Here is a 112,486-nt window from a genome sequence, read left to right on the forward strand (position 1 = left end):
CTGACGGCCTGCGCGGCAGAAAAAGAGGCCCCCCCACCGCCACAGGTCGGCATGGCAAACCCTGCAGCAGAATACTGCCTGCAAAAAGGCGGAGAGCGGGTACCGGTACAAAGTCCACAGGGGGTGCGAACGGCGTGTAAATTATCCAACGGCACGGTTGTAGATGAATGGGAGCTGTGGCGACAGGATCATCCGCAATCCGGATCGTGACACCAGCATCAGCGTCAGGTTACACTAGCGATTAAGAATTATCCTGGTGTTCCTGTATTTTGCGCGAGATGACTATGTTTCAATTACGTCCGGGCGGCCTGGCAATGATAACAGGCGCTCAAACCCCCCTCGGAAGAGGCAATATCGGTAAGGCCGTCGAGCTTTTCGGCCTCTTCGAACCGGGTCAAACCTTCCTCAATCCAGTTAACGGGGTCATGACCCGTATGCCTTTGAACATGCCACAGGCGCTCTGGCTGGTAACCGGTGATGTCGTTGCCTTTGATGGTCAGCATGGCTTCGCCTTTGTTCGCGCCGGGCACTTAATGCCACTGCAACCGGACGCGCTGCCGCAAGAAGCTGTGACCCGCGAAATTATAAACGGTTAAGCCACTCAGCAAGAATAACGGCATGATTTTGCTGGCTGTCTTTCGCCGCATAGAGCAGCGTCAGCGGCTGTTTTTTTAACCGTGCCGTTAGTTTGCGCCCCTCCTCCTTGTGCGCGTCTAACTCCTGCAGATAGGCGTCACGAAAGGCGTTGAAATCAAGAATGTCAGCATGAAAGTCTTTGCGCAACGCCGTTGAAGGGGCGAGGTCTTTGCACCATTCATCCGGTTTAAGTTCGCTTTTTTTAATTCCTCGTGGCCACAGTCTGTCGACCAGAACCCGGTAGCCATCCCCGGCGGATGCCGCCTCGTAGACCCGTTTACAGTGAATTTTCATCATTATCTCTCGCGTTGACCCACTCGATGAGCTCTGCAATATCGTCATGTGAGAAAACCTTTATGCCGTGCGCCTCAAGTAGCGCGCTCGCCACCCCTTTGCCGCTGATTTGTGTACCGCTGAAGGTTCCATCGTAAATGTGCTGACTTCCACACGTCGGGCTGCCGTCGGTCAGTAACGCGGCACAACAGTTCTCCTTTTGTGCCGCTTCTAACGCCAGCCAGGCGGCCAGTTGATAATGCGCGGTCACATCCTGACCGGTGCGCTCCAGAATCCGCGCTTTACCCTGCATAACAGCGCTCCCGTCACCCGATATAATTTCCGCAGCTGGTCGTGGCGTGCGCAGACCTGCCGCCAGCTCCGGGCAATGCACAACCAGGCGTTTTTCCTTCTCCCAGCGTTCAAGGGTCTGTTGCAGCGCCGCTTTTGCGCTGGCGTTATAACGAACGTTAAAGCCCATCAGGCAGGCGCTTACCAGAATTTTGCTTTGCATAGGATTTCCAAAACGGTGGACGACCATTGTTATCCGAACGCGCCAGATGACGAACTACCAGCTTTAAGAGATTGTGATAAAGGCAAAAGTTCGTTAATGTGAGGTTCCTTATGTTGTCCGTTATCTGCCTGAACGTAAGGAACCCTTCATGACCCATATTCCCGTTAAAGATACGCTACGTATTGCCCTGGTCGGCGATTATAACCACGATGTTGTTGCCCATCAGGCTATCCCTCTGGCTATCGATGACGCAGCCGCTGTTCTCGACATCACCGCAGATTACGACTGGCTGGCGACCTCTGAGATTACCAGTAGCGACGATCTCGTCGGCTACGATGCAGTCTGGGTCGTACCGGCAAGCCCTTACAAAAACCCTGAGGGCGCTTTTATTGCTATTAAATATGCCCGCGAAAACGCCATTCCTTTCCTTGGCACCTGCGGTGGGTTCCAGCATGCCATTATTGAATACGCCCGCCACGTGCTGGGTTATGAAAATGCCGCGCATCAGGAGACGGACAGCGAAGGCAAAATGGTGATTGTACCGCTGGCCTGCTCGCTGGTGGATCAGCGCGCGGCTATCGAACTGCGCCCGAATACCCTGATTGCGAAAGCGTACGGTCAGGTTGAGATTGAAGAGGCATATCGTTGCAGCTACGGCATCGCGGATGATTTTGCCGCTGAGCTGGAAAAAGGCGATCTGCGGGTTACCGGCTGGGATGAAGAGGGCGAAATCCGCGCGGTTGAGCTGGTAAGCCATCCGTTCTTTGTGGCAACGCTTTTCCAGCATGAGCGCAATGCGCTGGCTGGGCATCCGGTTCCGCTGGTGCAGGCAATGCTGCGTGCAGCCTGCGATTAAAAACAGGCCCTGCGGGGCCTGCTTTTTTATCTGTTCTCGCTTTCTCTGTCCCGCCCGGCAAACGCGCCCGATACCGCCATCACCACTGACAGCGCCGCACAGGTCAGCAGCGGAATATGCCAGCTTCCGCTGACGTCATGAATTTTCCCCATCAGTGGCGGGCCGCAGGCCGCCAGCAGATATCCTACCGACTGTGCCATGCCCGATAACGCCGCGGCCTGATGTGCGCTAAGCGCGCGCAGGCCTATGAACGTCAGGCCAAGGATCATGGTGCCGCCAGAGCCAAAGCCGAATATCAGCGTCCAGGCTACTGCCTGTTCAGGCCAGATAACAAAACCGGCTGCACTGAGCGCACACAGCAGGGCGATGATGACCGCCACCCCACGATGATCGCGCAGGCGATGCAGTATCAGCGGCACGATAACCCCCGGCGAGGCCGTCGCCAGTTGCAACAGTCCGTGCAGTGAACCGGCACCCGCTTCGCTGTAGCCATAACTCAGCAGAATCGCAGGCAGCCAGCCAATGACCACGTAATAGATTAAAGAGTTGATACCAAGAAAGAGGGTCAGTTGCCAGGCGAGCGCCGAGCGCCAGATCCCCCGGTCCTGCGTGAGCGGCGCGGCAGACAGAGGTGTCGGTTGCTGTCGTTGAAGCTGGGGTAACCACAACAGCAGCGCCAGGAGCGGGAAAACCATCAGCGTCAGCAGCGCCCCACGCCATCCTGCCCCCATCATGGCGACAGGCACCACCACCGCAGAGCCCAGCGCTGCCGCGGCCCCCATTGTCAGAGAGTAGGCACCGGTCAGTTTAGCGACCTCACCGGGAAAATCGCGTCTGAGGATCCCCGGCAGCAGCACATTCCCTAATGCGATACCGCAGCCGACTATCGCCGTGCCAGTAAATAACAGGGCAGTCGAGGGCAGGGAGCGTACGGCAACGCCGGCGCAAATAAGGAGCATTGCAAGCAACAGGCTGCGTTCCATTCCCCTGCGCCGGGCGATACCCGCCGCCAGAGGCGAGACAAAAGCAAATGCCAGCAGAGGAAGGGTGGTCAGCATCCCGGCCACGGCAGTGGATAAACCATAATCGTCGCGAATGGTATCCAGCAGGGGAGCCGCACCGGTAAAGGTGACGCGCAGGGTGGTGGCGATCGTCAGAATGCCCGCAATCAGCAGCACACGTTGCCTGCCACAGGGATGGAGCGCTAGGGTCATTGTATTCTCAGGAAAAATATCAGACGCACACCTTACCTCGTTTTGTTGCTGTTTGAATCAAGCTAAAATGACACACTATCGCTAAAAACGGACATTCGTATGCAGCACGGTCTTGGACTTGAGGGGTTCAACCCTGACAGCCAGCAGGAAGCGGCGCTGGCTTTCGGTATTCAGGTTAACGCCGACGAACAGCAGATCCCGGAACACCGCCATCGCAAAGGGCAGTTGATTCTGGCGCTTACCGGTGCCATTACCAGCGAAGTGGAGCATGCACGCTGGATGGTGCCGCCTCATCATGCGGTCTGGCTTCCGGGCAGGGTTGCCCACAGCAATCGTGCGACGCCCGGGGCGCAGCTGTACTTTTTATTTATTGAACCAGGTCGGGTCACGATGCCGGACACCTGCTGCACGCTTAAAATCTCTACGCTGGTGCGTGAGCTGATTATGACGCTTGCCACCCGCAGTCACCTTGAGCGCCAGCAGCCCGCAACGCAGCGCCTGGTTCAGGTACTTTTCGATGAGCTTCCACGTCAACCACAGATGCAGTTTCAGTTGCCCGTCTCGCCGCACCCGAAAATTCGTCAGATGGTGGAGAGCATGGAAAGGGCGCCTGAGCAGCGGCAAACGCTCACCGAGTGGGCGCACATTTTTGCCATGAGCGAACGTAATCTCGCACGGCTGGTGGTGAGGGAGACGGGATTGAGCTTTCGCCGCTGGCGGCATCAGTTACAACTGATTCTGGCGGTAAGGTTACTGATTGGCGGAAATGGGGTGCAGCAGGTCGCGCAGGCGCTGGGCTATGACTCCACTACGGCCTTTATCACTATGTTTAAAAAAGGGCTGGGACAGACGCCGGGTCGCTACCTTGCTGCGTTAGGGGCAGGGTGATTATTTTATGCTGCAAAACCCTTTTTCTAATCATGGGCATAGCAACTTCTGGCTGCGTTTCACTTTCGAATAAGCGTTTCGTATGGTCGCCGGAGTTTCAATAACTTTTTTAGCTAATCTATGCACTTTTTGATATTTGTCTGATGTTAGCGGGTATGTGAATTTAGCCATGAATTCTGACTAAAAACAGGGCGTAAGAATTAGCATGGCAACCTCAGCACAATATAAAAAAATCGGTGCGCTGACCGCACTGGCACTTCTTTCTTTCTCTTTTGCCGCTCATGCGGACAAACTGGCGGATATCAAAGCCGCTGGCGTCGTAAAAGTCGCGACCTTTGATGCCAACCCGCCATTTGGTGCCATCGACCCACAAAGCCATGAAATTGTTGGCTATGATGTCGATTTTGCTAAAGCACTGGCCAAAAGCCTGGGCGTGAAGCTGGAGCTGGTGGCAACCAACCCGGCGAACCGTATTCCATTGCTGCAGTCGGGCAAAGTGGATCTGATTGTGGCAGACATCACTATTACCCCAGAGCGTGCGCAGGTCATTGATTTTTCAACACCCTATTTCGTGACCGGGCAGCAGTTCCTGGTATCGGCCACTGGTTCAGATAAGCTTGACAGCTACAGCAAAGCCCGCATCGGTGCAGTAAAAGGCACCACCGGCGAGCAGGCGCTGCACCAGCGTTTCCCGCAGGCCCGCGTGCTGGCGTATGACGACATCCCGCTGGCGCTGACGGCACTGCGTAACGGCAATGTGCAGGCAATCACCCAGGACAGCACTATCCTCGCAGGGCTGCTGGCGGAAGCGCCGGATAAGGCAAAATTCAAAATCCTGCCGGATCTGCTCTCAAAAGAGGAGATTGGGGTCGGGGTCACCAAAGGCGAAACGGCGCTGTTAAACGCGGTTAATGACGAACTCGTTAAGCTTGAGCAGAACGGCGAAGCCGCAAAAATCTACGACGCCTGGTTTGGACCGCAAACCAAAGCTCCGGCTCCGCGCAGCTTTAAAATAGAAGCGAAGTAATATGCTGGCAGGTCTCTTCTCCTCCTCCGTGGCCCAGGCCCCGGAGGTTTTTCCCGTGCAAAAAGGCACGGTGGAATTTCGTGGTGCCAGTAAAAGCTACGGCGACCATCGGGTGCTGAATAACATCAATTTACAGGTCGCGGCCGGCGAGGTGGTGGCAGTCTGTGGGCCGTCAGGTTCCGGTAAATCGACCCTGATTCGTCTGATTAACCAACTGGAAACGCTGACTGACGGCGAGATTCTGGTGGACGGAAAACCCACACGGCAGCTTAAAGGCCGGGAATTGCGCGCCCTGCGCCGCCACGTGGGGTTTGTCTTCCAGCAGTTTAACCTCTATGCGCATCTGACCGCGCTGGACAACATCACCCTGGCGCTAACCAAAATTCACGGTAAATCGGCGGCGCAGGCCAGAGCGATAGCGCTGGCGTTGCTTGAGCGCGTCGGGCTGAAAGAGAAAGCGGAGCACTATCCCTCACAACTGTCCGGTGGGCAGCAACAGCGCGTGGCGATTGCCCGCACGCTGGCAGCCGATCCGCATATCATTCTGTTTGATGAGCCTACTTCAGCGCTGGATCCTGAGATGATAGGCGAAGTACTGCAGGTGATGAAATCCCTTGCCCATAGTGGGATCACGCTGATTGTGGTGACCCATGAAATGCAGTTCGCCCGGGAGATTGCCGACCGCGTAGTGTTTATTGACGGTGGGGAGATCCTCGAAGAAGCGGCGCCTGACCTCTTTTTCACCGCACCCCGCCATCCACGGGCGCAACGCTTCCTGCAAAAAGTCCTTAACCCACTGCATGCCGACAGCAAGGAGTTGTAATGGGGATCCATCTCGACTGGGCAGGGGTCTTCACCGGCCAGCCAGCGCAATGGCTTATTTCCGGTTTTCTGACCACTGTCTGGGTCACGGTAGCGGGTGTGTTACTTGCCACGCTACTCACCGTACTTCTTCTCGCGCTCCGTCTGGCGGGGGGCAGACCCGGAAGGATTGTCGTTGCCTGCTGGGTCTCGCTGTTTCGTAACACCCCGTTGCTGGTGCAGATCCTCTTCTGGTACTTCGCCGCCTGGAATGTTCTGCCCGAAGGCTTTCGCCAGTATGTCAATGACGACCACGCCTTCAGCATTCTGCCGGGCGACGTCTGGTGGTTTACGCCGGAATTTCTTTCGTCCGCCTGGGCGCTGGGGCTGTTTACCGCAGCGTTCCTCGTAGAAGAGATTCAGGCAGGGCTAGGGGCCGTACCGGCCGGGCAAATTGAAGCCGCAAAAGCGCAAGGGTTCAGCGATCTGGCGCTGTTTCGTTGGATTTTGCTGCCGCAGGGGCTGGAAAATGCCTGGCAACCGGTGGTGGGGCAGTATCTCAATCTGATGAAACTTTCGTCGCTGGCGACCGGGATTGGGTTTGCAGAGCTGACCTACCAGACCCGGCAGATAGAGAGTTTCAATGCTCATGCGCTGGAAGCCTTCACCGTAGGGAGCGTGCTGTATCTGGCGCTGGGGTTGATGATGAGCCTGTTGTTCAATCTGCCGCGTGGCTGGCGCGGGTTAAGCCGCAAGGAGGCGTACCGTGATCGCTAATATCACTGTTATCACCGATAACCTCAGCTATCTGTTGTTGGGACGGGCGTTACAGGGCGAGCCGGGCGGAGTGCTGCTGTCGGTGCTGATGACGCTGGGGGCCGGAGTGCTGGCTTTTCCTGGCGGTATTCTGCTGGCCTGCCTGGCGTGGCGGTATCCTGGCTTGCCGCGAAAAGTGCTGTTTGCCTGGGCGGAGCTGATCCGCGGGATCCCGCTGATCTTTGTCATCTTCTGGATGTGGTTTTTGCTGCCCTGGATAACCGGTGCGGATCTGCCAGGGGCCGTTACGGTGACGCTGGCGCTGGCCTGGTTCACCTCGGCCTCGGTAATGTACTCCACGCTCGCCGCGCTGAATGCGTTACCCGCAGGGCAATATGAAGCGGCAGTAAGTAGCGGATTTGGTGCCTGGCACATTTTGCAACTGGTGCTGCTGCCTCAGGCGCTGCGCAATGCGATACCATCGTTTATTGGCCTGCTCATTGCTTTACTCAAAGACACGTCGCTGGCATTTATTGTCAACGTACCGGAGCTGACCACCGTAGCCGGGCAGGTTAATAACCGGGTACAGGTATATCCGGCCGCGTTGTTCATCTTTACCGGTCTGGTGTACTACCTGCTGTGCAGCCTGTTAGAACTGAGCGTGAAGCGCTGGCAGCGCCGGCATCTACTGCCGACCAATTAACAATGAGACCAGCCCTGCCGCAATCAGTGGCCCTACCGGTACGCCCCGGAACAGGGCCACACCCAGCACCGTACCCACCAGTAATCCTGCTACCAACGAAGGCTGTGAACTCATCAGCGTGACGCCGCGACCGCCCAGCCACGAGACGAACACGCCAACCGCAATTGCCACCAGCGACTTCCAGTTCAAAAAGGAACTCATCAGCGTGGAAGGTGGCAGGGTACCGCTGGCAATGGGCGCCATCACGCCAATGGTCAGGATGACAATCCCGATAGTCAGCCCCTGTTTTTCAATCCAGGGAAAATAGGCATTGAGTGGCGTAATCCGCACGATGATGAGGACCATGACGGCAACAGCAACGGTGGTGTTATGGCTGAAAAAGCTCAGCGCCACCAGTCCAAGAAGAATAAAGAGAGTGGTATCAAACATGGAGAGGGTTTCGTTCCTTGTCAGAATAAAAGAAGCCTGCTTACCGTACTTTACGCGTAAGCGCATTGATAAGCAGGCTTTTTATACCGAAAGGCGCATTTTCGGGCAATCGCATTAACCCGTGATTAACAAGGCTTCCAGCGGGCTACCCTCCCGGATAAACACGGGTATTGTCTCAAGCCCGGCGGCCACCTGAATGCGCTGCCGGCCCTGATAACGCTCGCCATTAAGCGCCACCCAGCCGTGGTCCCCCGGCAGCCAGACGTCACGTTCGCGTGCCCCCGCCTGTAACACCGGAGCCACCAGCAAATCATCACCAAACAGATACTGGTCTTCTACCTGCCAGCTCTCGGCGTCGTCGGGGTAGTGCCAGAACAGGGGACGCATCAGCGGATCACCGTGCTGGTGGGCCGTATCAAACAGCGCATCCACATAGGGACGTAGTTTCTCGCGCACCCCAAGCCAGTGTTGCATGATGGCGAAATTCTCCTCGCCATAGCTCCATAATTCATTAGGCGAACCGCTGTTACATTGCGGGATGCCGTTACGGTAACTTTCCGGTGGCTGGATCTGCGGTTCACGGTAGCCGTGCATGCGCAGCACCGGGCAGAAGACTGCCCACTGGAACCAGCGGATCAGCAGCTCGTGGAAGGCGGGATCGTTGACGTTGCCCCCCTGGAAACCGCCAATGTCGGTCGTCCACCAGGGTATACCTGCCATCCCCATGTTCAGCCCGGCAGCCAGTTGGTTTCTGAACGCATGAAAAGAGGAGTGCACATCGCCAGACCACGCCAGCACGCCAAAGCGCTGGCTGCCCGCCCAGGAGCAACGCACCAGATTAACAATCTCCTTCTCGCCACTCGCAACAAGCCCGTCATAAAAGCCCTGGGCAAAATCGCGCGGGTACTGGTTCCCTGTCTCCAGAACCGGCCCGGCGTGATAGCGGTAGTTATCGAAGTCATAGGCGCGATATTCCGGCTCGGCTTCGTCCAGCCAGAAAAGTTTGATACCGAGATCGTAGTAATTTTTCTTTACCGTCTCCCAGACAAATTCGCGCGCCTGCGGATGGGTGGCATCAAAAAAGGTGGTATTACCCATAAAGTCGAGATTGACCTGTACGCCCCGATCGCTGGTGACCAGGTAACCTTTGGCTTTCATCACCGGGAACAGAGGACTTCGGGCCTCTACCGTCGGCCAGACGGAGACCATCAGCTCGATGCCCAGCGCTTTCAGCTCATCCACCATCGCTTTGGGATCGGGCCAGTCCACTGGGTCAAAGCACCAGGTGCCCTGATTCGGCCAGTGGAAGAAGTCGATGACCATCACCGAAAGCGGCAAGTGACGACGGCGATACTCGCGTGCGACTTCCAGCACCTCCTGCTGGGTGCGGTAGCGTAGTTTGCACTGCCATAGTCCGCTGGTGAAGCCGGGAGCAGGGGGCGGCGTGCCGGTGGCTTTCGCGTATTGACGGGTAATGGTCTGAATGCTGTCGGCGGCGGTTATCCAGTAGTCCATCTCCTGGGTCACTTTTGCCTGCCACTGAGTCTGGTTTTTGGCAAAGCTGGCTTCGCCGATGGCCGGGTTGTTCCACAGCAGACCATAGCCAAGGCTGGACTGCATAAAAGGCACGCTGGCCTGGGAGTTACGCTGCGCCAGCTCCAGCACACAGCCTTTCAGATCCAGCCACGGCTGCTGGTACTGTCCCATACCGTAGATGCGCTCATCGGCACGGGATTCAAAACGCACGGTCAACTGGTACTTGCCGCCAGGCAGGGGTTTAAATTCGCGCCCGTCCAGTTTAAGGGCGCTGATGTATTTGTCCTGACTCTTTTCGCTGGCACCAATGCCGACGGTGGAGCGCTGTCGCCACATCTCTTCCAGCAGCAGTTCGCCGCGCTGGTTATAAAAGGCCAGTTGGCCTTTCAGGTTGAGGACGGCGGTAATGTTGCCGTTACGCAGGGTCAGTTGCTCTGGCTGGGCGCTGACCTTCGGCTGACTGGCCGCTGGCGCTAACAGCGCATGCAGGTTATCGCTGAATTGTGGGGCGCAGGTGGCCCGCACGCGCAGGCTGTTTACGCCCCAGGGCTCAATGCGCAGGATCTGACGCTCAAAACGCCATTCAATGCTGTCAGGGTGTTGGATCAGTTCGCTCATAATGAATACGTCCTTTTACGAAAGACTTTGACGGGCAAGGTTTATGGATTTCATGGTGCTGTCGTCGAGTTTGTACCAGCGCAGCGTGGCGAAGGCCGCCAGCGACAGCAGGCCGGGCACGACGGTAAACAGGGCAACGATGCAGTACATTGCCGTTGAAGTTTGTTCCGGCGCGTTAGCCACGTAACCACTCAGACTCAGCGTCCAGCCTACGATCGCACCGCTGATGGCCATACCCAGCTTCAGCACCGCAAGGAAAGTAGAGAAAATCACACCGTCCATGCGTTTCTTCTGCAACCATTCGCCGTAGTCTGCCACGTCCGCCATCATCACCCACATCAGGGTGGTGGTGGACTGATACAGCGTTGAAACGATAAACGTGAGAGGCACCAGCACAAAAATGGATTTCGGGGCAAAGAACAAGGCGATGCTGAGGACGCCAGCCAGTACCGAGCAGTAACCAAACATCTGGACTTTGCTGAAGTTACGGGTCAGGCGTTTTGCCAGTGCACTGCCTGCCGCTTTACCCAGAATATGCGCGCCGAGCATCCACATAAAATAGCTGGCACTGCCAAGATAATAGGTCACGAAATACATCATGGCACCGAGACGAATAACCCCAAAGCCAATATTGGTTATCACCAGCATGGCAACCACGCGCCATTGATCGTTACGTAACAAATCACGTAGTTCAGCAAGGTAATTATTATGTGTGGCCGGCGCTTTAATGCGTTCGCGAGTATTTGCAAAACAGATCCAGAACATAATCACCGCTGCGCTTGCCATTATGGCCATCGCCCAGCGGTAACCCAATAATTTGTCATCACCGCCAAGATATTGAGCCAGAGGCATCATAAAGAAGGTCGACATTGCGCCACCAAGGGTCGCTAAAAAGAAGCGATAGGATTGCAATGAAATACGATCCTCATTATTAGGCGTGATGACAGCACCCATTGAGCAGTAAGGAATATTAATCGCGGTATACATCAGCATCATCAGCGTATAACTGATGGTAGCGAAAATCATCTTACCGGAAAGGGTCAGCGATTCAGGCACGGCGTAGGTCAGCAGGCAGCTGGCCCCGAAGGGAAGTGCAAGCCAGAGCATCCAGGGACGGAATTTTCCCCAGCGGGTTTTGGTACGATCCGCAAGATAACCCATCGCCGGGTCGATAATAGCGTCAGCGGTACGCGCGAGTAAAAACATGGTGCCCACGAAGGCGGCGGGTAATCCTACAACGTCCGTATAATAAAAGGTCAGAAAGATAATGACGTTATCCAGCCCGACGTGGCTTGCCATGTCGCCCAGTCCATAACTGATTTTTTCTTTACGGGTGATCGTTAAATTCATTGTATTCACCAGACTCTGTAAGGTTATTTCAGGGGGGTACTGAATATATGGTGTGTCAATATTGGATGGTTAACAATTACGAGATCTGCCTTCGGAATTATGGAAACTGCTTTTCGTGATACCGGTAACAATTTATTTATGCATACTGCAAATAATAAATAACCCGCTTTTAAGGCGAAAAGAAAGAGATATTAGGGCAGGAATCGTTTCAGCCGCAATTGACATCAGGATAATCTGGTCCTGTCATTAAATCGTCACCTTAAGTGATTATTACTACCTTCATCTGGACAAAAAACAGGCATAAAAGATGAACGATCCGATGCAATATGAAGTGCTTCTCATCACGTTATCTTTTATTACCATGATGGTGGTGCTGGTTCTGGCGGTACTGATGCTGGAAAAAGCGGGCTGGCCATAACGCCACGCCCTGTTGCCTCACGGCAGGCGATGAAAACTGACCTGTTGCGGGCGCGCGATGCGCAGGTAATCCTCGGTGTTGAGAATAATAGACTTCTCCAGAAGTCCGGCGTTAAAAGCTATCTCCTCAACGCGTTCAAACAGGAGCGGGTCGGCGACCAGTTTCAGGTCCGGATGAAAACTAAAGGGAGGGATGGCACCAAATACACAGGCCGTTAAGCTTTCAACTTCCGCCGGGCTTGCCAGCGAGGCTTTAGTGCCGCCAAAAAAGGATGCCAGTTGCGATAAGTCTGCCTGCAGATCAGCGGCCAAAATCGCCAGGACATGTCGTTTTACCCCGTTGCCTTTAATTTTACAGACCAGCGCTTTGGCGCCCTGGGCCAGGGCCGTTTTACGTATTTCACTCACCGCTTCGCATTTACCAGAGGCTTCGTGTTCAACCACACGATAGCGTGCATGGTGCGCATCAAGGGTTTCTATAAGATGCTGATGGATATCAAGACTGGCAATGGTGGACATTATCGCTCCCGGATGAATAGCGTAAAACCCAAGAGTAATGCAGCGCGACGGGGATGAAAATAAAAAAGCCGCCTGAGAAGAAGGCGGCTTAAAAAGCACTCATTTCAACAACGCTGTTATGTGTACTATTTTCAAAGGCCAGACGCTAATGGCGCGAATGGAAAATCGAGTTTGTCCGGAAGTAATATGCCATATCGACGGCGGGGCAAGAGGGGAAATAGCTGCATTTTTGTACCGCAATTTGCCCCTTAGGGTATTGTGCGCGAAAAACAGCCAGCGGGGGATCGCTGGCTGCCGGTTCGATTAACTGCCGGAGGTGGCAGCCTGTTTATGAAAAAGCTCGCGGAACACAGGATAAATATCTTCCTGGTCGCGGATGTGCTGGATAGCGAAGTTGTCGAACATCGTTTGCAGATGCTCGTACTCCCGCCAGAGCGTCTGATGCGCACGACGGGTGATTTCAATGTAACTGTAGTAACGCACCACCGGGAGGATCTTTTTCGCCAGAATCTCGTGACACAACGGCGAGTCGTCTGCCCAGTTATCACCATCCGAGGCCTGCGCGGCGTAAATATTCCATTGGGTAGGATCGTAACGTGCCTTCACCACTTCATCCATTAGCTTCAGCGCACTCGACACGATGGTGCCGCCTGTCTCCTGCGAGTAAAAGAACTCATGCTCGTCCACCTCTTTTGCCTGGGTATGGTGGCGAATATAGACGACCTCGACGTTTTTATAGGTCCGACTCAGGAAGAGATAGAGCAGGATGTAAAAGCGCTTGGCCATATCCTTGGTGGCTTGATCCATTGAGCCTGATACGTCCATCAGGCAGAACATTACGGCCTGGCTCGATGGCTCCGGGCGCTTTTCATAATTTTTGTAGCGTAAATCAAAGGTGTCGATAAAAGGTACGCGTTCAATCTTCGCACGCAGCTCCGCAATCTCTTTACGCAGACGCTCCTCTTCCAGTAGCTGGGCAGGTTCACTTCTGGCTACGTTGTCCAGATCCTCTTCAAGTGCGCGTAGTTCGCGTCGCTTACCGGCAGTCATCGCCGTGCGTCGCGCCAGCGAGTTCTGCAGAGAGCGCACGACGCTGATGTTGGCAGGCACGCCGTTTGCCGTATATCCCGCCCGGTGGGTTTTATACTCATTGAGCTGTCGGTGCTGATTTTTCTTCAGATTAGGCAGCGCCAGATCTTCGAAAAGCAGGTCCAGATATTCGTCTTTCGAAATCTGGAAGACAAATTCATCCTGACCTTCGCCGTCGGCGCTGGCTTCTCCCTGACCACTCCCACCGCCGCCACCGCCACCCTGAGGGCGCTCGATACGGTCATTCTGTACAAAGTGATCGTTACCAGGGTGGACACGATGGCGTAAGCCGCCGCGTCCCTGATGGAACATCGGTTCGCTGATGTCATCAATGGGAATTGAGACGGACTCACCGGTCTCAACGTCGGTGACGGAGCGTTTGTTAATCGCTTCGGAAATCGACTGCTTTATTTGCGCTTTATAACGGCGTAAAAATCGCTGGCGGTTAACCGTGCTCTTATTTTTACCGTTAAGTCTTCGGTCAATGAACCAGGTCATAGGCCCTCCGGTACTGCATTTGCCAACTTCTTATGGCGTTGTAATGCCGGACGGCATACCGCCCGTCCGGCCTACAGTTCTCATTGTTCTGGCCCGATACCGCGTACCGGGCAGGCATGACGTTAAGACGATTTGCGCACGCGCAGATACCATTCGCAAAGCAGACGAACCTGTTTGCGGGTGTACCCTTTTTCCATCATGCGGTCGACAAAATCGTCGTGCTTTTTCTGCTCATCGGTAGAGGTTTTGGCGTTGAACGAGATAACCGGCAGTAGCTCCTCGGTATTGGAGAACATTTTCTTCTCAATAACCGTGCGCAGTTTTTCGTAACTGGTCCAGTTCGGGTTGCGGCCACTGTTATTTGCCCGGGCGCGCAGCACGAAATTTACTATCTCATTGCGGAAATCTTTCGGATTGCTGATCCCCGCCGGTTTTTCGATTTTTTCCAGTTCTGCATTCAACGACTCACGGTCAAACAGCTGGCCGGTATCCGGGTCGCGGTACTCCTGATCCTGGATCCAGAAATCGGCATAGGTGACATAGCGGTCAAAAATGTTTTGCCCGTACTCGGAATAGGATTCCAGATAGGCCGTCTGGATCTCTTTGCCAATAAACTCAGCGTATTTCGGGATCAGATAACCTTTGAGGAATTCAAGATAACGTTCGGCCTGTTCCTGCGGAAACTGCTCGCGTTCAATTTGCTGTTCGAGCACATAGAAAAGGTGCACCGGGTTTGCCGCCACTTCGACATGATCAAAGTTAAACACGCGGGAGAGGATTTTAAAGGCGAAACGGGTCGACAGGCCGTTCATCCCCTCATCCACACCGGCATAATCACGGTACTCCTGATAGGACTTGGCTTTCGGGTCGGTATCTTTCAGGCTTTCACCGTCATACACGCGCATTTTCGAGTACACGCTGGAGTTTTCTGGCTCTTTCAGGCGCGACAGAATAGAGAATCGCGCGAGGGTTTCCAGCGTACCGGGCGCGCAGGGCGCATGGGTCAACTCACTGTGGTTAAGCAGTTTTTCGTAAATCTTGATCTCTTCGGAGATACGCAGGCAATAAGGCACCTTGACGATATAAACGCGGTCAAGGAAGGCCTCATTGTTTTTATTGTTACGGAAACTCACCCATTCTGATTCGTTAGAGTGCGCAAGAATAATACCGTTAAAAGGCAGCGCGGAGATGCCTTCCGTACCGTTGTAGTTCCCCTCCTGCGTAGCGGTTAACAGAGGGTGCAGCACCTTAATGGGTGCCTTGAACATCTCCACGAACTCCATAATGCCCTGGTTGGCCCGGCACAGCGCGCCTGAGTAACCATAGGCATCCGGATCGTTTTGAGCATGGTTTTCCAGTTTACGGATATCAACTTTACCCACCAGCGCCGAGATGTCCTGGTTGTTCTCATCACCAGGCTCAGTTTTGGCAATCGCAATCTGCTCAAGGATGGAGGGCCAGACTTTGACGACGCGGAATTTAGAGATGTCGCCGCCAAAATCATGCAGACGTTTTGCCGCCCACGGAGACATGATAGTGCCAAGGTAACGACGGGGTACGCCGTACTCTTTTTCCAGAATCTGCGCATCTTCCTGCGGGTTAAACAGGCACAACGGGTGATCGTTGACCGGGCTGCGTTCGCCGTTGGCGCTCAGTACGTAAATAGGGACACGCTGCATTAAGGCTTTCAGCCGCTCTGCCAGCGAAGATTTACCGCCACCGACCGGGCCGAGCAGATACAGGATCTGTTTCTTCTCTTCCAGCCCCTGGGCGGCGTGTTTGAGATAGGAGACAATCTGCTCAATAGCCTCTTCCATACCATAAAACTCTTCGAACGCCGGGTAGCGTCCGATAACCCTATTCGAAAAGAGACGGGAAAGCCGTGGCTCTAGCGCAGTGTCCACCATTACTGGCTCCCCAATAGCCATCAATAGTCTTTCAGCTGCGTTAGCATAGGCACTGCGATCCTGCTTACAAATAGCAAGAAACTCCTGCAGTGTGAACTCTTCGTCCTTGGCAGCTTCATAGCGCTGGCGGTAGTGATCGAATATATTCATGGCATGCCGTCCTATTGTAATCGATGGGAACATTTTAAAAGTACGGGCAATTTTTACTTTTAGCGTCGTAAACCAACAGGATAAAAAATGACTTATCGTCCTATTTGTTATGAGCGTGTATCGAGTTTTGATCAAGTCGTAAGCGGAGCGGGTCTGGATGATCGGCGTTCAATTATTGAACAATCTTTAGATGATAATTCTGAAAAATTTAGTGATGATAGGATTTATATAATAGATGAGGGCGTTTCTGCGTTTAAAAATGCCAACATTTCACCCGGCTCGAATTTAGGTAAATTTTTACAGTATGTGCGTAATCGCAAGTCTGGGACTGCCGATGCATTAATAGTCACATCATAAGATCGCTTGAGTCGTCGTTCGTCGTAGGCGGAAAATACTATTCAATTCATCGTTGTTAGTGGCATTGTCGTACATCATATCAGTACGGGTTTAGTGTTAAAAAACGATGACAGTTTCTCAAAAATACTCATGGAAATTATCCTACAGTGTTCGCATAACGAATCGCTGATGAAGTCAGTACGTGCGAAGGTGGTATGGCAGAACAAGGTGCAAAGAGCGGCAGCTAATGGTGAGGTAGTATCCAACCGTATGCCATTCTGGTTAGAAAACATTGATAACAAGTACTCGATCATTCAGGAACAGGCTGTACTCATTGTGCAGTGTTTTGAATGGTACAGGCAGGGGTTTAGTACTGGTGAAATTGTTAAACGGCTTGATAATCCTAAGTGGCAGATGGTTAGGGTATCGAGGCTCATTCGTGACCGCAGATTGTTAGGGAACATAAGCGGCACAACGATGAGGTGATCTCGAATGTGTACCCAAAAATCATTGATGATGCACTATTCCTAACTGCTAACCGTATGATGGATACGGTTATGACTGATAAGAAAAAGCCTGCTGGGGATCTTCTTCTTGAGCCATCTGTAGTTAAACAAATATTCTCATTGTCAGAAAGTGGGCTTGGATCTGGAGCCATAGTAAAGCGATTACCAAAAGGCTGGAGTACGGTAAACGTATTAAGAGTACTTAGAGATAAAAAAGTTGTTGAAATGATAATTATCGACAACCTTACATTTGAACGAGTAAATACAAAACTCACTGCAAATGGTGTTGCAAACTGTATAAGAAAAGATGTAACCCTTGCACAAGATGATTACATTACAAACCTTTTCTCAAGAATTCTAAAGTGTGGTTGTTGTGGTGGCAATATTGCAATCCATTACAACCATGTAAGAACGAAGTATGTAATTTGTAGAACGAGGGAAGAGAAGAAAAGATGTGCTGCTAAATCTATTCAACTGTAATAGCAGGTTTATCACCCATCAGTCCTTTATATAATTGCTTAAGTCTGGTATGAACTTTAGTTTGTTTGCTATCGAGTTTTGCTAATTTATTAATGACATCATCGATGGTTTTCGATAATTTCCATTTTGGAATGGCATTGGTCTTTTTTACACGCTCCGAAAAATAACATGTAAAAATCTCACTTGCTATCTTGTATTTTTGAGATGATATGAAAAAGTACAGAGTGTGTAATTTAAATATTTCTTCTATTATGGTTTTTTTTGTTTTCTTTTAGAGAATAACCATACCACATTAGCTCTGATTTTTCTGAGTCAAACTTCAACTTATAGCCAGAGTTATACGGATCTTTTATGTCTTTGAGTTCAGAGAAGTGAGTTTTCAATTTATTATATCTAGGAAGTACTTCTTCTCGATGACTCTTAACAACGATTTCAAGAACCTTTACCAACTCAATGAAACTCCCATCAATTGAGTCACTCACAACTCAACTCAGCATTGTTTTTACATTGTTTTTAAGGAATTTAATTGCATCAGGTAAACCATTTTGATTTAGTTTTGGTTTAAGCCACTTCTTTGTTTGTAATACTGCGTAAACTGCAGCACTTGCAATAGCAATGATACATAAAGCACTTACCCAATCCGTTACAGAACCCCACTCGAAACCTTTCGAACCAGCGAAAAGTACTTTTATAAAAAACAGAATTTCTAAGGAAGCAATAATCCCTATCATAATAAAGAAAGGTGTAGAATATTTTTTAATGTCCATATCAAGCCTTAATCAAAATCAGTTGCAACACATCACCACCACTGAAACTTATATAAATATTTTTTAAGATAAATCCCAATATTATGTTACTACTTTAACGACAAAGACCGTCTTATTATTGCTGTCGTTCAGACAATGCCAGAGGCTGATGATGGATACAGTAGAGCAGTTGAACGGAACGTACTTCTATGCTGGTAAATCTAATTTAAGTGCTGCTGAATTGTTCTTCATGGTGTTTTGTGAGAAGACTGTAGAACAGTTTGGATGAGGTGTTGCCGATTTCGCGGCAGTTATTGCAATAGTTTCAGGCCGAAACGATCTACCTACTCGCACCAAACCTGGTGGGTCTATTACTGGTACGTCGTATGCGTCGAAAGCATCCCGAGCGGTATTTAAAAAGGCAAAGTTCCCATTCGGTTTGTCGCTTCCAACTTGGTTAGGTGGGTACACTCCCTGGACCGCAAGAAAACAAATGGTACGTAACATCGCTCCATTCGTTGGACGTACTATACCGCTAATCGGTGTATTGATACTTGCGAATGACGTATCTCAAATTGTCTATCGTACCATCAGCGAGTACAACGCTATTGCAAGGGGAAATGACAAGCTATGGTAGATAACATTGAGGAACGAGTTTATGAAATCGTTCGCCCATATGCAGGGACATATGTATTGTCTGATAAACCAGTTCTATTGACTCCAGTGACAGATCTCGATAGTGATCTGTCTATCGATGAACTGGAGGCTGAGGATCTGATGGAGCGGTACTTCAACGAACTACATGTAGACAGAGGGGATTTTAATATCAAAACATATTTTCCCGACACTCCGGTTTCATGGAATCCATTTAAAAAAACAGAGCCAGTACCAGTACCCGATTTTACTATAAGTATGTTAATCGAGTCAGCTAAAGCCGGACGATGGTTATATGACTAATTTATCTATAAAAATATTGATACGTCTGAAATTTTGAATCGCCACGGATAATCTAGACACTCCTGAGCCGTCGATAATATTGATTTTCATATTCCGTCGGCGGCATCTGATCACTCGAACCATGCCGACGCTTACTGTTATAAAGCATTTCGATGTAATCAAAAATATCGCTGCGGGCTTCTTCCCGCGTTCCATAGATCTTTTTCTTTATCCGTTTACGCTTCAGCAACTGGAAAAGCTTTCTGCAACCGCATTATCGTGGCAGTTACCGCGACGGCTCATGCTGCCTTCCAGACCGTGTGATTTCAGGAACGACTGCCACTCATGGCTTGCGTACTGACTGCCCTGATCAGAGTGAACCAGCACCTGTTTTTGGGGATTACGCCGCCATACAGCCATCAGCAGTGCGTTCAGGACATTGTCCTTTGTCATCCGGGATTGCATTGACCAGCCGATAATTTTGCGTGAGAACAGATCAACCACCACGGCAAGATACAGCCAGCCTTCGTGGGTCCTGATATAAGTGATGTCCGTTACTCAACGCTCATGCGGAGCATCCGGATTGACCTGTCGCTGGGGCCTGTTGGGTGTCACGATGCAGGCCTCGCCTTTACGTGCCCGCGGGCTCCGGTATCCGACCTGAGCTTTTATTCCGGCACGCTTCATCAGCCGCCAGACACGGTTCACTCCGCACTGCTGTCCGGTATCACGCAGATCGAGATGGATCTTGCGATAACCATAAACGCATCCCGACTCCAGCCAGAACTGTTTGATCTGTCCTGTCAGTCTCAGGACTGTCTGATGGCGTTGTGAATGCGGCTGCTGAAGCCAGGCGTAAAAGCCACTGGGATGAACATCCAGCACCCTGCAGAGCAGACGAACAGGCCAGCAACGGGAATTGTCACGAATAAAGGCGTACCTCAGTCGGACAGCTTTGCGAAGTACGCCGCGGCTTTTTTAATATGTCCCGTTCGTCGGTAACCCGCTTCAGCTCTTTCTGAAGACGGCGTATCCCGACCTGAGCATCTGCCTTTTCTTTATTAGTGTTAGGATACGGACCGTACTTCGTTATCCAGGCGTAAAGGCTGTGGGTGGTGATATCGAGACGTGTTGCAACACTGGAAACAGAATGACCATGATAAAAAACCTGTTTGACTGCTTCAATTTTAAACTCTTCGGGATAACGTTTACCGCTCATGGGCACCTCTCTTTAAGTCATCTTAAATGACTCCGAGGTGTCTGTTAAACCCGTGGCGATTCATATCAGTACGACATGCTACTGCGTTGCCTTTTGTAATGCATAAGTAAAATAATTTGGGATGAATGAGGAGGGCGGTTACACTTCTTACGCCGATTATTGACAACAGGAAAGAAAGGACTGTGACCAAATTCAAACTCCTGGCACTGGGTGTGCTAATCGCGACTTCAACCTTTGCTGCCAGTGCCGAAAACAACTTTTCGCTCGGTGCGGGCGTGGGCGTGGTGGAGTCTCCTTATAAACAGTACGACAACAAAGCCTATCCGGTGCCGGTTATCACCTACGAGAGCGATGACTTCTGGTTCCGTGGATTAGGTGGCGGGTACTACCTGTGGAACGATCAGGCAGACCAGCTCTCGGTCTTTGCAGCCTACTCCCCCTGGAGCTTCAAGCCTGGTGACAGCGACAATAATCAGTTGCGTCAGTTGAATAAGCGTAAATCAACCGCGGTGGCGGGCCTCTCTTACATTCATAATACCGAGTACGGTTTCCTGCGTACTGCGATTGCAGGGGATATACTGGATAACAGCAATGGTGTGACCTGGGACCTGGCGTGGCTTTATCGCTACACCAACGGTGGTCTGACCCTGACGCCAGGGATTGGGGTTGAGTGGAGCAGCGACAACCAGAATGAATACTACTACGGCGTGTCCCGTTCTGAATCCCGCCGTAGTGGCCTCGACAGCTACGATCCGGACAACGGCTGGAGCCCGTATCTCGAACTGACCGCCAGCTATCGTCTGACTGATAACTGGAGCGTTTACGGCACCGGTCGTTATACGCACTTGTCTGACGATATCAAAGACAGTCCGATGGTTGATAAATCCTGGGCCGGGCTGCTATCGGCAGGTGTGACCTATCGCTTCTGATTGTGCTTTTTGATAGTGCAATTTGTGCACGCAAACAGGGCCTTTGGCCCTGTTTTACTTTACGGTGGTGCATTATTAAAAGGAGGACGAAATGACAGAGAAACATGTTCTGTTTGCCGGCACCCATACGCTGCCTGCTATCGGCCAGGGGACCTGGTACATGGGTGAAAATGAACGACAGCGGTCGCAGGAAGTTGATGCACTGCGTGCGGGCATTGACCTTGGACTCGGAGTGATCGACACCGCAGAAATGTACGCCGATGGGGGAGCGGAAGAGGTCGTGGGCGAGGCACTGCGCGGAGGCTTGCGCGATAAAGTCTACCTCGTTTCTAAAGTCTACCCGTGGAATGCCGGGGGTAAGAAAGCCATCGCCGCCTGTGAAGCCAGCCTGCGTCGCCTGAACACTGATTATCTGGATTTATACCTGCTGCACTGGCGCGGTAACTTCTCCCTTGCCGAAACCGTAGAGGTGATGGAAACCCTCATTGAGCAGGGCAAAATTCGCCGCTGGGGCGTATCCAACCTTGATTACAGCGACATGCAGGCATTGTGGCAGGTCCAGGGCGGCAACGCCTGTGTGACCGACCAGGTGCTTTACCATCTCGGTTCACGGGGTATCGAATATGATCTGCTGCCCTGGTGCCAGCAGCAACAGATGCCAGTCATGGCCTACTGTCCATTAGCCCAGGCGGGACGTTTGCGTGACGGCTTAATGCACAACCGCGTCGTGGAGGAGGTTGCGGCGGCGCATCAGGCTACTGCAGCGCAAATTTTGCTCGCCTGGGTTATCAGCCATCAGGGTGTGATGGCGATTCCCAAAGCGGCAAGCGTGGCGCATGTGGAAGAGAATGCAGCAGCGCTAAGGATTACGCTGAGTGAAGAGGAGTTATCCCGGCTGGATAAAGCGTTTCCTGCACCGGGAAGGAAAACGCCGCTCGATGTCGTATAGCGGTGAGATAACGCCCTTCCCTGGCGGGAAGGGCGTGAAAGGATTAACGTTTCACAACCTTGATTGTCTGCGCGAGGCGTGACGGGTTTTCTTCAGTTGTCTTCTGCGCTTTCGTAGCACAGGCAGACTCCACGCACACGAAGTTTTTATAGCCGTCATCGGGCATATCGGCCATGCTCTTAGCCAGTGCCGGGCCAGGGTTCCAGCCGACCACATTATAGTGATGGTGATGGACCACTTCGATAGCGCGATTGAGAGCGCCGTCATGAATGATGCTACAGGCTTCCGGGTTCAGGTAGACGCGGTCGGTACGATCCGGGAAGGTTTGCACGCCATCGGTTAAGGCGTCTTCTTTTGCATCATTGACCTTATCAATAAAACGGTCGCCCAGGCCGCTGACTTTCACGGCATGGATATCCCCTACGTTGAAGTAGGTGTGCAGCGCAGAGTGGGTTTCAAACTCGCCGTGCGCTTCCAGTTCGATTTCACAGGTTTTGCCGAGCTTAAAGCGCGCAAGCAGAGTGAAGTCGTGTTCCCAGTACTGACGGGACGCGTCGCTGCTTTGAAGTTCAAAGGTCAGCACCACGCCGTTATCGTCTTCATTATGGGCTTTCAGTGTCCACGGCAGATTACGGGCAAAACCGTGAGCCGGCAGTCCCTGCTTCGCTGCCGGACCGAACCACGGCCAGCAGATAGGCACGCCGCCACGCAGGGCGACGCCAGGTTTAAAAGGCGTGTTGTCGCTTAACCACAGAACCTCATCTTCACCCTGCGGCTTCCAGGAGAGAAGATGTGCGCCGTTGAGTGCGACGGATGCTTTCACCATCGGATGATCGACAACAATAATATCAAGTTCGTCATTTAAGCGGCGGGAGAGGGTAGGGGTAATTTGTTCGACAACCGGGAGAGCAAAAATTGTGTTTATCATGGTGCAATCCTTCGTTAGCGTGACACTAAAACAAAAAAAGGCGACCGAGGTCGCCTTTATAGATCAGAATCTCATCTCACTTATTTGGAGATGTGAGCGATCAGGTCCAGAACTTTGTTGGAGTAACCGGTTTCGTTGTCGTACCAGGAAACCAGTTTCACGAAGTTGTCGTTCAGCGCGATACCCGCTTTAGCATCGAACACGGAAGTGCAAACTTCACCGTTGAAATCGGTAGAAACCACGTCATCTTCGGTGTAACCCAGAACGCCTTTCATTGCGCCTTCAGAAGCCGCTTTGATCGCTTTCTTGATTTCTTCGTAAGACGCTGCTTTTTCCAGACGAACGGTCAGGTCAACAACAGAAACGTTCGGAGTAGGAACGCGGAACGCCATACCAGTCAGTTTGCCGTTCAGTTCTGGCAGAACTTTACCAACAGCTTTCGCTGCACCGGTAGAAGACGGGATGATGTTCTGGGATGCGCCACGACCGCCACGCCAGTCTTTATGAGACGGGCCATCAACGGTTTTCTGGGTTGCAGTGGTCGCGTGAACTGTAGTCATCAGACCTTCGATGATGCCGAAGTTGTCGTTGATAACTTTAGCCAGCGGTGCCAGGCAGTTGGTGGTGCAGGATGCGTTAGAAACGATGTCCTGGCCTTCGTATTTGTCAAAGTTAGCGCCTTTAACAAACATCGGGGTGTTGTCTTTAGAAGGACCAGTCAGAACCACTTTTTTCGCGCCAGCAGTGATGTGCTTACGAGCAGTTTCGTCGGTCAGGAAGATACCGGTAGCTTCAGCAACAACGTCAACGCCGATTTCGTTCCACTTCAGGTTAGCCGGATCTTTTTCAGCAGTTACACGGATGGTTTTGCCGTTAACAACCAGGTGGCCGTCTTTCACTTCTACGGTGCCGTTGAAGCGGCCGTGAGTGGAGTCATATTTCAGCATGTACGCCATGTACTCTGCGTCTAACAGATCGTTGATACCAACGATTTCGATGTCAGAACGTTCCTGAGCAGCACGGAAAACAATGCGACCGATACGGCCAAAACCGTTGATACCTACTTTGATAGTCATATATTCCACCAGCTATTTGTTAGTGAATAAAAGGTTGGCTGTAAAATTACAAAAACCTTACGCAGCGTCAAGCGGAATCGTGTCAATCATTGCGACAAATCATATTCCGCCTAACCTTTGTTCGACTGATTCGTCCCACTCTTCCCATGAGCATTCTCCCCTAATGGGGACGCCGCCCCGAATTTTAAAGGTCACGCAGGATAAAAATGTGAGCAACATCACAATTACCCCTCCGGGTGCCAGGCGCGCTTAAGTTTAGAACAAAAGTTAGTTCTTCATTGTTAATGTTTTGTTAGAATCTACAGAGTGTAATATGCGTTCTTATTGCGAGATGTGAGCCTATGACGACGAATTCTTCTCAGGACGAACTGAAAAAAAATCTTACAGAAATGCAGTTCTACGTGACGCAAAATCACGGCACCGAACCCCCTTTCACCGGGCGGTTACTGCATAACAAGCGGGAAGGGGTTTACCACTGTTTAGTCTGTGACGCCGCACTGTTTCAGTCCCAAAGCAAATTTGATTCTGGCTGCGGCTGGCCCAGCTTTTACGAGCCGGTTGCCGACGGTGCTATCCGTTACATTAACGATTACTCTCACGGTATGCAGCGCATCGAAATTCGCTGTGGAAAATGCGATGCCCACCTGGGGCATGTTTTCCCCGATGGCCCGCAACCTACCGGGGAACGTTACTGCGTTAACTCCGCTTCCCTGAGCTTTTCTGACGATGAGAATGGCGAACAGATCAAAGGTTAACGAATCGATTCAGCAATTATTCCACTGGAGCTAATTAATTATGGATCTTGATCACGTCATTAACAGCATGACGCCGGAAATTTATCAGCGTCTCGTTACGGCAGTGGAGTTGGGAAAATGGCCCGATGGCGTCGCGCTGACGCCTGAGCAAAAAGAGAACAGCCTGCAGCTGGTGATGCTCTGGCAGGCAAAAAACAACACACAGGCACAACACATGACCATCGACACGCAGGGTCAGATGGTGATGAAAACCAAACAGCAGCTCAAGGAAGAGTTTGGGATTGGTTCGAAGCCCATCGCCACTCTCAAGATCCAATAACGCGTGTGAAAACGGTCCGGCCAGAAGGCCGGACGCGAAGATTACGCCTGGGTTTCCAGCCAGTCCGCCAGTGTGTATAAGGTCGCGCCTTCGGCGGCCATATCCATAAAGGCCTGTGCGCTGTCGCGTGCGTTCAGATTCACACCACGGCAGCCATCGGTTATCACATTGACCTGGTAACCCAGTTTTAGCGCATCCAGCACCGTGTATTTCACGCAGTAGTCGGTGGCCAGACCGAGCACGGTGAGCACACTGATAGCATGCGCACGCAACCAGTCATCCAGTGCCGTTTTTTGCCGATGCCCGTTATCGAAAAACGCGCTGTAGCTGTCGATAGCCGGGTTCTCACCCTTATGAATGATTTCACTGATGTCTGCACGGTTGAGCAGGGGGTGCAATTGCGCCCCTTCGCTATGCTGGACGCAATGATCCGGCCAGAAGGTTTGTGGCAAACCCTCTAGCTGCCCCTGCGTAAAAGGCTCAACGCCATGCTGACTGGCGAAGCTGCCGTGGTTTGCCGGGTGCCAGTCCTGGGTTGCAATAACCGGCTCATGTCGGGCGTGGCTCCAGTCAATCAATTGGTTTGCCACATCCACCGTGCTGTCGCCTTCCGCTACGGCCAGCGCCCCTCCGGCGCAGAAATCATTTTGCAAATCCACAAGCAGTAACGCACGTTGTTTCATGTCGCCTTCCTTACTCATCAGGGGTCAGTTCGCCCCGCAGATTCTGACTCATGGCTTTACGGATAGCCGCTGCATCCAGATTCTGACTCAGCAGATAATGCAGTTTCGTCAGGGTCGCCTCGACGGTCATATCGGCACCACCAATCACACCGGCATGCGCCAGTGCGTTGCCAGTGGCGTAGCCGCCCATGTTGACCTTACCGGACATACACTGGGTGAGGTTTACCACCACGATGCCGCGATCGCTGGCTTCCTGCAACTCCTTGAGGAACTCACGGTTCTGTGGAGCATTTCCAACGCCGTATGAGCGCAGGATCAGGGCCTTGACCGGCTGGCGTAAAAAGTTGCGCACCACATCGGCAGAGATACCTGGATAGAGGGTCACCACGCCAATCGGCTGGGGTGTTATCGGATGCACACTCAGCGCCCCCTCGCCATGAGGAGCGGGCGGAGTATTAAGACGACGAATGTGGATGCCGGCTTCAAGCAGGGGCGCAAGATTAGGTGAAGCAAAGGCATCAAAACCGTCTGCGTGGGCTTTGGTGGTGCGATTGCCGCGATACAAACGATTATTGAAAAATAACGTCACTTCGCTGATCGGGAAGTTAGCCGCCACGTACAGTGCATTCAGCAGATTAATCTGCCCATCGGAACGTAGCTCGGCCAGCGGGATTTGCGAACCGGTGACGATAACAGGCTTGCTGAGGTTTTCCAGCATAAATGAGAGCGCCGAGGCGGTGTAGGCCATGGTGTCGGTGCCATGCAGGATCACGAAGCCATCGTAGTCGTCGTAGTGGGCCTTGATATCGTCCGCAATATGCAGCCAGTCTTCGGGGGTCATATCCGAAGAGTCCATCAGCGGATCATATTCGTGAATAGTGAAATCCGGCATTTCCGGACGATGGAATTCAGGCATCAGGGCCAGCTGGCGCTGTAAATGGCCGGAAACCGGAACATAGCCGTGTTCAGAACGTTGCATACCGATAGTCCCGCCGGTATACGCCACATAAATTGATTTTTTCTGCATGGTAGAGGATGTATTAGCACAACGTGGGGGGAGTATATACACAGTGAATGATTGATGCAGCGAAAGCCAACAGAAAAGGCGGAGGCTTTCGCCACCGCCCTGGGAGGAATTAGACCGTAAGCGTTATTTGATATTGGCGCAGGTCAGGCAGAACGCATAACGGTTCTGTGGATCGTTAAACGCGGCCAGTTTGTCAGTTTCGGCTTTCACCTGTACGGCTGCGCTGGCCAGCGGTGCAGGAAGATAGGCCTGCAATGCCTGCGGTAACATGGCGCGAACGGAGCCAGACATGCTGTCCATCATCCGGTCAAAGAACGAAGGTTCGTCCTCATACCACTCCACATGCCACTGTTTAAGCTTCGCCAGTTCAGCCGCTTTATTCAGCGCATCATCAAAATCACCTAATCCATCAACCAGTCCGTTTGCTTTCGCGTCCTGGCCGGTCCATACATGGCCCTGGGCGATTTTATCGATCTGCTCCGGGGTGCTGTTACGTGACTTCGCCACCAGACCGATAAAACGTTTATAGCCATTCTCAATACTGATTTGCATCATCTGTGAGACTTCTGGCGTCAGCGCTTTGGTGACACTCATGTCGGCCAGCGGCGAGGTGGCGACGCCGTCAGTGTGCACGCCAATAGCGTCAAGGCTGTTTTCCAGCGTGTTGATTACGCCGAATATGCCAATAGATCCCGTCAGCGTGCTGGCGTTGGCCACAATGTAGTTAGCAGGGGTTGAGATCCAGTAACCCCCGGACGCAGCCATACCGCCCATGGAAACCACCACCGGTTTACCTGCCGCTTTCGCTGCGGCCAGCTCGGCGCGAATCACTTCCGAAGCGCTTACGCTGCCGCCTGGACTGTTAACACGCAGCACAATGGCTTTCACTTTCGGATCCAGACGAGCATCGCGGATTTGTGAGGCGGTGGTATCTCCGCCCACATTGCCAGCCGTTTCCTGCCCGTCCATGATAGCCCCATTAGCAAAGATGACGGCCACCGAATCACCCACATCGCTTCGTGCTTTAAGGGGGTAATCGTAGTAGCTGATGGCACGGAAATGTTTATCTTTGTCATCCCAGCCGAACTGTTTGGTCAACGCTTTTTCAGCGTCAGCACTGGAGCCCAGCTCATCCACTAACTTGTTATTCAGCGCATATTTTGCCGTATCACCATCAACCTTGCGCAACCCATCCAGAATCGCCTGCGCGCCAGGGAAGATCTGTTGCGCAGTGACCTTACGGTTAGCGGCGACTGTATTGAGATAATTTTGCCAGAGTTCGCCAATCCAGCGACTGTCAGCCTCACGCGCCGGCGCAGACATATCGTCACGAATAAACGGCTCAACCGCCGATTTATAGGTGCCAACACGGAAGACATGGGTGGTCACTTTCAGTTTATCGAGCAGCGATTTGTAGTAGAGCCCATTGGTTGCGAAGCCATGCAGATCCACTACCCCTTGCGGAGAGAGCCAAATCTTACTGGCGAAGCTGGCAAGGTAATACTGGCCCTGGCTGTAGTTATCACTCACCGCGTAGACAGGTTTGCCGCTGTCGCGGAATTCACGTAACGCCTTGCCGATGTACTGCATGGAGGGTTGGTCTGCGCCGGCGAAATTTTTCAGGTCTAACACAATACCGGTGATATTGCGGTCGGCCTGCGCCTGGCGAATCGTATCGACGACATCGAACAGTGAGTTTTCCTGTAAAGGATCTGAACCGGCCCCGAAGAACTGACGACCCAGCGTCCCCAGGCGGTTACTGGCGGTCGGTTTGTCCACCACCACGCCGGTAATGTCCATCAGCAACGCGCCACGGCTACTATGCTCCGATTTGCTGTCACTGAACTGCATCCAGACACCCGCCACGACCAGCACCAGCAGAATGAAAATTACGTTGAGTACCAGATTGCGGATAAAATTCAGCAATCGCCAGGTCCACTTGAAAAAACCGGCAATAATGCGCCAAAGGGTTCGCATGCTTTCTCCCTGATAAGTAAGGTCACCCGCTGCCCTGAGCGGGAAGTGTCGTTATCCTAATTACCCTGCAGCGTAATGTCAGCAGGAATCGCCGTCGGTGCTGTAACAAATTCTATGCACGTGTTAATTTTAGGAACAAAATTCACAACAGGAGCTTAACTAATGGATGCACTTGAACTGCTCGTCAACCGCCGCAGTGCTTCCCGCCTGGCCGAGCCTGCGCCGGTGGGTGAACAACTGCAGAACATCCTTCGTGCAGGCATGCGCGCGCCGGACCACGGTACGCTGCAACCCTGGCAGTTTTTCCTGATTGAAGGTGAAGGCCGTGAGCGCTTTAGCCAGACGCTGGAAAAAGCGGCGGTGGATGCGGGGCTGGATGAGAAAGCGCAGGAGAAATCCCGCACCTCACCGTTCCGCGCGCCCCTCATTATAGCCGTCGTCGCGAAATGCGTAGAGCACCATAAAGTGCCCGAATGGGAGCAGTTACTCTCTGCCGGATGTGCAGTCATGGCGATGCAGATGGCTGCGCTCGCCCAGGGGTTTAATGGAATCTGGCGTACCGGCCCGCTTACCGACAGCCCCATTGTGCGCGACGCCTTCGACTGTCGGGCGCAGGATCAAATCGTCGGTTTTCTTTATCTCGGTACCCCGCAGTTGAAAGCCGCTACCACGGTCAGCGTGCCCGATACCACCCCGTTCGTGCGTCATTTCTGAACCCACGTTGTAAATCTGTCTGGATTGTGAGCGAACTGCCGCAATTCAGACAGTCTCGCTTACCACAATGTACTTTGAGCGTTACCATAGCCGGATTGTCCTGACAGGAGATGTCCATGAACGAAAACGGTATTCGTCTGACCCAGTACAGCCACGGAGCAGGTTGTGGCTGTAAAATTTCCCCCAGGGTGCTTGATACCATTCTGCACAGTGAACAGGCGAAGTTTCTCGACCCGAATCTGCTTGTGGGTAACGAAACCCGCGATGACGCCGCCGTCTACGATTTAGGTAATGGCACCTGTGTTATCAGCACCACCGACTTTTTTATGCCAATCGTTGATAACCCCTTTGATTTTGGTCGCATTGCGGCGACCAACGCCATCAGCGATATTTTCGCCATGGGCGGAAAACCGGTTATGGCGATTGCCATTCTGGGCTGGCCTGTTAACACGCTGGCCCCGGAAATTGCCCGTCAGGTGATTGAAGGTGGGCGTCATGCCTGTCAGCTGGCCGGTATTGCGCTGGCGGGCGGTCACTCTATCGACGCACCAGAACCTATTTTTGGCCTGGCGGTGACCGGCGTTGTACCCACCGAGCGGGTGAAGAAAAACAGTACCGCGCAGGCAGGTTGCCAGCTTTTCCTGACCAAACCATTAGGCATTGGCGTGCTCACTACGGCGGAGAAAAAGTCGTTGCTCAAGCCTGAACATCAGGGACTTGCTACCGAGGTCATGTGCCAGATGAACCTCGCGGGCGCAGCGTTCGCGGGTATTGAAGGGGTCAAAGCCATGACCGACGTGACGGGCTTTGGGCTGTTGGGCCATCTCAGTGAGATGTGTCAGGGCGCGGGCGTCCAGGCGCAGGTGTGGTATCAGGAGGTACCTAAGCTGCCGGGCGTGGAAGAGTACATCGCGCTTGGGGCGGTGCCGGGAGGCACGCAACGTAACTTCGCCAGTTACGGTCATTTGATGGGAGAGATGCCGACTGCGGTCCGGGATCTGTTATGCGATCCCCAGACGTCCGGTGGTCTGCTACTGGCCGTGACCCCGGATGCGGTAAATGAGGTTCTCGCCACTGGCGCAGAATGTGGCGTTACCCTCACGCAGGTAGGTGAGCTGGTCAGCGCCCGTGCCGGTCGTCCGATGATTGAGATCCGTTAAACCGATGCGGTTGTTTATTGCAGAAAAACCGAGTCTTGGCCGTGCCATTGCCGATGTGCTGCCTAAGCCCCATCGCAAAGGCGACGGCTATATTGAGTGCGGAAATGGGCAGGTCGTGACCTGGTGCATTGGCCACCTGCTCGAACAGGCGCAGCCGGATGTCTATGACAGCCGCTACGCCCGCTGGAATCTCGCGGATTTGCCCATCGTGCCGGAAAAATGGCGTCTTCAGCCCCGACCTTCGGTGACGAAGCAGATTAACGTCATTAAGCGTCTGCTGGCTGAGGCCACGGAAGTGGTTCACGCAGGCGATCCGGACAGGGAAGGGCAACTGCTGGTGGACGAGGTAATTGATTATCTTGATCTTCCGCCCGCAAAACGTCAGCAGGTGCAGCGCTGCCTGATAAACGATCTTAACCCGCAGGCCGTTGAGCGCGCGATATCTCGCTTACGTTCCAACAGTGAGTTCGTGCCGCTATGCGTTTCTGCCCTGGCCCGCGCCCGCGCGGACTGGTTGTATGGCATTAATATGACCCGCGCTTACACGCTCCTGGGACGTAATGCCGGTTATCAGGGGGTGTTATCCGTGGGGCGCGTCCAGACGCCATTGCTTGGCCTTGTGGTACGGCGCGACGAAGAGATAGAAAACTTCGTGGCGAAGGATTTCTTTGAGGTCAAAGCCCATATCGTTACGCCTGCCGGAGAGCGCTTTACCGCGCTCTGGCAGCCCAGTGAAGCCTGCGAGCCGTATCAGGATGAAGAGGGCCGTCTGCTTCATCGCCCACTTGCCGATCATGTGGTTAATCGCATTGCCGGGCAGCCTGCCCGGGTCACCGGATATAATGATAAACGGGAATCAGAACCGGCACCGCTGCCGTTTTCACTCTCGGCATTACAGATTGAAGCTGCCAAACGCTATGGGCTCAGTGCGCAAAACGTCCTGGATATCTGTCAGAAACTGTATGAAACCCACAAGCTGATTACCTACCCGCGATCGGACTGCCGCTACTTGCCAGAAGAACACTATGCCGGGCGCCATGCGGTGATGAATGCGATAAGCGTACATGCCCAGGGCTTACTGCCGCAGCCTGTCGTTAACCCGGATTTGCGCAACCGAAGCTGGGACGACAAAAAGGTCGATGCCCACCATGCGATTATCCCGACCGCACGGGCATCAAAGGTCAATCTGACCCACAGCGAAGCCGATGTTTATAACCTCATCGCTCGCCAGTATCTCTTGCAGTTCTGCCCTGATGCCGTCTTCCGCAAATGCCAGATTGATCTGGATATCGCTAACGGTAAGTTCATTGCTAAGGCGCGTTTTCTGGCAGAGGCGGGCTGGCGTGCTTTGCTGGGCGGCAAAGAGCGTGATGAAGAGAACGACGGGACGCCGCTGCCGGTGGTCGCCAAAGGCGATGAACTGCTATGTGAGAAGGGGGAGGTGGTTGAGCGTCAAACCCAGCCGCCGCGCCATTTCACAGATGCCACTTTGCTCTCGGCAATGACCGGGATTGCGCGTTTCGTGCAGGATAAAGAGCTGAAGAAAATCCTGCGCGCCACGGACGGTCTCGGAACGGAAGCAACCCGTGCCGGCATCATTGAGTTGTTGTTTAAGCGTGGTTTTCTTAATAAGAAAGGGCGTTACATCCTCTCAACCGATGCGGGAAGAGCGCTAATACACTCGCTACCTGAGATGGCGGCCAGGCCCGACATGACCGCACACTGGGAGTCGGTACTCACGCAAATCAGTGAAAAGCAGTGCCGGTATCAGGATTTTATGCAGCCGCTGGTTGGCACATTGCACGAGCTTATTCAGCAGGCGCGTAACACCCCAGCGCAACGTTTCAAGGGGATAGTGGCCCCAGGCGGCGGGAAGAAAAGGGCCGCCGGCAAGCGTACCGGGCGAAAATCTCGTGGAGATGACACCCCGGCGCCATCGCCTGCTGGGTGATGCGGATGTGGCGTTCACTTCCGTGGAATTGCCCAAAAATGGCGTAAAATTGCCCAATTTGCAGGAAGACGTGATCCTTGCGTCTTCCTGTCACTAAAAAACAGGATTATGATGCGCGCGAACACAGACCATTTAGTAGCAGGACTGGAAAATGAGCGAGCAAAAACCCGTAGAAAATAGCGTAGTAAAAATCCCCACCACGTTGCGCAACGCACGAGCCGAAAGTCACGACAGGCTCTTTAACGAACTCACCGCCGATGAGCAAATCGCCATCATTCTTAAACGCCATCGGGAAATCGTCTCCTCGCTGGTTGCGCGAGCGTGAAATAAAAAGGCCCGGTGCGCAATGCACACCAGGCCTGATATTGTCTGGCCGGGAAGCGTCGAGCCACCCGGCTTAAATAGTTAAATCAGCCCCTGACCAATCATCGCATCGGCCACTTTCACGAAGCCGGCCACGTTTGCGCCCTGAACGTAGTTCGTCTGTTTCGCTTCGCCACCGTACTCCACGCAGGAATGATGAATATCCAGCATGATGTGGTGCAGACGCGCATCCACTTTTTCCGCTTTCCAGCCAAAACGGGCGGCATTTTGCGCCATTTCGAGGCCGGATGTGGCGACACCACCAGCGTTCGCTGCCTTACCCGGTGCGAAGAGAACACCGGCCTCCAGGAACAGATCGGTCGCGGCGATGGTGGTTGGCATGTTCGCCCCTTCGGCAACCGCTTTTACGCCGTTGGCGATAAGCTGACGGGCCGCCTCCTCATCGAGCTCATTTTGCGTTGCGCACGGCAGCGCAACGTCAACCGGAACGGACCACGGCTGCTGGCCTTCAAGATAGTGCAGGCCAAATTCCCGGGCGTAATCTGCTACGCGACCGTGCTGCTGTTCTTTAATCTCAATCAGGCGTGCCAGCTTCTCTTTAGTAAAGCCGGCTTCATCGACCACTGTACCGTTGGAGTCGGAGGCGGTAATCACGCGTGCCCCCAGTTCCAGCGCTTTTTCAATAGCATATTGTGCCACGTTACCGGAACCGGAAACCGCAACACGCAGGCCTTCAAAACTCAGACCGTGGCGTTTTAACATCGCTTCGGTGAAGTAGACCAGGCCATAGCCGGTGGCTTCCGGGCGAATCAGGCTGCCGCCGAAAGAGAGCCCCTTACCGGTGAAGACACAGGCTGTGTTGTTAGACAGCTTTTTCATCATGCCGGCCATAAAGCCAACTTCACGCGCACCAACGCCCATGTCACCTGCGGGCACGTCAGTATCCGCGCCAAGATGGCGGTAGAGTTCCGTCATCAGAGACTGACAGAAGCGCATCACCTCAGCATCACTTTTCCCTTTTGGATCGAAATCACTTCCGCCTTTACCACCGCCCATTGGCAGGGTGGTCAGGGCATTTTTAAAGGTTTGTTCGAAGCCGAGGAATTTAAGAATAGAAAGGTTAACGGAGGGATGGAAGCGCATGCCACCTTTGTAAGGGCCAATGGCGGAGCTGAACTGGACACGCCATGCACGGTTAACCTGCACCTGATTTTTATCATCTACCCACACTACGCGAAACTGGATCACACGCTCAGGCTCTACCAGTCTCTCCAGCAGGGAGAGCTGTCGGTAACGCGGGTTTTGATCAAGGAAAGGCCACAGAGTGGTCATGACTTCACGAACGGCTTGAGCGAATTCGGTCTGGTGCGGATCGCGCTTTTGAACGTGGGAAAGGAACGATTCAAGAGTGCATGTCTGTTCCATAGATATAAGAGCCTCTTATGTCAGATGTCGGATGTTATGTTTTTTATAGCTGCCAAAATTTCAGCGTTTTTCGACTATAACATCTGCAATATGACGTTAAGCAAGCAAAAATCCGCCTATGTGACGAAATTAATGAAAGGTCGAGGGTCATAATTAAAAGCGATGACAGAAGAAATAGCTGCTTTGAAATAGAGATCCGTTATAGTTATTAAAGAATCAATTCAGGAAGAAAATATCATGAAGCCAATGCAGTGGGTGATAAGTGGTTTATTAATAATCGCATCCTTTGGCGTGCAGGCTGAACGACGTCTCTCACCGGATGTGGAAGTCAACGTTCCGCCCCAGGTGTTCAGCTCGGGCGGTCAACAGAATGCTCAGCCCTGTAATCAGTGCTGTATTTATGAGGGGCAAACCTATTCTGAAGGTGCGGTCATCAAAACCGAAGGCATATTGCTGCAATGCCAGCGTGATGAACGCACTATCTCAACTAATCCTTTGGTCTGGCGGCGTGTAAAACCTTAAATGCCTCAAGCAGGGGGATATCTGCCGGAGCCAGGGGCCAGTTGCGCGCCTCATCCGGTGAGCACCAGACCAGCGCGGCGTGATGATGACGGGTGAGGGTGCCGGTAAAGACCGGCACGTGCCAGGCATGCAGAGTAATGATGCGCCCGGAAACCTCACGCTGGTGGCTTGCAATATAATCACCAACGGTGGCCTCAATACCCAGCTCTTCACCTAGCTCGCGAACCAGCGCCTGCGGCTGCGTTTCACCGGGCTCTACTTTACCGCCGGCAAATTCCCATAAGCCTGGCTGATCGCCCTGTTCAGGGCGCTGTGCCAGCAGAATGCTGCCGTCACGCTCAATGATTGCGGCGACGACGTCGATTGTCTTTAGCATGTTGCTCCGTTTTTATTCTTTTGACTCCACTCGTACCAGCCGCCGTCATATACGGCGATACGCGACCAGCCCATCGCGCGGGCACATAAAAACGCCAGCGAGGCCCGCCAGCCAGTGCCACAATAAAAGGCGACGTGCTGATCGGAGGTGATGTGATAAGCCGCCCACATGGCGGTTATTTCCTCTGCGCTTCGCAATGTGCCATCCGGGTTTAAAAAATCGCCCATGCCATCTTTGCCCTCTCCCGCGTGTCCCCAGCGGGCGCCGGGAATGTCCCCTTTTTCTGCGATGTAATCATAGCCGCTGATCTGCCCGGTATGCTCCTGCCAGCTTCTGACGCTCACCAGCGAGGCATCCTGACGATGTAAGAGCGCTCGCGCCTGCGCCATTGTCACCATCAGTTGCGGACACCGCGGCACGCCCAGAGCAGCGTCAAGGTTATGGCTGGTAGTCATGGGGGGTACGGTTGCCCGAGGAAACGCCTGCGCAAATGCGTCTCCTTCAAGCAATCGCACGTCGGCCACGCCAGCATACAGCAGGATCTGCGCCGCGCGCGCCGCCGCCAGCAGATGGCGGCTATAGAGTATCACGGTAGTATCACCGCCAATGCCGTGACGGGTGAGCACCCTGGAAAGTTGGTTCGCTGGCACGACGTTCCAGAAAGGCCCGCCTTCAAGTTTGCCAATATCAAGACAGGCAGCCCCGGGAATGTGAGCATGACGTGGTAACGGCGTTCCATCCGAGATTATCTCCAGCACCCGCCACGCGCCAGCGGGTCTCTCTGCTACAGGTTTGCCCTGCAAAAGCTGGTGGAGCCACTGGGGGCAGGGGCGTTGCGCAAAGCCTGGCAATCGGCGAAGGCGGGCCGGATCGGTGAGGGCGTCAGCGAGCGTTGACACGGCCTGAAATCCGATTCTGCGAAGACGATAACTGAGCGCGTGATGCTCACCACCATAGAGCGCCAGTGGCATCGCAGGAGTGAGCGCATGCCTGCTGAGCCAGCCACTTAAAACCTCATCATCCATTATATCAAGCCAGCGCGTGGCAAGGTTAAGGGCGCCGGGTTCATGACCTGAGGTACCGTGTACCTCATCAGGCCAGCCGTTAAAAATGGCGGCCGGGCGAGTGTCGATAATGGCCCCGTGCTGCTGCTGAATCTGTAAACAGGTAAGGAAGTGCTGCATGGCGGCATCTCGTAAGAAGCGGCAATCCTCTGACTGCCGCTATAGAGAGGGGGATTACTCGACCTTGAATGTCGCCCACACCGGCGCATGGTCAGAGGGTTTTTCCATACCACGGATGTCGTAGTCAATACCGGTTTCAATGCAACGTTCTGCCAGCGGCCCACTGGCCAGTAGTACGTCTATACGCAGGCCGCGGTTATCGTCAAAGCCTCTGGAGCGGTAGTCGAACCATGAGAAGCGTTCGTTATTGTCCGGGTTAGCCGCGCGCCAGGTGTCCACCAGACCCCAATTGAGCAGTCGGTCCATCCATTCACGCTCCTCCGGCAGGAAGGAGCATTTGCCGGTACGCAGCCAGCGTTTGCGGCTCTCTTCGCCGATGCCGATATCCAAATCAGTGGGGCTGATATTAACGTCACCCATGATCAGCACCGGATTCTCTTTTTTCAGCTCTGTTTCCAGATAGTGTTGCAGGTTCTGGTAAAACTTCTCTTTAGCCGGAAATTTCACCGGATGGTCGCGACTTTCCCCCTGGGGGAAGTAACCATTAATGACAGTAATATTTCCCAGCGGGGAGGGGATCTCCGCCATGATGATTCGACGCTGGGCTCCTTCGTCATCCTCCGGAAACCCACGACGCACGGAAACCGGCGTGGCCTTGGTCAACAATGCCACTCCATAATGCCCTTTTTGCCCGTGATAGAAGACGTTATAGCCGAGCCTGGCTACCTCTTCGAGCGGGAACATATCGTCGTGGACTTTCGTCTCCTGCAGGCCAATGACATCAGGTTGATGCTGCTCGACTATCGCTTCAAGTTGATGAGGACGGGCTCGCAGGCCGTTGATATTAAAAGAGACAAATTTCATGGTCGCCGCCAGAATGCAGAAAGAATGTGGCGGGGATGTTAGCAGAAAAGGAAAAAAAATGCCTGTGTGTTGTCCGTGCCGGTGGTATCACCACGGGTTAGTAGATGGTTGGCGTTAAAAATTAATTTACTGAATATGTCGAATACGAATATCGCTCCCGCCTGTTCACGCACATCGCCTCAGGGCAAACGAACCTGCAAGTCATTTATTACGCATAATGCTGTCCGGTCTTTGGTTTTTATGACCATTTAACTGAGCAGGCACGTACCCTTGCCATCTGAACCTTTGATGCCCGGCTAACCGCAAACCGCACCCAAAATGGGCAGCCTGCTCCAGATCGATGCAGGGCCGCAATATTAATTTCGCTGATGATCACACTTCCACAATTAATTTTTCTGATGCATAAATTTGCTCTTTTCCGCGGCTGTTAATCACTCCCGACTTCAATTATGCAATTTTTATGCATTTTAAATGCATAAAATGAGATCGTAACCTGTTGATATTTAGCTATTACGCTCCTTTTATGCATTTTAACCGCTAGCTGGCATGTCCTGTGCAATATACATTTACAGCGTGAATGCTCATATTTATTAACAAATCCACAACCAACCATTTACCGGAAGAAGAGGTCGCTATGTCTCACTCAATTACGCGTGAAAATTTTGATGAATGGATGATGCCTGTTTACGCGCCAGCGCCTTTTATTCCCGTACGTGGTGAAGGCTCGCGTTTGTGGGATCAGCAGGGCACGGAGTATATCGATTTTGCCGGGGGGATTGCCGTGAATGCCCTGGGGCATGCGCATCCGGCATTGTGTCAGGCACTCAGCGATCAGGCCGCCCGGTTCTGGCATACCGGCAACGGCTACACCAACGAACCCGCGCTGCGGCTGGCAAAGCAGTTAATCGATGCGACCTTTGCTGAGCGCGTGTTTTTCTGCAACTCGGGAGCGGAGGCCAATGAAGCTGCGCTCAAACTGGCCCGTAAATATGCTCACGATAAGTTTGGTAGCCATAAAAGCGGTATTGTGGCCTTTAAAAATGCATTTCATGGTCGCACCCTTTTTACCGTCAGCACGGGAGGCCAACCGGCCTATTCGCAGGATTTTGCCCCCCTGCCGCCGGATATACAGCACGCCATCTACAACGACCTGGAGTCGGCCCGCTCGCTTATCAGCGACAGCACCTGTGCTGTGATTGTGGAGCCGATGCAGGGGGAAGGGGGCGTCGTCCCTGCGACTAAGGCGTTTTTGCAGGGATTACGTGACCTGTGCGACCAGCATCATGCGCTGCTGATTTTTGATGAGGTGCAAACCGGCGTCGGGCGCACGGGTGAACTCTACGCCTATATGCATTATGGTGTGACGCCGGATGTCCTGAGCACGGCGAAAGCGCTCGGTGGCGGCTTCCCGGTAGCGGCCATGCTGGCCACGGAAAACTGCGCCAGCGTAATGACTGTCGGCACCCACGGCACCACCTGGGGCGGTAACCCGTTAGGCGCTGCGGTGGCAGGCACGGTGCTGGGCATCGTCAACACCCGCGAGACGCTGGACGGCGTAAAACAGCGTAACCAGTGGTTTAACGAGCAGTTGCAGGCGATGAACAACCAACTGAAGTTGTTTCGCGACATTCGCGGAATGGGCCTTCTTATCGGCTGTGAACTGCACCCTGACTATGCTGGTAAAGCGAAAGCTATTTCTCAACTTGCTGCCGCCGAAGGGGTGATGGTGCTGATTGCGGGTGGCAACGTTGTGCGTTTCGCGCCAGCACTGAATATTACCCAGGATGAAATCTCCCGTGGTCTTGACCGCTTCGCCACGGCCTGTGACACCTTCCTTAAGGGGTGCACATCATGATGGTCATCCGTCCTGTTGAACGCAGCGATTTGCCTGCACTGATGGCGCTCGCAGGCAAGACCGGTGGAGGGTTAACCTCTTTGCCGGTTGATGAGGCAACCCTTTCTGACCGTATTGAGCGGGCATTAAAGACCTGGCGCGGTGAATTACCAAAAGCCGATCAGGGGTACGTGTTTGTGCTCACGTCTACCGACACCGGGGAGGTGGCAGGAATATGCGCCATCGAAGTGGCTGTAGGACTTAACGAACCCTGGTACAACTACCGGGTCGGCACACTTGTCCACGCCTCGAAGGAGCTGAATGTTTACAACGCGTTACCCACGCTCTTTTTAAGTAACGATCACACTGGCAGCAGTGAGTTATGTACGCTTTTTCTGGATCCGGCGTGGCGCAAAGAGGGCAACGGCTATCTGCTTTCAAAATCCCGCTTTCTCTTCATGGCTGCATTTCGCGATCGCTTTAATGAAAAGGTAGTCGCAGAAATGCGCGGCGTTATCGATGAAACCGGTTTTTCACCTTTCTGGGACAGCCTCGGTAAACGTTTTTTCTCGATGGAATTCAGCCGTGCAGATTACCTTTGCGGGACCGGACAAAAGGCCTTTATCGCCGAGTTGATGCCTAAACATCCTATTTATACCGATTTTCTCTCTGCCGATGCGCAGGCGGTGATTGGTCAGGTCCATCCACAAACCGCTCCCGCCCGAGCCGTCCTCGAAAAAGAGGGGTTCCGCTATTGTAACTATGTTGACATCTTTGACGGTGGCCCAACGCTTGAATGCGATATCGACAGCGTCAGGGCGGTTCGTAAAAGTCGCCTTGTCGAAGTGGTCGAAGGAGATTGTGCTGCCGGTGAATGGCCTGCCTGCCTCGTATCCAACGAGCAGTACCACCAGTTCAGGGCCATGCTTATTCATGTGGATCCCCATACCGAGCGGCTGGTACTGAACGCCGCGCAATGTGACGCCCTGCAATGCAGAGCTGGCGACTTCGTACGTCTGGTGCGCCTGTGCGCCGAGGAGAAAAAATCATGAACCAATGGATCAATGGCGAATGGGTTGCCGGCCAGGGCGGGCAGCGGGTCAAAACTAACCCCGTAACTCAAGAGGTGTTGTGGCATGGGTGCGATGCCGACGCTGACCAGGTTGCGGCCGCGTATCAGGCGGCCCGTGCGGCATTCCCGACATGGGCAAAAGGCGAGTTTACCCAGCGCCAACGTATTGTTGAGAAATTTGCAGCGTTACTGGAAACCAACAAAGCCGCTCTTGGCGAAGTGATTGCGCGCGAAACCGGCAAACCTCGTTGGGAGGCGGCCACCGAAGTGGCGGCGATGATCAACAAAGCGGCCATCTCGGTGAAGGCATATCATGCCCGCACCGGGGCGCATCACACCGAGATGCCGGACGGAGCGGCTACCCTGCGCCACCGTCCTCATGGCGTACTCGCCGTGTTTGGCCCCTACAATTTTCCAGGCCATCTGCCCAATGGACACATTATCCCCGCACTGCTTGCCGGTAACACGCTCATCTTCAAGCCGAGCGAGTTAACCCCCTGGACCGGCGAAAGCGTGATGAAATTATGGGAGCAAGCGGGTCTGCCCGCAGGCGTCATCAACCTGGTACAGGGCGGGCGGGAGACCGGTCAGGCACTGAGCACTCTGCCGGGTCTGGATGGTTTACTGTTCACCGGCAGTGCCGCAACGGGATACCAGCTGCATCGCCAGCTGGCGGGGCAGCCGGAAAAAATTCTCGCGCTGGAGATGGGGGGGAATAATCCCCTGATCGTGGATGATCCTGCTGACATCGACGCGGCGGTACACCTGACTATACAGTCCGCCTTTATCACAGCCGGGCAGCGGTGTACCTGCGCACGTCGGTTACTGGTCAAACGGGGGGAGGCCGGAGATGCCTTTCTTGCCCGCCTGACGGCATTATCAGCCAGACTGACCCCCGGAAACTGGAATGCCGACCCCCAGCCGTTTTTGGGAGGCTTAATTTCCGAGCAGGCAGCCCTGCACGTCCATGAAGCCTGGCAGGCGCATGTGAACCGAGGCGGGAAAACCTTACTGGAGCCGCGTTTAGTAGAGGCCGGCACCTCACTGCTAACGCCTGGCATTATTGATACGACCGGGGTCAGCGATGTACCTGATGAAGAGGTGTTCGGACCTTTACTTTGCGTCTGGCGGTATGACGATTTTGATGACGCAATAGCACGCGCAAACGAGACGCGCTATGGGCTTGCCTGCGGGCTGATCTCCCCGGACCGGGCACGTTTTGAACAACTGCTGCTTGAAGCACGGGCGGGAATTGTAAACTGGAATAAACCGCTAACCGGTGCCGCCAGCACCGCACCCTTTGGCGGAACAGGGGCCTCCGGCAACCATCGCCCCAGTGCCTGGTATGCGGCAGACTATTGCGCATGGCCGATGGCAAGCCTGGAGACGCCAGATCTGGTGCTACCGACAACGCTCAGCCCAGGGCTTGATTTTACGTCGGAGAACGAACGATGAAAGCGCGGGAGGTCAATTTTGACGGTCTGGTGGGACCGACGCATCACTATGCCGGGCTGTCGTTTGGTAATGAGGCATCGACGAAACACCGGGATCGACTTTCTAATCCACGACTGGCGGCCAGACAGGGCCTGCTGAAAATGAAAGCGCTCTCCGACGCCGGTTTTGCGCAGGCGGTGATCCCGCCCCAGGAGCGCCCGCATCTGCCTGTTTTACGCCAGTTAGGCTTCAGCGGAAGCGATGAGCAGATAATCGGGCGAGTGGCAACGCAGGCCCCGCGTCTACTTTCCGCCGTCAGCTCCGCTTCCGCAATGTGGGTCGCCAACGCGGCAACCGTCTGCCCTTCCGCGGATTCGCTGGACGGGAAAGTGCATCTGACCGTGGCTAACCTGAACAACAAGTTTCATCGTGCGATTGAAGCGCCCACGACCGAAGCAGTACTGCGGGCGATATTTCGTGATGAAAATACCTTTGCCGTACATGCCGCGTTGCCGCAGGTGGCGATGCTGGGGGATGAAGGGGCGGCAAACCATAACCGGTTTGGCGGTCAGTACGGTGAACCGGGTGTTCAGATGTTTGTCTATGGCCGGGAAGAGGGGGGAAGCACGGCACCGGCGCGCTATCCCGCACGTCAGACGCTGGAAGCCAGCCAGGCCGTCGCGCGGCTAAATCAGGTTAATCCCCGTCAGGCCGTCTTTGCCATGCAAAACCCGGCGGTCATCGATCAGGGCGTATTTCACAATGACGTCATTGCTGTCTCTAACCATCAGTTGCTCTTTTGCCATCAACATGCTTTTGTGCAGCAATCCGGCTTACTGGCAAATTTGCGTGCGCGGGTGCCCGGATTTATGGCCCTTGAAGTGCCGAATGCAGAGGTTTCGGTCGCCGATGCGGTACAAACCTACCTCTTCAATAGCCAGCTACTCAGCCGGGATGATGGCAGCATGATACTGGTGCTGCCTCAGGAGTCCCATGACCACCCTGGCGTGTGGCGTTACCTGTGTAAACTGCTGGAGCAGGAGAATCCTGTTAGCGAGCTCAAGGTGTTTGATTTAAGGGAGAGCATGGCTAACGGGGGCGGCCCGGCGTGTTTACGTCTGAGAGTGGTGCTCACTGAGGCGGAACTGCAGGCGGTAAACCCGGCGGTTATCCTGAATGAAGATCTCTTCCATGCACTGAATAACTGGATTGACCGCTACTATCGGGACCAGTTGCGGCAGTCGGATCTGGCGGATCCTTTGCTGTTACGCGAAGGGCGGGAAGCACTGGATGCCCTGACCCGGATCTTGCGGCTGGGTTCCGTGTATCCCTTCCAGTTATAACCGGAGGTCTTATGGATAATTTTCTTGCAATGACACTGTCGGGTGATATGCCGCGTAAAACCGCAGGCGAAGCGGCAGGATTCCATTGGTTATGGCACGAGCAGGGGATACTGGAACTCATTCCCGCCGAGCCAGCACAACGCGCTCTGGTTCTCTCATGTGCTGTTCACGGTAACGAGACCGCTCCTGTTGAAATGGTGGATGCCCTGCTGGAGAGGCTGCTGAACGGGACCCTAAAGCTGCGCTGGCGGTTACTGGTGATTATCGGTAATCCGCAGGCGCTGGCACGCAATAAGCGTTATCAGCATAGCGATCTTAATCGCATGTTTGGCGGGCGCTGGCAGCAGTTTGCCGCCAGTGATGAAACGATACGTGCCGCACAACTGGAACGTGCCGTGACCCATTTTTTTAGTGAAAGCGATGAGGAGCGCTGGCATCTGGATATGCATACGGCCATCCGGGAATCATTACATGTGCGATTCGGAGTCTTACCAGCACGCCCGGAACCCTGGGATGAACGGTTTCTTCAGTGGCTGGAGGATGCCGGTCTGGAAGCGCTGGTCTTTCATCAGACACCTGCCGGCACTTTCACCCATTACACCTGTGAACAGTTCGGCGGGCAGGCCTGTACCCTTGAGCTGGGCAAAGCACTGCCGTTTGGGGCCAACGATCTGAGCCAGTTTTCGCGTACGGCCGAGGCGCTGGCGGCACTGATTGGCGGCGATACACTACCAGAGCGTGAGTCACCTGCGCTTCGTTACCGCGTGGTACAGCAACTTACACGGCATACTGAGGCGTTTGTCCTGCATCTCTCGCCCGAGACGCCAAACTTCACGGCGATTGGGCAGGGCACGCTGTTGGCCGAAGACAGTGGCGAGCGTTATGTTGTGCAGCGGGAACAGGAATACATTCTTTTTCCAAATCCAAATGTAGCGCGAGGGATGAGAGCGGGTCTCTTGCTGGAACGTATCAATTAAGGTAATGCCCCGGATGACCGGGGCTAAATTATTTCTTCGGCAAGTGCAGATTAATCCTGGTAAATTGATTTATTTATAATCGATATTGATTTAGAATCTCCATCATTCCTTTTAAAATCATCGATTTGTGTATTTTATTTTCCACTCTCCATGATTTATTCATATTTCCTCCACAATCGGCGAAAAAATGTTTTTTACACTTTCATTGTTTTACTGATGCTCTAATTTATTGACGCTGAAGGGGCTAAAGTGAATATCGTTAATCCGGCACTCGCCGCATAAATAAACATGAATATAAGGAATCACATTATGCGTAAACTGACCGCTCTGTTTGTTGCTTCTACCCTGGCGTTTGGCGCAGCGAATATCGCTCATGCTGCAGATACGGCTGCCACGGCCACAGACAGCAAGCCAATGATGCACCATAAAGGCCCACGAGGTCCTCACCATGACATGATGTTCCAGGGGCTGAACCTGACTGATGCGCAAAAAGAGCAAATCCGCGAAATCAGAAAAACGGAGCGCGAGAAGATGCAACAGGATCGCCGCAGCATGCACGAACTGATTGCCAGCGATACCTTCGACAAAGCAAAAGCTGAAGCGCAGATTGCCAAAATGGATGAGCAGCGTAAGGCCCATATGCTGGCGCATCTGGAAACACAGAACAAGATTTACAATGTGTTAACGCCGGAACAGAAAAAGCAGTTTAATGCCAATTTTGAGAAGCGTCTGACAGAACGCGCGGCCCCGGAAGGTAAAATGCCTGAATCTGCCGAGTAACTCCGCAGCCCTTATCAAGACCGCCGGACCTGTCCACAGCACGCCTTAGCGTTGTGGCCAGACCCGGCGGTTTTTTCTTTCGCTCCCCTCTTGTCAGCCGCCCCCAGCGCGGTATTCTCCTTAAGCCAGTCTTCAACGTATTTTCTAGCTATTTAAACGTTAATATTTTTTTACATGTCGACTCGCGACATGATTAAGGAAATGCCTTTTCCCTGCCGATAACGCGTTTACAGCAGGGTGGGTGATAGCAAACAGCAATGCACGCTGCCTGCAGAAGCAGCGGCGCAGAAGGTTTCTGCGCCTTTCAGGAGTGACAATGGAATTCTTTGATATCCGCAAAATGCCGGTCAATCTCTGGCGTAATGGTGCGGGCGAAACCCGTGAAATTTGTTGTTTCCCCGAGGCGACACGGGATTTTAGCTGGCGCGCCAGCATTGCTTCGCTGGCCAGCAATGGCGATTTTCCTCAATTCCCGGGTGTGGACCGGGTGATGACCTTAATCGAAGGCGGAGAAATTACACTGGATGCAGGCACCGCCTTTTGCCATACGCTAAAACGCTTTCAGCCGTTCAGCTTTGCTGGTGAACAGCATGTGCGCGCCCAGTTGCATGATGGTCAGATGTCGATGGATTTTAATATCATGACACGTCGCGATCGCTGTCAGGCACATGTTCGTATCGCCGATCGCACCTTTACCACTTTTGGCTCCCGGGGCGGGGTGATTTTTGTGCTGAGCGGTGCCTGGCAAATGGGTGACAAGTTGCTTACGCCCGACCAGGGGGCATGCTGGGATGAGGGGCGTCATACGGTGCGTTTGCTGAAATCAGAAGGCCAGTTGCTGTTCAGCGAGATCAACTGGCTTCCGGGTCACTAATTTAGCTCGATGATGTCATACACGCCTGACATCATCGGCTTACATAAAATCTTGTAACCATCCTGATCGAAACCGCCTGGGGTGCGGATAAGCGCTGCCGCCTCCTCCAGCGTGTCGACCGCCCCTAACCAGAGCCAGTTGTGAATGATATGGTATTGGGTCATTGCACCGCCGGTTTCGCGTAATCCTACCGCGCCTTTCCACGGCCAGCATACCAGCTGCATGCGTTCCATTGCGGCAAGAAAACGGGCGTCATGCGCTTCAGGCGACTCTTTACCACAACAGGCTCCCGCGCAGCGTTTCAGAGCTGAGCGAAAACACCCCCGGCCACGGGTCAGAGACTCAAGTCCTAACAGGCCGTAGCAAAGTTTTTCTTCGTCGGCGATGGACTGGAGGGTTTGTAAGGCGGCGCGGCGATTGGCAAACAGACCAAACAGCCCCGGTTCGCAAGAGAAATCCACTTCACGCGCGTAAACCACCTGCGGTTTACCGCCTCGTAGCAACAGCGAACATAACTGGCGATTGCGACGCAGCCGTTTATTGAACAGCGGTTGCTGCTCTTTGATAAGACGGGCTTCCAGCAACAAGGCGCCCAGCTCACCGGCAGTGCAAATCCAGGTAATCCGCCTCGACTGGCGCAACATGGCGGCTTCATCCGGCGTTCGCAGGTGCGACAACACGCGGCTGCGAATATTGACGCTTTTGCCGATGTACAACGGCATAGCATCGCTGTCGCCATGAAAGAAGTAGACGCCCGGCTGTTTGGGTAATGCCTCAAGCCACGGGCGAAGATGTTCGGGGTATTCGTAGATGGCCGCCGCTTCGAATTCCAGACGCGGGGCAGATTGACGCCTGCTCACTGTCACTCCTGATACTGGTTACCTGTACAGTGTAGCAGACTCTTTTTGCACAAAAAAGAGGCTGTTTTTACTGCCTGCCTGCGGTCAGGGTGAGGTGATGAGCGTCGCCTTATCCTCTGGCGTGTAAAGACAGGCTGCCAGTAAACCGTTGCCAGGCTCGCAGGCTGGTGTAAATATCTGCGCGTTACGCCCGTCTGCGGTTAACATGGCACGGAGACATTCAACGTCTGGTTTATCTAAAGGAGGCCTGCATGCTAAAAATATTACGCACCCCTGAGGGGAAAAAATTTCTTATTGCGGTCGCGGTTGTGTTCACGATAGCCGTGTCTGTTATATCCAGCGTTACCTTTCAGGGGGTAGAGGATCAGTACAATCTGCCTATGGAGCAGTGGAGCGTTTCGCTGTTTATTATTCAGGGGGCGTGGGCTGCCATCTACAGCATCATGTTTACTGTTATCGGTTCGCTCCCCTTTGGATTCTACTTCCTGGGGCCAAAAGACGATCGGGGATAAACTGCACGCGGGTGAGACCAACGGCACTCACGCGACCTGATAAAAAAGGCGGCAAATGCCGCCTGAATATTTACTGTTTTTTCCAGAAATCATCAAAAACCGTAATGGGTGGCCGACGTTTGTGTTCCGTTTTCACATACCAGCCTTCAATGATGTGCGCCGTTCCGGCATCCAGCGTTTTGCCTTCCAGATAATCATCAATGTTGTCGTAGGTGACCCCCAGCGCGGCTTCGTCCGGCAGGGAGGGGCGATCGTCTTCAAGATCGGCAGTTGGCGCTTTGTTGTACAGATGCTCCGGACAGTCCAGAAATGCGAGGCACTGTCTACCCTGGCGCTTGTTCAGTCGGAACAGAGGGTTAATATCAGTGCCACCATCACCATATTTGGTAAAGAAGCCGGTAACCGCCTCTGCGGCATGATCGGTGCCGATAACTACGCCTTTGGTCATACCGGCGATGCTGTACTGCGCTTTCATGCGCTCGCGCGCTTTTTCGTTGCCGCGAACAAAATCGCTAAGCTCAATGCCTGCGTCACGTAATGCCTGTTCACTGGCGAGCACGGCGGCTTTGATATTAACGGTCAGAACCCGGTCGGGCTGAATATAGGCGATTGCGTCCTGGCAATCTTGTTCGTCAGCCTGCACCCCATGCGGTAAACGAACAGCGATAAACTGGTAGCTATTATCGCCGGTCTCCTCGCGCAGTTCAGTGATGGCCAACTGGCTGATTTTGCCTGCCAGCGTAGAGTCCTGACCGCCGCTAATCCCCAACACCAGCGTTTTTATAAAGGGGTAGGTTTGCAGATAGGTTTTCAGAAAATCGATACTACGGCGTACTTCTTCTTCTGGCTGGATGGTCGGTTTGACACCCAGTGCCTGAATAATCTCTTGTTGCAGAGTCATTGAACCCCTCCGTAAGTAAACCTGTTAACAGTGACAATAGTATTGATAAGGTCAACTTAAACCCTAAGCCCTAAAACGACAAGGTGCGCGCTTTCGAGTGGCGCAATTTACGACGTTTTAGCAGCATATCTCAATTTTATTAGAATTTTCCGAAAGTTATGCCGAACCTGAACCAGAGTTGAAAAATGTAATTTTATATTCCAGGCTTAGATAACGCGCTGATACAGAAGCGGATAACAAGAGGAAGGAATATGAAAAAGAATATTGCAGGAATGTTAGGTGCAGCGGCGGTTCTGACGATGTTGGCGGGCTGTACGGCTTACGATCGTACCAAAGATCAGTTCACTACGCCGGTGGTGAAGGACATCAAGAAAGGCATGACGCGTCAGCAGGTAAACCAGATTGCTGGTCGTCCGTCGTCAGAAGTATCAATGATTCATGCACGCGGGACTTGCCAGACCTATATCCTGGGCCAGCGTGATGGTAAGACCGAAACCTACTTCGTTGCGCTGGATGAAACTGGTCACGTAATGAATTCGGGTTATCAGACTTGTGCGGAATACGATACCGATCCGCAGGCTGCGAAGAAATAATTTCGACTTCTTGCCTGAGTTAACGAAAACCGCCTGCGGGCGGTTTTTTTGTGCCCCTCACTTTTTTATCGACGCGAATTATTTAGCTGGAATGTGAAGGGAATCATCATGCCTGGTCAAGGAGAGACAATCGAGGTTTGTGGCGAATTATCCCGTCATATACCGACGACGTATACTGAAACCCTCGTAACGATATCAACCAATCGATATCACATTTCATGCCAGTCGCCGTTTTTTTACCGCTGGCGAAGGTCACACACAAGAGGTTTCTCATGGATAAAAAGCGCATCTACTTATTCTGCTCAGCAGGGATGTCGACGTCGCTGCTGGTGACAAAAATGCGAGCTCAGGCTGAAAAATACGATGTCCCGGTGATTATCGATGCTTTCCCGGAGACGCTGGCCGCAGAAAAGGGCCCTCATGCCGACGTGGTGCTTCTGGGGCCACAAATTGCTTACCTGCTTCCGGAAATTCAACGCCTTCTTCCCACTAAACCCGTGGAAGTTATAGATTCGGTGCTCTACGGCAAGAACGATGGTCTGGCCGTACTTAAAAGTGCTGTTGCTGCCATTAAAAAAGCGGCCATTTAGTAGTTATTTTCCCGTCAAAGAGTTATTTCACACATGACTGCCGCAATCATTATTGCGGCCTTCTGGGGCATATTTATATGAATAGTGTTATTGGTTCTCTTGAAAAAGTACTTCTGCCATTTGCAGTAAAAATAGGAAAACAACCCCATGTAAATGCAATTAAAAATGGCTTTATTAAATTAATGCCATTAACGCTCGCAGGGGCCATGTTTGTTCTGATAAATAATGTTTTTCTGAGTTTCGGTGAAGGTTCGTTTTTTTATTCCCTTGGTATCCGCCTGGATGCCTCTACTATATCTACTCTTAACGGCCTAAAAGCCATTGGTGGCAATGTCTATAACGGTACACTAGGCATTATGTCGCTGGTGGCTCCTTTTTTTATTGGGATGGCTTTAGCGGAAGAGCGGAAAGTTGATTCACTGGCAGCAGGGTTATTATCAATTGCGGCATTTATGACGCTCACCCCTTTTAGCGTTGGGGAGGCTTATGCCGTTGATGCAAACTGGCTTGGCGGATCAAATATTATTTCCGGGATGCTTATTGGTTTAATTGTGGCAGAAATGTTCACGTTTATTGTCAGACGTAATTGGGTCATCAAACTACCCGACAGCGTTCCGGCTTCGGTTTCGCGCTCATTTTCAGCCTTAATTCCAGGATTTTTAATTCTGTCGGTAATGGGTATCGTGGCCTGGGGACTGGCAGGTGCCGGGACTACCTTCCATCAAATCATTATGGACTCCATCTCCCGACCGCTTGCGGCGATGGGAAGCGTGGTGGGCTGGGCTTACGTTATCTTTACCTCACTGCTATGGTTTTTTGGCGTACACGGTTCGCTGGCCCTGGCAGCCCTCGACAGTGGCATCATGACGCCGTGGGCGCTGGAAAACGTAGCGCTTTATACCGAATATGGTTCGGTTGATGCTGCCCTGGCGGCAGGGAAGACGTTCCATGTCTGGGCTAAGCCTATGCTGGATTCCTATATTTTCCTCGGCGGTACCGGCGCGACGTTAGGATTGATTATCGCCATTTTTATCGCCTCACGCCGTGCCGATCATCGTCAGGTTGCTAAGCTGGCGCTGCCGTCGGGCATTTTCCAGATTAACGAGCCTATCCTCTTTGGCCTGCCCATCATCATGAACCCGGTGATGTTCATTCCTTTTATCCTGGTGCAACCGGTGCTGGCCGCTATCACGCTGGCGGCGTACTACACGGGCATCATTCCACCTATTACTAACATCGCGCCCTGGACAATGCCGACCGGCCTTGGTGCATTCTTTAATACCAACGGTAGCATCGCCGCACTGCTGTTAGCGCTGTTCAACCTGGGGGTAGCAACCATTATCTACCTGCCTTTCGTGGTCATCTCGAATAAGGCGCAAAGCACCATTGAGGAAGAAGAGAGTGAAGAGGCGATCGCCGACGCCCTGAAATTTTAACCTATTACACGGGCGGTGAGTTCTGCACCGCCCTGCCATGAAAGGAGGATTACATGCTGGATTTAGAGACTATTGATGAGACAGACGCCCCTGCCGATGCGCTTGAAGAGATTGTCATGGGATTGATTATTAACGCCGGTCAGGCGCGTAGCCTGGCCTGGACCGCGCTCAAACATGCCAAGGCCGGGGATGTGGAAACCGCCAGAACCCTGATGGCGGAGTCTCATGCCGCGCTTAACAGCGCCCATCGGGTACAGACGCAATTGATTGAAAGCGATGCCGGTGAAGGTAAGATGAAAGTCAGCCTGGTGCTGGTACATGCTCAGGATCACCTGATGACGGCGATGCTGGCGCGTGAGCTTATCGCTGAACTGATTGAACTGTACGAAAAAGAGTGAAAAACAGGGGAGGCCCGATATGTTGCCAGCGGTAAACAACACGGAAGTCAGACTGGTTAAAGAGCAGCAGCTGTTTAATGGCAGATCCTTTCATGTGTTTATTTACAATAAAGTGGAGAGCATAAGCGGGCTTCACCAGCATGATTACTACGAATTTACCCTGGTGCTGACCGGGCGTTATTATCAGGTTATTAATGGCAAACGCGTATTGCTCGAAAGAGGGGATTTTGTTTTTATCCCGGTGGGATCTTCCCATCAAAGTTTTTACGAGTTTGGCGCAACACGCATTCTCAATGTGGGCATCAGCAAGCCATTTTTTGATGAACATTACCTGTCACTGGTGCCTTTTTGTTATGTTGCCTCGCAGGTGCATACGGTTCAGTCGGCTTTCCTTACCTATATTGAATCCATTATTGCATCGCTTAATTTCCGTGACAGCGAATTTGACGAATTTATTGAGCATGTTAGTTTTTATGTCATCAACCGATTACGCCATTTTCGTGAGCAACAGACTGAAAATGTTATACCGCAATGGTTAAAATTCACCATTGAGAGGATGCATGATAAAAGTCAGTTCTCTGAAAACGCCCTGGAAAACATGGTCAAGCTCTCCGGTAAGTCGCAAGAGTATTTAACCCGGGCGACCCAGCGTTATTATCAAAAAACGCCAGTGCAAATTATTAATGAGATCCGCATTAACTTTGCCTGTAAGCAGCTGGAAATCACGAATTTCTCCATTACCGACATTGCATGGGAATCGGGTTACAGCAGCGCCAGTTTATTTATTAAAACGTTCAAGAAATTAACGTCTTTTACACCGGGTAATTATCGAAAGCAGTTAACCAGTATTTCCTGAATGACGGGGCGTCCCCGTTAAATGTCTGGATTATTCTATACTTATCGCATATTGCGATAGCGGTATGGCTTGTCCTAAAAAGCCTGAAGGGAGCAGATATGAGCCATAAGTTAAAAGTTGTCACTATCGGTGGCGGCAGTAGCTATACCCCTGAATTACTTGAAGGATTTCTTCTTCGTTATCAAGAACTGCCGGTCACTGAATTGTGGCTGGTGGATGTGGAAGAAGGGAAACACAAGCTCGATATTATCTATGATCTGTGCTGTCGGATGGTAAAAAAAGCGGGTGTGCCGCTTAAGGTGATGAAAACCCTGGACCGTCGGGAAGCACTTACTGATGCCGATTTCGTAACTACCCAGTTCCGTATCGGTCAGTTAAAAGCGCGTGAGCAGGACGAGCGTATCCCGCTGAGTCATGGCTATCTTGGCCAGGAAACCAATGGTGCTGGCGGTCTTTTTAAAGGGCTTCGCACTATTCCTGTTATTTTCGACATCATTAAGGATGTGGAAGAACTCTGCCCTGAGGCGTGGATTATTAACTTTACTAACCCGGCAGGTATGGTCACCGAGGCCGTTTACCGTCACACCGGTTTTCGCCGTTTTATTGGTGTGTGCAATGTCCCCGTCGGTATGAAAATGTTCGTCCGTGATGTTTTGCAGCTAGCCCCTGCGGATGATCTCTCCTTAGATCTGTTCGGCCTTAATCATCTGGTGTTTATTAGTGATGTGCTGGTCAATGGTAAATCACGGTTTGCCGAATTGATGGACGGGGTGGCATCAGGGCGATTCGCGAAATCTTCGGTGAAAAATATTTTTGATTTGCCCTTTTCCGAAGGCCTGTTGCGTTCGTTGAATTTATTGCCGTGTTCGTATTTGCAGTATTACTTCAAATCCAAAGAGATGCTCGGTATTGAGCTGGGGGAATATTATAAGGGCGGTACGCGAGCGCAGGTAGTACAGGGCGTCGAGAAGAACCTTTTTGATATGTACAAAAACCCCGGTCTGGATGTGAAACCCAAAGAGCTGGAGTTGCGCGGTGGGGCGTACTATTCCGATGCCGCCTGCGAAGTAATCAATGCGATTTACAACGACAAGCAGGCCGAGCATTACGTCAACGTGCCGCATATCGGTAGCGTGGATAATATTCCCGCTGACTGGGCGGTGGAGATGACCTGTCTGCTGGGTAAAAATGGCGCAATACCCCATCCTCGTATCACCCATTTCAATGAGAATGTGCTTGGGCTGATTTATACCATCAAAGGCTTTGAAATCGCGGCCAGCAACGCAGCGTTAAGCGGCAGGCTCAATGACGTTCTTCTGGCGCTGAACCTTAATCCGCTTATTCATTCGGATAAAGATGCAGAAAAACTGGCCTGCGAAATGATTCTTGCGAATCAGCAATGGCTGCCACGCTTTGCCGAAACGGTCGCTGACATCAAGCAGTGAGGACGTATGAGCAACCTGTTGATTGTCAACGCAGACGACTTCGGCCTGAGTCGTGGCCAGAACTATGGCATTATCGAAGCCTGCCGTCACGGAGTGGTGCTGTCGACCACGGCGCTGGTTAACGGTGCGGCGATTGAGCACGCAGTTGAACTGCGTCGCCTGGTGCCCGAGCTGGGGGTAGGGTTGCATTTTAACCTGACGCTCGGCAAGCCACTTGGTGTACTTCCGTCGCTGACCCGCGACGGGGTGCTCGGTAAATGGCTTTGGGAGCAGGCGGAGAGAGGTGCACTGGCATTAGATGAAATTGCGGAGGAGCTGGAACGCCAGTATGGCCGTTTTCTCGCACTCTTTGGCGGCCCGCCCAGCCATATAGACAGTCATCATCACGTGCACATGATGTCCGACCTTTTTCCCCTGGTGGCGGATTTTGCGAAGGCGAAAGATGTGCCGATCCGGATTGACCGTGAAGTGGTGCAACGTCATGCGCTGCGGGTTGATGGTCTGCGCAGTACTGACGGGTACTCCAGTGGTTTTTATGGAGAATCCATCACCGCATCCTTATTCACTGCGCTTCTTGATGAATCTTTGCTACGCAAAGACAACTCATTTGAGATGATGTGCCATCCGGCCTTTGTGGATAAAGGCGTACTGGCAAGCCATTACTGCTACCCCAGGCTCGATGAGCTGGAACTCCTGACGCAACCCGCGCTGAAAAGGGCAATTGCCGGGCGTGGTTTCCGGCCGGGAAATTTCCGCTCGCTGTAAAAACGACACCGCAGCAGTAGCCTGCTGCGGTGCGGTCGTTATGCCGGGATCGTTTCGATTTTGCCGATGCGCGACCATACGCGGTGCGCTGCCAGCAAGGTTAAAAAGGTATTCATCGAGCTGTCTGACGCCTTCTCTGCCAGCACCACGCCCTCTTCTCCCTCCGGGGCGACCTGCAAATCCGTCACCAACTGACGAGCATCACCCATCAGCGCAATGACTTTAAGGTGTTTATACGCCTCCATCAGGTAGTAGCGTGCATCCCCATTTTTAAGCAGGCTGCTAAGATTGCCATCCGGCACAATCACCCCGTCAACGGTAAGAGAAGGGGCGCCTGCAAAGGTTCCCGCTATCGTTAGCGTTGTGCCGTCGTCAGCCGTTATCTCGCCCATACGCGAATAGAGTAATTTGGCGTGTACGCCCTGGGCTTTAAGCGTCTGTAAAATCGTTAACAGACTGCCAGCACAGGTGCTGTCATTCAGCAATATGGCTACCACGCGGCCTTTAATGGTCCCGTCAGGTTGCGCATAAAGACTGAGGGTGGGGTCTTTGTCCAGACCGTTAACCGGTGCCGGCGGCGTCAGCTGTCGCTGCTCCTCTGTCAGCGTGATGCCAAGGTTTTTTGCCACAGCATCGGCCAGTTGCAGATCAATGTGTGCCAGCTGGTCAACCACGCGTTCACGAATATACGGACGGACCACTTTGCCCAGTTCAAAACTGTAAGCATCAATAATATGACGTTGTTCAAATGGGGTCTGGCTCAGCCAGAACAGGCGAGGTTGGGAGTAATACTCGCCAAATGAAGGGCTGCGCTCGCGCACCTTATGACCATCGACGCGCTCCTGGTAAGAGGTAAAGCCGCCACGTTTCGGCGCCGGAGGCGTTTCACGTGGCCAGTTGTCGTTGATTGAATTGGGCTCATAGTTAGCCGGGTTGGTATCAATATCCATGCGATGCATCCCGTCCCGCTGGAAATTATGGTAGGGGCATGTCGGGCGATTAATAGGGATTTCATGGAAATTCGGCCCACCGAGGCGGCTGATTTGCGTATCCGTGTAGGAGAACAAGCGGCCCTGCAACAGCGGGTCGTTGGTGAAGTCCAGACCGGGGACGATATGGCCTGGATGAAACGCCACTTGTTCATTTTCGGTAAAGAAATTATCCGGATTTCGGTTCAACACCATTCTGCCCACACGTTTAACTGGCACCAGCGCTTCAGGGATCAGTTTGGTGGGGTCGAGAAGATCAAAATCAAATTTGAATTCATCTTCTTCGGGGATCAGTTGCAGCCCCAGCTCATATTCCGGGTAATCACCTGCTTCAATGGCTTCCCATAATTCACGGCGGTGAAAGTCCGGATCGCGTCCGGTGAGTTTTTGCGATTCGTCCCAGACCAGAGAGGCTTTGCCTGCGACAGGTTTCCAGTGAAACCGGACGAAAGTCGATTTTCCTTCGGCGTTTATCAAACGGAAGGTATGGATACCAAACCCTTCCATGGTGCGGTAGCTGCGCGGGATCCCGCGATCGGACATCGCCCACATCACATTGTGCAGGGTTTCAGGTTGCAGTGAGACGTAATCCCAGAAGGTGTCGTGGGCACTCTGTCCCTGCGGAATGGCCCAGTGGGGTTCCGGCTTCACCGCATGTACAAAATCGGGGAACTTATGCGCTTCCTGAATAAAAAATACCGGCGTGTTATTGCCAACTAAATCAAAAATGCCTTCATCTGTGTAAAATTTGACGGCGAATCCACGGATGTCACGCACGGTGTCGGCAGATCCGGCACCACCCTGAACGGTAGAGAAGCGGACGAATACCGGCGTGATTTTATCAGGGTCGGAGAGAAAATCGGCTTTGGTTATATCGCTTAAGTTTTCATAAGGCTGGAAATAGCCGTGTGCGGCCGAGCCACGCGCATGGACGATACGTTCAGGGATACGTTCATGGTCAAAATGGGTGATTTTCTCCCGCAGGATAAAATCTTCCAGCAGGGTGGGGCCACGTGCGCCTGCGCGTAACGAATTCTGATCGTCGGCGATGCGTACACCCTGGTTAGTCGTCAGCGGCACCGCTTCACTCTCTTTACGGAACGCCCCAAGGGCGGTGAGTTTTTCGTTTGCAGTATCCGGGGATTTCAAACTCCCCGGCGCGGTGGGCTGTTCGCCGGGAGGCGTTGGCTGGGGTGTCGGGCGATGGGAGTTGTCGTCGGGAGCCAGCGAGTCGAGCCCTGGTCTGGATTCGCTTGCGTCATGTACGGGGGACTGATGGGGGTGTGGGTTTTTTTCGTTTTGCGACATTGAACTCAGCTCCTGTTTTCATTACTGAAAAATGGTCGTTGTCATGGAAAAACCCTTCTAACTATAGAACAACTCCCCGCAGCCTCTGGCGCAGTGGAGTAAAGTGGGGAGGAATTTTCTACTACGCTGAACTGAAACGCAGTCGGAACGCGACGGACATGGGCACTTTCAGCTATCATAGAAATTTCGTGTTAGTAGAATTCGTCCTGGTAACCTCTTCGCCTATGAAACCTATGCGTCAGCAAAACCGCCGTATTATCAGCTATGTTCCCCGAATCGAACCCGCTCCGCCTGAACATGCCATGAAAGTGGATGGCTTTCGCGACGTCTGGTTGTTACGGGGTAAATACGTGGCTTTTGTGCTGATGGGCGAGCGTTTTCAGCGCTCTCCGGTCTTTAACGTTCCTGAAGCGGCCCAGCGCTGGGCAACACAGATTCGTCAGGAGGGGGAAATTGAAGAGTAACAGACATAAAAAAACCGCCTGAGGTGACAGGCGGTTATACGAGATGCCGCTTAGCGGTGCGCCAGTTCGGCGTCGTCTTTGCTATCCATAATGGTTTTATCAGTCTGCCTGAGCCACTGGCTGGCAAGCGTACCGGCAGTCATGGAACCATTAACGTTCAGGGCAGTACGTCCCATATCGATCAAGGGTTCGACGGAAATCAGCAGCGCCACCAGCGTCACCGGAAGTCCCATCGCTGGCAGTACAATCAGCGCGGCAAAGGTTGCCCCGCCACCCACACCAGCCACACCGGCTGAACTCACGGTAACAATACCCACCAGGGTGGCAATCCATACCGGATCCAGCGGATTAATCCCCACGGTAGGGGCGACCATAACGGCCAGCATTGCCGGGTAAAGCCCCGCACAACCATTCTGACCAATCGTTGCGCCGAAGGAGGCCGAAAAACTGGCGATGGATTCGGGTACGCCCAGGCGACGGGTCTGCGCTTCAACGTTCAGCGGTATTGAGGCTGCACTGGAGCGGCTGGTAAAGGCAAACGTCAGTACAGGCCAAACCTTACGGAAGAATTTCAGCGGACTGACACCGCTCACGCCGAGCAGAATAGCGTGTACCACAAACATGATGGCAAGCCCCAGATAAGAGGCGATAACAAAGCTCCCCAGTTTGATAATGTCCTGAATGTTTGAGCCAGCGACCACTTTGGTCATCAGTGCCAGTACGCCATAGGGCGTCAGTTGCATTACCAGACGCACCAGCTTCATTACCCAGCTTTGCAGGGTATCAATTGCAGTGATGACGCGTTCACCTTTTGGGGCGTCGTCTTTAAGGAGCTTGAGTGCCGCCACGCCAAGGAACGCGGCAAAAATCACCACGCTGATGATCGATGTCGGACTGGCACCCGTCAGATCGGCAAACGGATTTTTAGGAACAAAAGAGAGCAGCAGTTGCGGGACGCTGAGGTCAGCAACTTTTCCGACATAGTTGGTCTGAATGGCAGTAAGGCGCGCCGTCTCTGCGGTTCCCTGGACCAGCCCTTCTGCAGTTAAACCGAATAAAGTGGTGACCAGTACCCCCACTAATGCTGAAATCAGGGTGGTAAAGAGCAGTGTTCCGATGGTTAAAACGCTGATCTTCCCAAGCTGCGAGGCGTTATGCAGGCGTGCTACGGCGCTCAGTATGGAAGCAAAAACCAATGGCATAACAATCATTTGCAGCAATTGTACATAGCCGTTACCGACCACGTTAAACCACTGAATAGACGCTTTTAGTACCGGGCTCTCCGCACCATAGATAGCCTGCAGCGCAAGACCAAAGAGTACGCCCAGAGCCAGACCTGCCAGCACTTTTTTCGCCAGGCTCCACTGTTTATGGCGGCTTTGCGCCAGCAGCAGTAAGAGGGCGACGAAAACCACGACGTTCGCGATTAAAGGAAAGTTCATTCCCGTTCTCCTGATGTAATTATGTGATCGGCGTAACGATACCAATCGTTGGCGGAAGGGTAGCAGAACTGGGGTGCAGGGCTTATATCCAAATGGAATGATTTATGACGTAATCATCATTTTCGCGCGATTACTGACCAATCTGTTGATGAATGAAGCGATTGAACTGGCTTTGCAGGGTGTTGATTATCTGTGACGACCAGCGAACTGCACTGTTATCGGGCACCGACTGCGGCATCCATAAGGCCCAGGTGAACAGCGCCATGCACAGCGCGCGCTCCAGCTGGTTCCCTTTTTGTGCTGCCAGCAGCGGGAGACGGAAGCGCCAGCGGCATGGCCAGAGCAGAGGAACCCCCGCAGGTGTAAGCATATCGGCCAGAATATGGCTCAAATAGCCCAGCACCATCCCCTGAAGTGCATCAGTAGGGATAATCCAGCTTTCCGGTACTTTCAGATAAAAAAGGGTAAGGGCGATAAAAACCGCCAGCAGACTATGCGTAAACCCGCGGTGCCCGAACATACGGGCCACAGGCTTAGAGATCCACTTTAATCGCTGCCCCAGGAGAGATTTCGGATGGTCAATATCCGGCAGCAGGCAGGTCAGAATGGCAGACGGCACAATATGCCACCAGTCCCCTTGTGCCAGCACAGGGGTTAATTCGGCATTCTTGGCAAACACCGCACAGGCAATTGAAAAAAGCAGGTGTCCTTCCGCCGTCATGATAAAACTCACCAAACTGTCGATGTATACAGTATAGGGTTTTTATACAGTAGGCGGAAGAGGTGACGGTGTAACTCTTTGTCACAAAGATGACATTAACGCGCCAGCCAGCCTCCGTCTACGGCAAGTGTAAACCCGTTGATATAATCGGAAGCGGCAGAAGCCAGAAATATCGCAGGACCCTGCAGGTCGTCCGGCGTTCCCCAGCGCTGGGCAGGGATCCTCTCGAGGATCTGTTTATTACGTTCTTCATCGTCCCGCAGCGCCTGAGTGTTATTGGTGGCCATGTAACCGGGAGCAATAGCATTCACATTAATATTATAAGCAGCCCATTCGTTTGCCAGGGCGCGTGTCAGGCCCATGATGCCGCTTTTCGAGGCGGTGTAGGAAGGTACGCGGATGCCACCCTGAAAAGAGAGCATGGAGGCAATATTAATAATTTTGCCGCCGCCACCCTGGGCAATAAACTGCCTGGCTACGGCCTGCGAGAGAAAAAAGGCTGTTTTCAGATTCAGACTCATTACCTCATCCCAGTCTTTTTCACTGAAATCAAGGGCATCACAGCGGCGAATAGTTCCGGCATTATTGAGCAGAATATCTATCCGCCCCATCTGCGACACGCTTTCAGTCACAATATCGTCAATGCCATCCTGCTTACTGAGATCGGCCTGAAGCGCTATAAAACGGCGACCAAGTTGCGTGACCCGTGCTGCCGTGTCGTGCGGCGTTTTTCTGCCTACCCCCACAATGTCGCACCCGGCTTCAGCCAGGCCGAGCGCCATACCTTGCCCCAGCCCGGTATCACAGCCGGTGACGATGGCGACTTTATTTGCCAGATGAAAAGCGTCAAGAATCATTGTTCCCCCGTTGAGGTTCTTGCATGGTCTGAGAAAAGCTTAGAGGGGGAAAAGGAGAATGACAAATTAAATGAAACGAGGTTTCAAAAAATGAGGGGCACTTTACCCCTCATGGATTCTATTACCCAAGTAAATGGGTGAGAGTCAGCGCTTCAAGCGAATTAAGCTTAACGTCAGCTAAGGCATAACGCGGGTCGTGGCGGTTTTCTTCAGCGGGAACCACGATGGAACGCATACGTGCCGCTTTACTGGCAATCATGCCATTGGTCGAATCCTCCAGCGCAACGCAGGTGAGAGGATCCACCCCCAGCTTCGCGGCACAATCCAGGTAGACCTGCGGGTGCGGTTTACTGTAGGGAAGTTTCTCTGCCGAAGCCAGGGCATCAAAGCTTTCCCGCAGACCGAACAGGGTAAGCACTTTTTCAAGCATATGCAGCGGGGAGGCTGAGGCGAGTCCCACCTTCAACCCGTTTGCTTTGCACAAAGCGACAGCTTCACGGGCGCCAGGTAGTAACGGGCGGGCCTCTTCAACCAGAGAAATAGCGCGACTGATGATGCGGGCGGTGACCTCTTCACAGCCCGGACCATTCCAGGGCTGCTGCGCATACCAGAGACCGACCACCACATCAATGCGCAGGCCCAGCAGATCCGGCAGTTCATCGCGTCGGGTAATATCCACACCCAAACTTGCCATGACGTCCAGTTCAGCCCGGTCCCAGAGTGGCTCTGAGTCCATTATCAATCCATCCATATCGAAAATAGCAGCAAGAATTTGTCGTGGGGCAGACATAGTACCTCTCTTTGACGTTGAATCGGGGGGTAAATGTTCACAATGGTTAAGATGCCATCATACCGTCTTTAAAGAACAGGCGAAAATGAATCTGAGCAGGTAGACTTAGGCGCAAACAGAACGTCTGAAAAGGGGAATCCATGACGTATCAGCAAGCTGGACGCATAGCAGTGCTCAAACGCGTTCTGGGGTGGGTTATTTTTATCCCATCGGTCATATCGACCATCATTTCCGTACTGAAATTTATGTACGAACATAGCGAGAAGCAGGCGGGTATTAATGCCGTCATGCTGGATTTTGCTCATGTAATCATTGAAATGGTGCGTTTTAATACGCCCTTTCTTAATCTTTTCTGGTTCAACTCGCCAACACCCGATTTTCACCAGCAAATGAATATTACGTTCTGGGTCATCTTTGCGCTGATTTTCGTTGGCCTTGCATTGCAGGCCTCGGGCGCCAGAATGAGTCGTCAGACGCGTTTTCTGCGTGAAAATGTCGAAGATCAGATGATCCTGGAGAAAGCGAAGGGCGAGCAGGGGTTGTCTCGTGCCCGGATAGAGGAGCGCATTGTGGTGCCACACCACACGATTTTCCTGCAAATTTTCCCGCTCTATGTGCTGCCAGTCATTATTATCGTGGCCGGCTATTTCTTCTTTTCGTTACTCGGATTTTTGTAAAAAGAAGGCCACCGTTCAGGTGGCCTTTTTGCTCAGGATGCCAGCACGCGTTCCAGCGCCTGCTGCGCCGTAACGAGGTGTTGCCCGCCAAACAAAATTGCCCGGTTGAACAGTGTGTAGAGCTGGTAAATGGGCTGGCGGTCAGGAAAATCACCCGGTAAAGGACTGACGGACTGGTAACCATCATACAGCTGTGGAGGCTGATCGCTGTGTAACGGCAGCATGGCCAGGTCGCACTCCCTGTCACCCCAGTAGCAGGCGGGATCGTAAATATAAGGACCGTCCGGGCCAAGGGCGCAATTTGATGACCATAAATCCCCATGCAGAAGAGAGGGCTGAGGCTGGTGTGCCGAGAGCCGCTGCTGCACATGTTCAACAATGGCATCGATGTTACCAAACGCCAGCCCTTTTTCGGCCGCCAGCTCCAGCTGCCAGCCTATACGCTGTTCAGCAAAAAAGGTTGACCAGCGGCGTTGCCAGGTATTGGGCTGGGGCGTGGTAGAGAGGTCGTTATCAAAATCGAGTCCGAACTGAGGCTGATCGCTCCATGCGTGCAGACGCGCAAGCTGCTGCCCGAGCAAGAACGCATTGTGGGCATCAAGGGGGCGAGGAGGAAGATACTCCATAACTAAAAAACTGTAGTCGCGATCGGCACCAACGGCCCAGACTTCAGGCACCCGCACGGTATGGCTACGGGACAGCAGTTCCAGCTGATCGGCTTCTGCGGTGAAAATCGGCAACAGCTCACGGTCATCGCATTTGACGAAGAGTTCTCGCCCGGCATAACGCAAATGCCATGCAGCGTGGATCTCTCCACCTGGCAACTCGTCACGCTGTTCGATGACGCCTTCACCGAGTTGTTCGCTTAACAAACGACTAATTGCTTGCCACATGATTTGTCTCCCATGTTATCAGCCAGATCATTAGGTTAGCGCACTACAGCGATAAAAAAATTCGAACTCACGCACACCTGTGCAGGAGAGGTGTGATCGGGCACTTATTATTGAAGCTCTTTGTGCCAGGATTCCCAGGTGGTGACATGTATCTCAGGCGTTTCATTAACGGCGCTGTCTGCCAGCCCGCTCGCCAGTTCCTGCACCTCCTGCTCGCTCAGCGGGCTGATAAGGCCAAAGGTGTTGGTTCCGAGATCGTGCACCTTTCCCTCGTCATCGGTTAATGTCAGTAGAAAACCTGCCCGGGTAAACTGGTTATTCAGCTCGTTAATTTCCGTCAGACTCTGTTCATGAAAAGAAACTGTGACGACATAGCGCGAAATATCACCGCTGCTCATAATTCACCTCGTTGTTATCGTGAGTGTTTTCAGCATAGTCGGCGAGGGGGATTTGTCGACTTTCGCGCCAGGAGACAGACCCCTTCGCCCGGCAGGCGAAGGGTAAAGATTAACTACGTGAGAGGTAATCGTAAATTTTTTGGGTGTCATCATGAGCACAAAGGCGGGTACCTTTGTTGATGGTTGCTGCGCTCCCGGCTGCAACGCCATAGCGGACCATCTCCTGTAGACTGGCACCCTGGGCCAGTTTTAAGGTCATGGCTCCCACCATGCTGTCACCTGCGCCCACGGTACTTTGGCTTTTCATCGGCGGAGGCACGACCTGCACGCAGTGATCGGCGTCAACACCAAGCGCACCCTGAGGCCCCAGAGAAACCACAACCCGCATCGCTTTGCCGCTACGGACAATCTCCTGCGCAGCTTGACGTACATCGTCCGGTTGCGTCAGCTCACGACCCACAAGGGCACTCAGCTCTTTCTGGTTAGGCTTCACCAGCTCAATGCCTCCTATCTCGAGGGCCGCCGTCAGGGCATCGCCGGAACTGTCAACGACGCATCGGATGCCTGCGTCCTGCGCGGCAGTGATGAGTTGCGTCAATTTTCCAACCTCCACACCCGGGGGAAGACTGCCACTAATCACCAGTAACGCTCCCTTTTCGATAGCCAGAATGTGCGCTTCAAGCTGGCGGAACTCATCGTCGCTTAACGCAGCACCAGGCATCACAAACCTGTACTGCTCGCCGCTGGCTTCGACATGAACATGCAGGTTTTGCCGGGTCCAGTCACGGGTTGCTATGCAATGGGTGGGGACGTTTTCATCTGCCAGCAGGGACTGAAGATGCTCTCCTGTTGCACCACCGGCCGGAAAAATAGCCGTGGCTTTTCCGCCGAGATGAGCAATGGCGCGGGCAACATTTATGCCGCCTCCACCAGGTTCAAAGACGGGGGCCGTGCAGCGTAACTTACCCTCCGGGTAAATCTGCGGGGTCAGGGTGGCGCTGTCGAGTGACGGGGCAAGCGTCAGAGTGTAAACATTGACCATTTTTATCTCCTTATGCAGTAGGTTTCTTAAGTCTGGCACTCTGTGGGCAGAAGGCAAAATGCGCAAAATCATGAACATTCCGACTTCATTCTCAAAGGAGGACCGACAGCCGTGTACAGGGGAAATAAAGCACCGGGAGGCGGTTAAATTTCATCGTTTTTATCGCAGGATAGTATTAACATTGGCGCGCGCGAAACAGCGCCTAACCTTGTATATGTATTTTTAGAGACACCTAATGAAGCTTTTAAAGACAGTACCCGCGCTGGTTCTTCTCGCGGGGGGCGTGCTTGCGTCAATGAATGCTGCCGCTGATGACACCGTATTTACTGTCATGGATGACCCATCTACCGCTAAAAAACCGTTTGAAGGCATTTTGAACGGGGGCTATATGGCCCAGTCCGGAAACACCACGAGTTCTTCTTTAACAGCCGACTCTACGTTGACCTGGTACGGCTCCTCGACCGCGTGGTCATTGTGGGGGACGGCGAGTAATACTTCCGCCAATGATGAGCGTTCGTCAGAGAAATACTCTGCGGGTGGCCGTAGCCGTTATAACCTGACGGATTATGACTATATTTTCGGTCAGGCAAGCTGGTTGACAGACAGATACAACGGCTACCATCAGCGTGATATTTTCACGGCCGGTTATGGTCGTCAGTTCCTTAACGGGCCGGTGCACAGTTTCCGTTTTGAATTCGGTCCGGGTGTTCGTTACGACGAATACACGGATGGTGATACGGATACGCAGGGACTGGGTTATGCGTCAGGAACTTACATGTGGCAAATGACCGATACCACCAAATTCACCCAGGGTGTGTCTGTGTTTGGTTCTGATGACACCACCGTGAACTCCGAGACGGCACTTAACGTGGCCATCAATGATCATTTCGGGCTTAAGGTTGCTTATAACCTGACCTGGAACTCTGAGCCGCCTGCTTCCGCGCCAGAGCACACCGATCGCAGAACAACGGTTACGCTTGGCTATAAAATGTAATCGCACAGGGCCGGTTTGCCGGCCCTTAATTGTGCCGGACCCTTACGATGACCCCGTTCGGGCGAGCGCAACAGCATTTTGAATCGCCGCCTTTGCCTGCGGACTGTTTTTCCAGCATGTTGAACCTACCAGCGCCGCGCCCTGAGTCAGAATCTCCTCCACCCCTGCCTGCCCTAACTGATCCAGTGAGCTAAACCCCATTTGTTCGAGTCTTTCGATGACTTTTGGCCCTACGCCTTTGCATTCAAGTAGCGCCTCGCGTTCTTTTTGTGTAAATGGCATGGTGATGTCCTTATAGTAATTAGCGGTGCTTTCGCTCATTTTCATTATGAACGCGGCGTGAGAAGCCAACAATCCCCCTGAATTAGCGATGGTCCTACAGGAAGAGATGAATGGGTAAATCCAAAGACGCCGAGTTATATGAAGAAATGTGCCGGGTGGTGGGCAAAATTGTGCTTGAGATGCGTGATTTAGGTCAGGAGCCCAAACACATCGTGATCGCCGGAATGGTAAGAACGATGCTGGCCAACCAGAAGGTTCAGCGTACCGCGCTCACGCGTCAGGCCATGTCGGAGGTCATTAAAGCGCTGGGTTATGATGCATGAGCGCAAATCCGCCGGTTTATGAAATCCGAAATGAATCAATCTTGCGCTGAGTGGTGCACTCCCGCTTTTAATAGTGTTACCATCCCCGAACCAAATGTAAAAATCGCTCTCGGGGCAGACATTTGCGTAAACCATTACGCGCCAATTTAACAATTGTTGGTTAGATGGCGGCGTAATTGAATGTAAACACCTAAATATTTACTTCGTATGTGATCTTACGTGCGGGTCACCACTGCGAAATAAGGATATGAAATGCCAGTAATTACTCTTCCTGATGGCAGTCAACGCCATTTCGATCATGCTGTTAGCCCAATGGATGTTGCGCTCGACATTGGTCCGGGGCTTGCTAAAGCCACAATCGCGGGTCGCGTTAACGGCGAACTGGTTGATGCCTCTGATCTGATTGAACAGGACGCGACCTTGTCGCTCATCACCGCCAAAGACGAAGATGGTCTTGAAATCATTCGTCACTCCTGTGCGCACCTGTTAGGGCATGCAATTAAACAGCTATGGCCCAATACCAAAATGGCGATCGGGCCGGTCATCGACAATGGCTTCTACTATGACGTTGACCTTGACCATACCCTGACCCAGGAAGATATCGACGCGCTCGAAAAACGTATGCATGAGCTCGCCGAGAAAAATTATGATGTCATCAAGAAGAAAGTAAGCTGGCACGAGGCGCGTGAAGCCTTTGCTAAGCGTGGTGAGAGCTACAAGGTTTCCATTCTTGATGAAAATATTGCTCATGATGACAAGCCCGGCTTGTATCATCATGAAGAATATATCGATATGTGCCGTGGCCCGCACGTGCCGAATATGCGTTTCTGTCACCACTTCAAACTGATGAAAATAGCCGGTGCTTACTGGCGTGGCGACAGCAATAATAAAATGCTGCAGCGTATATACGGTACTGCATGGGCTGACAAAAAAGCACTTAATGCCTATCTGCTGCGCCTTGAAGAGGCGGCGAAACGCGACCACCGTAAAATTGGCAAACAACTCGACCTGTATCATATGCAGGAAGAGGCGCCGGGAATGGTGTTCTGGCACAACGATGGCTGGACTATCTTCCGTGAACTGGAAACGTTCGTACGGTCTAAACTGAAAGAGTATCAGTATCAGGAAGTGAAAGGCCCCTTTATGATGGACCGTGTGCTGTGGGAAAAAACCGGCCACTGGGACAATTATAAAGATGCGATGTTTACTACATCGTCTGAAAATCGCGAATACTGCATTAAGCCGATGAACTGCCCGGGACACGTACAGATCTTCAACCAGGGGCTGAAATCTTACCGTGATCTGCCGCTGCGCATGGCGGAATTTGGCAGTTGCCACCGTAATGAGCCGTCAGGTGCGCTGCACGGTCTGATGCGCGTTCGCGGCTTTACCCAGGATGATGCACACATCTTCTGTACCGAAGAACAGGTACGTGATGAAGTGAACGCTTGTATCCGACTGGTCTATGATATGTATAGCACCTTTGGCTTCGAGAAGATCGTCGTCAAATTATCCACTCGTCCTGAAAAACGTATTGGCAGTGACGAAATGTGGGATCGTGCTGAGGCGGATCTGGCAGTTGCGCTGGAAGAAAACAATATCCCGTTTGAGTATCAACTGGGTGAAGGCGCATTCTACGGTCCGAAAATTGAATTTACGTTATATGACTGTCTCGATAGAGCTTGGCAGTGCGGAACGGTACAGCTGGACTTCTCTTTACCACAGCGCTTGAATGCCTCCTACGTAGGTGAAAGTAACGAGCGCCAGGTACCGGTGATGATCCACCGAGCAATTCTGGGGTCGCTGGAGCGCTTTATTGGCATCCTGACTGAAGAATTTGCTGGCTTCTTCCCAACCTGGCTTGCACCAGTTCAGGTTGTAGTGATGAATATCACTGATTCTCAAGCCGAATATGTCAACGAATTGACACGAAAATTGCAAAATGCAGGTATTCGTGTAAAAGCGGACTTGAGAAACGAGAAGATTGGCTTTAAAATCCGCGAGCACACTTTACGTCGTGTCCCTTATATGTTGGTCTGTGGTGATAAAGAGGTGGAAGCAGGCAAAGTGGCCGTTCGCACCCGCCGCGGTAAAGACCTGGGCAGCCTGGACGTAAGTGAAGTGATTGAGAAGCTGCAACAAGAGATTCGCAGCCGCAGTCTTCAACAACTGGAGGAATAAGGTATTAAAGGCGGAAAACGAGTTCAAACGGCACGTCCGAATCGTATCAATGGCGAGATTCGCGCCCAGGAAGTTCGCTTAACGGGTCTGGAAGGCGAGCAGCTGGGTATTGTGAGTCTGAGAGAAGCTATCGAAAAGGCTGAAGAAGCCGGAGTAGATTTAGTTGAGATCAGCCCTAACGCCGAACCGCCAGTTTGTCGTATCATGGACTACGGCAAGTTCCTTTATGAAAAGAGTAAGTCTTCTAAGGAACAGAAGAAAAAACAAAAAGTTATTCAGGTCAAGGAAATCAAATTCCGACCTGGCACCGACGATGGCGACTACCAGGTAAAACTCCGCAGCCTGGTACGCTTTCTGGAAGAGGGTGATAAAGCTAAGATCACGCTGCGTTTCCGCGGTCGTGAGATGGCTCACCAGCAGATCGGTATGGAAGTGCTTAATCGCGTCCGTGACGATCTGAGTGAACTGGCAGTGGTCGAATCCTTCCCATCGAAGATCGAAGGCCGCCAGATGATCATGGTGCTCGCTCCTAAGAAGAAACAGTAAGGCCTTCAAGTAGCGATTCCTGTGAAGCGATAGCTTCGCAGGATTTGCTCGCCTTTGTTTCGTTTATTAACAATGCGAAGTGGAAGTTATTAAAATGCCAAAAATTAAGACCGTACGCGGTGCTGCTAAGCGCTTCAAAAAAACCGGTAAAGGTGGTTTTAAGCACAAGCACGCTAACCTGCGTCACATTCTGACCAAAAAAGCTACCAAGCGTAAACGTCACCTGCGTCCGAAAGCCATGGTTTCCAAAGGCGATCTGGGCCTGGTAATCGCGTGCCTGCCGTACGCATAAGTCGTTTAACCTTTTAACTTTTTAATTAGAATAGATACAGGAGAGCACATATGGCTCGCGTAAAACGTGGTGTAGTTGCCCGTGCACGTCACAAGAAAATTTTGAAACAAGCTAAAGGCTACTACGGTGCGCGTTCTCGCGTATACCGCGTTGCCTTCCAGGCTGTTATCAAAGCAGGTCAGTACGCTTACCGTGACCGTCGTCAACGTAAACGTCAGTTCCGTCAACTGTGGATTGCGCGTATCAACGCAGCAGCACGTCAGAACGGTATTTCTTACAGCAAATTCATCAACGGCCTGAAAAAAGCCTCTGTTGAAATCGACCGTAAGATTCTGGCTGACATCGCCGTATTCGACAAAGTAGCGTTCACCGCTCTGGTCGAAAAAGCGAAAGCAGCACTGGCATAAGCCAGTTAAAAGAGGGAGCTTGTCTCCCTCTTTTTCGTTCCACACTATCATTACATTGACATTTATTCGGTGTGCCTTTTCAATAAGGTTTCCCGGTCTTTATCAGACAAGGTAACGCAAGCATGAATGCTGCTATTTTCCGCTTCTTTTTTTACTTTAGCACCTGAATCCAGGAGGCGAGAGCGTGAGAGAAGAAACGGAAAATTAACGCCAAAAGCCTCCAACAGGAGGCTTTTTTTGTGTCCGAATTTTAAGTAAAAAGTCCAATAACAAGGACATAACGAGGAAAATTATGTCACATCTCGCAGAGCTGGTTGCCAGTGCACGGGCAGCCATTAATGATGCCTCAGATGTCGCCACGTTAGATAACGTACGCGTTGAATATCTGGGTAAGAAAGGGCATTTGACCCTTCAGATGACCACCCTGCGTGAGCTGCCGCCAGAAGAGCGCCCGGCTGCCGGAGCGGTGATTAATGACGCGAAAGAGCAGGTTCAACAGGCATTAAATGCGCGCAAATACGATTTAGAAAACGCCGCGCTGAATGCCCGTCTGGCTGCAGAAACTATTGACGTTTCCCTGCCGGGCCGTCGTATTGAAAATGGCGGTTTACACCCGGTAACCCGCACTATTGACCGTATTGAACACTTCTTTGGTGAGCTTGGCTTTACCGTGGCGACAGGCCCGGAAATCGAAGATGACTACCATAACTTCGATGCGCTGAATATTCCCGGTCACCATCCTGCGCGTGCCGATCATGACACTTTCTGGTTTGATGCGACCCGCCTGCTGCGTACGCAGACGTCCGGTGTGCAAATCCGTACCATGAAAGACAAACAGCCGCCGATTCGCATTATCGCGCCGGGTCGCGTTTATCGTAACGATTACGATCAGACGCACACGCCGATGTTCCACCAGATGGAAGGCCTGATTGTTGATACCAACATCAGCTTTACCAACCTGAAGGGCACGCTGCACGATTTTTTGAGCAACTTCTTTGAAGAAGATCTGCAGATTCGCTTCCGTCCCTCCTACTTCCCGTTCACGGAACCTTCTGCTGAAGTCGACGTAATGGGCAAAAACGGCAAATGGCTTGAAGTCCTGGGCTGCGGTATGGTGCACCCCAACGTGTTGCGCAACGTCGGCATCGATCCAGAAGTTTACTCCGGTTTTGCGTTCGGCATGGGGATGGAACGCCTGACCATGTTGCGTTACGGCGTAACCGATTTACGCGCCTTCTTCGAAAACGATTTGCGTTTCCTCAAACAGTTTAAATAAGGGCAGGACAGAATAATGAAATTTAGTGAACTGTGGTTACGCGAGTGGGTAAACCCGGCTGTCGATAGCGAAGCGCTTTCGGATCAGATCACCATGGCTGGCCTCGAAGTCGATGGCGTTGAACCTGTTGCTGGTGCCTTTAATGGCGTGGTCGTGGGGGAAGTGGTTGAATGTGGTCAGCACCCTAATGCTGACAAACTGCGCGTGACGAAAGTCAATGTGGGCGGAGAACGTCTGCTGGATATCGTGTGTGGCGCGCCAAACTGCCGTCAGGGTCTGAAAGTGGCCGTCGCGACCATCGGTGCCGTGCTGCCGGGTGATTTCAAAATCAAAGCGGCGAAACTGCGTGGCGAGCCCTCAGAAGGGATGCTTTGTTCGTTCTCGGAGCTGGGTATTTCCGACGATCACAGCGGGATTATTGAACTGCCTGCTGATGCGCCCATTGGCACCGATATTCGTGAATACCTGAAGCTTGACGACAACACGATTGAAATCAGTGTGACGCCAAACCGCGCAGATTGCCTGGGTATTATCGGGATTGCCCGGGATGTGGCCGCCCTGAACAAGTTGCCGCTGGTTGCGCCTGAAATCACCCCGGTACCCGCAACGCTCACGGAGACTTTCCCGATCCGCGTTGAGGCCACTGAAGCCTGCCCGCGCTATTTAGGCCGCGTGGTAAAAGGTATCAATGTCAAAGCACCGACCCCGCTGTGGATGAAAGAGAAGCTGCGTCGTTGCGGCATCCGTTCCATCGATGCCGTGGTTGACGTGACCAATTTCGTGTTGCTTGAACTGGGTCAGCCGATGCATGCCTTCGATAAAGATCGCATTGAAGGCGGCATTGTCGTTCGTATGGCGCAGGAGGGCGAAACGCTGGTGCTGCTGGACGGCACACAAGCGAAACTGAAATCCGATACGCTGGTGATTGCCGATCATAACAAAGCGCTGGCAATGGGCGGTATTTTCGGTGGCGAGCATTCAGGCGTCAACGATGAAACCGAGAACGTGCTGCTTGAGTGCGCATTCTTCAGCCCGCTCTCCATTACTGGCCGTGCGCGTCGCCACGGCCTTCACACGGACGCCTCTCATCGTTACGAGCGTGGTGTGGATCCGCAGCTGCAGTATAAAGCAATGGAGCGCGCAACCCGTCTGCTGATGGATATCTGTGGCGGTGAGCCGGGTCCGATTATCGATGTCACCAACGAAGCTACGCTGCCAGAACGTGCGACCATTCGCCTGCGCCGCAGCAAACTGGATCGTCTGATTGGCCATCATATTGCCGATGACCTGGTGAGCGACATTCTCACGCGTCTGGGCTGCGAGGTTACCGAAGGCCAGGATGAGTGGCTGGCTGTCGCCCCTGGCTGGCGTTTTGATATGGAAATCGAAGAAGACCTGGTGGAAGAAGTTGCCCGTCTGTACGGCTACAACAACATTCCGGATGCGCCGGTTCAGGCGGGTCTGGTAATGGGCTCTCACCGTGAAGCGGACCTGTCGCTCAAGCGCGTTAAAACGCTGCTCAACGATAAGGGTTACCAGGAAGTGATCACCTACAGCTTCGTGGATCCGAAAGTTCAGCAGTGGATCCACCCGGGTGAAGAAGCACTGATCCTGCCAAGCCCGATTTCCAGTGAAATGTCTGCAATGCGTCTCTCTTTATTGACCGGACTGCTGGGCACTGTTGTCTACAACCAGAATCGTCAACAGAGCCGGGTACGCATTTTTGAAACCGGTCTGCGCTTCGTACCGGACACCCAGGCTCCGCTGGGTATTCGTCAGGACGTGATGCTGGCTGGCGCGATTTGCGGCAACCGCTACGAAGAACACTGGGATCTGGCGAAAGGTAGCGTTGATTTCTTTGATCTGAAAGGTGACCTGGAGTCCTTACTCGATCTGACCGGTAAGCTCTCAGCCATTGAATTCCGCAAAGCCGGGAACCCTGCGCTTCATCCTGGCCAATCCGCCGAGATTTATCTGAAAGATGAATACGTTGGTTTCATCGGCGTGGTGCATCCGGAGCTTGAACGTAAACTGGATCTCAATGGTCGCACGCTAGTGTTTGAACTGTTATGGAACAAGGTCGCAGACCGCGTGATTCCTCAGGCTCAGGACATTTCACGCTTCCCGGCTAACCGCCGTGATATTGCCGTTGTAGTGGCTGAAAATGTTCCTGCGGCGGATATTTTGAATGAATGTAAGAAAGTTGGCGTAAATCAGGTAGTTGGCGTAAACTTATTTGACGTGTACCGCGGTAAGGGTGTTGCGGAAGGGTATAAGAGCCTTGCCATCAGCCTGATCCTTCAGGATACCAGCCGTACACTCGAAGAAGAGGAGATTGCCGCTACCGTTGCCAGATGTGTAGAGGCATTAAAAGAGCGATTCCAGGCATCATTGAGGGATTGAACCTATGGCGCTTACAAAAGCTGAAATGTCAGAATATCTGTTTGATAAGCTAGGGCTTAGCAAGCGGGATGCCAAAGAACTGGTAGAGCTGTTTTTCGAAGAGATCCGTCGCGCTCTTGAAAACGGTGAGCAGGTAAAACTCTCCGGTTTTGGTAACTTCGATCTGCGTGATAAGAATCAACGCCCGGGTCGTAACCCGAAAACGGGCGAGGATATTCCCATTACAGCGCGGCGTGTGGTGACCTTCAGACCCGGCCAGAAGTTAAAAAGCCGTGTCGAAAACGCTTCGCCTAAAGAAGAGTAATCTGATCTAACTAAAAAGGCCGCTATGCGGCCTTTTTTCTTTCCTGCTTATTCTATTATCTTTAAAATCAATGACCTTCACGATTGGCTGACGACAAACCATGCAGAACTACGCTCAACGCCAGCGACAGCGCAATGGACGATGGCTGGCAGCCCTTGCGCTGCTACTGCTGCTGACCATGATGATAAGTCTGTGCGCCGGCGACCAGTGGATAGCGCCCGGAGAGTGGCTCAACGCCAATGGTCGCCTGTTTGTCGGACAAATACGCTTACCACGAACGCTCGCCGTCATGCTGGTGGGCGCGGCGCTGGCACTCTCAGGTGCCATCATGCAGGCTTTATTCGATAACCCCCTCGCCGAGCCGGGGCTACTCGGTGTCTCTAATGGCGCTGGCGTAGGGTTAATCGCCGCAGTGTTACTCGGAAACGGAATACTTCCGGACTGGTCGTTGGGAATGTGCGCCATCGCCGGTGCGCTGATTGTGACCCTCATTTTGCTCCGGTTTGCCAGGCGTCAGCTCTCTACCAGTCGCTTGCTACTGGCGGGAGTGGCGTTAGGCATCATCTGCAGTGCACTAATGACCTGGGCTATTTACTTTTCAACATCCTTTGATCTGCGCCAGTTGATGTACTGGATGATGGGAGGATTTGGCGGCGTTGACTGGCGACAAAGCTGGTTGATGCTGGCTTTGCTGCCCGTCATGATGTGGGTCTGTTTTCAGTCCCGACCATTAAATATGCTGGCACTGGGTGAAACATCGGCCCGACAGCTGGGTTTGCCAGTATGGCTGTGGCGTAATTTACTGGTTGTGGCGACCGGCTGGCTGGTCGGCGTGAGCGTTGCGCTTGCTGGTTCCATCGGTTTTATTGGTTTGGTGATTCCCCATATTCTGCGACTCTGTGGCCTGACGGATCACCGGGTGCTGTTGCCTGCGGGCGCACTGGCGGGGGGGATAGCCCTGCTCTTTGCGGATATTGTGGCCCGCCTGGCGCTCAGCGCCGCAGAATTACCCGTTGGCGTCGTGACGGCAACGCTGGGCGCACCTGTTTTTATCTGGCTATTATTAATGTCCAGGGTCGGGCGATAAGATCCGAAACCTGTCTTTTAACTGAGAGGATGCTATGCACCAGGATATTCTGAACACAGAGATCACAACGATTGATGGCGAAAACATTTCGCTGGAACAGTATCGCGGTAAAGTGCTGCTTATCGTCAATGTCGCCTCAAAATGCGGGCTGACACCGCAATATGAGCAACTGGAAAATATCCACAAGGCGTGGGAAAAAGATGGCTTTAGCGTGCTGGGCTTCCCGTGCAATCAGTTCCTTGGCCAGGAACCTGGCAGCGAAGAGGAGATTAAAACCTTCTGCAGCACGACTTATGGCGTGACCTTCCCCTTGTCGGCCAAAATTGATGTTAACGGTGAAAACCGTCACCCGCTCTACAGCAAACTGATTGCCGCGGCACCGAAAGCCGTCGCACCTGAAGAGAGCGGATTTTATGAACGTATGGCGAGCAAAGGCCGTGCGCCGCTCTATCCGGATGATATTTTGTGGAATTTCGAAAAATTCCTCATCGGGCGTGATGGTCAGGTGGTGCAGCGTTTCTCACCGGATATGACGCCGGAAGATCCTATTCTGATGGAAGCAATCAAACTGGCACTGGCTAAATAATGGCAATACTGCAACTTCACAACGTTGAGGATGCAGGCAGGCTGGGGCCGGTAACGGCCTCGGTCTCTACAGGGGAAATGTTGCACCTTGTCGGCCCTAACGGCGCAGGAAAGAGCACCTTGCTGGCACGGATGGCCGGGATCACCGTGGGTAAGGGGGAGATCTTTTTTAACGGCACAGATATCAAAACCTTTGATGCCCCCCAGCTTGCACGTCAGCGCGCCTATCTGGCGCAACAGCAGATACCGCCGTTCGCCATGCCTGTCTGGCACTATCTTTCTTTGCACCAGCACGGCAATGCCCAGGGCGAACTGAGCACCCGCATTGCCTGTAGGCTGGGTCTTGAGGACAAACTCGGACGGACGGTAAATCAACTTTCCGGCGGGGAGTGGCAGCGGGTTCGTCTGGCTGCGGTCATACTGCAAATCCACCCGGCCGCCAATCCTGACGGTCAACTACTGCTGCTGGATGAGCCAATGAACAGTCTTGACGTTGCGCAACAGGCGGCACTGGATCATCTCTTACGTGAGCTGACTCACGACGGGATAACGGTCATTATGAGCAGCCATGATCTTAACCACACGTTGCGACAGGCTCACCAGACCTGGCTTCTCTGCGCGGGAACCTTACTAGCGGCAGGGGAGAGGGACAGCGTAATGACACCGCAAAATCTGTCCCGCGCATATGGCATTCCGTTTCGTCGGCTCGACATGGCGGGGCACAGAATGCTCATCCCGGAGGTATAAGCTCATCCGGACTTGCAGGATCGTTGATTCACGCGCTAAATTATTCCCGCATAACAATAAAAGAGGTTTCCCAGAATGCGCATCTGGTTTGTTCTGGTGGCGACGTTAATTCTTGCTGGCTGTAGCAGCCATCGCGCCCCGCCACCTAACGCACGGCTTTCAGACGCTATTACGGTTATCGCAGGGTTAAACGATCAGCTTCGTGACTGGCGCGGAACGCCTTACCGTTATGGGGGGATGAGTCGTAACGGGGTGGACTGTTCCGGGTTCGTGATGATGACTTTCCGTGATAAATTCGATCTGGTATTGCCACGGGATACTCGTTCGCAGGCGGATGTGGGGACGCGTATAGATAAAGACGACTTATTACCCGGGGATTTAGTGTTCTTCAAAACGGGCTCGGGCGAAAACGGCCTGCATGTGGGCATCTACGATACCGATAATGCCTTTATTCACGCCTCAACAAGCCAGGGCGTAATACGGTCATCGCTGAACAACGTTTACTGGCGTAAAAATTTCTGGCAGGCACGTCGCATATAACTCCTTCCTGGCAGGGTTGCTAAGGCGGGTGCCTCGCCCGCCTTAGCAACCCTGACTAAACGCAAATTCAGGTTGCCGTTGCGTGTAAAATCCATCATTCCTCCATGATTTCTTATTTAACTATCGGTTAGCGAAAAGTGGCTCGTTCTCAGACGAATGGCGATGGCAGGAACAATATAGTCAGGATAAGCTGACGAAAGTCGTAGGGAAGTGTGAAGAGAATGATGGAAAATCATGAAGCCTGGCTTATTGAAATTAACTACGTTGAGTGTATTCGCATTAGGTTTTCAATGCCGGATATCACTCACAATGCAGGGCTGGCGCAATGATCGTATCGTTAGATGACACATATTGCTCAGAACTCTCCTTTCTGCCTGCCCGTAGCGGCTTTGGCATGCTGGTGGGGCTTGAGATAATTGTCAATTTTGTTGGGGTGTCGAGCAACGTCCGGGCACCTGCAGAACTCATTTTACCGCGTCTGAGTGCCGCGGATGCACTGACATTATTCAAAGAGCAGCTGGCGCTGGCTGAATCCTGCAAACTGTTCTTTATCCAGCATCAATTAACCGCATGGATAACCCTCTCGCCTGAAATCGTGACCGCGCTTATCAGTGATGAAGACCTCGCCGCAACCATTGCAAGGCTTCCTTTTCTTGAACTGTGCATCAATGAAAGTTTTCCCGGTTTAAACCACGGGCGTGACAATCCGGAACTTGCACAGCTCTGTGAACGTTATCCGGTGGTGCTGACGAATTATGGTGCGGGGAATATCACCTCAAAAGCCATTTTTGATGGTCTTTTTAAGCGGGTCATGCTGGATAAAAATTTTGTTCATCAACGGCTCACCTCCCGTTCTTTTGAGCCGTTTATGCGCGCTATTGTCTCGCAAATTGCGCCGTACTGCCGCACCGTCATGATTGCAGGTATTGATGATGAGAAAACCCTGAAGCGGGTCGCACCCTATCAGTTTGGTGCGATGCAGGGGAATCTGTGGCCTGCGGTATCCGTGCCGATGATTACTACGCTGGTGCATGTGTAAAAAAGTAACCGCTGTTTAACATTCATTAAACATACTACAATAAAAGACAGGAGGAACCATGACCCTGTCTTTTATTTCCCGCTGGCACGATGAACTGCCAGAATTTTATACCGCGCTTTCACCCACGCCACTGCACAATGCCCGGTTAATCTGGCATAACGCCCCCCTGGCGCAAGCAATGGGCCTCGCGCCGTCGCTGTTTGAACCCACCCGCGGAGCGGGCGTCTGGGGTGGAGAGGTGCTACTGCCCGGGATGTCCCCCCTTGCTCAGGTCTATAGCGGACACCAGTTTGGCGTCTGGGCCGGTCAGTTGGGTGACGGGCGCGGCATTCTGCTGGGTGAGCAACAGCTTGCGGACGGCACAACCCTGGACTGGCATCTGAAGGGAGCCGGGCTTACGCCCTATTCGCGCATGGGCGATGGCCGCGCCGTTCTGCGTTCGACGCTGCGTGAAAGTCTGGCCTCTGAAGCGATGCATGCGCTGGGGATCCCGACCACCAGAGCGTTGTCTGTGGTAACCAGTGACACCCCGGTACAGCGAGAGCGTACCGAGGCTGGCGCGATGATGATGCGTATTGCCCCAAGCCACGTTCGCTTCGGTCATTTCGAGCATTTCTATTATCGGCGTGAACCGCAACAGGTCCGTAAGCTTGCGGATTTTGTTATCCGTCATCACTGGTCACATTTACAGGACGAGGCTGACCGGTATGTGCTCTGGTTTAACGACGTCATCAAACGTACCGCACAGCTTATTGCCCACTGGCAGGCCGTCGGTTTTGCCCACGGGGTAATGAATACCGACAACATGTCGATTCTCGGTCTGACAATGGATTATGGCCCCTTTGGCTTCCTTGATGACTATAAGCCTGACTTTATTTGTAACCATTCCGATTATCAGGGGCGCTATAGCTTTGAAAATCAACCGACGATAGCCCTCTGGAACTTGCAGCGTCTCGCGCAGACGCTTTCGCCTTTTATCAGTGTCGATGCGCTTAATACGGCGCTGGATGGCTACCAGCAGGTGCTGTTAACCGAATACGGAAGGTTAATGCGCGAGAAACTCGGTTTCTTTACCCGGCAGAAAGCTGACAATGACCTGTTAAGCGAACTCTTTGCGCTGATGGCCCGCGAAGGAAGCGATTACACGCGTACCTTCCGTCTGTTAAGCCACGTTAACCAGCAGGAGCTCCGTTCGCCGCTGCGGGATGAGTTTATCGATCGCGAGGCTTTTGACAACTGGTATGGCCGCTATCGTCTGCGTTTGCAGGAAGAACAGATTGATGATGCGCAACGTCAACAGGCGATGCAAAGCGTTAACCCGGCGGTCGTGTTACGCAACTGGCTGGCGCAGCGCGCTATTGAGCAGGCCGAACAGGGTGATACCGACGAGCTGCATCGCCTGCATGCGATATTACGTGAACCTTACCGCGAGCGGGACGATGATTACAGCAAACGTCCCCCTGACTGGGGCAAGCGACTTGAGGTGAGTTGTTCAAGTTGAACATCATTTCGTAAGGATCAGTTTACCTGCCTGCGTCTGGCGCAGCAGGTACTCCTGACCCTGATGAATGATAACGATGCGTGCCTCCTCGCCGAGCAACGCCTGGCTTGTGATGCGACGATCCTCTGGCAAAATGCTGGCGGGGTTTGTTCCGACAGAAGGTTGCTCAGCCTGAGCAGCATTTTTTTCCCTGTTCACCATAATCATTGCAATGAGAGTCAAGTTGAATTGATAATCATTATCAGAAATTCGCTGCGTATCAGCAAGTATTATTCAAAGAAATGATGAGGTTAGTCGACAGGTACGAAACGCCTGCCAGGCGGCTGGCAGGCGGAAAGGGGACTAACGGGTAGCGACAGCTGCGGCCAGCCGTGCTAACAGCGTTTCGCTGTCTTCCCAGTTCAGGCAAGGGTCAGTGATAGACTGACCGTAAGTCAGAGGCTGACCGGGGAGAATTTTTTGTGTCCCTTCCTGGAGAAAACTCTCCACCATCACGCCCGCGATAGCCGTGGAGCCCGCGCGGATCTGCTGACAGATGTCATCACACACCTCCATCTGGCGACGATGCTGTTTCTGGCAGTTGCCATGACTAAAGTCGATGACCAGTTGCTCAGGGAGCATGAACTCTCGCAACGTTTCACACGCGCTGGCAATATCTTCAGCATAATAATTGGGACGTTTACCCCCGCGCATAATGATGTGGCCGTACGGGTTGCCACTGGTCTGGTAGATGGTCATCTGTCCTGATTTATCAGGCGATAAAAACATATGGCTGGCACGGGAGGCGCGAATGGCGTCGACTGCGATGCGGGTATTGCCGTCCGTTCCGTTCTTAAAGCCTACCGGGCAGGAGAGGGCGGAGGCCATCTCACGGTGAATCTGGCTTTCCGTGGTGCGCGCGCCAATGGCGCCCCAGCTTATCAAATCGGCAATAAATTGCCCGGTGACCATATCCAGGAATTCCGTTGCCGTCGGCACACCCAACTCATTCACGTCCAGCAAAAGTCGGCGCGCGAGTTCAATACCATGATTCACGCGATAACTGCCGTTGAGATCCGGATCGGAAATCAGCCCCTTCCAGCCCACAACCGTGCGCGGTTTTTCAAAATAGGTACGCATGACGATTTCAAGATGCTCGCCATAGTTTTCACGCGCGGTTTGGAGCCGGCGTGCGTAATCCATGGCGGCATCAGGATCGTGGATGGAGCAGGGGCCTATTACCACCAGTAAACGTTTGTCTTCACCATTAAGGATTTTTTCAATACGGCGTCGTGACTGCGTGACATGCTCCGCTACCTCCAGGGTAACGGGGTGACGTTGCGCCAGTTCCGCCGGGGTCACCAGGCTTTCCATGCGCGCCGTGCGGAGTTCATCGGTTCTGTTCATCGAAATTCTCAAAATTTTTTGCTCATACGGCCAAATGCCGGAGGCGATGCCACACCTTAAACCAATCCCTGCTGAATTCAATAGCAGGTTGTGAGGGGCATCACATTCAGGTAGCGCATGATAACAAAAACATTACTCATGTACTAGCCTGTTAGTACATGCGGCGACTGAGACCCATAATGTCGAGAATTTTGGTGGCCATCTCCTCTACGGAGTAATTGGTACTGTTCAGACAGGGGATCTGATTTTTTCGATAAAGCGCTTCTACCTCGGTCACCTCCATGCGGCACTGGCGAAGAGAGGCATAACGGCTGTTCTCACGTCGCTCTTCGCGGATAGCGGCTAAACGTTCGGGATTAATGGTCAGACCAAATAATTTATGCTGAAGCGGTTTCAGGGAAGGGGGTAACACCAAATTATCCATGTCATCGGCAATAAAGGGATAATTCGCTGCCCGAATACCAAATTGCATCGCCAGATAAAGGCTGGTGGGTGTTTTACCACAGCGCGAAACACCTAACAAAATCACCTGGGCCTGATCGAGGTTGCGCAACGAAATACCGTCGTCATGCGCAAGGGTATAATCAATGGCGGCAATACGCGCATCGTATTTAATGAGGTTCCCTGGATTTAACCCATGCGTCCGGTGCGCAATTGGGGTCGGGTCGAGTTTTAATTCTTGTTGCAAAGGCGCAACCAGTGCCTGAACGATATCCTGACAAAAACCCTCGCTCTGTAAAATAATGGTGCGGATCTCGGGAAGAACAATCGAATAAAAGACCAGTGGACGGATACCGGATTGCTGATAGATGGCATCTATCTGTTCCTTGACAGCTCTGGCGCGGCTTTCATTCTCCACGAACGGGAGTGTGATGCTGTTTATAGCAACCGGGAATTGCGACATGACGGCATGGCCTAATACTTCGGCGGTGATAGCGGTTCCATCAGAAATATAAAACACGTGCCTGTCTACCGTACTGTCCATTTTTACCCTACCTGGTTGTCATGAGGATGAGCTAAAAGCATAAATTAAAGTCCGGTATCTGCGTAGAGACTTTTTTCTATTTTTAAAATGAAACGCTATTTTTATTTTTAATGAAAAGGATAGTTCATTTTTATTAAGGGCTTAACAAGAGAATGGTTTTATCGCCGCGATGACAATCAGTAGCCTGAGAATCGGCGTTAAACTGTCCGAAAAGATAAAAAATAAATTTGCTTGAACGATTCACCGTTTTTTTCAACCGCGCAATTATGTCAGGATGCCTTCGTACTCCGAGCGTTAATTATCCATTCAATATCACAAAAGGATTGTTTCGATGTCCAATAATGGCTCGTCTCCACTGGTGCTTTGGTATGACCAACTCGGCATGAATGATGTTGACAGAGTGGGGGGCAAAAATGCCTCTCTTGGTGAAATGATCACCCATCTTTCAGGTATGGGCGTTTCCGTACCTAATGGCTTTGCTACTACTGCCGATGCTTTTAATCAGTTTCTTGAGCAAAGTGGTCTGAATCAGCGCATCTATGACCTGCTGGATAAAACGGACATCGACGATGTGACCGCACTGGCGCAAGCCGGTACGCAGATCCGTCAGTGGATTGTTGATACCCCGTTCCAGCCAGAATTTGAAGAGGCTATTCACAAGGCTTATGCCACATTATCCGCTGATGATGAAATGGCCTCCTTCGCGGTGCGCTCCTCCGCCACCGCTGAAGATATGCCGGATGCCTCTTTTGCAGGTCAGCAGGAAACTTTCCTGAACGTGCAGGGTTATGACGCCGTTCTGGTAGCGGTAAAACATGTTTTTGCCTCGCTGTTTAACGACAGGGCCATCTCGTACCGGGTACATCAGGGGTACGATCATCGTGGTGTGGCTCTCTCAGCCGGCGTTCAGCGTATGGTCCGCTCAGACATCGGCGCGGCGGGAGTGATGTTCTCTATTGATACCGAGTCCGGCTTTGACCAGGTGGTCTTTATCACCTCAGCCTTTGGTTTAGGTGAAATGGTCGTGCAGGGGGCCGTTAACCCGGATGAGTTTTATGTTCACAAGCCGACGCTTGCGGCCAACCGCCCGGCCATTGTGCGCCGCACCATGGGGTCTAAAAAAATCCGTATGGTCTATGCGCCAACCCAGGAGCACGGTAAACAGGTTCGCATTGAGGATGTGGAGCAGGCCGATCGTGACCGCTTCTCTTTGACCGACAGCGAAGTCCAGGAGCTGGCGAAGCAGGCGGTCGAAATTGAGAAACATTACCAGCGTCCGATGGATATCGAATGGGCGAAGGATGGTCATACCGGCAAGCTGTTTATTGTCCAGGCTCGTCCGGAAACGGTTCGCTCTCGCGGCAAGGTCATGGAACGTTATACGTTACACGCCCAGGGCAAGATTATTGCCGAAGGGCGTGCTATCGGCCATCGCATTGGCGCGGGGCCGGTAAAGGTTATCCATGACATCAGTGAAATGAACCGGATTGAACCCGGCGATGTACTGGTGACGGACATGACTGACCCTGACTGGGAACCGATCATGAAAAAGGCCTCGGCGATTGTGACTAACCGGGGCGGTCGAACCTGCCATGCGGCGATTATTGCCCGTGAACTGGGGATCCCGGCGGTGGTGGGCTGTGGCGATGCAACGGATCGCATCAAAGAGGGTGAAAACGTCACCGTCTCTTGCGCTGAAGGCGATACCGGTTACGTCTATGCCGATATGCTGGATTTCAGCGTAAAAAGTTCAAGTATTGATGAAATGCCACCGCTACCGCTGAAGATCATGATGAACGTCGGCAACCCGGACAGGGCATTTGATTTTGCCTGCCTGCCAAACGAAGGAGTGGGCCTGGCTCGCCTGGAGTTCATTATCAACAGGATGATCGGCGTCCACCCACGTGCGCTGCTGGAGTTCGATGCTCAGGACGCGAAACTGCAGAATGAAATCCGGGAGCTGATGAAAGGCTACGATTCGCCGAAGGAGTTTTATGTCGGCAGACTGACTGAGGGCATTTCAACCCTGGGGGCGGCGTTTTACCCGAAACGGGTAATTGTGCGGTTGTCTGACTTTAAGTCCAACGAATACGCCAACCTGGTAGGTGGCGAGCGCTATGAGCCTGAGGAAGAGAACCCGATGCTGGGCTTCCGCGGGGCAGGCCGTTACGTGGCCGAAAGCTTCCGAGACTGCTTTGCGCTGGAGTGTGAGGCGGTGAAACGCGTGCGCAACGAGATGGGCCTGACTAACGTCGAGATTATGGTGCCCTTTGTGCGTACCGTAGAGCAGGCAAAAGCGGTGGTGGAGGAGCTGGCGCGTCAGGGACTTAAGCGAGGCGAGAATGGCCTGAAGATAATCATGATGTGCGAAATCCCCTCGAACGCCCTGCTGGCCGACCAGTTCCTCGAATATTTCGACGGCTTCTCTATCGGTTCGAATGATATGACGCAGCTTGCGCTTGGTCTGGATCGTGACTCTGGTGTTGTGTCTGAATTGTTCGACGAACGTAACGATGCGGTGAAAGCGCTGCTCTCAATGGCAATTCGTGCCGCCAAAAAACAGGGTAAATATGTAGGTATCTGCGGGCAGGGTCCTTCTGACCATGAGGACTTTGCGGCATGGCTGATGGAAGAGGGGATAGACAGCCTCTCCCTGAACCCGGATACCGTCGTGCAAACCTGGTTAAGTCTTGCTGAACTGAAGAAATAATTCAGCTCAGGCAAACCCCGTCACCTCTGGTGATGGGGTTTTTTTATGGGCGAAATCCATTCGGGGATGAAACAAAATGTTTTTCAGCACGTGTTACTTAAAATATTGCACGTGAGCAGATTAGAATTCGCGAACTTTATTGAGATTCTTCTTAATTAAAGCAGGCGCGATATTCTTGCCACATTTGTTAATGAAGTGTGGAATTCACTGTTAATTAAAAGAGTACGAATTATGAAACGGCAATTGTTGTTGCTCGTCCTGGTGGGCTGCCTTGGACTTAATGGGTGTGCATCGTATAACGAGCATATTAAAGCCTGCCACGGGCAGGAGACCTCCACGGCGCATCTGGTTCTGGATTACCTGCCCATTGGTGCCATTGTGGACAACGGCTATTGTGCCGCGAAAGCGAGTTCCAGTTAAAATAACTGTCGGAACGCAGGATCTGAAATTGCAGGGAGCAAATAATGTATTTTTATCAGAGAGATACTCTTCACGCCCTTATTGCGCGGCTGGCGGAAGTGGGCGCGTCAGATTCGCGCTATGCCGCTGAAATCGAAAAACTATGTAAATCCGGTGAGCATGTTTTTCTTCAGCCTTCGCAAGCGGCGTATAACCGTTTCATGGATGAGTGCGAAATAACCCTCAATAAGTTACATATTACGATTTAAATTCCGCTGACTGAATGAGTGATGCAAAACAGTATTATTTTTATCCCCTGAGCCTGGCGCTGAAATCCTATGCCGGGGTAAAAATGAAATCCATGTCCGAAACGGCAGTGAGGACGGTTACGTATACAGAATTCATAATGATAATTGAGGCAAATATCATACCCGAAGCGCAGTGCTGCACACCCGAAAAATTCGGGCAGGATAATGCCTGGTTTGCTGGAAGTCTTATGCAGTATTTCGCGCAGGCGTGATAACAGGGCGAATATGCTTGAGATATGACCCGCGAAAGTTAACGTGCCGCGTGACGTTGAGAAAGCATAAGGATGGGAACGGGCACAGGGTGGGCGAAGATGACGATGTGGGGTGAAATGAGGTGCTTAATGGAAAAACGCATTGTTTTTGAATATATTTTTGGCAGCGAAATTCTTTTTTTGTATGAAGTTCGCACAGCGCACGTACCCGACACGCACTTCTGGTCAGGCTTATGATTCCAGTTCGCTAATTTTACATAAAAAAAAGCCCATCGTGGGAGATGGGCAAAGACTACACACAGCAATTCGTTGTTTCACTCAGGGGATTTCCATGCTTATAAATCAATGCGTTGATTTATAACCGTGAGCTAATAGTAGGCATCTCGATTTTTTGCGTCGATCAGATTCGTCTCATTAGTTTAACGTCCGTAACGAATTTGCGGCGAAGAAAGCGAATTAAGGCACACAGGCGGCATGAATCGGCATAACGGTTAAAATAATTGATTAGCAGTGCTTAATAGTAAAACCAAAAAGGCGGGTTTCCCCGCCGGATATTACTGAGGGAGTTTATTATTTTCGACAGGGGCGCTGAGCACTTCACTGCTGACAGGACCCGGAGCCGGCACTTCATTGACCCAGGCCGAAAACAGGCGCCAGCTTACCGCAAGTAATACCGGGCCAATAAACAGGCCAATCATACCGAAGGCGACCAGCCCGCCAATGACCCCCGAAAGAATCAGGATTAACGGAAGATCGGCACCCATACGAATCAGTAGCGGCCGTATAAAATTGTCAAGGGTGCCGACCACGCAGCTCCAGACCAGCAGTACTGTCCCCCATGTTGAATCCCCGCTCCAGTAAAGCCAGATAACCGCCGGAACCAGCACAATGAGCGGCCCGAGCTGGATAAGACAGGTCATCAACATAATTACCGTAAAGAGGGTGGCATAGGGGATGCCGCTGACCGCAAGGCCGATCCCGCCAAGCACCGCCTGCACCAGCGCCGTGACCACCACGCCGAGTGCAACCGCGCGGATGGCCTGACCGGCGAGCAGGACAGCCGCATCGCCGCGGTGGGCGGCAAGGCGGAAAGCAAAGTGACGAATACCTTCTGCCACGCGCTCACCACGCCAGTAGAGCAGGGCGCTGAAGACTAACATCAGACCACAATGGAGCAAAAAACGCCCAATATGCGCGGCCTGACCAACGAACCATGTGGTGGTCGTTCCTACATAAGGCCGGACTTTGGCAAGGATTGCGCTGCCACCCATATCCAGAAGGCTGTGCCAGCCGTTGTATAACTTATCGCCAAAAAGAGGAATGCTGTTTAACCAGTCGAGGTCAGGCGGGGTGAGTTCTCCTGAGGTCACAGCACCGATAACCGGGCCGCTGGAGTCCACCAGACTGTTTACCAGAAGCGCCACCGGAATGATAAACAGCAGCGTTAAGATGAGTGTCATGGCAATGACCGCCAGCGAGCGGCGTCCAAAAAGGATCCGTTGCAGGCGGATAAGTACGGGCCAGGTTGCAATGACCACTGTTCCGGCCCAGGCGAAGCCCAGCACAAAAGGACGAACTACCCACAAACAGGCGACGATCATAAGGGCCAGGAACAGTACCGACAGCATGACCTGCGGTACATCCCTGGATTGCGTTTGAAAGGCCATAAGACGTATTTACCTTTGAAGGGTGATGAAAAAGCGCGAAAGACTATGATTGATGATTTCAGCGCGTTTGGACAGAGCGATTCTGCCCGTAATTCTGGTGGGCGCATAAGAAAAAAATGTGATACAACGTGGGATGCTGCAAGCAAACGATTAACTATTCACAACTCTAACAGTCAGGCAGGGTCAAGAGTAATGATCCCACAGATTTCTCAGGCACCAGGCGTCGTTCAATTGGTGCTGAATTTTTTACAGGCACTGGAGCAACAAGGTTTTACAGGCGATACCGCGACAAGTTATGCCGACAGGCTGACGATGGCGACGGACAACAGTATTTACCAGTTGTTACCCGATGCGGTCGTTTTTCCCCGTTCCACTTCTGATGTCGCTTTGATAGCCCGTCTGGCAACAGATGCGCGCTTTCAGTCTCTGGTTTTTACCCCTCGTGGCGGCGGGACCGGCACCAATGGTCAGGCATTAAACCAGGGCATCATCGTTGATATGTCGCGCTATATGAACCGCATTATTGAGATAAACCCGGAAGAAGGGTGGGTGCGGGTCGAAGCGGGCGTGATTAAAGATCAGCTCAACCAATACCTTAAACCCTATGGTTTCTTTTTTGCCCCGGAGTTATCCACCAGTAACCGCGCCACTCTCGGTGGCATGATTAACACCGATGCTTCTGGACAGGGGTCGCTGGTATATGGCAAAACCTCAGACCATGTTCTTGGCGTGCGTGCAGTGCTGCTGGGGGGGGATATTCTTGATACCCAGGCGATGCCGGTTGAGCTGGCGAAAACCCTTGGCCGTGCGAATACCACGGTGGGAAGAATTTATCGGACGGTGTTTGAGCGCTGTCTCGAAAATCGTGAACTGATTATTGAAAAATTCCCTAAGCTAAACCGCTTTCTGACAGGTTATGACCTGCGTCACGTCTTCAATGATGAGATGACCGAATTCGATTTGACCCGTGTGCTTACCGGCTCTGAAGGGACGCTCGCGTTGATCACCGAGGCCCGTCTGGATATTACGCCTCTGCCGAAAGTTCGCCGTCTGGTTAACGTCAAATATGACTCTTTTGATTCTGCGCTGCGCAATGCGCCTTTTATGGTGGATGCCCGTGCGTTGTCGGTTGAAACCGTCGATTCAAAAGTGCTCAATCTTGCCCGCGAAGATATCGTCTGGCATTCGGTGAAGGATCTTATTACTGATGTACCGGATAAGACGTTGCTGGGCCTCAACATCGTGGAATTCGCCGGCGATGATGAAGCGCTTATTGAAAACCAGGTAACTTCGCTTTGTCAGCGGCTTAATGCGTTGATGGAAGAGGGTGAAGGGGGCGTGATTGGCTGGCAGCGCTGCGACGACCTGGCGGGTATCGAGCGAATTTATGCTATGCGTAAGAAAGCGGTGGGTCTGCTGGGGAATGCGAAAGGGGCCGCCAAACCTATTCCCTTTGCGGAAGACACCTGCGTGCCCCCGGAGCAACTGGCCGATTATATCGTTGAGTTTCGCGCACTGCTGGATAGCCACGGCCTCAGCTATGGCATGTTCGGCCATGTGGATGCGGGCGTATTACATGTGCGTCCGGCACTGGATATGTGCGATCCGCAACAGGAGATACTCATGAAGTCTATCTCCGACGATGTTGTGGCTCTGACCGCCAGATATGGCGGTTTGTTGTGGGGTGAGCACGGTAAAGGTTTTCGCGCAGAGTACAGCCCGGCGTTTTTTGGCGAGCAACTCTATGCCGAGCTGCGAAAAGTAAAAGCAGCATTCGATCCGCATAACCGCCTTAACCCGGGTAAAATATGTCCCCCTGAAGGGGTTGATGCGCCGATGAAGCAGGTGGACGACGTGAAACGTGGCCACTTTGATCGGCAAATCCCTATCTCGGTGCGGACCACCTGGCGCGGCGCGATGGAGTGTAACGGTAACGGGTTGTGCTTTAACTTTGATGCAAAAAGCCCGATGTGTCCGTCAATGAAAATTACGGGCAACCGCATCCACTCGCCAAAAGGGCGTGCCACCCTGGTGCGCGAATGGCTCCGTTTGCTCGCCGATCGCGGTGTCGATCCTGTTAAACTCGAAAAAGAGATACCGGAAAAACGTGCCAGCCTGCGACTGCTGATTGAACGTACCCGTAACAGCTGGCATGCCCGTAAAGGGGAATACGATTTTTCTCACGAAGTGAAAGAGGCGATGTCCGGATGTCTCGCCTGTAAGGCCTGTTCAACGCAGTGCCCTATCAAAATCGACGTTCCCGATTTCCGCTCCCGTTTTTTGCAGCTTTATCACACGCGTTACCTGCGTCCGGTGCGCGATCATCTGGTGGCTACGGTTGAAAGCTATGCACCCTTGATGGCGAGAGCCCCGAAGACGTTCAACTTCTTCCTGAGCCAGCCGTGGGTGCGTTCACTGTCGAAAAAACATATCGGGATGGTGGACCTGCCGCTGTTATCTGCCCCTTCCTTACAACGCCAGATGGTGGGTCATGCTTCCGCTAATCTGACGCTTGAAGATCTGGAGCGGCTCAGTGATGAACAGAAGATGAAAACCGTGCTGGTGGTGCAGGATCCTTTCACCAGCTATTACGATGCGCAGGTGGTGGCCGATTTTGTCCGCCTGATTGAAAAACTGGGTCTGCAACCTGTTGTACTGCCTTTCTCGCCCAATGGAAAGGCGCAGCACATCAAAGGCTTCCTGCATCGTTTTGCCAGAACCGCGCAAAAAACCTCAGATTTTCTCAATCGGGTCGCGCAGTTGGGTATGCCAATGGTCGGCGTCGATCCGGCGCTGGTGCTCTGTTACCGCGATGAGTATAAACAGGTGTTAGGTGATAAACGGGGTGATTTCCACGTAATGCTGGTACACGAATGGTTGCCCCAGGTGCTGGACAAAAACACGCCTCGTGCGGTGAGCGGGGAGTCCTGGTACTTATTTGGCCACTGTACCGAGGTGACAGCATTGCCGGCGTCTACGGGGCAGTGGGCAGCTATTTTCGCCCGGTTAGGGGCAAAACTGGAAAACGTCAGCGTCGGGTGTTGTGGCATGGCGGGTACCTACGGGCATGAAGTGAAAAACCATGCTAATTCGCTCGGAATTTATGAGCTTTCATGGCATCAGGCAATGCAGCGTCTTCCCCGCAGCCGTTGTCTCGCGACGGGATACTCCTGCCGTAGCCAGGTTAAGCGGGTGGAAGGCAGCGGGGTACGTCACCCTCTGCAGGCCTTACTGGAGATAATAGGATGATCTGGAAACGTGCGGTCACGCTTGAAGCTCTCAACGGCATGCGGGAGGGCAACATGGTTGGCCTGCTGGATATCCGCTTCGAGCGCATCACTGATGATACCCTGGAAGCAACGATGCCCGTGGATAATCGTACCCGTCAGCCCTTTGGCCTGTTGCATGGCGGCGCATCCGTGGTGCTGGCGGAAACCCTGGGATCGGTGGCAGGCTATCTTTGTACCGAAGGCGATAAAAACGTGGTGGGCCTTGAGGTCAACGCCAACCACGTTCGTGCCGTGAAAAGTGGACGTGTACGTGGCGTGTGCCGCGCGCTTCATACCGGAGGGCGGCATCAGGTCTGGCAGATTGATGTTTACGATGATCAAGGCAAGCTGTGCTGCTCATCGCGCCTGACGACGGCGGTGATCGAGTAATTGCGGGACAGCGAGGAGTGCGCAGAGTATATCCAGCCTGTTGTCATGGCTTGATGACAGGGCGCCATGCGAGCAACCCAGGCGAAGGCCTGGGTTTTTTTCGCAAAGTACAATCCAGCGTAAAACAGGTATATCCGTTTTATTAATATTAATAAAAGTATTATCACCAAAATCTATAATATTATTGCCAGCGTCATTTACTGTATAATCTTCCTCCTGGAATTAAAAAAGAGAGGATTTTATTATCAGCGTCGGTACTGAGGTGATAATATAAAAATACTATTTTTATTTGGGTGGGGATTACGACCCGTCATGAAGAGAATAGTAAATCTCATAAACTTTAAAACATGCTCAGTTATCAACAGGTATCAGCATTTATTTGCGCGGACAACGTTATTCGTCATTTAACAATGAAGGGTAAACCTTTACGCTTGATGTGTAACCCCGTTCAATGATGTGGCGCAGGTGCAATAAAAGTAGTCGTTGCAAACTGCACCACCCCGGCGGTGGGGATGGCTGAATGCTGTCCGGCCTGTTATTCCGGTGGCGTCAAACAATGTAGCCGGGTGCGAGATAAAAAAGGGAGGTGAGAATTCACATATATTCATTTTGATAAACGTGTGTTAATAATTTTTTAAATGAATCTATTACATTACTGCGTTACAGGTATTCCTGATTTGACGTAAATGTTCATATTTTATTCATCATTCTTTACATCTTTTCCTCGACCCTCATGGTATAGTGTGTGCGGTTTAACTCACCATCTCGGTGTCAGAAAAAGCCAAATGCTGTAACGCATAAAGACTGGATGAAGTGATTCATTTTTTTTCCTTAAGCGCTACATCCTCATGTATTAAGGTAAATATTATGCGTAGTTCATTCAAACTGGCGTTCTTGCACCCGCGTCATTGGGTAACCTGGGCCGGGTTAGGTCTGCTCTGGTTGCTCGTGCAACTGCCTTATCCGGTTTTATCCCGTCTGGGAGAAACCATCGGTAAATTTTCCCGCCGCTTTCTGAAACGCCGTGAGCGTATTGCCCGCCGTAACCTCGAGTTATGTTTCCCGGATATGACACCGGAAATACGGGAAGCGATGATTGAAAAAAACTTCATGTCGCTGGGCATGGGGTTATTTGAAACGGGTATGGCCTGGTTCTGGCCCGACAGCCGTGTGCGTCGCTGGTTTGATGTTGAGGGCTATCAGAATCTGGTGCAGGCGCAGGCGAGCCATAAAGGGGTCATGGTCGTTGGCGTGCACTTCATGTCTCTTGAGCTGGGCGGACGGGTGATGGGGCTCTGCCAGCCTATGATGGCGACCTACCGACCACACAACAATCCTCTGATGGAGTGGGTTCAGACCCGGGGGCGTATGCGCTCGAACAAGTCGATGATTGACCGCCGTAATCTTAAGGGCCTGGTGAATGAACTGAAAAAAGGGGAAGCCGTCTGGTTTGCGCCGGATCAGGACTATGGTCGTAAGGGCAGTACATTTGCACCGTTCTTTTCCGTACCTGACGCCGCCACCACTAACGGTACCTATGTCCTGTCGCGCCTCTCAGGTGCGAGCATGTTGACCGTGACGATGATTCGTAAGGCCGATCGCTCCGGCTACCAGTTGCATATCGGCAGAGCCCTGACCGACTATCCCGCACGGGATGAGCACGAAGCCGCCCGGTACATAAATAAGATCATTGAACGAGAAATTCTGCGAGCCCCTGAACAGTACCTCTGGATCCATCGCCGCTTCAAAACCCGTCCCCTGGGTGAAGTGTCTTTGTACCTCTGAATGACGCCATCCAGTCCGCAGAGGCGGACTGGACAGGCCAGGAAACCACTTCATCGCTCCACTGCGTAATGCGCTGCCAGCAGCGCCGGTCAGGTTTCCCTCAGACCTGGCAGCGCATTATCGCTAACCTGCGTACAACCGCCAGTCTGAATACATCGGCCCCTGGCCGCTGCTACTAGTCGAGCGCGGGGATCGCCAGCCCTTTACGCCGGATAACGAAATGGTTGTCGTGGCGGGTGATTTTCGCACCCTGCTCGCAATATTCAGCGGAAAGCTGAAAAAAGGTATCCGCATCAACATCAAATGCCAGTTCTACTTCTCTTTGCTTACCAGAATTTAGCAGTTGATACGCCTGATTTAAGCTATGGGCTTTTGCAATAGACATGTAATAGGCCTCTTGGGAATGGCTGCGTTGGTTAAAACATGACCATCTGGTTATAGCATGAATCACTTCTCTTGCCAGTCAGACATCACTCATATAAATGCCTTGTAACAAGATATTGATCATTGAAATGTTATAATATAACATTCTGCTCTCATTTCTCGGGAAGAGGGTTTTATCTTGGTACGTCATTTCGGAAAATTAGCCATCGCATTGAGTGCACTTCTGGTAAGTGGTCAGGCACTTTCTCACGGACATCATTCGCATGGTGTGCCGCTAACTGAGAAAGAGCTGAAAGCCTCAGAAGGGGAGTTTGATAATGCGGATGTGAAGGATCGCAAACTGTCCGACTGGGACGGTGTATGGCAGTCCGTCTATCCGTATCTGGTAAGCGGCGACCTCGATCCGGTCTTTAAAAAGAAAGCGGAGAAAGACAAAAGTAAATCCTTTGATGCAATCAAAGCCTACTATCGCAAAGGGTATGCCACTGAGGTGGATACCATTGGCATTGAGAATGGGATAATGGAATTCCATGTTGGCGAGAACGTCAGCAGCTGTAAGTACGATTATGCCGGTTATAAAATTTTGACCTATACCTCCGGTAAGAAGGGGGTTCGTTACCTGTTCGAATGTAAGGATGCAAACAGTAAAGCACCAAAATTCGTGCAGTTCAGCGATCACACCATCGCGCCACGTAAATCGGCCCACTACCATATTTTCATGGGTAGCACCTCTCAGGCTGCACTGCTTGAAGAGATGGACAACTGGCCAACGTACTACCCTTACCAGTTAAAAAAAGAGGATGTCGTAGACGAGATGCTCCATCACTAATCTCCCGATGGTCATTGTCCATAAAGCTCGCTGCGGCGGGCTTTTTTATTGCTCTGGCTTTATGTAGCATAGGCGCGCCGTTAAAACCCTGAAGGTTGTTCAAGGAGGAAAAGTGTTTGCCGAATATGGTGTGATTAGCTTCTGGTCCTATTTCATTGGCGCCATCTTTATTATTCTGGTGCCCGGCCCTAATACCTTTTTTGTGCTTAAAACCAGCATCGCGGGTGGGCTTAAACATGGCTATGTTGCGGCGACAGGGGTTTTTCTTGGCGACGCTATTTTGATGTTTCTCGCTTATGCCGGAGTCGCTACGCTGATTAAGACAACGCCGGTACTGTTTAATATTGTCCGCTATCTTGGCGCTATCTATCTGCTCTGGCTCGGGCTGAAAATGCTCTACAGTACGCTGTTTCGTCGGGCCGCAGCCGGCGAGGAGCACGAGATCCAGAAGGGAGACATCTTCAGACGCTCTCTGATTCTGAGTCTCACAAACCCGAAAGCCATCCTGTTTTACGTCTCTTTTTTTGTACAGTTCATTGATATTCATTACGTAAACCCCGGGATGTCCTTTTTTATTCTCGGCGTAACGCTTGAGATGATTAGCATCTGTTATTTCAGCTTTTTGATCGTATCAGGCTCCTACGTTACCCAACTGGTGAAGACGAAAAAGCGTCTGGCAAAACTGGGCAATTCGCTCATTGGTTTATTGTTTGTCGGCTTCGCTGCCCGTCTGGCAACGCTGCAATCCTGACCACGGGGGAGAGGAGAAAATTCTCTGGCGCAACTCAGCGTTGGGGCAGGTCGGATTTCGCTTCTCGCATGGGAATAAATCTGCTATTTCTTTTGCTGCCCCTTCTCATACCAACCTTGAGGTGCAGACGATGCTCGAATTAAGACCGGGATGTGAATGCTGCGATACCGATTTACCGGGCGACTGTGAAGATGCCGTCATCTGCTCATTTGAATGCACATTTTGCCGCGAATGTGCCTCAGGACTCGGGATGCAGTGCCCAAATTGTGGCGGTGAGTTAGTCAGTCGTCCGCGACGTGCTATTGAAAAGTTAGTGCATAACCCCGCCTCAACGACGCGAATTTTTAAGCCGCTTGGCTGCAAGAAATCCCACTAAATACGCTGCGTTACGCTTATCCCCTTCGTCCAGAAGGGGTTCCGGCGCGCTCCACACACTCTCAGAGTGTGATCCAGTTCTCCTTTATCTGCGCTGACGCTCTTCCCACCCGCTATTTTTATCTGCCTATTCTAAAAATAGGTATTGCCTATACATCTTCACTTGTTTTTGCTTTTTGCCCGCCCCATTAATGATTAGCTATTAATTATCAGTCTGTTAAACAATTCTTCACATGTCTGTTAAGCCTCACCGGAGGGTCTATGCTTAATACAGAGGTTTAAATTACGGGCAAAGCATGAATAACCCTTCGGAATAGAGGTTGAAGTGAGAATCATTATCACTAACATAGTGTTATGCCTTTCAGGCTTTATGACATGAGGTAGTCCCATGGTAACGCAATCAGAAACTTTTAATCCGGCCGACTTTAGCTGGCGTGGCCTCACCATGACGCCAGCGGCGGCTGAACATATTCGCGCACTGATGCAAAAGCAGCCCGAACTGCTTGGCGTAAGACTGGGTATCAAGCAAACCGGTTGTGCAGGCTTTGGTTACGTGCTGGATACGGTCAGTGAACCTGCAAAAGATGATCTGCTCTTTGAAAATGAGGGCGCCCGGCTCTATGTGCCGCTTCAGGCTATGCCGTTTATCGACGGCACCGAAGTGGATTACGTGCGGGAAGGGTTAAACCAGCTGTTCAAATTCAATAACCCTAAAGCGCAGAACGAATGTGGCTGCGGCGAAAGCTTTGGGGTATAGGCGGTACTATGTCTCGTAATACTGAAGCAACTGACGATGTCAAAACCTGGACCGGGAACCTCAACTATAAAGAGGGTTTTTTCACCCGGCTGAACACTGATGAACTGGCGAAAGGCATTAACGAAGAGGTTGTGCGCGCCATATCAGCTAAACGTAATGAACCTGAATGGATGCTGGAGTTCCGCCTTAACGCCTTCCGCGCCTGGCTTGAAATGGACGAACCGCACTGGCTTAAAGCCCACTACGACAAGCTGGACTATCAGGATTACAGTTACTACTCCGCACCCTCCTGCGGCAGTTGCGATGATTCCTGCGCCTCGCAGCCTGGCGCTGTGCAGCAAACCAATGCCAATGCCTGGCTTACAGAAGAGGTGGAAGAGGCCTTTAATCAGCTCGGCGTGCCGGTACGTGAAGGGAGAGAAGTGGCGGTTGACGCTATTTTTGACTCGGTTTCTGTGGCGACAACATACCGGGAAAAACTGTCTGAGCAGGGGATTATTTTCTGCTCGTTCGGCGAAGCCATCCACGATCATCCGGAACTGGTGAAGAAATATCTGGGTACGGTTGTTCCCTCAAACGACAACTTCTTCGCCGCCCTGAACGCTGCCGTGGCGTCTGATGGCACATTTATTTACATACCCAAGGGAGTACGGTGCCCGATGGAACTGTCCACCTATTTTCGCATCAATGCGGAAAAAACCGGGCAGTTTGAGCGCACCATACTGGTGGCCGATGAAGGCAGCTACGTAAGCTATATCGAAGGCTGTTCTGCGCCCGTACGAGACAGTTATCAGCTCCATGCGGCGGTGGTGGAAGTGATCATCCATCGCGACGCGGAGGTGAAATATTCAACCGTGCAAAACTGGTTCCCGGGTGATAACAACACCGGCGGCATTCTGAACTTCGTTACCAAGCGTGCGCTTTGCGAAGGTGAAAACAGCAAAATGTCGTGGACTCAGTCGGAAACCGGCTCGGCTATCACGTGGAAGTACCCCAGCTGTATCCTTCGGGGCGATAACTCCATCGGTGAATTTTTCTCGGTTGCGCTGACCAGTGGTCACCAGCAGGCGGATACCGGGACCAAAATGATCCACATTGGTAAAAATACCAAATCGACCATCATCTCCAAGGGGATCTCTGCCGGTAAGAGCCAGAACAGCTACCGTGGCCTGGTGAAAATCATGCCTGGTGCCACCAATGCCCGTAACTTTACCCAGTGTGACTCAATGCTGATAGGCCCGGATTGTGGCGCACATACCTTCCCCTACGTTGAGTGTCGGAACAATACGGCCCAACTGGAGCACGAAGCAACCACATCACGTATTGGGGAAGACCAGCTGTTCTACTGCCTGCAGCGTGGCATCAGTGAGGACGACGCCATTTCGATGATCGTCAATGGCTTCTGTAAGGACGTATTCTCCGAGCTGCCACTGGAGTTTGCCGTTGAAGCGCAAAAACTGCTGGCTATCAGCCTTGAACACAGCGTCGGTTAAGGATTAAGGAACAAACATGTTAAGTATTAAAGACCTGCAGGTTAGCGTTGAAGATAAAGAGATTCTGCGGGGCCTGAGCCTGGAGGTTCGCCCGGGGGAAGTGCACGCCATCATGGGGCCAAATGGCTCTGGTAAAAGTACGCTGTCGGCCACGCTTGCCGGTCGTGAAGATTACGAAGTCACCGGCGGAAGCGTGGAGTACCACGGTAAAGATTTACTGGCGCTCTCCCCTGAAGAGAGAGCCGGTGAAGGGGTATTCATGGCCTTCCAGTACCCGGTGGAGATCCCTGGTGTCAGTAATCAGTTTTTCCTGCAAACCGCGCTTAATGCCGTGCGCAAATACCGTAATCAGGATGAACTGGATCGGTTCGACTTCCAGGATTTGATGGAAGAGAAAATCAAGCTGCTTAAAATGCCGGAAGATTTGCTGACCCGCTCGGTCAACGTGGGTTTTTCGGGCGGCGAGAAAAAGCGTAACGACATCCTGCAGATGGCGGTGCTGGAGCCGAATCTGTGCATCCTTGATGAAACTGACTCGGGTCTGGACATTGATGCGTTGAAAATCGTGGCTGATGGGGTGAACTCGCTTCGCGATGCGCAGCGCTCATTTATCATTGTCACCCACTATCAGCGTATTCTGGACTACATCAAGCCAGACTTCGTGCACGTGTTGTATCAGGGCCGTATCGTCAAATCCGGTGATTTCACGCTGGTTAAGCAACTGGAGGAGCAGGGGTATGGCTGGCTTACCGAACAGCAGTAACGCACTGCAACAGTGGCACCACCTCTTTGAAGCGCAGGGTGGCGCGCGGTCTGAAGAGGCTTCGCAGCATTTTCAACAGCTCTTGCGCCTGGGCTTGCCGACCCGCAAGCATGAAAACTGGAAATATACCCCACTCGACGGGCTACTCAATCACGCCTTTGTGAGCCGCAGCGGATCGCTGACGGAGGCTGAATGCTCCGCGCTGGCTCTGCCAGTGGAGGCGTTGCGGCTGGTCTTTGTTGATGGTTATTTCAATGCTGAGCTGAGCGATGACACTTCTGGCTCAGGCTTTGAGATAGCCATTAACGAGGACCGTCAGCCGCTTGCTGCACCCGTTCAGCCGGATGTTTTCCTGCACCTGACAGAGAGTCTGGCGCAGACGGTGACCCATATCCGGGTAGCGCGCAACCAGCGTCCGGCTAAAACCTTATTGCTGATGCATATAACGCAAGGGGTGGATGGCGAAGAGATGAACACTGCGCACTACCGTCACCACATTTCGCTGGCGGAAGGGGCAGAGGCGACCGTGTACGAACATTACGTCAGTCTTAACCCTCAGCGCCACTTTACCGGAGCCCGCTTTACGATGGACGTGGCGGCGAACGCGCAGTTGCACCATTTTAAAATGGCGTTTGAGAACCCGCAAAGCTACCACTTTGCCCATAACGACATTCGTCTGGCAGAGGATGCATCAGCGGACAGCCACAGTTTTCTGCTGGGCAGTGCGGTGCTGCGTCACAACACCAGCACTCAGCTCAATGGCGAAAACACCACGCTGCGCATGAACAGTCTGGCAATGCCCGTCAAATCCGAAGTATGCGATACCCGCACCTGGCTTGAGCATAACAAGGGGTATTGCAACAGTCGCCAGCTTCACAAAACTATCGTGAATGATAAGGGCCGTGCGGTCTTTAATGGTCTCATTAACGTAGCGCAGCATGCGCTGAAAACTGACGGGCAGATGACCAACAACAATCTGCTGCTGGGCCGTCTTTCAGAAGTCGATACCAAGCCGCAGCTTGAAATTTATGCGGATGATGTGAAATGCAGTCACGGGGCGACCATCGGCCGCATTGATGATGAGCAGATGTTCTATCTGCGCTCACGCGGTATTGATGCGCAGGCCGCTCAACAGATGATTATTTACGCCTTTGCCGCTGAGCTTACCGAAGCCGTCAGCGATGAGGTGCTCAGGCAGCAGGTGCTGGCCCGTATCGGGCAACGCCTTGCGGGAGGCATAGCATGAGTATTTCCGTTGACAGCGTACGCGCCGACTTTCCAGTTCTGACGCGTGAGGTTAATGGCGTGCCGCTGGCGTACCTTGACAGCGCCGCAAGTGCGCAAAAACCTGCGCAGGTCATTGATGCCGAAGCGGAGTTTTACCGCCAGGGCTATGCTGCTGTTCACCGGGGCATCCATACGCTCAGCGCTGAAGCCACCCAGCGTATGGAAAAGGTGCGTGAACAGATTGCGGCCTTCGTCAATGCGCGGTTGCCGGAAGAGCTGGTGTTTGTCCGTGGTACTACCGAAGGGATAAACCTGGTAGCCAATAGCTGGGGTGAGAGCCAGGTCGGGGCCGGCGATAACATCATCATCAGCGCCATGGAGCATCACGCGAATATTGTGCCGTGGCAGATGTTGTGTGAGCGCGTGGGCGCACAACTGCGCGTCATCCCCCTTAACCAGGACGGCACGCTGCAACTGGATACTCTGCGAGGTCTCTTTGATGAGCGTACCCGGCTGCTGGCAATCACGCAGGTTTCAAACGTGCTTGGCACGGAGAACCCGGTTGCTGAAATGACTGCCCTTGCCCATGAGTATGGCGCGAAAGTGCTGGTGGATGGCGCCCAGGCGGTAATGCATCACCAGATTGATGTTCAGGCCCTGGATTGCGACTTTTACGTCTTCTCCGGGCATAAACTGTACGGGCCTACCGGCATTGGCGTTTTGTATGTTAAGGACGCTATCCTGCAGGCTATGCCACCGTGGGAAGGTGGCGGGGCGATGATCGCAACCGTCAGCCTTACCAAAGGGACGACCTACGCTAAAGCGCCGTGGCGTTTTGAAGCCGGAACCCCCAATACCGCCGGGATTATTGGACTGGGTGCCGCTATTGAGTATGTCAGCGCACTGGGTCTGGAGAATATCGCCCGTTACGAGCAATCGCTGATGGATTATGCGTTAAAGGCACTCCAGGAGGTACCAGACCTTAAGGTGTACGGTCCCGCGCACCGGCTGGGGGTAATTGCGTTCAATCTTGGCAAACACCACGCTTATGATGTCGGGAGTTTCCTGGATAATTATGGTGTTGCCGTGCGTACAGGACACCATTGTGCGATGCCGTTGATGGACTTTTACAACGTACCGGCGATGTGCCGCGCATCGCTTGTGATGTACAACACGGAAGAAGAGGTGGATCGTCTGGTGGCTGGCCTGAAACGTATTCATCAGTTGCTGGGCTAAGAGAGGCGAAAATGGCTGTATTACCGGACAGAGAAAAGCTCCTGCGAAATTTTGGGCGTTGCGCCAACTGGGAAGAGAAGTATCTTTATATTATTGAACTGGGCCAACGATTAGCCCCCCTGGAAGAAAGCGCACATAACCCGGAAAACATTATTCAGGGTTGTCAAAGCCAGGTGTGGATTGTGATGCACCGTAATGAGAATGGTGTCATTGAACTGGCCGGAGACAGCGACGCGGCCATTGTAAAAGGGCTGATAGCGGTCGTGTTCATTCTTTATCAACAGATGACGCCGCAGGATATTCAGGCCTTTGATGTGCGTCCCTGGTTTGAACAAATGTCCCTGACTCAACACCTCACGCCTTCGCGTTCGCAAGGGCTTGAAGCAATGATTCGCGCGATACGCAACAAAGCGGCCAACATTAGCTAAACTTCAAAGACAGCTTTCATCCTGTGACGCGAGGTGGTTTAACTGCCTCGCTGGTTTTTCAGCATTCGGCCTCTGCCGTGAATACAGGAGTATTAGCATGAAACGCGCGTCTCTACTCATAATAAGTCTTATCGGCGCGTACAGCGCCATTCAGAACGCCTGGGCCGTAGATTATCCCCTTCCTCCTGAAGGCAGTCGACTCATCGGGCAAAACCAGACCTACACCGTGCAGGCAGGAGATAAAAATCTTCAGGCTATCGCTCGTCGCTTTGATACCGGGGCGATGCTGATACTGGCCGCCAATAACACTATTGCGCCGGTTCCGGGGCCGGGTACGGTGGTGACTATACCTTCGCAGATGCTCCTGCCGGATACACCGCGGGACGGGATAGTCGTAAACCTTGCTGAACTGCGGCTCTATTACTATCCACCGGGTAAGAACATTGTACAGGTCTTCCCGTTGGGCATCGGGCAGCAGGGGCTTGAAACCCCCGTCAGCATCACGCGTGTGAGCCAGAAGATCCCGAATCCTACCTGGACCCCAACGGCCGGAATCCGGGCGCGTTCACTGGCCAACGGCATCACGCTGCCACCGGTTGTGCCAGCCGGGCCAAACAACCCGCTGGGACGCTTTGCGTTGCGCCTGGGTATCGGAAATGGTGAGTACCTGATTCATGGCACCAATGCGCCGGACAGCATTGGGCTGCGCGCAAGCTCGGGTTGTATGCGAATGAATGCGGCAGACATCGAAACCCTGTTTTCGCAGGTTTCAACGGGCACGCGTGTCGCTATCGTCAATGAGCCGGTGAAATATGCCGTGGAGCCGGACGGTCGTCACTACATTGAAGTTCACCGGCCACTGTCGCAGACGCTGGAAGAGGATCCGCAGACGCTGCCTATCGCGTTCTCTGCCACGCTTAGTGGGGCTATTGAACAGGGAGGGGCAGACAGAGCATCAATTGAGAAGGCGCTTAATCGCCGTGCGGGTTACCCGGTCGCTATTCCGGTTACTAAAAATGAACAGGTTGTTAGCCAGGGTGTTGTCTCTGTACAGAACAGCGCGACAAAAGCGGTCAGTGATGAAGATGAGGGTGCAATGGCTACGCAATGAGTTGAAAAGGCAGAAGAGAGATAAAAAAAATGGCGCACAAAGTGCGCCATTTCAACACAGGTACTATTACTTACGGTATTTAGTAGCCTGGTTGTCCAAACGCTGGTTAGCGCGTGCTGCGTCGTCTTTAGCAGCCTGAACGTCGGAACGGATTGCGTTCACGTCGTTGCTCAGCTGGTCAACTTTAGCGTTCAGAGTCTGAACGTCAGAAGACAGCTGATCGATTTTTGCATTGCTGGAGCAACCAGCCAGCAGAGTAGAAGCCAGGATTACCGCGCCCAGTACCAGTTTAGTACGATTCATTATAAATACCCTCTAGATTGAGTTAATCTCCATGTAGCGTTACAAGTATTACACAAAGTTTTTTATGTTGAGAATATTTTTTTGATGGGAATCCACTTAATTTTGATCGTTCGCTCAAAGAACCACCTACTTTGAATAAAACGTTAAAAAAAGTGTGATAAAACAGCAAGCTTCCATCGGATTCATCTTAGATAATACCTGGTTTAAATAGTGAAATCCGATTTGCAATTTATTCATACCCGAGGCACGAAAATAAAAAAAGCGCCCTCAGGCGCTTTTTTAATCACGGAAAATCGTCCAGGAATTATTACAGAACGTGGACGGATGCGGTATTGGTGGTGCCGCTGGAAACCAGTGCGCCGGAAACCATCACCACCACGTCTCCTTTCTGCGCCAGACCGCTCTGTACGGCCAGCTCTTTGCCCAGACGATAGAAGTCATCCGTAGAGGCGATTTCTTCCACCAGCTGCGCTACCACGCCTTTGCTTAGCACAAGCTGGCGAGCGGTGGTCTCGTTAGTGGTCAGGGCCAGAATGGTAGCATCCGGGAAGTATTTACGTACCGCACGGGCTGATTTACCACCCTGGGTCGCAACAACGATCAGCGGAGCATCCAGTTTTTCAGCGGTTTCAACTGCGCCACGGCACACGGCTTCAGTGATGCGAAGTTTGCGGCTGTCATTGTTGAAGTCCAGACGGCTGGTCATCACGCGGTCAGTACGTTCGCAGATGGTTGCCATAATGGAGACGGCTTCCAGCGGATATTTACCTTTCGCGGATTCCCCGGAGAGCATAACGGCATCGGTGCCGTCCAGGATGGCGTTGGCAACGTCACCGGCTTCTGCGCGGGTAGGGCGCGGGTTTTTGATCATTGAGTCAAGCATCTGCGTGGCGGTGATAACCACTTTGCGCGCGCGGATGCATTTTTCGATCATCATTTTCTGCGCGAAAATGACTTCCTCAACCGGGATTTCAACGCCCAGGTCACCACGCGCAACCATGATGCCATCAGACGCTTCGAGGATATCGTCAAAGTTGTTGAGGCCTTCCTGGTTTTCAATTTTGGAGATGATCTGAATGTTTTCACCGCCATGCGCTTTAAGATGCTGACGAATTTCTTCTACGTCAGAACGTTTACGGATGAAGGATGCTGCAACGAAATCCACGCCTTGCTCGCAACCGAAGATAAGGTCTTGCTTATCTTTTTCAGCCAGCGCCGGCAGCGCAATAGAAACGCCTGGCAGGTTAACACCTTTGTTTTCGCCCAGATCGCCGTTGTTCAGGACCTTACAGATAACCTTGTTACCTTCGATGGCGGTCACTTCCATGCCGATCAGACCATCGTCGACCAGAACCGTGTTGCCAACCTGCAGATCTTCAGTGAAGCCTGCATAAGTCACGGCTACGGTTTCGTTGTTACCCACAACGGTTTTATCGGTGGTGAAGGTGAAGGTCTGGCCTGCTTTCAGCGCGACGTCATTACCGCCTTCCAGCTTGATGGTGCGGATTTCCGGACCTTTAGTGTCCAGCAGAATCGCCGCTTTTTTACCGGTTTTGCTCATCACGTTGCGCAGGTTCTGGATGCGCTGACCGTGTTCAGCATAGTCGCCGTGAGAGAAGTTCAGACGCATTACGTTCATGCCAGCGTCCAGCATTTTGGTCAACATCTCTTCGGATTCGGTTTTCGGACCGATGGTGCAAACAATTTTGGTCTTTTTCATGACAGTTTTAATCTTTAAGTTGAGAGAGGGATTTAGAAATTATGTTCCGGTGAGCGTTACGCGCCGGAGTAAAGCCTGTAGTGCGAAAATTGCGATGCCACTGGTTAAGAATAGGTGACATCAAAAAAGCGTGCAGAGTAATAAAGTGTGCGTCTGTTTCAGCCCAACCGGATAGACAGCGATGTGATGAGAGATATTTACAGTTCAATGAGCTGAAACCATTCAAGAGTGAATAGGGCCCCATTATACGACGAAAAAGAGGTAAAAGGAAAATGAAAACGCTGTTTCAAAACGCTTCTGTGCAGTTTCACAACGATGTGTTATCAACGTGTTAAGTTAGCACAAATTTAAATTCAGGGGATTGACGGGATTCCCTGGCTTCTGCCTGTGAAACAGGGCCTTCATCGACATAAGCCTGGTATAAATAACGGTTTTAACCGATTGTGCTGGCAAAACCGTCCTCAGGGCTTACAAAAAAAACCTAATGCGCTTAACCGATTTAGCTGTTGAGGATGCGCAGAGCTTCCTCATGCAGACGGGGGCAACCAGAGGCAAGAATAGTTCCACCCAGCTCAGGACGGCCACCGCTTAATGTGGTGACGATGCCGCCTGCCTGCTCGATAACGGGGATCAACGCCACAATATCGTAAGGTTGCAGGGAGTACTCCAGACACAGGTCTATCTGCCCTGCAGCCAGCATGGCCATGGCGTAACATTCGCCACCATAGCGCGTCATCAGGGCTCGCTCGTCGAGTTCAGCAAAGTTGACGTCGGGCGTTTTACTGATGGGTTCCGGGGAAGTCGTGTGTAAAATGGCCTGATGAAGCGGGATCTCCTTTCGGGAATGCAGTTGCGCAAGTCCCTGCGGTCCGTTGCGCCATGACGTTTTACCATCTGCCCAGAACCGCTCACCGGTAAAAGGTTGCCCCATCATACCGAGCGTGCCGTGTCCCTCAACGGTCAGACCAATCAAGGTTCCCCAGACCGGCAGCCCACAGAGAAATGGCCGCGTGCCGTCCACTGGATCGAGCACCCATTGCAGCGGGCCGGTGCCCGTTGTACCGAACTCTTCTCCCATAATGGAATGTTCCGGGTAGCATCGGGTAATGATGTCGCGCATTGCCCGTTCGGCTTCACGATCGGCATCGGTTACCGGGTCGAAACGGTAACCTTCCTTCGGTTTGCTGCCGACGTGCAGATTCATTTGCGAGCGAAAACGTGGCAGGGTTTGTTTGTCAGCGGCATCAGCAAGTTCATGCAGAAAGCTCACTGTAGGCAGAGGCAGGGTCATAAACATATCCTTATTGAATGTACCGGTGAGCGTGAATGTGCTCGATCATGCTCGATATTGCATTTTTCCCTGCACGTGTTCAACCCCGGCGCGTTTCATTCGCCGACAAACAGAGTGGGCGGTGCGCAAAAGGGCGCGCTGGTGCACACGTTCGATAACATGGTTGGGTGTACTTAAGCGGCTGAGCGTAAACGGGCAGTAGAGGGGAGTAGCGGCCTGGATAAGGAATACGGGCATCAAGCGTGTAAGGCTTTCTGATTAATAAAAGAAGAGGGTGGGCATTCGCCGGAATTTTCAGAAAATAACTAAGAGTACTACATGAAATGGTGCGTCCGAGTGGACTCGAACCACCGACCCCCACCATGTCAAGGTGGTGCTCTAACCAACTGAGCTACGGACGCACTGAGGAATGGTGCGTTCAATTGGACTCGAACCAACGACCCCCACCATGTCAAGGTGGTGCTCTAACCAACTGAGCTATGAACGCATTGTTGTGCCTGACAACGGGGACGAATATTAGCGGCAGGGCGCAGATGTGGCAAGCAGAAAATGGCAATTTTCTTCCTGATTTCACGCGATTGCGGAACAACTGCGCAAAGTGGAGAGAAAGTAGCCGCCACCGGGCGGCCACAAAGGGTTTAGCGTGCAGCGCGTTGTAATATCGTCGCCGATGGCTGACGTTGCAGGAAGCGCATTCGAAGCATCATCATAATGGCCGCAGAGGTCAGCCCAATGATGAAGCCCATCCAGAAACCCGCAGGTCCCATGCGGTGGACGACCAGATCAGTTAACGCCAGTACGTAGCCAGAGGGTAATCCCAACACCCAATAGGCGATAAACGTAATAAAAAAGATGGAACGGGTATCTTTATAGCCACGTAAAATGCCGCTACCTATCACCTGAATAGAATCAGAGATCTGATAAATGGCCGCCAGCATCATCAGTTGCGAGGCAAGCGTAATCACCGCAGGGTTATCGTTATAGAGCAGGGCGATATGTTCTCGCAGCGACACGGTAAAGATGGCTGTGATGACCGCAAGACAAACCCCGACACCAAGGCCAGTTCGGGCCGCTGTTTGCGCATCAAGCGTTGAACCCTGGCCAAGGCGATACCCCACCCGGATAGTCACCGAGGCGGCAAGTGATAACGGCAGAACAAACATCAAGGAACTGAAATTAAGGGCAATCTGATGCCCTGCCACGTCAACGATGCCAAGCGGGGATACCAGAAGTGCCACCACCGCAAACAAGGTGACTTCAAAAAACAGTGCCAGTGCAATAGGCAGCCCCAGTTGCACCAGGCGGGTTAATACAGTGAGGTCAGGCTTGCCGAAAGACGCTTCATTACGAATGTCCCGCATTGATCCGGCGCGCTTAACATACGAGAGCATACAAGCGAACATCACCCAGTACACTGCTGCCGTTGCCACACCGCACCCGACGCCCCCCAGTTCAGGCATGCCGAAGTGCCCATAGATAAATACATAATTAACAGGAATGTTAACCAGCAGGCCGAGAAAACCAATCACCATACCCGGTTTGGTTTTTGCGAGCCCTTCACACTGGTTACGGGCAACCTGGAAAAAGAGATAGCCTGGTGTACCCCAGAGCAACGCGCGAAGATAACCAACCGCTTTCTCCGCAAGCAGAGGATCGATGTTATGCATGGCGTGAATGATATGCCCGGCGTTCCATAGCACTATCATGATCAGCACCGACACCAGTCCGGCGAGCCAGAAACCCTGTCGCACCTGATGAGCGATACGCTCGCGTCGTCCGGAGCCGTTCAGTTGCGCAATCACCGGAGTGAGCGCCAGTAAAAGGCCATGACCAAAGAGAATTGCCGGAAGCCAGATGGAGGTCCCGATAGCGACGGCGGCCATATCGGTGGCGCTGTAGCCACCAGCCATTACGGTATCGACGAATCCCATCGCGGTTTGGGCGATTTGCGCAATCATCACCGGGATAGCCAGTGCTAATAACTGGCGCGCTTCTGTGAAGTACTTCTGCACTGCGAACACCTATATATTGTTGTTATTGGAGAGATAAAAAACGCCGCCTTAACTGGCAGCAAGAGGAGGAGCAGGGGAATTAGCCAGACTATTGTAGCGGGGATTGGCTAATTATCTAGTGAAAAAACAGTTGGCGAGGTGCCGGGACTGGCAACATGAATTTTCACCTGTTATTGTGCATCGAGCAACGGCTAAGGCCGTGAATATGAAATACAGGAGTGGTGGCATGTTTACTGGTATTGTACAGGGCACGGCAAAACTGGTGTCTGTCGATGATAAACCGAATTTTCGCACGCACGTTGTCGAATTACCTGAGCATATGCTGGAAGGAATTGAGACGGGGGCGTCAATTGCTAACAATGGCTGTTGCCTGACCGTGACGGATATTAATGGTAGCCATATTAGTTTCGATTTAATGAAAGAGACGCTACGTATTACTAACCTGGGCGAACTGGCGGTGGGTGACGTAGTGAATGTAGAGCGCGCCGCGAAATTCAGTGATGAAATCGGTGGACACCTGATGTCGGGTCATATTATGACGACCGCTGAAATCTCCAAAATTCTCACCTCAGAAAATAATCGTCAGATCTGGTTCAAAGTCCAGGATCCTACCTTGATGAAGTACATCCTTTATAAAGGGTTTATCGGTATTGACGGTATCAGCCTGACGGTGGGAGAGGTGACCGCAACACGGTTTTGTGTCTACCTGATCCCCGAGACGCTGCAACGCACTACCCTGGGGGCCAAGAAGTTAGGGCATCGGGTAAATATTGAGATCGACCCGCAGACGCAAGCGGTGGTGGATACGGTTGAACGTGTATTGGCTGCTAAAGAAGCGGCGGCGGTTCGGGCCATGACTACCGAAGAGTGAAAAAATAATAAACCCCGAAAATTCGGGGTTTATTTTTAATTACCGTGCTACGCGTAAGCCATTGGCGATGCCCCGACTAAAGACAACCTGCCAGAGCTGAATATCCCGCGCGCGAAATGCACCGGCGCAGGCATTAAGATAGTAACTAAACATACGTTTAAAGCGTTCAGAGTAGTTATCTGCTATTTCAGGCCAGCTATTCAGGAAGCGCTCATACCACGCCATCAGGGTCTTATCGTAATCCGCGCCAAAATTGTGCCAGTCTTCCATAATAAAATGTGACTCACTGGCCGTGGCAATTTGACGTACTGACGGCAGGCAGCCGTTGGGAAAAATATACCGGTCTATCCAGGGGTCAACACTAAGGTCGGTTTTTTTCGAGCCGATGGTATGCAGAAGAAATAAACCATCGGGCTTAAGATTACTGTCCACCACGGCAAAAAAGGTGGCGTAGTTTTTAGGGCCAACATGTTCAAACATGCCCACGGAGACGATGCGATCAAACTGTTCATTAAGATCACGATAATCCTGAAGGCGGATATCCACATCAAGTCCTGCACAGCGCGCCTGCGCCATTTTCTGCTGTTCTGCTGAAATGGTTACGCCCACCACGCTTACGCCGTACCGCTGTGCCATAAATTGCGCCAGTCCACCCCAGCCACAACCGATATCCAGTACACGCATGCCGGGCGCAAGCGCGAGTTTTTCACAAATCAGGGTCAGTTTGGCGATTTGCGCCTCCTCAAGAGAGGTGGCATCTTTCCAGTAGGCGCAAGAGTATTGCATCTGCGGGTCCAGCATGCGGGTAAAAAGATCGTTACCCAGATCGTAATGCTCTTTACCTACAATCCATGCCCGTTTTTTGGTTTGCAGATTAAATAATCTTGCCCCGGCAATACGTAACGTATCTTTCAGATGGTGCGGTAGTTGATTTTCAAGCCCGGCACGCAGTACTTTGGTGAAAAAAGTGTCCAGCCGGTCACACTCCCACCAGCCGTCCATATAACTTTCCCCAAGCCCAAGCGACCCCTCCTGTAACACACGTTTAAAAAAATCCGGATGCTTGACCTGGATATCTGATGCCGCTGAGCCGTTAACCTGAACACCAGCACGACTCAATAGCTCGCTTGCTATACGGAACCAGTTATCATCCCGTACGCCAATTTCTTCTATACACGATGAACTCATAACTTCTCCATCACCTGCAAGTGAATTCCGCCAGAAGCGTTGCCGCTTATGGGGTATGAGAAATATCACGGTTAAACCGTGAGGCTGAAATCCGACGTAGAACAGAGGAAGGGAGATAACCCTTGCCAGAAAGGCCATCCATGGTGAAACGGGAGCAATCCGGCTCCCGTTAACGCTTGCATAATTTTATTTTAGTACAGCCGAAAATGAGTATAGGCCTCAACATCGGCTGATTCAACCAAAAATCCTTAGCAAACTAATCACATAGTTTTCACATAGTCGCGGCAGTTATCAGGCCTGCGTTGAGGTTTTCAGACCGTCAGTATGATGACGTTGCGCCCCAGCCTGACGTTGCATGACAAACCCCAGCGCCGCCAGTAAAACCGTGGCTAACATCACGCTGGTGGTCGCCAGAAGCGGAAACGCAATAAGTGCCGACACCACCAGACTTGCAACAAAACACAATCCCAGCTGGAGCGTATTTTGCAGCGCGGCGGCGCGCCCCGTGGCGTGCGGGAAAGGGCGCAACGCCTGTGCCACAACGATGGGGTAAATCGCTCCGTTCGCGACGGCCATCAGACAGAAGGGGACCAACAACGCAGTAAGTGACGCTTCAGGGAACAAGCCAACAGCCCAGGTCGCCGTCACACTGAAGGCAAAGACCCAGAGCAACCACGGCAGCAGACGCGCGCCCGACCATTTTTGCAGCGCCCAGCGGCAACTGTATCCGCCAACCAGAAAGGCGATGGTTTGCGGGACATAGCTCAGGCCAATAATGGCAGGACCGTAACCCATTTCGTGAAGGATAAAAGGTGAACCTGTCAGCCATGCAAAAAAGCTGGCGGAGCAGGCCGCATAAATAAGCACATTGCCACGGTATGCTTTGTCACGCAGCAGTGTGACGAAGGTGACGGGACTGGCATCCACGGCTACCTTCTGCGTAACGGAACGCAGACGCAGCGCAGGCAGCATCAGCAAAACAGTAATGGCGAAGAGGGTAGCAAAAATTGCCTGCCAGGAAAAATGTGCAAGGATCCAGCTTCCTACCAGGGGGGCCAGGGCGGGAGATAACCCAACCAGGGGCATAATGGTCGCAAAAATGCGGTTAGTGCGCTGCGCCGGATAGTGGTCGGTCACCAGCGCTTGCCAGGTCACTGCAGCAGCACAGACGCCGATGGCCTGTATGAAACGCAGTGCCAGCAGCCAGCGGGCATCCTCAACCCAGATCATGCCCAGACAGCCAAAGGCAAAAATGGTAAGGCCACTGAGCAGAATGGGTTTGCGCCCGTAGCGATCGGATAACGGCCCCCAGACAAGCTGAGCCACGGCAAAGCCTGCAAGGAACAGGCTCAGCGTCGCGCTGACCACTGCTGCCGACGTGTTTAAATCTTGCTGAATATCAGCGAAAGCAGGGAGGTACATGTCTGTAGCAAGAAAGCCCAGTACGCTTAATCCCGCCAGCCAGACTAAAAATCCTTTTCCTGGTTGCATGGCACTATCTCTTTTTATGCAGGTAAACAGGGAAACAGAGTCTAGGGAGTGAAAGTCAGCTTGTGAAACGCTAATATTTGCGCACTGGTTTCAAATTTTTTGCAGGCAGACTATGTGGTCAGAATATTCACTTGAAGTCGTTGATGCGGTGGCACGTAATGGCAGTTTTAGTGGTGCAGCGCAGGAACTGCATCGGGTACCGTCGGCGGTGAGCTATACCGTACGTCAGCTGGAGGAATGGCTCGCCGTTGAGCTGTTTCAGCGTCGTCATCGGGATGTCGAATTAACCCCCGCTGGCGCGTTATTTCTCAAAGAAGGGCGTTCTGTTATCAAAAAAATGCAGATCACCCGACAACAGTGTCAGCAAATTGCCAACGGCTGGCGCGGGCAGCTGGCTATTGCGGTGGATAATATCGTTAAGCCGGAGCGGACCCGCCAGATGATAGTCGACTTCTACCGCCATTTTTGCGATGTTGAGCTGATCGTCTTTCAGGAGGTCTTTAATGGGGTCTGGGATGCCCTGGCAGACGGGAGGGTGGAACTGGCGATCGGCGCGACCCAGGCGATCCCGGTCGGAGGGCGTTACGCGTTTCGTGATATGGGCATGCTGAGCTGGAAGTGTGTGGTGGCAAGCCACCATCCCCTGGTGCAGATGGCCGCACCGCTGAGTGACGAGACATTGCGCAACTGGCCTTCCCTGGTGCGTGAAGACACGTCCCGTTCCCTGCCCAAGCGCATAACCTGGCTTCTGGACAACCAGAAACGGGTGGTGGCGCCGGACTGGGAGTCTTCTGCGGCGTGTCTTTCCGCCGGTCTGTGTGTTGGCATGGTGCCAGCGCATTTTGCGCGCCCGTGGCTCGATAAAGGAGAGTGGGTGGCGCTTACGCTCGAAAATCCATTCCCCGATGCTGCCTGCTGCCTGACCTGGCAGCAAAACGATGCCTCGCCGGCACTGGACTGGCTGCTGAATTACCTGGGAGACAGTGAAACGCTAAACCGGGAATGGCTGTGGGAGCAGGATTAACCGGCCCCCACGGAGGGGATTAACGGCGGTAGTCGCGGAACGGACCGTCAGCGACCGAACGACGTTCTATCAGACGCGGGTGAACTTCAATGGACTGAGAAACTTCGCGTTTATTCACAATACGATCGAGCAGCATATTGAATGCGGTCTCTCCGAGCGAATCCTTCGGCTGATGGATAGTGGTGAGCGAGGGGGTAAAATACCGTGAGTTACGCACATTATCATAACCGATCACCGAAATATCCTGCGGCACCCGCAGCCCCATTTCATCCGCCGCGCAGAGTGCCCCCATCGCCATAATGTCACCGCCGCAGAATACCGCCGTAGGGCGTGAAGACTGGGTGAGGATTTGCTGCATGGCGCGATAGCCCGATTCCGGTTCAAAATCACCCTGGACAATCCAGTGTTCCGGTACGCTGATGTGCGCTTCTTCCATTGCCTTCATGAAACCCGCCAGGCGGCCCGCGCCCGTATTGCGCTCAAGTGGCCCTGGGATGACGCCAATATCACGATGACCACGTTCAACCAGATAACGACCGGCCATGTAGCCGCCTTCGAACGCGTTATCGATAACGGTATCCGTGAAGTCGGCTTTTGCTTCACCCCAGTCCATCACCACCATTGGGATGTGACGATATTCGCCGAGCATCGTAAGCAGGGATTCCGGGTATTCAGAACACATGACCAGCAAACCGTCGACACGCTTTTGCGCCATCATCGACAGGTAAGCCCCTTGCTTTTCAAAGTTATTCCACGCATTGCCGAGGATAAGGGTATACCCTTTCTGGAAGCAATTTTTCTCAACGGCTTCAATAATCTCGGCAAAATAGGCCGCTTCACTGCTGGTCGCCAGCAGACCAATGGATTTGGTGTGATTCACTTTCAGGCTACGGGCGACGGCACTCGGCGAGTAGTGAAGCTCTTTAATTGCAGCCCACACGGCATTTCGTGTCTCTTCAGCCACGAAACGCGTCTTGTTAATTACATGTGATACGGTTGTGGTGGAAACGTTTGCTCGCTTCGCTACGTCTTTAATCGTTGCCATCAGATGTCACTCCATGCCATATCATAAGCTCCTGAAAATACATAAGGTAAACGTTTGCCTGCCTTCACCCTTTCGCCGCGCGAGGGGAAACTTACGCCGGGAAAAAGACACTGAACGTCAGGAGGGGAGTCAATGGCCGGTACGCTAATAAATTTAGCGTCGAATTTTGTCTTATCTTGAACAAAAGGGGAAGAGGTAAAACGTATATCAATCTAATTCCTGCAAGATTTTTACGTTTATTTATGCAAAAATGCGCTATCTCACTTTTTGTGGGGATTTAAAAAAGGAGAAAAATTGATGAGTACCGACCTGAAGTTTTCTTTAATGACTACCGTTGTTGTCCTTGCTCTGATTGTTGCAGGCGCAATGACTGCCGCTCTGAACTGATTTACCCCGAGGGAGCGCGAGCTCCCTCGCTGTTTCCCCTTCGATTATTCCCTCCCCAGCAATTCTCTTTTCGCGATTCATTGACTGCTGTTTTTTGTGATTAATGTCATACTTTTGCCTTCTGTGACGGTGTCGCCCGACGACACGGCATTTCCGGAGCGTATAAAACATGAAAATTAATTATCCACTGCTTGCCCTGGCGATTGGCGCTTTCGGCATCGGTACGACGGAATTCTCCCCGATGGGACTTCTGCCCGTCATTGCCCGTGGTGTCGATGTGTCGATTCCAGCGGCAGGGATGCTGATAAGCGCCTATGCAATAGGGGTAATGGTGGGGGCGCCGCTAATGACGCTGCTGCTTTCG

At 52.4% G+C, this 112,486-nt stretch carries 119 protein-coding genes, 2 tRNA genes, 1 other RNA gene, 2 pseudogenes and 1 other annotated feature (2 of these 125 running past the window's edge); of the genes and pseudogenes, 76 read left to right on the top strand and 48 right to left on the bottom strand.

What is annotated here, in order from left to right:
* Positions 1-210: the 3' portion of a putative hemolysin gene (locus KXR87_RS00570; RefSeq protein ID WP_437430328.1), read on the top strand. Its footprint begins 33 nt before the window's first position; only the last 210 of its 243 coding nucleotides appear in the window; its start codon lies off the left edge, out of view; its stop codon occupies positions 208-210.
* 74 nt (positions 211-284) lie between these two features.
* On the top strand, positions 285-596 hold the full coding sequence (locus KXR87_RS00575; RefSeq protein ID WP_437430329.1) for a hypothetical protein: 312 nt from the start codon (positions 285-287) through the stop codon (positions 594-596).
* Here KXR87_RS00575 and KXR87_RS00580 read toward each other — a convergent pair.
* Together KXR87_RS00580 and KXR87_RS00585 are read right to left on the bottom strand one after the other, a co-directional pair.
* Positions 583-930, bottom strand: coding sequence for a DUF488 domain-containing protein (locus tag KXR87_RS00580; protein WP_437430551.1), 348 nt, complete (start codon positions 928-930; stop codon positions 583-585). The two genes, KXR87_RS00575 and KXR87_RS00580, sit on opposite strands and share 14 nt — an antisense overlap.
* Positions 914-1,423, bottom strand: a complete 510-nt coding sequence (locus KXR87_RS00585; protein WP_437430330.1) for a DUF523 domain-containing protein — start codon at positions 1,421-1,423, stop codon at positions 914-916. The genes KXR87_RS00580 and KXR87_RS00585 overlap by 17 nt, the downstream gene beginning before the upstream one ends.
* A 148-nt stretch (positions 1,424-1,571) precedes the next feature.
* Here KXR87_RS00585 and KXR87_RS00590 point away from each other — a divergent pair, with 148 nt between their 5' ends.
* Positions 1,572-2,279 (top strand): CTP synthase C-terminal region-related (seleno)protein, encoded by a 708-nt coding sequence (locus KXR87_RS00590; protein WP_437430331.1) that lies wholly within the window; start codon positions 1,572-1,574, stop codon positions 2,277-2,279.
* 26 nt (positions 2,280-2,305) lie between these two features.
* On the opposite strand, the gene KXR87_RS00595 is transcribed toward KXR87_RS00590, so the two are convergent.
* On the bottom strand, positions 2,306-3,493 hold the full coding sequence (locus tag KXR87_RS00595; protein WP_437430332.1) for a CynX/NimT family MFS transporter: 1,188 nt from the start codon (positions 3,491-3,493) through the stop codon (positions 2,306-2,308).
* A gap of 99 nt (positions 3,494-3,592) precedes the next feature.
* Here KXR87_RS00595 and KXR87_RS00600 point away from each other — a divergent pair, with 99 nt between their 5' ends.
* From KXR87_RS00600 to KXR87_RS00620, 5 genes are all read left to right on the top strand, one after another.
* Positions 3,593-4,381: an AraC family transcriptional regulator gene (locus KXR87_RS00600; RefSeq protein WP_437430333.1), complete on the top strand. Its 789-nt coding sequence runs from the start codon at positions 3,593-3,595 to the stop codon at positions 4,379-4,381.
* Positions 4,382-4,586: 205 nt separating this feature from the next.
* Positions 4,587-5,408: an ABC transporter substrate-binding protein gene (locus KXR87_RS00605; RefSeq protein ID WP_437430334.1), complete on the top strand. Its 822-nt coding sequence runs from the start codon at positions 4,587-4,589 to the stop codon at positions 5,406-5,408.
* A gap of 1 nt (position 5,409) precedes the next feature.
* Complete coding sequence (locus KXR87_RS00610; protein WP_437430335.1) at positions 5,410-6,231, top strand: amino acid ABC transporter ATP-binding protein; 822 nt, start codon at positions 5,410-5,412, stop codon at positions 6,229-6,231.
* Positions 6,231-6,986: an amino acid ABC transporter permease gene (locus KXR87_RS00615; protein WP_437430336.1), complete on the top strand. Its 756-nt coding sequence runs from the start codon at positions 6,231-6,233 to the stop codon at positions 6,984-6,986. The genes KXR87_RS00610 and KXR87_RS00615 overlap by 1 nt, the downstream gene beginning before the upstream one ends.
* Entirely contained in the window at positions 6,976-7,668 is a 693-nt protein-coding gene (locus tag KXR87_RS00620) for an amino acid ABC transporter permease (RefSeq protein WP_437430337.1), read from the top strand. Before KXR87_RS00615 ends, KXR87_RS00620 begins: the two co-directional genes overlap by 11 nt.
* Here KXR87_RS00620 and KXR87_RS00625 read toward each other — a convergent pair.
* The 3 genes from KXR87_RS00625 to KXR87_RS00635 form a co-directional block, all read right to left on the bottom strand.
* On the bottom strand, positions 7,651-8,097 hold the full coding sequence (locus KXR87_RS00625; protein ID WP_437430338.1) for a DUF441 domain-containing protein: 447 nt from the start codon (positions 8,095-8,097) through the stop codon (positions 7,651-7,653). The two genes, KXR87_RS00620 and KXR87_RS00625, sit on opposite strands and share 18 nt — an antisense overlap.
* A gap of 114 nt (positions 8,098-8,211) precedes the next feature.
* Positions 8,212-10,251 carry a glycoside hydrolase family 31 protein gene (locus KXR87_RS00630; RefSeq protein ID WP_437430339.1) on the bottom strand — a complete coding sequence of 680 codons (2,040 nt, stop codon included), beginning with the start codon at positions 10,249-10,251 and terminating at the stop codon, positions 8,212-8,214.
* A 15-nt stretch (positions 10,252-10,266) separates the two neighbouring features.
* Positions 10,267-11,601, bottom strand: coding sequence for a glycoside-pentoside-hexuronide (GPH):cation symporter (locus KXR87_RS00635; RefSeq protein WP_437430340.1), 1,335 nt, complete (start codon positions 11,599-11,601; stop codon positions 10,267-10,269).
* Positions 11,602-11,908: 307 nt separating this feature from the next.
* On the opposite strand from KXR87_RS00635, the gene KXR87_RS00640 reads away from it, so the two are divergent.
* Complete coding sequence (locus KXR87_RS00640) at positions 11,909-12,019, top strand: small membrane protein YoaI (protein WP_437430341.1); 111 nt, start codon at positions 11,909-11,911, stop codon at positions 12,017-12,019.
* Positions 12,020-12,036: 17 nt separating this feature from the next.
* Here the strand turns inward: KXR87_RS00640 and KXR87_RS00645 are convergent, their stop codons facing one another.
* From KXR87_RS00645 to yeaG, 3 genes are all read right to left on the bottom strand, one after another.
* Entirely contained in the window at positions 12,037-12,537 is a 501-nt protein-coding gene (locus tag KXR87_RS00645; RefSeq protein WP_437430342.1) for a YbaK/prolyl-tRNA synthetase associated domain-containing protein, read from the bottom strand.
* A 303-nt stretch (positions 12,538-12,840) separates the two neighbouring features.
* Positions 12,841-14,124 carry a YeaH/YhbH family protein gene (locus KXR87_RS00650; RefSeq protein WP_437430343.1) on the bottom strand — a complete coding sequence of 428 codons (1,284 nt, stop codon included), beginning with the start codon at positions 14,122-14,124 and terminating at the stop codon, positions 12,841-12,843.
* Positions 14,125-14,246: 122 nt separating this feature from the next.
* Positions 14,247-16,181 (bottom strand): protein kinase YeaG, encoded by a 1,935-nt coding sequence (yeaG, locus tag KXR87_RS00655; protein WP_437430344.1) that lies wholly within the window; start codon positions 16,179-16,181, stop codon positions 14,247-14,249.
* A gap of 87 nt (positions 16,182-16,268) precedes the next feature.
* Between yeaG and KXR87_RS00660 the strand changes: the two genes are divergently transcribed.
* Positions 16,269-16,538 carry a hypothetical protein gene (locus KXR87_RS00660; protein WP_437430345.1) on the top strand — a complete coding sequence of 90 codons (270 nt, stop codon included), beginning with the start codon at positions 16,269-16,271 and terminating at the stop codon, positions 16,536-16,538.
* Positions 16,539-17,074: 536 nt separating this feature from the next.
* Complete coding sequence (locus KXR87_RS00665; protein WP_437430346.1) at positions 17,075-17,503, top strand: zinc ribbon domain-containing protein; 429 nt, start codon at positions 17,075-17,077, stop codon at positions 17,501-17,503.
* Between the two features lie 233 nt (positions 17,504-17,736).
* Here KXR87_RS00665 and KXR87_RS00670 read toward each other — a convergent pair whose 3' ends face one another.
* Positions 17,737-17,985, bottom strand: coding sequence for a hypothetical protein (locus KXR87_RS00670; protein ID WP_437430347.1), 249 nt, complete (start codon positions 17,983-17,985; stop codon positions 17,737-17,739).
* Positions 17,986-17,988: 3 nt separating this feature from the next.
* Entirely contained in the window at positions 17,989-18,270 is a 282-nt protein-coding gene (locus KXR87_RS00675) for a hypothetical protein (RefSeq protein ID WP_437430348.1), read from the bottom strand.
* A gap of 151 nt (positions 18,271-18,421) precedes the next feature.
* On the opposite strand from KXR87_RS00675, the pseudogene KXR87_RS00680 reads away from it, so the two are divergent.
* Both KXR87_RS00680 and KXR87_RS00685 read left to right on the top strand, forming a co-directional pair.
* Positions 18,422-18,886 (top strand): annotated as a pseudogene (locus KXR87_RS00680) (STM2901 family protein).
* Positions 18,880-19,206 (top strand): DUF1493 family protein, encoded by a 327-nt coding sequence (locus KXR87_RS00685; protein ID WP_437430349.1) that lies wholly within the window; start codon positions 18,880-18,882, stop codon positions 19,204-19,206. Before KXR87_RS00680 ends, KXR87_RS00685 begins: the two are co-directional and overlap by 7 nt.
* Positions 19,207-19,258: 52 nt before the next feature.
* Here KXR87_RS00685 and KXR87_RS00690 read toward each other — a convergent pair.
* Positions 19,259-20,404, bottom strand: a pseudogene (locus KXR87_RS00690) (IS3 family transposase).
* 182 nt (positions 20,405-20,586) lie between these two features.
* Here KXR87_RS00690 and KXR87_RS00695 point away from each other — a divergent pair.
* Together KXR87_RS00695 and KXR87_RS00700 are read left to right on the top strand one after the other, a co-directional pair.
* Complete coding sequence (locus tag KXR87_RS00695; RefSeq protein ID WP_437430350.1) at positions 20,587-21,333, top strand: MipA/OmpV family protein; 747 nt, start codon at positions 20,587-20,589, stop codon at positions 21,331-21,333.
* A gap of 91 nt (positions 21,334-21,424) precedes the next feature.
* Complete coding sequence (locus KXR87_RS00700) at positions 21,425-22,282, top strand: aldo/keto reductase (RefSeq protein ID WP_437430351.1); 858 nt, start codon at positions 21,425-21,427, stop codon at positions 22,280-22,282.
* Positions 22,283-22,325: 43 nt separating this feature from the next.
* On the opposite strand, the gene KXR87_RS00705 is transcribed toward KXR87_RS00700, so the two are convergent.
* Together KXR87_RS00705 and gapA are read right to left on the bottom strand one after the other, a co-directional pair.
* A complete protein-coding gene (locus tag KXR87_RS00705; RefSeq protein ID WP_437430352.1) occupies positions 22,326-23,210 on the bottom strand; it encodes a D-hexose-6-phosphate mutarotase in 885 nt (294 codons plus the stop codon).
* A gap of 80 nt (positions 23,211-23,290) precedes the next feature.
* Positions 23,291-24,286, bottom strand: coding sequence for a glyceraldehyde-3-phosphate dehydrogenase (gapA, locus tag KXR87_RS00710; protein ID WP_041851661.1), 996 nt, complete (start codon positions 24,284-24,286; stop codon positions 23,291-23,293).
* A gap of 341 nt (positions 24,287-24,627) precedes the next feature.
* Between gapA and msrB the strand changes: the two genes are divergently transcribed.
* Positions 24,628-25,041 (top strand): peptide-methionine (R)-S-oxide reductase MsrB, encoded by a 414-nt coding sequence (gene msrB / locus KXR87_RS00715; RefSeq protein WP_437430353.1) that lies wholly within the window; start codon positions 24,628-24,630, stop codon positions 25,039-25,041.
* Between the two features lie 40 nt (positions 25,042-25,081).
* Entirely contained in the window at positions 25,082-25,360 is a 279-nt protein-coding gene (locus KXR87_RS00720) for a YeaC family protein (protein ID WP_437430354.1), read from the top strand.
* Between the two features lie 41 nt (positions 25,361-25,401).
* Here KXR87_RS00720 and pncA read toward each other — a convergent pair whose 3' ends face one another.
* The 3 genes from pncA to sppA form a co-directional block, all read right to left on the bottom strand.
* Positions 25,402-26,043, bottom strand: a complete 642-nt coding sequence (pncA, locus tag KXR87_RS00725) for a bifunctional nicotinamidase/pyrazinamidase (RefSeq protein ID WP_437430355.1) — start codon at positions 26,041-26,043, stop codon at positions 25,402-25,404.
* 10 nt (positions 26,044-26,053) lie between these two features.
* Positions 26,054-27,070, bottom strand: a complete 1,017-nt coding sequence (gene ansA, locus KXR87_RS00730) for an asparaginase (protein ID WP_437430356.1) — start codon at positions 27,068-27,070, stop codon at positions 26,054-26,056.
* A gap of 123 nt (positions 27,071-27,193) precedes the next feature.
* On the bottom strand, positions 27,194-29,047 hold the full coding sequence (gene sppA, locus KXR87_RS00735; RefSeq protein ID WP_437430357.1) for a signal peptide peptidase SppA: 1,854 nt from the start codon (positions 29,045-29,047) through the stop codon (positions 27,194-27,196).
* Between the two features lie 162 nt (positions 29,048-29,209).
* Here sppA and KXR87_RS00740 point away from each other — a divergent pair, with 162 nt between their 5' ends.
* The 4 genes from KXR87_RS00740 to KXR87_RS00755 all read left to right on the top strand — a co-directional run bounded on the left by KXR87_RS00740 (position 29,210) and on the right by KXR87_RS00755 (position 33,197).
* Positions 29,210-29,761 carry an NAD(P)H nitroreductase gene (locus tag KXR87_RS00740; protein WP_437430358.1) on the top strand — a complete coding sequence of 184 codons (552 nt, stop codon included), beginning with the start codon at positions 29,210-29,212 and terminating at the stop codon, positions 29,759-29,761.
* A 116-nt stretch (positions 29,762-29,877) separates the two neighbouring features.
* On the top strand, positions 29,878-30,921 hold the full coding sequence (gene selD / locus KXR87_RS00745) for a selenide, water dikinase SelD (protein WP_437430359.1): 1,044 nt from the start codon (positions 29,878-29,880) through the stop codon (positions 30,919-30,921).
* Between the two features lie 4 nt (positions 30,922-30,925).
* Positions 30,926-32,872, top strand: a complete 1,947-nt coding sequence (locus tag KXR87_RS00750) for a DNA topoisomerase III (RefSeq protein WP_437430360.1) — start codon at positions 30,926-30,928, stop codon at positions 32,870-32,872.
* 151 nt (positions 32,873-33,023) lie between these two features.
* A complete protein-coding gene (locus KXR87_RS00755; protein ID WP_437430361.1) occupies positions 33,024-33,197 on the top strand; it encodes a hypothetical protein in 174 nt (57 codons plus the stop codon).
* An 80-nt stretch (positions 33,198-33,277) separates the two neighbouring features.
* Here KXR87_RS00755 and gdhA read toward each other — a convergent pair whose 3' ends face one another.
* A complete protein-coding gene (gdhA, locus tag KXR87_RS00760; RefSeq protein WP_437430362.1) occupies positions 33,278-34,621 on the bottom strand; it encodes an NADP-specific glutamate dehydrogenase in 1,344 nt (447 codons plus the stop codon).
* 246 nt (positions 34,622-34,867) lie between these two features.
* Here gdhA and KXR87_RS00765 point away from each other — a divergent pair, with 246 nt between their 5' ends.
* The gene (locus KXR87_RS00765; protein WP_437430552.1) at positions 34,868-35,143 is read left to right on the top strand and encodes a DUF1496 domain-containing protein; all 276 of its coding nucleotides are present in this window, start codon (positions 34,868-34,870) and stop codon (positions 35,141-35,143) included.
* Here KXR87_RS00765 and KXR87_RS00770 read toward each other — a convergent pair.
* The 3 genes from KXR87_RS00770 to xthA are packed head-to-tail and all read right to left on the bottom strand — an operon-like array spanning position 35,109 to position 37,567.
* Positions 35,109-35,519 (bottom strand): pyrimidine (deoxy)nucleoside triphosphate diphosphatase, encoded by a 411-nt coding sequence (locus KXR87_RS00770; protein ID WP_437430363.1) that lies wholly within the window; start codon positions 35,517-35,519, stop codon positions 35,109-35,111. The two genes, KXR87_RS00765 and KXR87_RS00770, sit on opposite strands and share 35 nt — an antisense overlap.
* Positions 35,513-36,703 carry a sulfurtransferase gene (locus KXR87_RS00775; protein WP_437430364.1) on the bottom strand — a complete coding sequence of 397 codons (1,191 nt, stop codon included), beginning with the start codon at positions 36,701-36,703 and terminating at the stop codon, positions 35,513-35,515. Before KXR87_RS00775 ends, KXR87_RS00770 begins: the two co-directional genes overlap by 7 nt.
* 54 nt (positions 36,704-36,757) lie before the next feature.
* The gene (xthA, locus tag KXR87_RS00780; RefSeq protein ID WP_437430365.1) at positions 36,758-37,567 is read right to left on the bottom strand and encodes an exodeoxyribonuclease III; all 810 of its coding nucleotides are present in this window, start codon (positions 37,565-37,567) and stop codon (positions 36,758-36,760) included.
* Between the two features lie 634 nt (positions 37,568-38,201).
* Here xthA and KXR87_RS00785 point away from each other — a divergent pair.
* From KXR87_RS00785 to ves, 7 genes are all read left to right on the top strand, one after another.
* The gene (locus tag KXR87_RS00785) at positions 38,202-39,422 is read left to right on the top strand and encodes an aspartate aminotransferase family protein (protein WP_437430366.1); all 1,221 of its coding nucleotides are present in this window, start codon (positions 38,202-38,204) and stop codon (positions 39,420-39,422) included.
* Positions 39,419-40,453: an arginine N-succinyltransferase gene (astA, locus tag KXR87_RS00790; RefSeq protein ID WP_437430367.1), complete on the top strand. Its 1,035-nt coding sequence runs from the start codon at positions 39,419-39,421 to the stop codon at positions 40,451-40,453. Before KXR87_RS00785 ends, astA begins: the two co-directional genes overlap by 4 nt.
* Complete coding sequence (gene astD, locus KXR87_RS00795; RefSeq protein WP_437430368.1) at positions 40,450-41,928, top strand: succinylglutamate-semialdehyde dehydrogenase; 1,479 nt, start codon at positions 40,450-40,452, stop codon at positions 41,926-41,928. The genes astA and astD overlap by 4 nt, the downstream gene beginning before the upstream one ends.
* On the top strand, positions 41,925-43,250 hold the full coding sequence (gene astB, locus KXR87_RS00800; RefSeq protein WP_437430369.1) for an N-succinylarginine dihydrolase: 1,326 nt from the start codon (positions 41,925-41,927) through the stop codon (positions 43,248-43,250). The genes astD and astB overlap by 4 nt, the downstream gene beginning before the upstream one ends.
* An 11-nt stretch (positions 43,251-43,261) precedes the next feature.
* Positions 43,262-44,227, top strand: coding sequence for a succinylglutamate desuccinylase (gene astE / locus KXR87_RS00805; protein ID WP_437430370.1), 966 nt, complete (start codon positions 43,262-43,264; stop codon positions 44,225-44,227).
* Between the two features lie 309 nt (positions 44,228-44,536).
* On the top strand, positions 44,537-45,007 hold the full coding sequence (gene spy / locus KXR87_RS00810; RefSeq protein ID WP_437430371.1) for an ATP-independent periplasmic protein-refolding chaperone Spy: 471 nt from the start codon (positions 44,537-44,539) through the stop codon (positions 45,005-45,007).
* 316 nt (positions 45,008-45,323) lie between these two features.
* Positions 45,324-45,881, top strand: coding sequence for an environmental stress-induced protein Ves (gene ves / locus KXR87_RS00815; protein WP_437430372.1), 558 nt, complete (start codon positions 45,324-45,326; stop codon positions 45,879-45,881).
* Here the strand turns inward: ves and cho are convergent.
* Complete coding sequence (cho, locus tag KXR87_RS00820; RefSeq protein WP_437430373.1) at positions 45,878-46,741, bottom strand: excinuclease Cho; 864 nt, start codon at positions 46,739-46,741, stop codon at positions 45,878-45,880. The two genes, ves and cho, sit on opposite strands and share 4 nt — an antisense overlap.
* Before the next feature lie 251 nt (positions 46,742-46,992).
* On the opposite strand from cho, the gene KXR87_RS00825 reads away from it, so the two are divergent.
* Complete coding sequence (locus KXR87_RS00825; protein WP_437430374.1) at positions 46,993-47,253, top strand: DUF2534 family protein; 261 nt, start codon at positions 46,993-46,995, stop codon at positions 47,251-47,253.
* A 70-nt stretch (positions 47,254-47,323) separates the two neighbouring features.
* On the opposite strand, the gene nadE is transcribed toward KXR87_RS00825, so the two are convergent.
* A complete protein-coding gene (gene nadE / locus KXR87_RS00830; protein ID WP_437430375.1) occupies positions 47,324-48,154 on the bottom strand; it encodes an ammonia-dependent NAD(+) synthetase in 831 nt (276 codons plus the stop codon).
* 251 nt (positions 48,155-48,405) lie between these two features.
* On the opposite strand from nadE, the gene osmE reads away from it, so the two are divergent.
* From osmE to chbG, 7 genes are all read left to right on the top strand, one after another.
* A complete protein-coding gene (osmE, locus tag KXR87_RS00835) occupies positions 48,406-48,747 on the top strand; it encodes an osmotically-inducible lipoprotein OsmE (protein WP_437430376.1) in 342 nt (113 codons plus the stop codon).
* 272 nt (positions 48,748-49,019) lie between these two features.
* A complete protein-coding gene (locus tag KXR87_RS00840; RefSeq protein ID WP_437430377.1) occupies positions 49,020-49,337 on the top strand; it encodes a PTS sugar transporter subunit IIB in 318 nt (105 codons plus the stop codon).
* Positions 49,338-49,414: 77 nt separating this feature from the next.
* Complete coding sequence (gene chbC, locus KXR87_RS00845; RefSeq protein WP_437430378.1) at positions 49,415-50,773, top strand: PTS N,N'-diacetylchitobiose transporter subunit IIC; 1,359 nt, start codon at positions 49,415-49,417, stop codon at positions 50,771-50,773.
* A gap of 53 nt (positions 50,774-50,826) precedes the next feature.
* Entirely contained in the window at positions 50,827-51,171 is a 345-nt protein-coding gene (chbA, locus tag KXR87_RS00850) for a PTS N,N'-diacetylchitobiose transporter subunit IIA (RefSeq protein WP_437430379.1), read from the top strand.
* 19 nt (positions 51,172-51,190) lie between these two features.
* Positions 51,191-52,027: a transcriptional regulator ChbR gene (gene chbR, locus KXR87_RS00855; RefSeq protein ID WP_437430380.1), complete on the top strand. Its 837-nt coding sequence runs from the start codon at positions 51,191-51,193 to the stop codon at positions 52,025-52,027.
* Positions 52,028-52,125: 98 nt separating this feature from the next.
* Positions 52,126-53,472, top strand: coding sequence for a 6-phospho-beta-glucosidase (locus tag KXR87_RS00860; protein ID WP_437430381.1), 1,347 nt, complete (start codon positions 52,126-52,128; stop codon positions 53,470-53,472).
* Between the two features lie 6 nt (positions 53,473-53,478).
* Positions 53,479-54,237 (top strand): chitin disaccharide deacetylase, encoded by a 759-nt coding sequence (chbG, locus tag KXR87_RS00865; protein WP_437430382.1) that lies wholly within the window; start codon positions 53,479-53,481, stop codon positions 54,235-54,237.
* A 38-nt stretch (positions 54,238-54,275) separates the two neighbouring features.
* Here the strand turns inward: chbG and katE are convergent, their stop codons facing one another.
* Positions 54,276-56,534 (bottom strand): catalase HPII, encoded by a 2,259-nt coding sequence (gene katE, locus KXR87_RS00870; RefSeq protein ID WP_437430383.1) that lies wholly within the window; start codon positions 56,532-56,534, stop codon positions 54,276-54,278.
* A gap of 158 nt (positions 56,535-56,692) precedes the next feature.
* Here katE and cedA point away from each other — a divergent pair, with 158 nt between their 5' ends.
* On the top strand, positions 56,693-56,998 hold the full coding sequence (gene cedA, locus KXR87_RS00875; protein ID WP_437430384.1) for a cell division activator CedA: 306 nt from the start codon (positions 56,693-56,695) through the stop codon (positions 56,996-56,998).
* A 50-nt stretch (positions 56,999-57,048) separates the two neighbouring features.
* Here the strand turns inward: cedA and KXR87_RS00880 are convergent, their stop codons facing one another.
* The 4 genes from KXR87_RS00880 to hxpB all read right to left on the bottom strand — a co-directional run bounded on the left by KXR87_RS00880 (position 57,049) and on the right by hxpB (position 60,808).
* The gene (locus KXR87_RS00880) at positions 57,049-58,440 is read right to left on the bottom strand and encodes an L-cystine transporter (RefSeq protein ID WP_437430385.1); all 1,392 of its coding nucleotides are present in this window, start codon (positions 58,438-58,440) and stop codon (positions 57,049-57,051) included.
* 130 nt (positions 58,441-58,570) lie between these two features.
* Positions 58,571-59,161, bottom strand: a complete 591-nt coding sequence (locus KXR87_RS00885) for a metal-dependent hydrolase (protein WP_437430386.1) — start codon at positions 59,159-59,161, stop codon at positions 58,571-58,573.
* A gap of 95 nt (positions 59,162-59,256) precedes the next feature.
* Positions 59,257-60,018 carry a 2-dehydro-3-deoxy-D-gluconate 5-dehydrogenase KduD gene (gene kduD, locus KXR87_RS00890; RefSeq protein ID WP_437430387.1) on the bottom strand — a complete coding sequence of 254 codons (762 nt, stop codon included), beginning with the start codon at positions 60,016-60,018 and terminating at the stop codon, positions 59,257-59,259.
* Positions 60,019-60,139: 121 nt separating this feature from the next.
* A complete protein-coding gene (gene hxpB, locus KXR87_RS00895; RefSeq protein WP_437430388.1) occupies positions 60,140-60,808 on the bottom strand; it encodes a hexitol phosphatase HxpB in 669 nt (222 codons plus the stop codon).
* 140 nt (positions 60,809-60,948) lie between these two features.
* On the opposite strand from hxpB, the gene KXR87_RS00900 reads away from it, so the two are divergent.
* Positions 60,949-61,485 carry a YniB family protein gene (locus KXR87_RS00900; RefSeq protein ID WP_437430389.1) on the top strand — a complete coding sequence of 179 codons (537 nt, stop codon included), beginning with the start codon at positions 60,949-60,951 and terminating at the stop codon, positions 61,483-61,485.
* 32 nt (positions 61,486-61,517) lie between these two features.
* Here KXR87_RS00900 and KXR87_RS00905 read toward each other — a convergent pair whose 3' ends face one another.
* The 3 genes from KXR87_RS00905 to pfkB form a co-directional block, all read right to left on the bottom strand.
* Positions 61,518-62,378 (bottom strand): fructosamine kinase family protein, encoded by an 861-nt coding sequence (locus KXR87_RS00905; RefSeq protein ID WP_437430390.1) that lies wholly within the window; start codon positions 62,376-62,378, stop codon positions 61,518-61,520.
* A gap of 107 nt (positions 62,379-62,485) precedes the next feature.
* Positions 62,486-62,776, bottom strand: a complete 291-nt coding sequence (gene ghoS / locus KXR87_RS00910) for a type V toxin-antitoxin system endoribonuclease antitoxin GhoS (protein WP_437430391.1) — start codon at positions 62,774-62,776, stop codon at positions 62,486-62,488.
* Between the two features lie 109 nt (positions 62,777-62,885).
* On the bottom strand, positions 62,886-63,818 hold the full coding sequence (pfkB, locus tag KXR87_RS00915) for a 6-phosphofructokinase II (RefSeq protein ID WP_437430392.1): 933 nt from the start codon (positions 63,816-63,818) through the stop codon (positions 62,886-62,888).
* Between the two features lie 235 nt (positions 63,819-64,053).
* Here pfkB and KXR87_RS00920 point away from each other — a divergent pair, with 235 nt between their 5' ends.
* Entirely contained in the window at positions 64,054-64,812 is a 759-nt protein-coding gene (locus tag KXR87_RS00920) for a DUF481 domain-containing protein (RefSeq protein ID WP_437430393.1), read from the top strand.
* A 42-nt stretch (positions 64,813-64,854) separates the two neighbouring features.
* On the opposite strand, the gene KXR87_RS00925 is transcribed toward KXR87_RS00920, so the two are convergent.
* Complete coding sequence (locus KXR87_RS00925) at positions 64,855-65,094, bottom strand: helix-hairpin-helix domain-containing protein (protein WP_437430394.1); 240 nt, start codon at positions 65,092-65,094, stop codon at positions 64,855-64,857.
* 110 nt (positions 65,095-65,204) lie between these two features.
* Here KXR87_RS00925 and fumD point away from each other — a divergent pair, with 110 nt between their 5' ends.
* From fumD to selO, 15 genes are all read left to right on the top strand, one after another.
* Positions 65,205-65,417 (top strand): fumarate hydratase FumD, encoded by a 213-nt coding sequence (gene fumD, locus KXR87_RS00930; RefSeq protein WP_437430395.1) that lies wholly within the window; start codon positions 65,205-65,207, stop codon positions 65,415-65,417.
* A gap of 252 nt (positions 65,418-65,669) precedes the next feature.
* Positions 65,670-67,598 (top strand): threonine--tRNA ligase, encoded by a 1,929-nt coding sequence (gene thrS / locus KXR87_RS00935; protein ID WP_437430396.1) that lies wholly within the window; start codon positions 65,670-65,672, stop codon positions 67,596-67,598.
* A 3-nt stretch (positions 67,599-67,601) separates the two neighbouring features.
* Positions 67,602-68,144: a translation initiation factor IF-3 gene (gene infC / locus KXR87_RS00940; RefSeq protein ID WP_437430553.1), complete on the top strand. Its 543-nt coding sequence runs from the start codon at positions 67,602-67,604 to the stop codon at positions 68,142-68,144.
* 94 nt (positions 68,145-68,238) lie between these two features.
* Complete coding sequence (gene rpmI / locus KXR87_RS00945; RefSeq protein WP_001124225.1) at positions 68,239-68,436, top strand: 50S ribosomal protein L35; 198 nt, start codon at positions 68,239-68,241, stop codon at positions 68,434-68,436.
* Between the two features lie 50 nt (positions 68,437-68,486).
* Positions 68,487-68,843 (top strand): 50S ribosomal protein L20, encoded by a 357-nt coding sequence (rplT, locus tag KXR87_RS00950; RefSeq protein WP_032617738.1) that lies wholly within the window; start codon positions 68,487-68,489, stop codon positions 68,841-68,843.
* 117 nt (positions 68,844-68,960) lie between these two features.
* Positions 68,961-69,084 (top strand) — a sequence feature (Phe leader region).
* Positions 68,966-69,010 carry a pheST operon leader peptide PheM gene (gene pheM / locus KXR87_RS00955; RefSeq protein ID WP_001386830.1) on the top strand — a complete coding sequence of 15 codons (45 nt, stop codon included), beginning with the start codon at positions 68,966-68,968 and terminating at the stop codon, positions 69,008-69,010. (Overlaps the previous feature by 45 nt.)
* Positions 69,085-69,135: 51 nt before the next feature.
* On the top strand, positions 69,136-70,119 hold the full coding sequence (gene pheS, locus KXR87_RS00960) for a phenylalanine--tRNA ligase subunit alpha (RefSeq protein ID WP_437430397.1): 984 nt from the start codon (positions 69,136-69,138) through the stop codon (positions 70,117-70,119).
* A 15-nt stretch (positions 70,120-70,134) separates the two neighbouring features.
* Entirely contained in the window at positions 70,135-72,522 is a 2,388-nt protein-coding gene (pheT, locus tag KXR87_RS00965; RefSeq protein ID WP_437430398.1) for a phenylalanine--tRNA ligase subunit beta, read from the top strand.
* Positions 72,523-72,526: 4 nt separating this feature from the next.
* The gene (ihfA, locus tag KXR87_RS00970; RefSeq protein WP_001229266.1) at positions 72,527-72,826 is read left to right on the top strand and encodes an integration host factor subunit alpha; all 300 of its coding nucleotides are present in this window, start codon (positions 72,527-72,529) and stop codon (positions 72,824-72,826) included.
* A gap of 100 nt (positions 72,827-72,926) precedes the next feature.
* Positions 72,927-73,913, top strand: coding sequence for a vitamin B12 ABC transporter permease BtuC (gene btuC / locus KXR87_RS00975; RefSeq protein WP_437430399.1), 987 nt, complete (start codon positions 72,927-72,929; stop codon positions 73,911-73,913).
* A gap of 34 nt (positions 73,914-73,947) precedes the next feature.
* Positions 73,948-74,499 carry a glutathione peroxidase gene (locus KXR87_RS00980; protein ID WP_437430400.1) on the top strand — a complete coding sequence of 184 codons (552 nt, stop codon included), beginning with the start codon at positions 73,948-73,950 and terminating at the stop codon, positions 74,497-74,499.
* Positions 74,496-75,245 carry a vitamin B12 ABC transporter ATP-binding protein BtuD gene (btuD, locus tag KXR87_RS00985; protein WP_437430554.1) on the top strand — a complete coding sequence of 250 codons (750 nt, stop codon included), beginning with the start codon at positions 74,496-74,498 and terminating at the stop codon, positions 75,243-75,245. Before KXR87_RS00980 ends, btuD begins: the two co-directional genes overlap by 4 nt.
* Positions 75,246-75,320: 75 nt before the next feature.
* Positions 75,321-75,785, top strand: coding sequence for a C40 family peptidase (locus KXR87_RS00990; protein ID WP_437430401.1), 465 nt, complete (start codon positions 75,321-75,323; stop codon positions 75,783-75,785).
* A gap of 325 nt (positions 75,786-76,110) precedes the next feature.
* On the top strand, positions 76,111-76,824 hold the full coding sequence (locus tag KXR87_RS00995; RefSeq protein WP_437430402.1) for an EAL domain-containing protein: 714 nt from the start codon (positions 76,111-76,113) through the stop codon (positions 76,822-76,824).
* Between the two features lie 58 nt (positions 76,825-76,882).
* Positions 76,883-78,325, top strand: coding sequence for a protein adenylyltransferase SelO (gene selO, locus KXR87_RS01000; RefSeq protein ID WP_437430403.1), 1,443 nt, complete (start codon positions 76,883-76,885; stop codon positions 78,323-78,325).
* Between the two features lie 3 nt (positions 78,326-78,328).
* Here selO and hemP read toward each other — a convergent pair whose 3' ends face one another.
* The 3 genes from hemP to ppsR all read right to left on the bottom strand — a co-directional run bounded on the left by hemP (position 78,329) and on the right by ppsR (position 80,696).
* Positions 78,329-78,526 carry a hemin uptake protein HemP gene (hemP, locus tag KXR87_RS01005; RefSeq protein ID WP_437430404.1) on the bottom strand — a complete coding sequence of 66 codons (198 nt, stop codon included), beginning with the start codon at positions 78,524-78,526 and terminating at the stop codon, positions 78,329-78,331.
* Between the two features lie 141 nt (positions 78,527-78,667).
* The gene (gene aroH, locus KXR87_RS01010) at positions 78,668-79,711 is read right to left on the bottom strand and encodes a 3-deoxy-7-phosphoheptulonate synthase AroH (protein ID WP_437430405.1); all 1,044 of its coding nucleotides are present in this window, start codon (positions 79,709-79,711) and stop codon (positions 78,668-78,670) included.
* Positions 79,712-79,862: 151 nt separating this feature from the next.
* Positions 79,863-80,696: a posphoenolpyruvate synthetase regulatory kinase/phosphorylase PpsR gene (ppsR, locus tag KXR87_RS01015; RefSeq protein ID WP_437430406.1), complete on the bottom strand. Its 834-nt coding sequence runs from the start codon at positions 80,694-80,696 to the stop codon at positions 79,863-79,865.
* A 331-nt stretch (positions 80,697-81,027) separates the two neighbouring features.
* Between ppsR and ppsA the strand changes: the two genes are divergently transcribed.
* The 4 genes from ppsA to KXR87_RS01035 all read left to right on the top strand — a co-directional run bounded on the left by ppsA (position 81,028) and on the right by KXR87_RS01035 (position 84,325).
* Positions 81,028-83,406, top strand: a complete 2,379-nt coding sequence (gene ppsA / locus KXR87_RS01020) for a phosphoenolpyruvate synthase (RefSeq protein WP_437430407.1) — start codon at positions 81,028-81,030, stop codon at positions 83,404-83,406.
* Between the two features lie 231 nt (positions 83,407-83,637).
* Positions 83,638-83,826 (top strand): hypothetical protein, encoded by a 189-nt coding sequence (locus KXR87_RS01025; protein ID WP_437430408.1) that lies wholly within the window; start codon positions 83,638-83,640, stop codon positions 83,824-83,826.
* A 44-nt stretch (positions 83,827-83,870) separates the two neighbouring features.
* Positions 83,871-84,074 carry a hypothetical protein gene (locus tag KXR87_RS01030; RefSeq protein ID WP_437430409.1) on the top strand — a complete coding sequence of 68 codons (204 nt, stop codon included), beginning with the start codon at positions 83,871-83,873 and terminating at the stop codon, positions 84,072-84,074.
* A gap of 14 nt (positions 84,075-84,088) precedes the next feature.
* On the top strand, positions 84,089-84,325 hold the full coding sequence (locus tag KXR87_RS01035; RefSeq protein ID WP_437430410.1) for a hypothetical protein: 237 nt from the start codon (positions 84,089-84,091) through the stop codon (positions 84,323-84,325).
* Positions 84,326-84,582: 257 nt separating this feature from the next.
* Here KXR87_RS01035 and rprA read toward each other — a convergent pair.
* Both rprA and ydiK read right to left on the bottom strand, forming a co-directional pair.
* Positions 84,583-84,690, bottom strand: an RNA gene (gene rprA, locus KXR87_RS01040) — antisense sRNA RprA.
* Between the two features lie 189 nt (positions 84,691-84,879).
* Complete coding sequence (ydiK, locus tag KXR87_RS01045) at positions 84,880-85,992, bottom strand: AI-2E family transporter YdiK (RefSeq protein WP_437430411.1); 1,113 nt, start codon at positions 85,990-85,992, stop codon at positions 84,880-84,882.
* A gap of 192 nt (positions 85,993-86,184) precedes the next feature.
* Here ydiK and ydiJ point away from each other — a divergent pair, with 192 nt between their 5' ends.
* From ydiJ to lpxP, 3 genes are all read left to right on the top strand, one after another.
* Positions 86,185-89,241 carry a D-2-hydroxyglutarate dehydrogenase YdiJ gene (ydiJ, locus tag KXR87_RS01050; RefSeq protein WP_437430412.1) on the top strand — a complete coding sequence of 1,019 codons (3,057 nt, stop codon included), beginning with the start codon at positions 86,185-86,187 and terminating at the stop codon, positions 89,239-89,241.
* Complete coding sequence (gene menI / locus KXR87_RS01055; protein WP_437430413.1) at positions 89,238-89,651, top strand: 1,4-dihydroxy-2-naphthoyl-CoA hydrolase; 414 nt, start codon at positions 89,238-89,240, stop codon at positions 89,649-89,651. The genes ydiJ and menI overlap by 4 nt, the downstream gene beginning before the upstream one ends.
* A gap of 867 nt (positions 89,652-90,518) precedes the next feature.
* Positions 90,519-91,436, top strand: a complete 918-nt coding sequence (gene lpxP / locus KXR87_RS01060; RefSeq protein ID WP_437430414.1) for a kdo(2)-lipid IV(A) palmitoleoyltransferase — start codon at positions 90,519-90,521, stop codon at positions 91,434-91,436.
* Between the two features lie 175 nt (positions 91,437-91,611).
* Here lpxP and KXR87_RS01065 read toward each other — a convergent pair whose 3' ends face one another.
* A complete protein-coding gene (locus tag KXR87_RS01065) occupies positions 91,612-91,821 on the bottom strand; it encodes a hypothetical protein (protein WP_437430415.1) in 210 nt (69 codons plus the stop codon).
* A 177-nt stretch (positions 91,822-91,998) separates the two neighbouring features.
* On the opposite strand from KXR87_RS01065, the gene zinT reads away from it, so the two are divergent.
* The 10 genes from zinT to ldtE all read left to right on the top strand — a co-directional run bounded on the left by zinT (position 91,999) and on the right by ldtE (position 100,790).
* Positions 91,999-92,649: a metal-binding protein ZinT gene (gene zinT, locus KXR87_RS01070; protein ID WP_437430416.1), complete on the top strand. Its 651-nt coding sequence runs from the start codon at positions 91,999-92,001 to the stop codon at positions 92,647-92,649.
* 112 nt (positions 92,650-92,761) lie between these two features.
* Positions 92,762-93,400: a leucine efflux protein LeuE gene (leuE, locus tag KXR87_RS01075; protein WP_437430417.1), complete on the top strand. Its 639-nt coding sequence runs from the start codon at positions 92,762-92,764 to the stop codon at positions 93,398-93,400.
* A gap of 130 nt (positions 93,401-93,530) precedes the next feature.
* A complete protein-coding gene (locus KXR87_RS01080; RefSeq protein WP_437430418.1) occupies positions 93,531-93,776 on the top strand; it encodes a DUF1272 domain-containing protein in 246 nt (81 codons plus the stop codon).
* A gap of 387 nt (positions 93,777-94,163) precedes the next feature.
* The gene (gene sufA, locus KXR87_RS01085; RefSeq protein WP_437430419.1) at positions 94,164-94,532 is read left to right on the top strand and encodes a Fe-S cluster assembly scaffold SufA; all 369 of its coding nucleotides are present in this window, start codon (positions 94,164-94,166) and stop codon (positions 94,530-94,532) included.
* Between the two features lie 8 nt (positions 94,533-94,540).
* The gene (gene sufB, locus KXR87_RS01090) at positions 94,541-96,025 is read left to right on the top strand and encodes a Fe-S cluster assembly protein SufB (protein WP_437430420.1); all 1,485 of its coding nucleotides are present in this window, start codon (positions 94,541-94,543) and stop codon (positions 96,023-96,025) included.
* A 16-nt stretch (positions 96,026-96,041) separates the two neighbouring features.
* Positions 96,042-96,788: a Fe-S cluster assembly ATPase SufC gene (sufC, locus tag KXR87_RS01095; RefSeq protein WP_437430421.1), complete on the top strand. Its 747-nt coding sequence runs from the start codon at positions 96,042-96,044 to the stop codon at positions 96,786-96,788.
* Positions 96,763-98,034, top strand: a complete 1,272-nt coding sequence (sufD, locus tag KXR87_RS01100) for a Fe-S cluster assembly protein SufD (protein WP_437430422.1) — start codon at positions 96,763-96,765, stop codon at positions 98,032-98,034. The genes sufC and sufD overlap by 26 nt, the downstream gene beginning before the upstream one ends.
* Positions 98,031-99,251: a cysteine desulfurase SufS gene (sufS, locus tag KXR87_RS01105; RefSeq protein WP_437430423.1), complete on the top strand. Its 1,221-nt coding sequence runs from the start codon at positions 98,031-98,033 to the stop codon at positions 99,249-99,251. The genes sufD and sufS overlap by 4 nt, the downstream gene beginning before the upstream one ends.
* 11 nt (positions 99,252-99,262) lie before the next feature.
* Complete coding sequence (gene sufE / locus KXR87_RS01110) at positions 99,263-99,679, top strand: cysteine desulfuration protein SufE (RefSeq protein WP_437430424.1); 417 nt, start codon at positions 99,263-99,265, stop codon at positions 99,677-99,679.
* 97 nt (positions 99,680-99,776) lie between these two features.
* On the top strand, positions 99,777-100,790 hold the full coding sequence (gene ldtE / locus KXR87_RS01115; protein ID WP_437430425.1) for a L,D-transpeptidase LdtE: 1,014 nt from the start codon (positions 99,777-99,779) through the stop codon (positions 100,788-100,790).
* Between the two features lie 66 nt (positions 100,791-100,856).
* On the opposite strand, the gene KXR87_RS01120 is transcribed toward ldtE, so the two are convergent.
* From KXR87_RS01120 to mdtK, 7 genes are all read right to left on the bottom strand, one after another.
* Positions 100,857-101,093 (bottom strand): major outer membrane lipoprotein, encoded by a 237-nt coding sequence (locus tag KXR87_RS01120; protein ID WP_437430426.1) that lies wholly within the window; start codon positions 101,091-101,093, stop codon positions 100,857-100,859.
* A gap of 307 nt (positions 101,094-101,400) precedes the next feature.
* A complete protein-coding gene (pykF, locus tag KXR87_RS01125) occupies positions 101,401-102,813 on the bottom strand; it encodes a pyruvate kinase PykF (RefSeq protein WP_437430427.1) in 1,413 nt (470 codons plus the stop codon).
* A 7-nt stretch (positions 102,814-102,820) separates the two neighbouring features.
* Positions 102,821-103,057, bottom strand: coding sequence for a protein YnhH (ynhH, locus tag KXR87_RS01130; RefSeq protein WP_437430428.1), 237 nt, complete (start codon positions 103,055-103,057; stop codon positions 102,821-102,823).
* A gap of 255 nt (positions 103,058-103,312) precedes the next feature.
* Positions 103,313-104,104 (bottom strand): inositol monophosphatase family protein, encoded by a 792-nt coding sequence (locus tag KXR87_RS01135; RefSeq protein ID WP_437430429.1) that lies wholly within the window; start codon positions 104,102-104,104, stop codon positions 103,313-103,315.
* A gap of 324 nt (positions 104,105-104,428) precedes the next feature.
* Positions 104,429-104,505: transfer RNA gene (locus KXR87_RS01140), tRNA-Val, on the bottom strand.
* A 9-nt stretch (positions 104,506-104,514) separates the two neighbouring features.
* Positions 104,515-104,591, bottom strand: a tRNA-Val gene (locus KXR87_RS01145).
* A gap of 151 nt (positions 104,592-104,742) precedes the next feature.
* Complete coding sequence (gene mdtK / locus KXR87_RS01150; RefSeq protein WP_437430430.1) at positions 104,743-106,116, bottom strand: MdtK family multidrug efflux MATE transporter; 1,374 nt, start codon at positions 106,114-106,116, stop codon at positions 104,743-104,745.
* A 226-nt stretch (positions 106,117-106,342) separates the two neighbouring features.
* Here mdtK and KXR87_RS01155 point away from each other — a divergent pair, with 226 nt between their 5' ends.
* Complete coding sequence (locus KXR87_RS01155; protein WP_437430431.1) at positions 106,343-106,987, top strand: riboflavin synthase subunit alpha; 645 nt, start codon at positions 106,343-106,345, stop codon at positions 106,985-106,987.
* A 39-nt stretch (positions 106,988-107,026) separates the two neighbouring features.
* Here the strand turns inward: KXR87_RS01155 and cfa are convergent, their stop codons facing one another.
* Together cfa and punC are read right to left on the bottom strand one after the other, a co-directional pair.
* Positions 107,027-108,175: a cyclopropane fatty acyl phospholipid synthase gene (cfa, locus tag KXR87_RS01160; protein ID WP_437430432.1), complete on the bottom strand. Its 1,149-nt coding sequence runs from the start codon at positions 108,173-108,175 to the stop codon at positions 107,027-107,029.
* 291 nt (positions 108,176-108,466) lie between these two features.
* Positions 108,467-109,666: a purine nucleoside transporter PunC gene (gene punC / locus KXR87_RS01165; RefSeq protein WP_437430433.1), complete on the bottom strand. Its 1,200-nt coding sequence runs from the start codon at positions 109,664-109,666 to the stop codon at positions 108,467-108,469.
* Between the two features lie 112 nt (positions 109,667-109,778).
* On the opposite strand from punC, the gene punR reads away from it, so the two are divergent.
* Positions 109,779-110,690, top strand: coding sequence for a DNA-binding transcriptional activator PunR (punR, locus tag KXR87_RS01170; protein WP_437430434.1), 912 nt, complete (start codon positions 109,779-109,781; stop codon positions 110,688-110,690).
* 19 nt (positions 110,691-110,709) lie between these two features.
* Here the strand turns inward: punR and purR are convergent, their stop codons facing one another.
* Complete coding sequence (gene purR, locus KXR87_RS01175) at positions 110,710-111,735, bottom strand: HTH-type transcriptional repressor PurR (RefSeq protein WP_437430435.1); 1,026 nt, start codon at positions 111,733-111,735, stop codon at positions 110,710-110,712.
* Between the two features lie 297 nt (positions 111,736-112,032).
* On the opposite strand from purR, the gene KXR87_RS01180 reads away from it, so the two are divergent.
* Positions 112,033-112,122, top strand: a complete 90-nt coding sequence (locus tag KXR87_RS01180) for a YnhF family membrane protein (protein WP_437430436.1) — start codon at positions 112,033-112,035, stop codon at positions 112,120-112,122.
* Positions 112,123-112,291: 169 nt separating this feature from the next.
* Positions 112,292-112,486, top strand: partial view of an MFS transporter gene (locus KXR87_RS01185; RefSeq protein ID WP_437430437.1) — the 5' end (the start) only. Its footprint extends 975 nt past the window's final position; only the first 195 of its 1,170 coding nucleotides appear in the window; its start codon is at positions 112,292-112,294; its stop codon lies beyond the right edge, outside the window.

Origin of the sequence: Yokenella regensburgei, from assembly GCF_051486985.1 — a bacterium.
Taxonomy (GTDB): Bacteria; Pseudomonadota; Gammaproteobacteria; order Enterobacterales; family Enterobacteriaceae; genus CBFFRJ01.

Excerpts from the sequence above, each read along its gene's own strand:
- KXR87_RS00575 (WP_437430329.1), top strand. The coding sequence starts at position 285 with ATGTTTCAATTACGTCCGGGCGGCCTGGCAATGATAACAGGCGCTCAA.
- KXR87_RS00580 (WP_437430551.1), bottom strand. The coding sequence starts at position 930 with ATGAAAATTCACTGTAAACGGGTCTACGAGGCGGCATCCGCCGGGGAT.
- KXR87_RS00585 (WP_437430330.1), bottom strand. The coding sequence starts at position 1,423 with ATGCAAAGCAAAATTCTGGTAAGCGCCTGCCTGATGGGCTTTAACGTT.
- KXR87_RS00590 (WP_437430331.1), top strand. The coding sequence starts at position 1,572 with ATGACCCATATTCCCGTTAAAGATACGCTACGTATTGCCCTGGTCGGC.
- KXR87_RS00595 (WP_437430332.1), bottom strand. The coding sequence starts at position 3,493 with ATGACCCTAGCGCTCCATCCCTGTGGCAGGCAACGTGTGCTGCTGATT.
- KXR87_RS00600 (WP_437430333.1), top strand. The coding sequence starts at position 3,593 with ATGCAGCACGGTCTTGGACTTGAGGGGTTCAACCCTGACAGCCAGCAG.
- KXR87_RS00605 (WP_437430334.1), top strand. The coding sequence starts at position 4,587 with ATGGCAACCTCAGCACAATATAAAAAAATCGGTGCGCTGACCGCACTG.
- KXR87_RS00610 (WP_437430335.1), top strand. The coding sequence starts at position 5,410 with ATGCTGGCAGGTCTCTTCTCCTCCTCCGTGGCCCAGGCCCCGGAGGTT.
- KXR87_RS00615 (WP_437430336.1), top strand. The coding sequence starts at position 6,231 with ATGGGGATCCATCTCGACTGGGCAGGGGTCTTCACCGGCCAGCCAGCG.
- KXR87_RS00625 (WP_437430338.1), bottom strand. The coding sequence starts at position 8,097 with ATGTTTGATACCACTCTCTTTATTCTTCTTGGACTGGTGGCGCTGAGC.
- KXR87_RS00630 (WP_437430339.1), bottom strand. The coding sequence starts at position 10,251 with ATGAGCGAACTGATCCAACACCCTGACAGCATTGAATGGCGTTTTGAG.
- KXR87_RS00635 (WP_437430340.1), bottom strand. The coding sequence starts at position 11,601 with ATGAATTTAACGATCACCCGTAAAGAAAAAATCAGTTATGGACTGGGC.
- KXR87_RS00640 (WP_437430341.1), top strand. The coding sequence starts at position 11,909 with ATGAACGATCCGATGCAATATGAAGTGCTTCTCATCACGTTATCTTTT.
- KXR87_RS00645 (WP_437430342.1), bottom strand. The coding sequence starts at position 12,537 with ATGTCCACCATTGCCAGTCTTGATATCCATCAGCATCTTATAGAAACC.
- KXR87_RS00650 (WP_437430343.1), bottom strand. The coding sequence starts at position 14,124 with ATGACCTGGTTCATTGACCGAAGACTTAACGGTAAAAATAAGAGCACG.
- yeaG (WP_437430344.1), bottom strand. The coding sequence starts at position 16,181 with ATGAATATATTCGATCACTACCGCCAGCGCTATGAAGCTGCCAAGGAC.
- KXR87_RS00660 (WP_437430345.1), top strand. The coding sequence starts at position 16,269 with ATGACTTATCGTCCTATTTGTTATGAGCGTGTATCGAGTTTTGATCAA.
- KXR87_RS00665 (WP_437430346.1), top strand. The coding sequence starts at position 17,075 with ATGACTGATAAGAAAAAGCCTGCTGGGGATCTTCTTCTTGAGCCATCT.
- KXR87_RS00675 (WP_437430348.1), bottom strand. The coding sequence starts at position 18,270 with ATGGACATTAAAAAATATTCTACACCTTTCTTTATTATGATAGGGATT.
- KXR87_RS00685 (WP_437430349.1), top strand. The coding sequence starts at position 18,880 with ATGGTAGATAACATTGAGGAACGAGTTTATGAAATCGTTCGCCCATAT.
- KXR87_RS00700 (WP_437430351.1), top strand. The coding sequence starts at position 21,425 with ATGACAGAGAAACATGTTCTGTTTGCCGGCACCCATACGCTGCCTGCT.
- KXR87_RS00705 (WP_437430352.1), bottom strand. The coding sequence starts at position 23,210 with ATGATAAACACAATTTTTGCTCTCCCGGTTGTCGAACAAATTACCCCT.
- gapA (WP_041851661.1), bottom strand. The coding sequence starts at position 24,286 with ATGACTATCAAAGTAGGTATCAACGGTTTTGGCCGTATCGGTCGCATT.
- msrB (WP_437430353.1), top strand. The coding sequence starts at position 24,628 with ATGACGACGAATTCTTCTCAGGACGAACTGAAAAAAAATCTTACAGAA.
- KXR87_RS00720 (WP_437430354.1), top strand. The coding sequence starts at position 25,082 with ATGGATCTTGATCACGTCATTAACAGCATGACGCCGGAAATTTATCAG.
- pncA (WP_437430355.1), bottom strand. The coding sequence starts at position 26,043 with ATGAAACAACGTGCGTTACTGCTTGTGGATTTGCAAAATGATTTCTGC.
- ansA (WP_437430356.1), bottom strand. The coding sequence starts at position 27,070 with ATGCAGAAAAAATCAATTTATGTGGCGTATACCGGCGGGACTATCGGT.
- sppA (WP_437430357.1), bottom strand. The coding sequence starts at position 29,047 with ATGCGAACCCTTTGGCGCATTATTGCCGGTTTTTTCAAGTGGACCTGG.
- KXR87_RS00740 (WP_437430358.1), top strand. The coding sequence starts at position 29,210 with ATGGATGCACTTGAACTGCTCGTCAACCGCCGCAGTGCTTCCCGCCTG.
- selD (WP_437430359.1), top strand. The coding sequence starts at position 29,878 with ATGAACGAAAACGGTATTCGTCTGACCCAGTACAGCCACGGAGCAGGT.
- KXR87_RS00750 (WP_437430360.1), top strand. The coding sequence starts at position 30,926 with ATGCGGTTGTTTATTGCAGAAAAACCGAGTCTTGGCCGTGCCATTGCC.
- KXR87_RS00755 (WP_437430361.1), top strand. The coding sequence starts at position 33,024 with ATGAGCGAGCAAAAACCCGTAGAAAATAGCGTAGTAAAAATCCCCACC.
- gdhA (WP_437430362.1), bottom strand. The coding sequence starts at position 34,621 with ATGGAACAGACATGCACTCTTGAATCGTTCCTTTCCCACGTTCAAAAG.
- KXR87_RS00765 (WP_437430552.1), top strand. The coding sequence starts at position 34,868 with ATGCAGTGGGTGATAAGTGGTTTATTAATAATCGCATCCTTTGGCGTG.
- KXR87_RS00770 (WP_437430363.1), bottom strand. The coding sequence starts at position 35,519 with ATGCTAAAGACAATCGACGTCGTCGCCGCAATCATTGAGCGTGACGGC.
- KXR87_RS00775 (WP_437430364.1), bottom strand. The coding sequence starts at position 36,703 with ATGCAGCACTTCCTTACCTGTTTACAGATTCAGCAGCAGCACGGGGCC.
- xthA (WP_437430365.1), bottom strand. The coding sequence starts at position 37,567 with ATGAAATTTGTCTCTTTTAATATCAACGGCCTGCGAGCCCGTCCTCAT.
- KXR87_RS00785 (WP_437430366.1), top strand. The coding sequence starts at position 38,202 with ATGTCTCACTCAATTACGCGTGAAAATTTTGATGAATGGATGATGCCT.
- astA (WP_437430367.1), top strand. The coding sequence starts at position 39,419 with ATGATGGTCATCCGTCCTGTTGAACGCAGCGATTTGCCTGCACTGATG.
- astD (WP_437430368.1), top strand. The coding sequence starts at position 40,450 with ATGAACCAATGGATCAATGGCGAATGGGTTGCCGGCCAGGGCGGGCAG.
- astB (WP_437430369.1), top strand. The coding sequence starts at position 41,925 with ATGAAAGCGCGGGAGGTCAATTTTGACGGTCTGGTGGGACCGACGCAT.
- astE (WP_437430370.1), top strand. The coding sequence starts at position 43,262 with ATGGATAATTTTCTTGCAATGACACTGTCGGGTGATATGCCGCGTAAA.
- spy (WP_437430371.1), top strand. The coding sequence starts at position 44,537 with ATGCGTAAACTGACCGCTCTGTTTGTTGCTTCTACCCTGGCGTTTGGC.
- ves (WP_437430372.1), top strand. The coding sequence starts at position 45,324 with ATGGAATTCTTTGATATCCGCAAAATGCCGGTCAATCTCTGGCGTAAT.
- KXR87_RS00825 (WP_437430374.1), top strand. The coding sequence starts at position 46,993 with ATGCTAAAAATATTACGCACCCCTGAGGGGAAAAAATTTCTTATTGCG.
- nadE (WP_437430375.1), bottom strand. The coding sequence starts at position 48,154 with ATGACTCTGCAACAAGAGATTATTCAGGCACTGGGTGTCAAACCGACC.
- osmE (WP_437430376.1), top strand. The coding sequence starts at position 48,406 with ATGAAAAAGAATATTGCAGGAATGTTAGGTGCAGCGGCGGTTCTGACG.
- KXR87_RS00840 (WP_437430377.1), top strand. The coding sequence starts at position 49,020 with ATGGATAAAAAGCGCATCTACTTATTCTGCTCAGCAGGGATGTCGACG.
- chbC (WP_437430378.1), top strand. The coding sequence starts at position 49,415 with ATGAATAGTGTTATTGGTTCTCTTGAAAAAGTACTTCTGCCATTTGCA.
- chbA (WP_437430379.1), top strand. The coding sequence starts at position 50,827 with ATGCTGGATTTAGAGACTATTGATGAGACAGACGCCCCTGCCGATGCG.
- chbR (WP_437430380.1), top strand. The coding sequence starts at position 51,191 with ATGTTGCCAGCGGTAAACAACACGGAAGTCAGACTGGTTAAAGAGCAG.
- KXR87_RS00860 (WP_437430381.1), top strand. The coding sequence starts at position 52,126 with ATGAGCCATAAGTTAAAAGTTGTCACTATCGGTGGCGGCAGTAGCTAT.
- chbG (WP_437430382.1), top strand. The coding sequence starts at position 53,479 with ATGAGCAACCTGTTGATTGTCAACGCAGACGACTTCGGCCTGAGTCGT.
- katE (WP_437430383.1), bottom strand. The coding sequence starts at position 56,534 with ATGTCGCAAAACGAAAAAAACCCACACCCCCATCAGTCCCCCGTACAT.
- cedA (WP_437430384.1), top strand. The coding sequence starts at position 56,693 with ATGGGCACTTTCAGCTATCATAGAAATTTCGTGTTAGTAGAATTCGTC.
- KXR87_RS00880 (WP_437430385.1), bottom strand. The coding sequence starts at position 58,440 with ATGAACTTTCCTTTAATCGCGAACGTCGTGGTTTTCGTCGCCCTCTTA.
- KXR87_RS00885 (WP_437430386.1), bottom strand. The coding sequence starts at position 59,161 with ATGACGGCGGAAGGACACCTGCTTTTTTCAATTGCCTGTGCGGTGTTT.
- kduD (WP_437430387.1), bottom strand. The coding sequence starts at position 60,018 with ATGATTCTTGACGCTTTTCATCTGGCAAATAAAGTCGCCATCGTCACC.
- hxpB (WP_437430388.1), bottom strand. The coding sequence starts at position 60,808 with ATGTCTGCCCCACGACAAATTCTTGCTGCTATTTTCGATATGGATGGA.
- KXR87_RS00900 (WP_437430389.1), top strand. The coding sequence starts at position 60,949 with ATGACGTATCAGCAAGCTGGACGCATAGCAGTGCTCAAACGCGTTCTG.
- KXR87_RS00905 (WP_437430390.1), bottom strand. The coding sequence starts at position 62,378 with ATGTGGCAAGCAATTAGTCGTTTGTTAAGCGAACAACTCGGTGAAGGC.
- ghoS (WP_437430391.1), bottom strand. The coding sequence starts at position 62,776 with ATGAGCAGCGGTGATATTTCGCGCTATGTCGTCACAGTTTCTTTTCAT.
- pfkB (WP_437430392.1), bottom strand. The coding sequence starts at position 63,818 with ATGGTCAATGTTTACACTCTGACGCTTGCCCCGTCACTCGACAGCGCC.
- KXR87_RS00920 (WP_437430393.1), top strand. The coding sequence starts at position 64,054 with ATGAAGCTTTTAAAGACAGTACCCGCGCTGGTTCTTCTCGCGGGGGGC.
- KXR87_RS00925 (WP_437430394.1), bottom strand. The coding sequence starts at position 65,094 with ATGCCATTTACACAAAAAGAACGCGAGGCGCTACTTGAATGCAAAGGC.
- fumD (WP_437430395.1), top strand. The coding sequence starts at position 65,205 with ATGGGTAAATCCAAAGACGCCGAGTTATATGAAGAAATGTGCCGGGTG.
- thrS (WP_437430396.1), top strand. The coding sequence starts at position 65,670 with ATGCCAGTAATTACTCTTCCTGATGGCAGTCAACGCCATTTCGATCAT.
- rpmI (WP_001124225.1), top strand. The coding sequence starts at position 68,239 with ATGCCAAAAATTAAGACCGTACGCGGTGCTGCTAAGCGCTTCAAAAAA.
- rplT (WP_032617738.1), top strand. The coding sequence starts at position 68,487 with ATGGCTCGCGTAAAACGTGGTGTAGTTGCCCGTGCACGTCACAAGAAA.
- pheS (WP_437430397.1), top strand. The coding sequence starts at position 69,136 with ATGTCACATCTCGCAGAGCTGGTTGCCAGTGCACGGGCAGCCATTAAT.
- pheT (WP_437430398.1), top strand. The coding sequence starts at position 70,135 with ATGAAATTTAGTGAACTGTGGTTACGCGAGTGGGTAAACCCGGCTGTC.
- ihfA (WP_001229266.1), top strand. The coding sequence starts at position 72,527 with ATGGCGCTTACAAAAGCTGAAATGTCAGAATATCTGTTTGATAAGCTA.
- btuC (WP_437430399.1), top strand. The coding sequence starts at position 72,927 with ATGCAGAACTACGCTCAACGCCAGCGACAGCGCAATGGACGATGGCTG.
- KXR87_RS00980 (WP_437430400.1), top strand. The coding sequence starts at position 73,948 with ATGCACCAGGATATTCTGAACACAGAGATCACAACGATTGATGGCGAA.
- KXR87_RS00990 (WP_437430401.1), top strand. The coding sequence starts at position 75,321 with ATGCGCATCTGGTTTGTTCTGGTGGCGACGTTAATTCTTGCTGGCTGT.
- KXR87_RS00995 (WP_437430402.1), top strand. The coding sequence starts at position 76,111 with ATGATCGTATCGTTAGATGACACATATTGCTCAGAACTCTCCTTTCTG.
- selO (WP_437430403.1), top strand. The coding sequence starts at position 76,883 with ATGACCCTGTCTTTTATTTCCCGCTGGCACGATGAACTGCCAGAATTT.
- hemP (WP_437430404.1), bottom strand. The coding sequence starts at position 78,526 with ATGGTGAACAGGGAAAAAAATGCTGCTCAGGCTGAGCAACCTTCTGTC.
- aroH (WP_437430405.1), bottom strand. The coding sequence starts at position 79,711 with ATGAACAGAACCGATGAACTCCGCACGGCGCGCATGGAAAGCCTGGTG.
- ppsR (WP_437430406.1), bottom strand. The coding sequence starts at position 80,696 with ATGGACAGTACGGTAGACAGGCACGTGTTTTATATTTCTGATGGAACC.
- ppsA (WP_437430407.1), top strand. The coding sequence starts at position 81,028 with ATGTCCAATAATGGCTCGTCTCCACTGGTGCTTTGGTATGACCAACTC.
- KXR87_RS01025 (WP_437430408.1), top strand. The coding sequence starts at position 83,638 with ATGAAACGGCAATTGTTGTTGCTCGTCCTGGTGGGCTGCCTTGGACTT.
- KXR87_RS01030 (WP_437430409.1), top strand. The coding sequence starts at position 83,871 with ATGTATTTTTATCAGAGAGATACTCTTCACGCCCTTATTGCGCGGCTG.
- KXR87_RS01035 (WP_437430410.1), top strand. The coding sequence starts at position 84,089 with ATGAGTGATGCAAAACAGTATTATTTTTATCCCCTGAGCCTGGCGCTG.
- ydiK (WP_437430411.1), bottom strand. The coding sequence starts at position 85,992 with ATGGCCTTTCAAACGCAATCCAGGGATGTACCGCAGGTCATGCTGTCG.
- ydiJ (WP_437430412.1), top strand. The coding sequence starts at position 86,185 with ATGATCCCACAGATTTCTCAGGCACCAGGCGTCGTTCAATTGGTGCTG.
- menI (WP_437430413.1), top strand. The coding sequence starts at position 89,238 with ATGATCTGGAAACGTGCGGTCACGCTTGAAGCTCTCAACGGCATGCGG.
- lpxP (WP_437430414.1), top strand. The coding sequence starts at position 90,519 with ATGCGTAGTTCATTCAAACTGGCGTTCTTGCACCCGCGTCATTGGGTA.
- KXR87_RS01065 (WP_437430415.1), bottom strand. The coding sequence starts at position 91,821 with ATGTCTATTGCAAAAGCCCATAGCTTAAATCAGGCGTATCAACTGCTA.
- KXR87_RS01080 (WP_437430418.1), top strand. The coding sequence starts at position 93,531 with ATGCTCGAATTAAGACCGGGATGTGAATGCTGCGATACCGATTTACCG.
- sufA (WP_437430419.1), top strand. The coding sequence starts at position 94,164 with ATGGTAACGCAATCAGAAACTTTTAATCCGGCCGACTTTAGCTGGCGT.
- sufB (WP_437430420.1), top strand. The coding sequence starts at position 94,541 with ATGTCTCGTAATACTGAAGCAACTGACGATGTCAAAACCTGGACCGGG.
- sufC (WP_437430421.1), top strand. The coding sequence starts at position 96,042 with ATGTTAAGTATTAAAGACCTGCAGGTTAGCGTTGAAGATAAAGAGATT.
- sufD (WP_437430422.1), top strand. The coding sequence starts at position 96,763 with ATGGCTGGCTTACCGAACAGCAGTAACGCACTGCAACAGTGGCACCAC.
- sufS (WP_437430423.1), top strand. The coding sequence starts at position 98,031 with ATGAGTATTTCCGTTGACAGCGTACGCGCCGACTTTCCAGTTCTGACG.
- sufE (WP_437430424.1), top strand. The coding sequence starts at position 99,263 with ATGGCTGTATTACCGGACAGAGAAAAGCTCCTGCGAAATTTTGGGCGT.
- ldtE (WP_437430425.1), top strand. The coding sequence starts at position 99,777 with ATGAAACGCGCGTCTCTACTCATAATAAGTCTTATCGGCGCGTACAGC.
- KXR87_RS01120 (WP_437430426.1), bottom strand. The coding sequence starts at position 101,093 with ATGAATCGTACTAAACTGGTACTGGGCGCGGTAATCCTGGCTTCTACT.
- pykF (WP_437430427.1), bottom strand. The coding sequence starts at position 102,813 with ATGAAAAAGACCAAAATTGTTTGCACCATCGGTCCGAAAACCGAATCC.
- ynhH (WP_437430428.1), bottom strand. The coding sequence starts at position 103,057 with ATGGGGCCCTATTCACTCTTGAATGGTTTCAGCTCATTGAACTGTAAA.
- KXR87_RS01135 (WP_437430429.1), bottom strand. The coding sequence starts at position 104,104 with ATGACCCTGCCTCTGCCTACAGTGAGCTTTCTGCATGAACTTGCTGAT.
- KXR87_RS01155 (WP_437430431.1), top strand. The coding sequence starts at position 106,343 with ATGTTTACTGGTATTGTACAGGGCACGGCAAAACTGGTGTCTGTCGAT.
- cfa (WP_437430432.1), bottom strand. The coding sequence starts at position 108,175 with ATGAGTTCATCGTGTATAGAAGAAATTGGCGTACGGGATGATAACTGG.
- punC (WP_437430433.1), bottom strand. The coding sequence starts at position 109,666 with ATGCAACCAGGAAAAGGATTTTTAGTCTGGCTGGCGGGATTAAGCGTA.
- punR (WP_437430434.1), top strand. The coding sequence starts at position 109,779 with ATGTGGTCAGAATATTCACTTGAAGTCGTTGATGCGGTGGCACGTAAT.
- purR (WP_437430435.1), bottom strand. The coding sequence starts at position 111,735 with ATGGCAACGATTAAAGACGTAGCGAAGCGAGCAAACGTTTCCACCACA.
- KXR87_RS01180 (WP_437430436.1), top strand. The coding sequence starts at position 112,033 with ATGAGTACCGACCTGAAGTTTTCTTTAATGACTACCGTTGTTGTCCTT.